General features: G+C 71.7%; 106 protein-coding genes, 1 tRNA gene and 1 riboswitch (1 of these 108 only partly in view). Of the genes, 58 read left to right on the top strand and 49 right to left on the bottom strand.

Translation table 11 applies throughout. The features are described from left to right. The first annotated feature begins 868 nt into the window (after positions 1-868). Together SRB17_RS30820 and SRB17_RS30815 are read left to right on the top strand one after the other, a co-directional pair. Positions 869-1,087: a hypothetical protein gene (locus tag SRB17_RS30820; protein WP_153543390.1), complete on the top strand. Its 219-nt coding sequence runs from the start codon at positions 869-871 to the stop codon at positions 1,085-1,087. 645 nt (positions 1,088-1,732) lie between these two features. Continuing rightward, entirely contained in the window at positions 1,733-2,164 is a 432-nt protein-coding gene (locus tag SRB17_RS30815; protein ID WP_153543389.1) for a hypothetical protein, read from the top strand. Between the two features lie 871 nt (positions 2,165-3,035). Here SRB17_RS30815 and SRB17_RS30810 read toward each other — a convergent pair. From SRB17_RS30810 to phoU, 4 genes are all read right to left on the bottom strand, one after another. Further along, positions 3,036-3,347 (bottom strand): hypothetical protein, encoded by a 312-nt coding sequence (locus tag SRB17_RS30810; protein WP_153543388.1) that lies wholly within the window; start codon positions 3,345-3,347, stop codon positions 3,036-3,038. A 172-nt stretch (positions 3,348-3,519) separates the two neighbouring features. Next, positions 3,520-4,134 (bottom strand): hypothetical protein, encoded by a 615-nt coding sequence (locus SRB17_RS45570; RefSeq protein ID WP_194294186.1) that lies wholly within the window; start codon positions 4,132-4,134, stop codon positions 3,520-3,522. A gap of 99 nt (positions 4,135-4,233) precedes the next feature. Next, the gene (locus SRB17_RS30800) at positions 4,234-4,866 is read right to left on the bottom strand and encodes a LuxR C-terminal-related transcriptional regulator (protein ID WP_153543387.1); all 633 of its coding nucleotides are present in this window, start codon (positions 4,864-4,866) and stop codon (positions 4,234-4,236) included. A 1,500-nt stretch (positions 4,867-6,366) separates the two neighbouring features. Then, on the bottom strand, positions 6,367-7,056 hold the full coding sequence (gene phoU / locus SRB17_RS30795) for a phosphate signaling complex protein PhoU (RefSeq protein ID WP_153543386.1): 690 nt from the start codon (positions 7,054-7,056) through the stop codon (positions 6,367-6,369). A gap of 180 nt (positions 7,057-7,236) precedes the next feature. Between phoU and SRB17_RS30790 the strand changes: the two genes are divergently transcribed. Both SRB17_RS30790 and SRB17_RS30785 read left to right on the top strand, forming a co-directional pair. Beyond that, positions 7,237-8,490, top strand: a complete 1,254-nt coding sequence (locus SRB17_RS30790) for a sensor histidine kinase (RefSeq protein ID WP_153543385.1) — start codon at positions 7,237-7,239, stop codon at positions 8,488-8,490. Further along, positions 8,487-9,167 carry a response regulator transcription factor gene (locus tag SRB17_RS30785; protein ID WP_076087010.1) on the top strand — a complete coding sequence of 227 codons (681 nt, stop codon included), beginning with the start codon at positions 8,487-8,489 and terminating at the stop codon, positions 9,165-9,167. The genes SRB17_RS30790 and SRB17_RS30785 overlap by 4 nt, the downstream gene beginning before the upstream one ends. Positions 9,168-9,296: 129 nt before the next feature. Here the strand turns inward: SRB17_RS30785 and SRB17_RS30780 are convergent, their stop codons facing one another. Together SRB17_RS30780 and SRB17_RS47680 are read right to left on the bottom strand one after the other, a co-directional pair. Next, entirely contained in the window at positions 9,297-9,974 is a 678-nt protein-coding gene (locus SRB17_RS30780) for a DUF461 domain-containing protein (protein ID WP_323376477.1), read from the bottom strand. Positions 9,975-10,183: 209 nt separating this feature from the next. Beyond that, a complete protein-coding gene (locus tag SRB17_RS47680; protein ID WP_267133462.1) occupies positions 10,184-10,306 on the bottom strand; it encodes a hypothetical protein in 123 nt (40 codons plus the stop codon). A 331-nt stretch (positions 10,307-10,637) separates the two neighbouring features. Between SRB17_RS47680 and SRB17_RS30770 the strand changes: the two genes are divergently transcribed. The 7 genes from SRB17_RS30770 (at position 10,638) to SRB17_RS30740 (ending at position 17,591) form a co-directional block, all read left to right on the top strand. Beyond that, positions 10,638-11,120 (top strand): CarD family transcriptional regulator, encoded by a 483-nt coding sequence (locus tag SRB17_RS30770; RefSeq protein WP_003953493.1) that lies wholly within the window; start codon positions 10,638-10,640, stop codon positions 11,118-11,120. Positions 11,121-11,447: 327 nt separating this feature from the next. Beyond that, positions 11,448-12,236 carry a 2-C-methyl-D-erythritol 4-phosphate cytidylyltransferase gene (gene ispD / locus SRB17_RS30765; RefSeq protein ID WP_153543384.1) on the top strand — a complete coding sequence of 263 codons (789 nt, stop codon included), beginning with the start codon at positions 11,448-11,450 and terminating at the stop codon, positions 12,234-12,236. Then, the gene (gene ispF / locus SRB17_RS30760; RefSeq protein WP_153543383.1) at positions 12,226-12,744 is read left to right on the top strand and encodes a 2-C-methyl-D-erythritol 2,4-cyclodiphosphate synthase; all 519 of its coding nucleotides are present in this window, start codon (positions 12,226-12,228) and stop codon (positions 12,742-12,744) included. The genes ispD and ispF overlap by 11 nt, the downstream gene beginning before the upstream one ends. An 88-nt stretch (positions 12,745-12,832) precedes the next feature. Further along, positions 12,833-13,240 (top strand): PPOX class F420-dependent oxidoreductase, encoded by a 408-nt coding sequence (locus SRB17_RS30755; RefSeq protein ID WP_153543382.1) that lies wholly within the window; start codon positions 12,833-12,835, stop codon positions 13,238-13,240. Between the two features lie 59 nt (positions 13,241-13,299). Continuing rightward, positions 13,300-14,700 (top strand): cysteine--tRNA ligase, encoded by a 1,401-nt coding sequence (cysS, locus tag SRB17_RS30750; RefSeq protein ID WP_323376476.1) that lies wholly within the window; start codon positions 13,300-13,302, stop codon positions 14,698-14,700. 101 nt (positions 14,701-14,801) lie between these two features. Then, entirely contained in the window at positions 14,802-15,743 is a 942-nt protein-coding gene (gene rlmB / locus SRB17_RS30745) for a 23S rRNA (guanosine(2251)-2'-O)-methyltransferase RlmB (RefSeq protein WP_153543381.1), read from the top strand. A 153-nt stretch (positions 15,744-15,896) separates the two neighbouring features. After that, a complete protein-coding gene (locus tag SRB17_RS30740; RefSeq protein ID WP_153543380.1) occupies positions 15,897-17,591 on the top strand; it encodes a DoxX family protein in 1,695 nt (564 codons plus the stop codon). Between the two features lie 82 nt (positions 17,592-17,673). Here SRB17_RS30740 and SRB17_RS30735 read toward each other — a convergent pair whose 3' ends face one another. The 3 genes from SRB17_RS30735 to msiK form a co-directional block, all read right to left on the bottom strand. Then, a complete protein-coding gene (locus SRB17_RS30735) occupies positions 17,674-18,405 on the bottom strand; it encodes a nucleotidyltransferase family protein (protein ID WP_153543379.1) in 732 nt (243 codons plus the stop codon). 111 nt (positions 18,406-18,516) lie between these two features. Beyond that, positions 18,517-18,978, bottom strand: coding sequence for a hypothetical protein (locus SRB17_RS30730; RefSeq protein ID WP_323376475.1), 462 nt, complete (start codon positions 18,976-18,978; stop codon positions 18,517-18,519). A gap of 242 nt (positions 18,979-19,220) precedes the next feature. After that, the gene (gene msiK, locus SRB17_RS30725; RefSeq protein WP_153543378.1) at positions 19,221-20,357 is read right to left on the bottom strand and encodes a diacetylchitobiose ABC transporter ATP-binding protein MsiK; all 1,137 of its coding nucleotides are present in this window, start codon (positions 20,355-20,357) and stop codon (positions 19,221-19,223) included. Positions 20,358-20,563: 206 nt separating this feature from the next. Between msiK and SRB17_RS30720 the strand changes: the two genes are divergently transcribed. After that, positions 20,564-20,640: transfer RNA gene (locus SRB17_RS30720), tRNA-Thr, on the top strand. Positions 20,641-20,681: 41 nt separating this feature from the next. On the opposite strand, the gene SRB17_RS30715 is transcribed toward SRB17_RS30720, so the two are convergent. Next, positions 20,682-21,593, bottom strand: a complete 912-nt coding sequence (locus tag SRB17_RS30715; protein ID WP_153543377.1) for an aminoglycoside phosphotransferase family protein — start codon at positions 21,591-21,593, stop codon at positions 20,682-20,684. Here SRB17_RS30715 and SRB17_RS30710 point away from each other — a divergent pair. Genes SRB17_RS30710 through SRB17_RS30700 form a run of 3 tightly spaced genes read left to right on the top strand, consistent with a single transcriptional unit; the run spans position 21,592 to position 24,228 of the window. Beyond that, positions 21,592-22,245: a rhomboid-like protein gene (locus tag SRB17_RS30710; protein WP_194294185.1), complete on the top strand. Its 654-nt coding sequence runs from the start codon at positions 21,592-21,594 to the stop codon at positions 22,243-22,245. The two genes, SRB17_RS30715 and SRB17_RS30710, sit on opposite strands and share 2 nt — an antisense overlap. A 10-nt stretch (positions 22,246-22,255) precedes the next feature. Then, positions 22,256-23,662: an NAD(P)/FAD-dependent oxidoreductase gene (locus SRB17_RS30705; protein WP_153543376.1), complete on the top strand. Its 1,407-nt coding sequence runs from the start codon at positions 22,256-22,258 to the stop codon at positions 23,660-23,662. Positions 23,663-23,694: 32 nt separating this feature from the next. Next, on the top strand, positions 23,695-24,228 hold the full coding sequence (locus tag SRB17_RS30700) for a GNAT family N-acetyltransferase (protein WP_153543375.1): 534 nt from the start codon (positions 23,695-23,697) through the stop codon (positions 24,226-24,228). On the opposite strand, the gene SRB17_RS30695 is transcribed toward SRB17_RS30700, so the two are convergent. The 3 genes from SRB17_RS30695 to SRB17_RS30685 all read right to left on the bottom strand — a co-directional run bounded on the left by SRB17_RS30695 (position 24,217) and on the right by SRB17_RS30685 (position 28,010). Then, a complete protein-coding gene (locus tag SRB17_RS30695; protein WP_153543374.1) occupies positions 24,217-25,731 on the bottom strand; it encodes an MFS transporter in 1,515 nt (504 codons plus the stop codon). The two genes, SRB17_RS30700 and SRB17_RS30695, sit on opposite strands and share 12 nt — an antisense overlap. Positions 25,732-25,820: 89 nt before the next feature. Beyond that, positions 25,821-26,792 carry a zinc-binding dehydrogenase gene (locus tag SRB17_RS30690; RefSeq protein WP_153543373.1) on the bottom strand — a complete coding sequence of 324 codons (972 nt, stop codon included), beginning with the start codon at positions 26,790-26,792 and terminating at the stop codon, positions 25,821-25,823. A gap of 57 nt (positions 26,793-26,849) precedes the next feature. After that, positions 26,850-28,010: an NAD(P)-binding protein gene (locus SRB17_RS30685; RefSeq protein WP_153543569.1), complete on the bottom strand. Its 1,161-nt coding sequence runs from the start codon at positions 28,008-28,010 to the stop codon at positions 26,850-26,852. A 186-nt stretch (positions 28,011-28,196) separates the two neighbouring features. On the opposite strand from SRB17_RS30685, the gene SRB17_RS30680 reads away from it, so the two are divergent. Beyond that, on the top strand, positions 28,197-28,886 hold the full coding sequence (locus tag SRB17_RS30680; protein WP_153543372.1) for a pentapeptide repeat-containing protein: 690 nt from the start codon (positions 28,197-28,199) through the stop codon (positions 28,884-28,886). Between the two features lie 15 nt (positions 28,887-28,901). Here SRB17_RS30680 and SRB17_RS30675 read toward each other — a convergent pair whose 3' ends face one another. Further along, positions 28,902-29,402, bottom strand: a complete 501-nt coding sequence (locus tag SRB17_RS30675) for a hypothetical protein (protein ID WP_323376474.1) — start codon at positions 29,400-29,402, stop codon at positions 28,902-28,904. Positions 29,403-29,480: 78 nt separating this feature from the next. Between SRB17_RS30675 and SRB17_RS30670 the strand changes: the two genes are divergently transcribed. After that, on the top strand, positions 29,481-30,872 hold the full coding sequence (locus SRB17_RS30670) for a M1 family metallopeptidase (protein WP_153543371.1): 1,392 nt from the start codon (positions 29,481-29,483) through the stop codon (positions 30,870-30,872). 27 nt (positions 30,873-30,899) lie between these two features. Here SRB17_RS30670 and SRB17_RS30665 read toward each other — a convergent pair whose 3' ends face one another. Together SRB17_RS30665 and SRB17_RS30660 are read right to left on the bottom strand one after the other, a co-directional pair. Further along, entirely contained in the window at positions 30,900-31,868 is a 969-nt protein-coding gene (locus SRB17_RS30665; RefSeq protein WP_323376473.1) for a bifunctional GNAT family N-acetyltransferase/NUDIX hydrolase, read from the bottom strand. A gap of 106 nt (positions 31,869-31,974) precedes the next feature. Continuing rightward, positions 31,975-32,550 carry a TerD family protein gene (locus SRB17_RS30660; RefSeq protein WP_153543370.1) on the bottom strand — a complete coding sequence of 192 codons (576 nt, stop codon included), beginning with the start codon at positions 32,548-32,550 and terminating at the stop codon, positions 31,975-31,977. 156 nt (positions 32,551-32,706) lie between these two features. Between SRB17_RS30660 and arfB the strand changes: the two genes are divergently transcribed. Next, a complete protein-coding gene (gene arfB, locus SRB17_RS30655) occupies positions 32,707-33,144 on the top strand; it encodes an alternative ribosome rescue aminoacyl-tRNA hydrolase ArfB (RefSeq protein ID WP_153543369.1) in 438 nt (145 codons plus the stop codon). A gap of 166 nt (positions 33,145-33,310) precedes the next feature. Beyond that, positions 33,311-34,171 (top strand): sigma-70 family RNA polymerase sigma factor, encoded by an 861-nt coding sequence (locus SRB17_RS30650; protein WP_194294184.1) that lies wholly within the window; start codon positions 33,311-33,313, stop codon positions 34,169-34,171. A 28-nt stretch (positions 34,172-34,199) separates the two neighbouring features. On the opposite strand, the gene SRB17_RS30645 is transcribed toward SRB17_RS30650, so the two are convergent. Further along, complete coding sequence (locus SRB17_RS30645; protein ID WP_153543368.1) at positions 34,200-34,658, bottom strand: GNAT family N-acetyltransferase; 459 nt, start codon at positions 34,656-34,658, stop codon at positions 34,200-34,202. Positions 34,659-34,708: 50 nt separating this feature from the next. After that, complete coding sequence (locus SRB17_RS30640; RefSeq protein ID WP_323376510.1) at positions 34,709-35,227, bottom strand: flavin reductase family protein; 519 nt, start codon at positions 35,225-35,227, stop codon at positions 34,709-34,711. Positions 35,228-35,613: 386 nt separating this feature from the next. On the opposite strand from SRB17_RS30640, the gene cdgB reads away from it, so the two are divergent. Then, positions 35,614-37,269 (top strand): diguanylate cyclase CdgB, encoded by a 1,656-nt coding sequence (cdgB, locus tag SRB17_RS30635; protein ID WP_153543367.1) that lies wholly within the window; start codon positions 35,614-35,616, stop codon positions 37,267-37,269. Between the two features lie 117 nt (positions 37,270-37,386). Then, complete coding sequence (locus SRB17_RS30630) at positions 37,387-38,322, top strand: carbohydrate-binding protein (protein ID WP_153543366.1); 936 nt, start codon at positions 37,387-37,389, stop codon at positions 38,320-38,322. On the opposite strand, the gene SRB17_RS30625 is transcribed toward SRB17_RS30630, so the two are convergent. The 3 genes from SRB17_RS30625 to SRB17_RS30615 all read right to left on the bottom strand — a co-directional run bounded on the left by SRB17_RS30625 (position 38,319) and on the right by SRB17_RS30615 (position 41,505). Next, entirely contained in the window at positions 38,319-39,248 is a 930-nt protein-coding gene (locus SRB17_RS30625) for a 1-phosphofructokinase family hexose kinase (RefSeq protein ID WP_323376471.1), read from the bottom strand. The genes SRB17_RS30630 and SRB17_RS30625 overlap by 4 nt on opposite strands. Before the next feature lie 134 nt (positions 39,249-39,382). Further along, positions 39,383-40,528, bottom strand: a complete 1,146-nt coding sequence (gene nagA, locus SRB17_RS30620; RefSeq protein ID WP_153543365.1) for an N-acetylglucosamine-6-phosphate deacetylase — start codon at positions 40,526-40,528, stop codon at positions 39,383-39,385. Beyond that, positions 40,528-41,505 carry an ROK family protein gene (locus SRB17_RS30615; protein ID WP_416237104.1) on the bottom strand — a complete coding sequence of 326 codons (978 nt, stop codon included), beginning with the start codon at positions 41,503-41,505 and terminating at the stop codon, positions 40,528-40,530. Before SRB17_RS30615 ends, nagA begins: the two co-directional genes overlap by 1 nt. Positions 41,506-41,646: 141 nt before the next feature. On the opposite strand from SRB17_RS30615, the gene SRB17_RS30610 reads away from it, so the two are divergent. The 3 genes from SRB17_RS30610 (at position 41,647) to otsB (ending at position 44,188) form a co-directional block, all read left to right on the top strand. After that, positions 41,647-42,918: an extracellular solute-binding protein gene (locus tag SRB17_RS30610; protein WP_323376470.1), complete on the top strand. Its 1,272-nt coding sequence runs from the start codon at positions 41,647-41,649 to the stop codon at positions 42,916-42,918. Between the two features lie 37 nt (positions 42,919-42,955). Continuing rightward, positions 42,956-43,180: a DUF3263 domain-containing protein gene (locus SRB17_RS30605; RefSeq protein ID WP_153543364.1), complete on the top strand. Its 225-nt coding sequence runs from the start codon at positions 42,956-42,958 to the stop codon at positions 43,178-43,180. Positions 43,181-43,354: 174 nt separating this feature from the next. Beyond that, on the top strand, positions 43,355-44,188 hold the full coding sequence (otsB, locus tag SRB17_RS30600) for a trehalose-phosphatase (RefSeq protein ID WP_153543363.1): 834 nt from the start codon (positions 43,355-43,357) through the stop codon (positions 44,186-44,188). Here otsB and SRB17_RS30595 read toward each other — a convergent pair. After that, positions 44,176-45,606 carry an alpha,alpha-trehalose-phosphate synthase (UDP-forming) gene (locus tag SRB17_RS30595; RefSeq protein ID WP_153543362.1) on the bottom strand — a complete coding sequence of 477 codons (1,431 nt, stop codon included), beginning with the start codon at positions 45,604-45,606 and terminating at the stop codon, positions 44,176-44,178. The two genes, otsB and SRB17_RS30595, sit on opposite strands and share 13 nt — an antisense overlap. An 84-nt stretch (positions 45,607-45,690) precedes the next feature. Further along, positions 45,691-46,635, bottom strand: a complete 945-nt coding sequence (locus tag SRB17_RS30590; protein ID WP_323376469.1) for a glucosyl-3-phosphoglycerate synthase — start codon at positions 46,633-46,635, stop codon at positions 45,691-45,693. A gap of 162 nt (positions 46,636-46,797) precedes the next feature. After that, a riboswitch (SAM riboswitch) is annotated at positions 46,798-46,939 on the top strand. 17 nt (positions 46,940-46,956) lie between these two features. Here SRB17_RS30590 and thrC point away from each other — a divergent pair. The 4 genes from thrC to groL all read left to right on the top strand — a co-directional run bounded on the left by thrC (position 46,957) and on the right by groL (position 51,210). Then, positions 46,957-48,240, top strand: a complete 1,284-nt coding sequence (gene thrC, locus SRB17_RS30585; protein WP_153543361.1) for a threonine synthase — start codon at positions 46,957-46,959, stop codon at positions 48,238-48,240. A gap of 84 nt (positions 48,241-48,324) precedes the next feature. Continuing rightward, a complete protein-coding gene (locus SRB17_RS30580; protein WP_153543360.1) occupies positions 48,325-48,600 on the top strand; it encodes a MoaD/ThiS family protein in 276 nt (91 codons plus the stop codon). Positions 48,601-49,033: 433 nt separating this feature from the next. Beyond that, entirely contained in the window at positions 49,034-49,240 is a 207-nt protein-coding gene (locus SRB17_RS30575) for a cold-shock protein (RefSeq protein ID WP_019057200.1), read from the top strand. A gap of 347 nt (positions 49,241-49,587) precedes the next feature. Then, the gene (groL, locus tag SRB17_RS30570) at positions 49,588-51,210 is read left to right on the top strand and encodes a chaperonin GroEL (RefSeq protein WP_031170937.1); all 1,623 of its coding nucleotides are present in this window, start codon (positions 49,588-49,590) and stop codon (positions 51,208-51,210) included. A gap of 287 nt (positions 51,211-51,497) precedes the next feature. Here groL and SRB17_RS30565 read toward each other — a convergent pair whose 3' ends face one another. Together SRB17_RS30565 and SRB17_RS30560 are read right to left on the bottom strand one after the other, a co-directional pair. Next, positions 51,498-52,133, bottom strand: a complete 636-nt coding sequence (locus SRB17_RS30565) for a hypothetical protein (protein ID WP_153543359.1) — start codon at positions 52,131-52,133, stop codon at positions 51,498-51,500. Continuing rightward, positions 52,123-52,638 (bottom strand): SigE family RNA polymerase sigma factor, encoded by a 516-nt coding sequence (locus tag SRB17_RS30560; protein WP_153543358.1) that lies wholly within the window; start codon positions 52,636-52,638, stop codon positions 52,123-52,125. The genes SRB17_RS30565 and SRB17_RS30560 overlap by 11 nt, the downstream gene beginning before the upstream one ends. 115 nt (positions 52,639-52,753) lie before the next feature. Here SRB17_RS30560 and SRB17_RS30555 point away from each other — a divergent pair, with 115 nt between their 5' ends. The 3 genes from SRB17_RS30555 (at position 52,754) to SRB17_RS30545 (ending at position 56,786) form a co-directional block, all read left to right on the top strand. Then, positions 52,754-53,812, top strand: a complete 1,059-nt coding sequence (locus SRB17_RS30555; RefSeq protein ID WP_153543357.1) for a sigma factor-like helix-turn-helix DNA-binding protein — start codon at positions 52,754-52,756, stop codon at positions 53,810-53,812. Continuing rightward, a complete protein-coding gene (locus tag SRB17_RS30550) occupies positions 53,809-55,497 on the top strand; it encodes a transglycosylase domain-containing protein (protein WP_153543356.1) in 1,689 nt (562 codons plus the stop codon). The genes SRB17_RS30555 and SRB17_RS30550 overlap by 4 nt, the downstream gene beginning before the upstream one ends. Positions 55,498-55,661: 164 nt before the next feature. Beyond that, a complete protein-coding gene (locus tag SRB17_RS30545; RefSeq protein ID WP_323376468.1) occupies positions 55,662-56,786 on the top strand; it encodes an NADH:flavin oxidoreductase in 1,125 nt (374 codons plus the stop codon). 17 nt (positions 56,787-56,803) lie between these two features. On the opposite strand, the gene SRB17_RS30540 is transcribed toward SRB17_RS30545, so the two are convergent. The 4 genes from SRB17_RS30540 to SRB17_RS30525 all read right to left on the bottom strand — a co-directional run bounded on the left by SRB17_RS30540 (position 56,804) and on the right by SRB17_RS30525 (position 60,343). Further along, positions 56,804-57,373, bottom strand: a complete 570-nt coding sequence (locus SRB17_RS30540) for a hypothetical protein (protein ID WP_153543355.1) — start codon at positions 57,371-57,373, stop codon at positions 56,804-56,806. Between the two features lie 170 nt (positions 57,374-57,543). Next, a complete protein-coding gene (locus SRB17_RS30535; RefSeq protein WP_153543354.1) occupies positions 57,544-57,792 on the bottom strand; it encodes a hypothetical protein in 249 nt (82 codons plus the stop codon). A 441-nt stretch (positions 57,793-58,233) separates the two neighbouring features. After that, positions 58,234-59,157, bottom strand: a complete 924-nt coding sequence (gene murQ, locus SRB17_RS30530) for an N-acetylmuramic acid 6-phosphate etherase (RefSeq protein WP_153543353.1) — start codon at positions 59,155-59,157, stop codon at positions 58,234-58,236. Between the two features lie 280 nt (positions 59,158-59,437). Continuing rightward, positions 59,438-60,343: a MurR/RpiR family transcriptional regulator gene (locus SRB17_RS30525; RefSeq protein ID WP_323376467.1), complete on the bottom strand. Its 906-nt coding sequence runs from the start codon at positions 60,341-60,343 to the stop codon at positions 59,438-59,440. Between the two features lie 56 nt (positions 60,344-60,399). Between SRB17_RS30525 and SRB17_RS30520 the strand changes: the two genes are divergently transcribed. Next, positions 60,400-60,783 (top strand): hypothetical protein, encoded by a 384-nt coding sequence (locus SRB17_RS30520; protein WP_153543351.1) that lies wholly within the window; start codon positions 60,400-60,402, stop codon positions 60,781-60,783. 7 nt (positions 60,784-60,790) lie between these two features. Beyond that, the gene (locus SRB17_RS30515) at positions 60,791-61,069 is read left to right on the top strand and encodes a DUF4031 domain-containing protein (protein WP_323376466.1); all 279 of its coding nucleotides are present in this window, start codon (positions 60,791-60,793) and stop codon (positions 61,067-61,069) included. On the opposite strand, the gene SRB17_RS30510 is transcribed toward SRB17_RS30515, so the two are convergent. Next, complete coding sequence (locus tag SRB17_RS30510) at positions 61,051-62,118, bottom strand: GNAT family N-acetyltransferase (RefSeq protein ID WP_153543350.1); 1,068 nt, start codon at positions 62,116-62,118, stop codon at positions 61,051-61,053. The genes SRB17_RS30515 and SRB17_RS30510 overlap by 19 nt on opposite strands. 27 nt (positions 62,119-62,145) lie before the next feature. Beyond that, positions 62,146-62,790 carry a hypothetical protein gene (locus tag SRB17_RS30505; RefSeq protein ID WP_153543349.1) on the bottom strand — a complete coding sequence of 215 codons (645 nt, stop codon included), beginning with the start codon at positions 62,788-62,790 and terminating at the stop codon, positions 62,146-62,148. 84 nt (positions 62,791-62,874) lie between these two features. Between SRB17_RS30505 and SRB17_RS30500 the strand changes: the two genes are divergently transcribed. Beyond that, positions 62,875-63,567, top strand: a complete 693-nt coding sequence (locus tag SRB17_RS30500; RefSeq protein ID WP_153543348.1) for a copper homeostasis protein CutC — start codon at positions 62,875-62,877, stop codon at positions 63,565-63,567. 124 nt (positions 63,568-63,691) lie between these two features. Here SRB17_RS30500 and SRB17_RS30495 read toward each other — a convergent pair whose 3' ends face one another. Further along, positions 63,692-64,453, bottom strand: a complete 762-nt coding sequence (locus SRB17_RS30495; RefSeq protein WP_153543347.1) for a hypothetical protein — start codon at positions 64,451-64,453, stop codon at positions 63,692-63,694. Between the two features lie 56 nt (positions 64,454-64,509). Further along, positions 64,510-66,474, bottom strand: coding sequence for a HelD family protein (locus SRB17_RS30490; RefSeq protein ID WP_153543559.1), 1,965 nt, complete (start codon positions 66,472-66,474; stop codon positions 64,510-64,512). Positions 66,475-66,822: 348 nt separating this feature from the next. Here SRB17_RS30490 and SRB17_RS30485 point away from each other — a divergent pair, with 348 nt between their 5' ends. Next, a complete protein-coding gene (locus tag SRB17_RS30485; protein WP_153543346.1) occupies positions 66,823-67,005 on the top strand; it encodes a hypothetical protein in 183 nt (60 codons plus the stop codon). Between the two features lie 47 nt (positions 67,006-67,052). Here SRB17_RS30485 and SRB17_RS30480 read toward each other — a convergent pair whose 3' ends face one another. Together SRB17_RS30480 and SRB17_RS30475 are read right to left on the bottom strand one after the other, a co-directional pair. Next, positions 67,053-68,705 carry a DNA repair helicase XPB gene (locus tag SRB17_RS30480; protein ID WP_323376465.1) on the bottom strand — a complete coding sequence of 551 codons (1,653 nt, stop codon included), beginning with the start codon at positions 68,703-68,705 and terminating at the stop codon, positions 67,053-67,055. A 65-nt stretch (positions 68,706-68,770) separates the two neighbouring features. Beyond that, complete coding sequence (locus tag SRB17_RS30475; protein ID WP_153543344.1) at positions 68,771-71,548, bottom strand: helicase C-terminal domain-containing protein; 2,778 nt, start codon at positions 71,546-71,548, stop codon at positions 68,771-68,773. 131 nt (positions 71,549-71,679) lie between these two features. Between SRB17_RS30475 and SRB17_RS30470 the strand changes: the two genes are divergently transcribed. Together SRB17_RS30470 and SRB17_RS30465 are read left to right on the top strand one after the other, a co-directional pair. Next, positions 71,680-72,669, top strand: coding sequence for a hypothetical protein (locus tag SRB17_RS30470; protein ID WP_153543343.1), 990 nt, complete (start codon positions 71,680-71,682; stop codon positions 72,667-72,669). A 63-nt stretch (positions 72,670-72,732) separates the two neighbouring features. After that, complete coding sequence (locus SRB17_RS30465) at positions 72,733-73,365, top strand: HAD family hydrolase (RefSeq protein WP_153543342.1); 633 nt, start codon at positions 72,733-72,735, stop codon at positions 73,363-73,365. On the opposite strand, the gene SRB17_RS30460 is transcribed toward SRB17_RS30465, so the two are convergent. After that, the gene (locus tag SRB17_RS30460) at positions 73,335-73,592 is read right to left on the bottom strand and encodes a hypothetical protein (RefSeq protein ID WP_323376463.1); all 258 of its coding nucleotides are present in this window, start codon (positions 73,590-73,592) and stop codon (positions 73,335-73,337) included. The two genes, SRB17_RS30465 and SRB17_RS30460, sit on opposite strands and share 31 nt — an antisense overlap. 165 nt (positions 73,593-73,757) lie before the next feature. Between SRB17_RS30460 and SRB17_RS48205 the strand changes: the two genes are divergently transcribed. Then, the gene (locus tag SRB17_RS48205) at positions 73,758-74,141 is read left to right on the top strand and encodes a cold-shock protein (protein ID WP_323376462.1); all 384 of its coding nucleotides are present in this window, start codon (positions 73,758-73,760) and stop codon (positions 74,139-74,141) included. A gap of 7 nt (positions 74,142-74,148) precedes the next feature. On the opposite strand, the gene SRB17_RS30450 is transcribed toward SRB17_RS48205, so the two are convergent. The 4 genes from SRB17_RS30450 to SRB17_RS30435 form a co-directional block, all read right to left on the bottom strand. Then, on the bottom strand, positions 74,149-75,003 hold the full coding sequence (locus SRB17_RS30450) for a 1,4-dihydroxy-6-naphthoate synthase (protein WP_153543340.1): 855 nt from the start codon (positions 75,001-75,003) through the stop codon (positions 74,149-74,151). Then, positions 74,990-75,700 carry a futalosine hydrolase gene (locus tag SRB17_RS30445; RefSeq protein WP_323376461.1) on the bottom strand — a complete coding sequence of 237 codons (711 nt, stop codon included), beginning with the start codon at positions 75,698-75,700 and terminating at the stop codon, positions 74,990-74,992. The genes SRB17_RS30450 and SRB17_RS30445 overlap by 14 nt, the downstream gene beginning before the upstream one ends. 11 nt (positions 75,701-75,711) lie before the next feature. Next, positions 75,712-76,212 (bottom strand): DUF2771 family protein, encoded by a 501-nt coding sequence (locus SRB17_RS30440; protein WP_153543339.1) that lies wholly within the window; start codon positions 76,210-76,212, stop codon positions 75,712-75,714. Positions 76,213-76,353: 141 nt separating this feature from the next. After that, positions 76,354-77,760 carry an MFS transporter gene (locus SRB17_RS30435; protein ID WP_153543338.1) on the bottom strand — a complete coding sequence of 469 codons (1,407 nt, stop codon included), beginning with the start codon at positions 77,758-77,760 and terminating at the stop codon, positions 76,354-76,356. A gap of 286 nt (positions 77,761-78,046) precedes the next feature. Here SRB17_RS30435 and SRB17_RS30430 point away from each other — a divergent pair, with 286 nt between their 5' ends. The 5 genes from SRB17_RS30430 (at position 78,047) to SRB17_RS30410 (ending at position 85,436) form a co-directional block, all read left to right on the top strand. Beyond that, positions 78,047-78,970, top strand: a complete 924-nt coding sequence (locus SRB17_RS30430; RefSeq protein WP_323376459.1) for a DUF3027 domain-containing protein — start codon at positions 78,047-78,049, stop codon at positions 78,968-78,970. Between the two features lie 267 nt (positions 78,971-79,237). Beyond that, a complete protein-coding gene (locus SRB17_RS30425; protein WP_153543336.1) occupies positions 79,238-80,236 on the top strand; it encodes an esterase/lipase family protein in 999 nt (332 codons plus the stop codon). Between the two features lie 70 nt (positions 80,237-80,306). Beyond that, positions 80,307-83,474: a sacsin N-terminal ATP-binding-like domain-containing protein gene (locus SRB17_RS30420; protein WP_323376458.1), complete on the top strand. Its 3,168-nt coding sequence runs from the start codon at positions 80,307-80,309 to the stop codon at positions 83,472-83,474. A 131-nt stretch (positions 83,475-83,605) separates the two neighbouring features. Continuing rightward, positions 83,606-84,472 (top strand): hypothetical protein, encoded by an 867-nt coding sequence (locus tag SRB17_RS30415; RefSeq protein WP_153543335.1) that lies wholly within the window; start codon positions 83,606-83,608, stop codon positions 84,470-84,472. 133 nt (positions 84,473-84,605) lie between these two features. Next, positions 84,606-85,436: a hypothetical protein gene (locus SRB17_RS30410; RefSeq protein ID WP_153543334.1), complete on the top strand. Its 831-nt coding sequence runs from the start codon at positions 84,606-84,608 to the stop codon at positions 85,434-85,436. Positions 85,437-85,443: 7 nt separating this feature from the next. Here SRB17_RS30410 and SRB17_RS30405 read toward each other — a convergent pair whose 3' ends face one another. Further along, complete coding sequence (locus SRB17_RS30405) at positions 85,444-87,840, bottom strand: HAD-IC family P-type ATPase (protein WP_153543333.1); 2,397 nt, start codon at positions 87,838-87,840, stop codon at positions 85,444-85,446. Positions 87,841-87,879: 39 nt separating this feature from the next. After that, on the bottom strand, positions 87,880-88,146 hold the full coding sequence (locus SRB17_RS30400; RefSeq protein WP_153543332.1) for a DUF2530 domain-containing protein: 267 nt from the start codon (positions 88,144-88,146) through the stop codon (positions 87,880-87,882). Positions 88,147-88,317: 171 nt separating this feature from the next. Between SRB17_RS30400 and SRB17_RS30395 the strand changes: the two genes are divergently transcribed. Continuing rightward, entirely contained in the window at positions 88,318-89,769 is a 1,452-nt protein-coding gene (locus SRB17_RS30395; RefSeq protein WP_153543331.1) for an NCS2 family permease, read from the top strand. 21 nt (positions 89,770-89,790) lie between these two features. Here SRB17_RS30395 and SRB17_RS30390 read toward each other — a convergent pair whose 3' ends face one another. Then, entirely contained in the window at positions 89,791-89,973 is a 183-nt protein-coding gene (locus tag SRB17_RS30390) for a ribbon-helix-helix protein, CopG family (protein WP_153543330.1), read from the bottom strand. A 155-nt stretch (positions 89,974-90,128) separates the two neighbouring features. On the opposite strand from SRB17_RS30390, the gene SRB17_RS30385 reads away from it, so the two are divergent. Both SRB17_RS30385 and SRB17_RS30380 read left to right on the top strand, forming a co-directional pair. Continuing rightward, complete coding sequence (locus SRB17_RS30385; RefSeq protein WP_153543329.1) at positions 90,129-90,566, top strand: MarR family winged helix-turn-helix transcriptional regulator; 438 nt, start codon at positions 90,129-90,131, stop codon at positions 90,564-90,566. A gap of 27 nt (positions 90,567-90,593) precedes the next feature. Then, positions 90,594-91,940: an MFS transporter gene (locus tag SRB17_RS30380; protein WP_416237100.1), complete on the top strand. Its 1,347-nt coding sequence runs from the start codon at positions 90,594-90,596 to the stop codon at positions 91,938-91,940. Positions 91,941-92,022: 82 nt separating this feature from the next. Here the strand turns inward: SRB17_RS30380 and SRB17_RS30375 are convergent, their stop codons facing one another. Continuing rightward, complete coding sequence (locus SRB17_RS30375) at positions 92,023-92,157, bottom strand: hypothetical protein (RefSeq protein WP_416237099.1); 135 nt, start codon at positions 92,155-92,157, stop codon at positions 92,023-92,025. A gap of 38 nt (positions 92,158-92,195) precedes the next feature. On the opposite strand from SRB17_RS30375, the gene thpR reads away from it, so the two are divergent. Beyond that, positions 92,196-92,768, top strand: coding sequence for an RNA 2',3'-cyclic phosphodiesterase (gene thpR / locus SRB17_RS30370; RefSeq protein ID WP_153543328.1), 573 nt, complete (start codon positions 92,196-92,198; stop codon positions 92,766-92,768). Between the two features lie 204 nt (positions 92,769-92,972). On the opposite strand, the gene SRB17_RS30365 is transcribed toward thpR, so the two are convergent. From SRB17_RS30365 to SRB17_RS30350, 4 genes are all read right to left on the bottom strand, one after another. Then, a complete protein-coding gene (locus SRB17_RS30365; RefSeq protein ID WP_153543327.1) occupies positions 92,973-93,968 on the bottom strand; it encodes an aldo/keto reductase in 996 nt (331 codons plus the stop codon). 64 nt (positions 93,969-94,032) lie between these two features. Then, entirely contained in the window at positions 94,033-94,332 is a 300-nt protein-coding gene (locus SRB17_RS30360) for a putative quinol monooxygenase (RefSeq protein WP_153543326.1), read from the bottom strand. Between the two features lie 25 nt (positions 94,333-94,357). Then, a complete protein-coding gene (locus SRB17_RS30355; RefSeq protein ID WP_153543325.1) occupies positions 94,358-94,942 on the bottom strand; it encodes a Uma2 family endonuclease in 585 nt (194 codons plus the stop codon). Positions 94,943-95,030: 88 nt separating this feature from the next. Beyond that, positions 95,031-95,714 (bottom strand): SGNH/GDSL hydrolase family protein, encoded by a 684-nt coding sequence (locus SRB17_RS30350; RefSeq protein WP_153543324.1) that lies wholly within the window; start codon positions 95,712-95,714, stop codon positions 95,031-95,033. Between the two features lie 113 nt (positions 95,715-95,827). Between SRB17_RS30350 and SRB17_RS30345 the strand changes: the two genes are divergently transcribed. Both SRB17_RS30345 and SRB17_RS48200 read left to right on the top strand, forming a co-directional pair. Continuing rightward, positions 95,828-96,808, top strand: coding sequence for a WD40 repeat domain-containing protein (locus SRB17_RS30345; RefSeq protein WP_153543323.1), 981 nt, complete (start codon positions 95,828-95,830; stop codon positions 96,806-96,808). Positions 96,809-97,333: 525 nt separating this feature from the next. Beyond that, positions 97,334-97,525: a hypothetical protein gene (locus tag SRB17_RS48200; RefSeq protein WP_323376457.1), complete on the top strand. Its 192-nt coding sequence runs from the start codon at positions 97,334-97,336 to the stop codon at positions 97,523-97,525. Positions 97,526-97,584: 59 nt separating this feature from the next. On the opposite strand, the gene serC is transcribed toward SRB17_RS48200, so the two are convergent. Beyond that, positions 97,585-98,703, bottom strand: coding sequence for a phosphoserine transaminase (serC, locus tag SRB17_RS30330; protein ID WP_323376456.1), 1,119 nt, complete (start codon positions 98,701-98,703; stop codon positions 97,585-97,587). A gap of 232 nt (positions 98,704-98,935) precedes the next feature. Here serC and SRB17_RS30325 point away from each other — a divergent pair, with 232 nt between their 5' ends. The 9 genes from SRB17_RS30325 to SRB17_RS30290 all read left to right on the top strand — a co-directional run. Further along, entirely contained in the window at positions 98,936-101,884 is a 2,949-nt protein-coding gene (locus SRB17_RS30325; RefSeq protein WP_153543322.1) for an FAD-binding and (Fe-S)-binding domain-containing protein, read from the top strand. A gap of 346 nt (positions 101,885-102,230) precedes the next feature. Beyond that, positions 102,231-103,352 (top strand): lipid II:glycine glycyltransferase FemX, encoded by a 1,122-nt coding sequence (locus SRB17_RS30320; protein WP_153543321.1) that lies wholly within the window; start codon positions 102,231-102,233, stop codon positions 103,350-103,352. Between the two features lie 169 nt (positions 103,353-103,521). Then, entirely contained in the window at positions 103,522-103,653 is a 132-nt protein-coding gene (locus SRB17_RS47675) for a hypothetical protein (RefSeq protein ID WP_267133461.1), read from the top strand. Positions 103,654-103,740: 87 nt separating this feature from the next. Then, positions 103,741-105,729 carry an ABC transporter ATP-binding protein gene (locus SRB17_RS30315; RefSeq protein WP_323376455.1) on the top strand — a complete coding sequence of 663 codons (1,989 nt, stop codon included), beginning with the start codon at positions 103,741-103,743 and terminating at the stop codon, positions 105,727-105,729. Between the two features lie 122 nt (positions 105,730-105,851). Then, a complete protein-coding gene (locus SRB17_RS30310) occupies positions 105,852-106,784 on the top strand; it encodes an EamA family transporter (RefSeq protein WP_323376454.1) in 933 nt (310 codons plus the stop codon). 678 nt (positions 106,785-107,462) lie between these two features. After that, a complete protein-coding gene (locus SRB17_RS30305; protein ID WP_323376453.1) occupies positions 107,463-109,181 on the top strand; it encodes an NAD-dependent malic enzyme in 1,719 nt (572 codons plus the stop codon). 133 nt (positions 109,182-109,314) lie between these two features. Next, entirely contained in the window at positions 109,315-110,109 is a 795-nt protein-coding gene (locus SRB17_RS30300) for a TIGR03084 family metal-binding protein (protein WP_153543319.1), read from the top strand. Further along, the gene (locus SRB17_RS30295; protein ID WP_153543318.1) at positions 110,106-111,782 is read left to right on the top strand and encodes an acyclic terpene utilization AtuA family protein; all 1,677 of its coding nucleotides are present in this window, start codon (positions 110,106-110,108) and stop codon (positions 111,780-111,782) included. Before SRB17_RS30300 ends, SRB17_RS30295 begins: the two co-directional genes overlap by 4 nt. Then, positions 111,779-113,069: the 5' portion of an acyl-CoA carboxylase subunit beta gene (locus SRB17_RS30290; protein WP_323376451.1), read on the top strand. The gene runs 317 nt beyond the window's last position; the window shows 1,291 of its 1,608 coding nt (coding positions 1-1,291); it begins with the start codon at positions 111,779-111,781; its stop codon lies off the right edge, out of view. The genes SRB17_RS30295 and SRB17_RS30290 overlap by 4 nt, the downstream gene beginning before the upstream one ends.

Genomic DNA, 113,069 nt, shown 5'->3' with positions numbered 1-113,069 from the left:
TGTCTAACTGCGTGACAACGCCCGCGCACAACGGCGGACAACCGCGAACACCCATGGACTGTCGCCGCGGGTGAGAAGCGCACCGGTCCAAGGTCGGGCGCCCGCCCAAGTTGCTTCGGGACGAAGAGGTCCGGAGTGCAAGACTCGCAAAGTCAGCATGTCCAACGCTCGCTTTGCGAGTCCGACGCTCTTACGGTCAGGCCAGCGCAGGCATGAAGCCGCCGCGGGCAGTTCCCGAGGACAGCAGGGCAGACCAGTCGAGTGCCTCAGGCAGGCGGTCCAAAGACAGAACGACTGCTCCGCCAGCCTGCTCGGCATCCGCACACCAGTCGCCCATGCCGCTCGATGCCGTGCCGTCGTCGGCTCCGCCGACCACCGGCGCAGCGAGAGCGGGGACGACGAGGCCGTGGTCCCCGGGTCCGTCTACGACACACAGGGTGAGTCGGGGAACGATGTTCCAACCCTCGCACAAGGGCAACGCTCCGTCCGGCGCGGTCAGGAGCGGCAGGGCATCGTGGACAGGCGCGTCAGCCAGCAGGAGCACGGGCGTGGCACCACGGACGAACAGAGTGTTCTCAGGATCCAGTAGCACGGGGCCACTCTCGCAGGCCGGGGCAGCAGGGCAGCAAGGGGGTGCCGAGGCGGCCAACGAGCACGCGTCGGCCACGGTCATCGCACCACGGCCTGACATCCATCATTGACATCAATAACCTCAGACATCGGCGTACCTCCTGGACAGCGTGCATACAACGCGCGGCAGCAAGACGCTGGGTTCACAGAAGCGGGATCGAACTCCTAAAGCGGGTGTCGCACGCTCCTCGGACGAGAGCCCTTGGCGTGGGGTTACTTGGGCTGTCACGATCAAGCCGTGGCCAACCTTCTGAAGATCAACAGGATCACGGACGTCGTCCATGACGTGATGGGCCTGGTGTCCAGCGGATTGCTGCTTGCCGTTGGCATCAAGACCCACCGTGACGGGGGCTCCGTGGGCTGGCCTATCGCAGGAGCTGCGTTGCTGGTCGTGAACACCCTCTGGGTGGTACGGCGCCGACTCGCCCAGCGTCGGAACGCGGCTCCATTGCAGTAGGGGAAAGCCCTCCAGCGCACCACAAGCGCACCAGATCAGGCGGGGAACAGCGGGGAATCACGGTGAAAGCTTCCGAGCCAGACGAGACCCAGGCCCGGTCGTCCGCCCAGGTCGGCGCCCGAACTGGCCGCAAATGCCCGCAGCTTCCCAAGCTGAGGGCTCAGGCATCGTCGTCACGGGCCGGCCGTCGTGGCTTGCTCTGGTCGACGTGATCGGCAGCGTGGCCGAGGCCGATGGCGTCCCGCGAGATGGTGTAGCCGATCATTCGCCGGTGGTGCTGGGGAGTGCGCGGGCCGGCGTAGTTGGCGGCCCATGCTGCCTTCGGGCAGATAGCGGCGGGGGAAGGCGATCCATTCGTCGTGCATCTCGCCCGCTCTCCGAGGCCCAGCGGACGTTGAGCGATCTGAAGGTGGGACGCTTCGACGGGGCGGCCGTGCTGCTCAACGATCTGTGAACCCCGAAGGAACCAAACCGGTGCACTCGGCGGTGTGGCGCATTCCGTACTGTCTCGGCGCCGATCCAGCCCCATAGGGTCCCGGTCGTGGCCCACGCCATCTGCGCGGGGCAGCCGGTTGTGCATCCCGACTGAAGCGGTATCCGCACGCGGAACGTCGGCTTCCGGCCACGATTCCCGAAGGAGACACCTTGAAGCTCCGCCTTGCCGCCTCGGCGCTGACGCTGGCGATGGCCGCGTCCACGAGTGTCCTCACAGCCAGCAACGCCTCGGCCGCCAACACAGTCACCGCCTGCCGTACCCCCGACCTCTACGCGGACGGCCTGTACGTCCACACCTGCATCAACACCCCCCAGTACGACGGCCACAACGTCTGGGGCACCGTCAAGACCTACGGCAGCAATAACACCTCGATCAACCTCTGCGTCGAAGTGCTGGACGAAAACCTCAACGTCATCCCCGGCAGCCTCACCTGCAAAGTTGTGCAGGGCCCGTCCGGCACCGTCGTCACGACCCCGGTGGTCTGGCAGGGCACCCACGGCGTCTTCGCCCAGTCGTTCTTCACCAGCCCCACCTACTACTACGGAGGCATGAGCGAAGGGATCTGCGTCGACAACTGCTGAGACAGCTCATACAGCAGGGTTACCCCAGGCGCGATTCGGCAGCGGCTGCGTGGGCCGCCGCCAGACAGACCTTAGTATTCCAGCCTGACTGCCGCATTTCTCCTGGTCAACGGCCTGACGGTAGGGAGTGTAGCGGCCTGGATGGTGGTCAGGGGCGGTCTCGCGGAGGCCGCCCCACGACGTGTGCAGCCGACGCAAATAGTTGCATGGTGGCCCACCCAATGCGCAGGGAGCGGGCACCATCAGCCGGAGCACACCCGCGCACTACTTCACAGCTGATCGGGTACACCATCGCGCGTGACACCATCCCGAGGCCGGTGGGGGTGCAACGAGGCATAAGCGTGCGTGATCGGTTGGCGCACCCGCCATCGTGGCCGGCTTTCGTCGGCTGAGGTTCAGACGGTCGCATCGAAGGTGCCGGCCGTCAGCCGAGCGCTCCGAAGCTGGGCCGTCCCTGGGCCGTCCGAGGACGCTCGACAGTGGCCAAGGACGACCAAGGACGACCGCTAGGAGCACGAGCCCACCGCCCCTGACCAGCAAAAACCCAGCTCATCAAGATCCCCGACGAGACCCAGGGCAAGAAGAAGTAAGCCTCAGCGATCGAGCCCCCTGCCTGCGGTTTCTCCGCCGGAAGGGGGCTTGTCGCCGTGCTGGGGGCGGCTCTGGGCCCTGGGGCTCAGGCGTCCCGGCGGCGGTCCCGGACCTCGGGGAGTCGCCGGAAGCCGGCTGACGTGCAGGTGGCGACGGCGCCGACATTGGAGCTCCGCGTGCAGACGACGGCGCTCGACGAACCCAGCACCCGGAGTGCGTCCGCCGTGGCCGCCGTGGTCGGCTGCCGTGCTGCGGTGATCCGGAGTCTCCGGTTATCCGGTTATCCCGGGAACGGCTTGGTCTGGTCGTTCTCGGCCTTGATGCACGCGTCGAGCTTCCGCTGGAGGGCGGCCGCGTTGCTGAGCGCCTTCCTGGCCGCGTCGTACTCCCCCAGCTGCTTCAGCCTCGCGGCCTTGTCCTTGAGGTCGGCGATCTGCTGGCGCATCTGGCGCTCGTTGCAGGTGACGGAGGCCGCCTTGACCGAGACCGCGCGGTGGCGGGCCGACGCGGCGGCGTGAGCGGGCACCGACGTGAGGAAGAAGCCTCCGGCGAGGGCCGCGGAGAGGGCCAGGGCGGAAAAGCGCTTGGTCATGAGTTGTTTCCCCCAGATAGGGCTGCGTTGGTCGGAGTGGATCTTACAGAGCGTCAGTACCCGTCAGTAACCAGCCCCGCCTGCCACCCTGTTCGGTGAGAAACACCGGTTCCGCGTACACCACTGCCCGGACCTGGTGCTGTGCTCAGGTCCGGGCAGGGCGCTGGGGTGCTCAGCTGCCGCCGGGTGCCCCGGTGTCCGTGCCTCCCGTTTCCGGTGCGCTCGGCGCTCCCGTCTCCGTGGCGCCGCCGGTCGGTGACTCGGTGCCCGGTGCGCTGGTGGTCGGCTCAGTGGTGGTCGGGCCGGTGGTCGGCGCCCCGGTGGTCGGGCCGGTGGTCGGCGCCCCGGTGGTCGGGCCGGTGGTCGGCGACGTGGTGGCCGGCGCCCCGGTGGTCGGCGTGGGGGAGCCCGTGGTGGGGCTCGGCGTCGGCGCCGTGGTGCCCGGCGTGGGTGAGGTCGTGGTCGGTGCCGGTGACGTCGTCGTCGGGGTCGGCAGCGACGGTACGACGATGACGGCCGGGGGATTCTTCGGTGTGGGAACCTGCACCAGGATGATCACGATGACGTCGCGGCCGTTGTGGCGCTCGTGCCGCTTCTTGACCTGGTAGCAGTGGATTTTCTTCGGATCCTTGTGCGTCCGGTAGCACTTGATGACCTTGGCGGTGGGCGCGAGAGCTGTTGTCTTCGACGTCGCGCCGGCGTCCGTTGCCGAAATGCCCCAGGCGCCGGCCGCCAGGCAGGAGGAGGCCGTCACCGCGACACAGATCTTCCTGAGTTTTTTGTCCATTTTCCCAACCCTGGTTGAGTTTCACACGGACGTACTTGAGGATCTCTGTCGGTCCGCGGAAGAACCAGAGGCAGAACAGCCCAGGCGGTGTGGGGAGAACTACCCCTCCTCGGCGGGCTCCATGGCGGCCATCCCCCGCCTCAGCGCGAGCCGCGTGAGATCGGCCCGGCGGCGGTATCCGGTCTTGCTGCACAGCCGGTCCAGATGGGAATGCACGGTGTGCTCGCTGATATTCAATTCAGCGGCGATTTCCCGGTCGGTGGCCCCGTTCGCGACGAGGTGCAGAATCTGCTGCTCCCGCTCGGTGATACGGGGTGGATTCTTGTGGACGTCGTGGTCACCGAAAAATCCGGTGGAGAAATAGCTGCGGCCGGCGGCGACGGCTCGCAGCGCGGTCAGCAGTTCCTCCTCCCTCGCCCACTGACTCACATAGCCCCGGGCCCCGGCCTCGATGAACAGCACGAGGTCGGTCTGGGTCGCGGCGGCCGACAGTACGACCACCCGGCGGCCCTTCTCGTGCAGCCGGGCCACCAGGTCGCAGATCTCGCGGACGGAGGCGCGCAGATTGAGCAGGACCACCTCCGCCTGGCCGACCTCGTGCGGTGGTGCGCCGTCGGTGCCCGCCGCGTGCAGCCGCCGCAGCTCCGGCGCGCCGTCGACGACGCGGATCAGGCCGTGCAGAAGGAGCGGGCAGTCGGAGACAACCGCCACATACGTCGGTTCTCGGCTCATCCAGGTCCCCGCGGATAGGGGGCCGGCCACGGGTGGACGCCGCTGAGCTGGGCAGCCGGGTGGCAGGCCACGGTCACATCCCAGGATCCCGGGCCGGTATCGCCCCCCGCCCGCCGGACTGACCCAATCGGAGGCATCGCGGCCACGCCGGATCGCCGATCTCCCGGAGAACAGCTCATGTGTGCTGACGGGACGCTACGACGGGGGTGATGGCCATGGTGCCGCGGTGCGGTGTGCCGCTGGACAGGCGGGCACGGCCGCGGCTCAGTGAGACGCCGGCGCCGCCGCGCGGGGCGGGATCTCCGGCGGGAAGGGCGTGCGCGTCACCTGGTGCGCGTGTGCTGCAGCTCGGCGAGTGGGGGGCGGGCCCTGCCAGACCGTTCTCGACGGCGCATGGAGCGGTACGGCCTTTCCGACCGCCCGTGGCGCCGGCACCCTGCTCCGTGCCGTCGTGCGACCATGGGCTCGGCACCGTCCGGCTCGCGGCAGCCCTCGCCCAGGCGCCGCCGCCGCGACCACCCGCCCTGGTTCCCCGGCCGTAGCCGGCTTCCGCCACCTGCCGTCGGGTTCGCCGCCGCCTCGTCGGGCCGGGGACGAACTCGGTGAGGCCCGGGAGGCCCTGCACCGGAGGGCGCAGGGCCATGGGGCTCATTGAGGTCGTCGAGGCCTGCCGCGGCTCATGGGAAAGGGCCGGTGTACATCGGACCCACACCGGCCCTACGACGTCGTACGGACCCTCAGCCGCACTGGCAGGGTCCGCCCGACTGGCACCCGCACCCGCAGCCGGAGCCGCAGCCGCACGCAGCTATCAGTGGAAGGCTCCTGGTCTCGGCGGGCTGGTCGGTCTCGCGCTCCTGGGTGGGGTCGGGCGTGGTGCTGGGGGATTCGGCCATGGGTCCCTCCTGGACGCTGGGGCAGGGATGCCCTCGCCTATTGCATGCCCGCTTCCCTGGGCGCATCAACGGCGCACGGAGGCGCCCCCGCGCCCTAGACACCACCCGACAGCCGCCGACAAGCGCCCCGCCTCGCACCGGACCAGCCCAGGAAGCAGAGCCCCGCGAAACCAGCCTCCGAAAGCGGAGGGCCCCACGAACCCGAGCCTCGCGAACCCGAGCCTCGCGAACCCGAACCGCGGCTCTGAAACGCCGAGATCCGTGGCGCCGAGGTCCGCGAACCGAGGCCCTGAATGGCTGCTAGCGCCGGAGGACCTCACGGCCGAGCTGGACCGCCTGCTGGCCTCGGTCACCATCGACGGCCCACTTCCCCCAGTTCAGGGAGCGGCTGCGCGCGGCCCTGCGGCGCTGGGTCGAGGAAGCGGGGCGGGATAGCGCCGAGACGCCGAGATCCGCGAAAACCGGGCTCTGGGACGCCGAGGCCCGCGAACCGAGGCTCTGGGACGCCGAGGCCCGCGAACCCGGGCCCGAGACGCCGAGATCGCCCGGGCCCGGACGCCGAGGGCCGGGAAACCGACGGCCGCGAACCCCCGCGCCTCCCGGAGGGCTACGCGCCCTCGACCCCCGTCACCGGCTGGATGTCCGGCTGGAGCTCGTCCGCGTGCTCGCCCGTGACCAGGTAGACGACCCGCTTGGCGACGGCCACGGCGTGGTCGGCGTAGCGCTCGTAGTAGCGGCCGAGCAGGGTGACGTCCACCGCCGTCTCGATGCCGTGCTTCCAGCGCTCGTCGATCAGGTGCTGGAACAGGGTGCGGTGCAGCAGGTCCATCTCGTCGTCGTCCTGCTCCAGCTGCAGCGCCAGGTCGACGTCCTTGGTGATGATCACCTCGGCCGCTTTCGCCATCAGGCGCTGCGCGAGCTGGCCCATCTCCAGGATCGTGGCGTGCAGGTCGCGCGGCACCGCGCGCTCGGGGAAGCGCAGCCGGGCCAGCTTCGCCACGTGCTGGGCGAGGTCGCCGGACCGCTCCAGGTCGGCGGACATGCGCAGCGAGGTGACGACGATCCGCAGGTCGGTCGCCACCGGCTGCTGCCGGGCGAGCAGGGCTATGGCCCGGGCCTCCAGGTCGTGCTGGAGCTCGTCGACCTTCTGGTCGGCCTCGATCACGCTCTCGGCCAGCTTCAGATCGGCGTCCAGCATGGCGGTCGTGGCGCGCCCGATCGCCGACCCGACCAGCCGGGCCATCTCCACCAGACCGTCGCCGATCGAGTCAAGTTCCTCGTGGTACGCGTCCCGCATCAGGGTTCCCTCTCATAGGTGTGCTTGGTCCCCACGCTCCCACGTTCTGTCCCGCACGCGTCCGTTTCCGCCACCCCAAATGAACCAATCCTGGCCCCAAGGTGAACTCTGAGCGACGAGTGTCCGAGGTCGCACCTCGACGGCTGTGGTCTTGTCGTAGGGCCTGCTTAACCTGGACGCATGGACGTGAACGCGGCGGTCGCCGCAGCGGCAGCGATCGCCGGGGTGCTCACCGGTGTCATCGCCATGCTGGCGTTCCGCTGGAGCGAACGCGACCAGAAGCGACCGACCAGGACTTCCTTGCACACCGATCCCGTACTCCCGCCCGGCGTGGACACCGTGCTGTCCGTGCTCCGCTCCTCGGCCGTCGTCCTCGACGAGGCCGACGCAGTGGTCAAGGCCAGCTCCGCCGCCTACGCCCTCGGGCTGGTCCGCGGCGGCAAGCTCGCCGTCGAACCCATGCTCCAGATGGCCAGGGACACGAGACGCGACGGCGAGATACGCCAGGTCGAGCTGGACCTGCCCCGGCGTGGCACCGGACGCGGAGAGGCGCTCGCCGTCTCCGCGCGCGTGGCCCCGCTCGGCTCCCGTCTGGTCCTGCTGCTGGTCGAGGACCTGACCGAGGCCAGGAGGATCGAGGCCGTACGACGGGACTTCGTGGCCAATGTGAGCCATGAGCTGAAGACACCCGTCGGCGCCCTCTCCCTGCTGTCCGAGGCGGTCATGGACGCCTCCGACGACCCCGAGGCCGTGCAGCGCTTCGCGGGCCGTATGCAGATCGAGGCGACCCGCCTGACCAACCTGGTCCAGGAGCTGATCGACCTCTCCCGGGTGCAGAACGACGACCCGCTGGAGGACGCCGAGCCCGTCCGCGTGGACGAGCTGGTCGCCGAGGCCGTCGACCGCTGCCGCCACCAGGCCGGCACCAAGCAGATCACCATGGCCGCGGGCGGCACCGCCGACCTGCACGTCTGGGGCAACCGCGGCCAGCTCGCGGCGGCCCTGGGCAACCTGGTCGAGAACGCCGTGAACTACTCCCCGGCCCGCACCCGCGTCGGCATAGCCGCCCGCCGGGTCAACGCACCCGGTGGCGACATGATCGAGCTCGCCGTGACGGACCAGGGCATCGGCATCTCCGACAAGGACAAGGAGCGCATCTTCGAGCGCTTCTACCGCGTCGACCCGGCCCGCTCCCGGCAGACCGGAGGCACCGGTCTGGGTCTCGCGATCGTCAAGCACGTGGTCGCCTCGCACGGCGGGGAGGTCACGGTCTGGAGTGCCGAAGGCCAGGGCTCCACCTTCACCCTCAGGCTGCCGGAGGCGGGCGCGGCCCGCGACCGCGCACAACAGCACCCCGACCTCGATGACGAGGACGGCGGCGCCCCCGACTCATCCCCGTACGAACCGCTTCCCGCCCCGGAGGTCCTTCCGTGACCCGAGTGCTCGTCGTCGAGGACGAGGAGTCCTTCTCCGACGCCCTGTCGTACATGCTCCGCAAGGAGGGCTTCGAGGTCGCCGTTGCGGCCACGGGCCCCGACGGACTCGACGAGTTCGAGCGCAACGGCGCCGACCTCGTCCTCCTCGACCTGATGCTGCCGGGGCTGCCCGGCACCGAGGTGTGCCGCCAGTTGCGCGGCCGCTCCAACGTTCCCGTGATCATGGTGACGGCCAAGGACAGCGAGATCGACAAGGTGGTCGGCCTCGAAATAGGAGCCGACGACTACGTCACCAAGCCGTTCTCCTCGCGTGAGCTGGTCGCCCGCATCCGCGCCGTCCTGCGCCGCCGCGGCGAGCCGGAGGAGGTCGCCCCGGCCGCGCTGGAGGCGGGGCCGGTCCGCATGGACGTCGACCGCCACGTGGTCACCGTCTCCGGCTCCAAGGTCGACCTGCCCCTGAAGGAGTTCGACCTCCTGGAGATGCTCCTGCGCAACGCCGGCCGCGTCCTGACCCGCATGCAGCTCATCGACCGCGTCTGGGGCGCCGACTACGTGGGTGACACCAAGACGCTGGACGTCCACGTCAAGCGCCTGCGCGCCAAGATCGAGCCGGACCCGGGTGCGCCGCGTTACCTGGTGACGGTGCGGGGGCTGGGCTACAAGTTCGAGCCGTAAACCGTACGCGTCTGCTGTACGGGCCGTACACCGCGTACGCCGGCTGCAGCGGTTCCACGACGAAGGGCGGCACCCCGTGCTGGGGTGCCGCCCTCGTGCGTGTGGCCGCTCAGTGGCCCGTGCGGCTGCTCACTGGCCGGCGGCGGACTGGGAGGCGGAGTCGCTCGGGGTCGCGGCCGTGCTCGCGGTGTTGCTCGCGGTCGCCGACGGGGTGGCCTTGCCGTGCTTGCCCGGCTTGGCGCTGCCGGAGGCGGTGGCGCCCGGGGCGGGGGAGGCCGTCGCAGGGCCGGACGGGATCTGGCTCGGGCCCCACTTGTCGAAGTAGCTGGTGGCCGGCACCACGAAGGCTTGCAGGCTCACGGCACCGGTCGTGCTGAAGGTGAAGGTGATCTTCTGGGCGTTGCCGTCCTGGACCGACTCGCGGCCGCTGGGAATCTCGGCGGAGGCGTTGCCCTTGCCGCCGAGGATCAGGGAGCCGTGCGCCGGGACGGTCAGGTTGCCGCCCTTGGCCGGGGTCAGCTTCACCGTCTGGGTGCTGCCCGGGATGGCGATCGACTGCAGGGTCTCGTCCGTGCCGCCCTGGTTGAACAGGGTCGCGGAGATCACCGCCGGACCCGTCGACTTCAGGTCGGGCTGGGTGATCACCAGGGCGTTCTGGATCTTGATGTTGCCTACCGAGGTCGCCGCGTTGTCCGGCTTGATCCCCAGGGTCTGTGAGTCGTTGCCGGCGCCACAGGCGGCGAGCGAGGCGATCGAGAAGACGATGGCGGAAGCGGCGAGAGCGCCGCGTCGAAGGCTGCTGCTCACGGCGGCGGCAACTCCTTGAACGCGCGGGCGGCTCCCCTTATAAAGCCACCCTAAGTGTCTGTCAGCGGCCTTAGGTTACCGAGCCGTTCCCACGCCGCCGCACCCGACCCTCCCCAAGCCCCCGGCTTGCCTCCGGCTGGGGGTACCGCGAGCCCTTCGTCACTCCCGTCACAAGTGACCCTCCGGTCACTTTGCCGAGCGCTGGTCCGTCATTCACATAACCGCTCGCAAAATTTCCGTGAAGGAATGCGCGCCTCCTCGGCGATCCCTTCGTCGCCCTCTTCGACGATCCCTTCGACGACCTCTTCGACGACTGTCTCGATATTGATCACTCGGCACCGGGCCGGACGGCCGTTGATCAATTCCGGAATCGGCCCGGATCGGCCTCGAGGCACCGAACGGAGTAGCGGAAGTCGTACGCTTGGAAGTGGACAAAACGGGACGTTCGTCCACTTGGAGGCGGCTCCCGGAGTGTGTAACGTACGCGTTTCACCTCGCCCGAAGAGCCCCTCCGACCTGCGAATTCCCGCTTCCGCAGGCCCCTCGCAGCACGTTCCTGTCGCAGTTGTCAAGCCCCGAGATATGCCCTGACCTGCGAAAACGCCATTCAGAAGACGCCGTATCCGTGTTACCCTGGATAGCCACGGAAGGGGTACCTGTCACATGACGTTCAAGGTTGGCGACACCGTGGTCTATCCCCATCACGGGGCCGCGCTGATCGAGGCCATCGAAACTCGCCAGATCAAAGGCGTGGACAAGACCTACTTGGTGCTGAAGGTCGCCCAGGGTGACCTGACGGTACGTGTGCCAGCGGACAATGCTGAGTTCGTGGGTGTGCGTGATGTGGTCGGTCAGGATGGGCTGGACCGGGTCTTCGAGGTGCTGCGCGCGCCGTACGCCGAGGAGCCCACGAACTGGTCCCGTCGTTACAAGGCAAACCTGGAGAAGCTCGCCTCCGGCGATGTCATCAAGGTCGCGGAAGTCGTGCGTGACCTGTGGCGTCGTGAGCGCGAGCGAGGGCTCTCCGCCGGTGAGAAGCGCATGCTCGCCAAGGCCCGCCAGATCCTGGTGAGCGAGCTGGCTCTCGCGGAGAACACGAACGAGGACAAGGCCGAGGCCCTGCTCGACGAGGTGCTCGCCTCCTGACGCGCCACGGCAGCGAACCTTCGCTTCCGTCACGCTCAGCACAGTGAAATGCCGCGGTGCCCGATGACATTGACCATGTCGCCGGGCGCTGCGGCATGTTCGTCCCCGAAAATAGCCGCAAAGCTTCAGCGCGGCTTCGGCAGCCGTAAACACGGCGCCGAAACGCCTGCCGTACAACCTCAGGGAAAGCGGGCCCCCTGCTTGGCGTGCCGGGCCCGGGCAGATGGCTCGACCAGGGTCACGGAAAGGGTCCGGTCAAGGCGTCGCGCCCGGCACTCCTCCAGGCCATACCCACCTAGGTCGAGCACACAAACCTGACAGGAACCGATGTCTGACGAATCGCGCCCTTCGCCCGCGCAGACCCCCGCCGAAGCCGGCGTCGCCGCCGTGATTCCCGCCGCCGGCCGGGGCGTACGCCTCGGTCCGGGCGCCCCCAAGGCGCTCCGCGCGCTGAACGGCACGCCCATGCTCATCCACGCGGTCCGCGCACTCGCCGCCTCCCGCTATGTCTCCCTGGTGATCGTCGTGGCCCCGCCGGACGGCGCCGCCGAGGTCAAGTCGCTGCTCGACGCGCACGCGCTGCCTGGGGGTACCCCCAGCGGTAGCTGGGGGAGGACCGACTTCCTGGTCGTCCCCGGCGGTGACAGCCGCCAGGAGTCGGTCAGGCTCGGCCTCGACGCGCTTCCCCCCGAGTACGGCGTCGTCCTGGTCCACGACGCGGCCCGCCCGCTCGTCCCGGTCGACACGGTCGACGCCGTCGTGGAGGCCGTACGCGCGGGCGCCCCCGCCGTCGTCCCCGCGCTCCCGCTCGCCGACACCGTCAAGGAGGTCGAGCCCGCGAGCGCGCCCGGCGAGCCGGAGCCGGTCGTCGCCACCCCGGAGCGCGCCCGCCTGCGCGCCGTCCAGACACCCCAGGGCTTCGACCGCGCGACCCTGGTCCGCGCCCACGAGACGATCACCGACAACGTCACCGACGACGCGAGCATGGTCGAGCAGCTCGGCCTGACGGTCGTCGCCGTCCCCGGGCACGAGGAGGCCTTCAAGGTCACCCGCCCCCTCGACCTGGTCCTCGCCGAGGCGGTCCTGGCCCGCAGGAGGCTGAACGATGGCTTCTGAAGCACCGGATCTCCGCCTGCCGCCGGGCGTCGTCCTGCCGCAGGTGGGCATCGGCACCGACATCCACGCCTTCGAGGAGGGCCGCGAGCTGTGGTGCGCGGGCCTGAAGTGGGAGGGCGAGGGGCCGGGCCTGGCCGGGCACTCCGACGCGGACGTGGTCGCCCACGCCGCCTGCAACGCCCTCTTCTCCGCCGCCGGCCTCGGTGACCTCGGACAGCACTTCGGCACCGGCCGCCCCGAGTGGTCCGGCGCCTCGGGCGTGACCCTTCTGACGGAGGCCGCCCGGATCGTCCGCGCGGCCGGTTTCACCATCGGCAACATCGCCGTGCAGGTCGTCGGCCCCCGCCCGAAGATCGGCAAGCGCCGGGACGAGGCGCAGAAGCTCCTCGCCGAGGCGGCCGGTGCGCCCGTCTCCGTCTCCGGCGCCACGACGGACGGCCTCGGCTTCCCGGGCCGCGAGGAGGGGCTGATGGCGATCGCGACGGCACTGGTGGTCCGTACGGGCTGAGCCGCCGGCGGCCCGTTGCTCGTGGTGCGGGTGAGCGGAGAGCGTGCGAGGGTACCCGGAGAGTCACCGTTGACTTAAGGAGGTACCCATGCCCCCCGCCACCCTGCCCGACCGGCTCAAGTCCCTGCTCGACAGTCCCATCTTCATCGTGGTCGGCACGATCCAGTCCGACGGCCGGCCTCAGCTGTCCCCGGTGTGGGTGAAGCGGGACGGTGACCAGGTCCTGTTCTCCACGACCGTCGACCGCCGCAAGAAGAAGAACCTCGACCGCGACCCCCGGGTGAGCGTCGTCGTCCAGGACCCCGAGATGCCGTACGTCTACGCCGAGATCCGGGGCACCGCGGAGTTCGCCACGCAGGGCGCCAAGGAACTGATCGACGAACTGTCACTGAAGTACACCGGCAAGAAATACGCGGAGTTCAACCCGGATTCGGTCAACGACGCCGACCGCGTGATCGTCAGGATCACCCCGGAGAAGGTCGTGGGGATGTCCTGAGCGGAGTGTTCTGAGCCGAGCGGCACGAGGCACCACCCGGGGCCCACTACTCTGGAGTGGTGACCATTCGCCTGTACGACACCAGCGCCCGGCAGATTCGTGACTTCACCCCGCTCCAGCCGGGCTGTGTCTCGATCTACCTGTGTGGTGCCACCGTGCAGGCCGCACCGCACATCGGGCACATCCGGTCGGGGCTCAACTTCGACATCATGCGCCGGTGGTTCGAGTACCGCGGCTATGCGGTGACGTTCATCAGGAACGTCACCGACATCGACGACAAGATCATCACCAAGGCCCATGAGCAGGGCCGCCCCTGGTGGTCGATCGGGTACGAGAACGAACGCGCGTTCAACGAGGGCTACACCGCCCTCGGCTGCCTCCCGCCGACCTACGAGCCGCGCGCCACCGGCCACATCACCGAGATGGTCGAGATGATGCAGCGCCTCATCGACCGCGGCCACGCCTACGCCGCCGACGGCAACGTCTACTTCGACGTACGGTCCTTCCCGCAGTACCTCCAGCTGTCCCGGCAGGAGCTGGACAACCTGCTCCAGCCGTCCGGCGAGGGCGAGACCGGCAAGCGGGACCCGCGCGACTTCGCCCTGTGGAAGGCGGCGAAGCCGGGCGAGCCGACCTGGCCGACCCCGTGGGGAGAGGGCCGTCCCGGCTGGCACCTGGAGTGCTCGGCCATGGCGCACAAGTACCTGGGCACCGCCTTCGACATCCACGGCGGCGGCCTGGACCTGATCTTCCCGCACCACGAGAACGAGATCGCCCAGGCCAAGGCCTACGGCGACGACTTCGCCCAGTACTGGGTGCACAACGCCTGGGTCACCATGGCCGGCGACAAGATGTCCAAGTCGCTCGGCAACAGCGTCCTGGTCAGCGAGATGGTCAAGCAGTGGCGGCCCGTCGTCCTGCGCTACTACCTCGGCACCCCGCACTACCGCTCGATGATCGAGTACAGCGAGGAGTCGCTGCGCGAGGCCGAGTCGGCGTTCGCGCGGATCGAGGGCTTCGTGCAGCGCGTCACCGAGCTCGCCGGCAAGACCGTGGAGCCGGCCGGCGAGGTCCCGCCCGCCTTCGCCGAGGCGATGGACGACGACCTGGGCGTCCCGCAGGCCCTCGCCGTCGTGCACACCACCGTCCGGCAGGGCAACAGCGCGCTGGCCGCCGACGACAAGGAGGCCGCCGTCGAGCGCCTGGCCGAGGTACGGGCCATGCTCGGCGTCCTCGGCCTCGACCCGCTCGACGCACACTGGGCGGGGGAGTCCGACCAGAGCGAGGACCTGCACGGCGTGGTCGACAGCCTCGTCCGACTCGTCCTCGACCAGCGCGAGTCCGCCCGCACCCGCAAGGACTGGGCCACCGCCGACGCCATCCGCGACCAGCTGAACCAGTCGGGCCTGGTCATCGAGGACAGCCCGCAGGGCCCGCGCTGGACCCTCGGGTCCCGGTAGGCCCCGACCCTTGATCGATTGTGCCGCCCGGCCCCCCGGGCGGCACACTGCATAGACGTACGCACACTTTTCCCGCAGAAGACGCAGAGAACAGGTAGGTCATGGCCGCGAACAACCGCCGCATGTCCGGCAAGAAGGGCGCGCAGGTCGGCAGCGGCGGCAAGCGGCGCCGGGGCCTGGAGGGCAAGGGCCCGACCCCGCCCGCCGAGATGCGCAAGGGTCACGCCAAGCAGCGCGCCGCCGCGGCCAAGACCCGCCGTGCCCAGGGCCGCCCGCAGCAGCGCCGGGGCGGCGGCAGGTCGACCTCCGAGCTGGTCGTCGGCCGCAACCCGGTCGTCGAGGCGCTCCGCGAGGGCGTTCCCGCCAACACCCTGTACGTCCAGCAGTTCATCGACAACGACGAGCGCGTCCGCGAGGCCCTCCAGCTCGCCGCCGAGCGCGGCAACATCAACCTGATGGAGGCCCCCCGCCCCGAGCTGGACCGCATGACGAACGGCCTCAACCACCAGGGCCTCGTCCTCCAGGTCCCGCCGTACGAGTACGCCCACCCCGAGGACCTGCTCGACGCCGCCGCCGACGAGGGCGAGGACCCGCTCGTCGTCGCCCTCGACGGCGTCACCGACCCGCGCAACCTCGGCGCGGTCGTCCGCTCCGTCTCCGCCTTCGGCGGCCACGGCGTCGTCGTGCCCGAGCGCCGCTCGGCCGGCATGACCGCCGGCGCCTGGAAGACCTCCGCCGGCACGGCCGCCCGCACCCCGGTCGCCCGCGCCACCAACCTCACCCGCGCCCTGGAGGCGTACAAGAAGGCCGGCATCACGGTCGTGGGCCTGGCGGCGGACGGCGAGGTCGAACTCGGCGACCTGGAAGCACTCGACGGCCCGGTCGTCATCGTCGTCGGCAGCGAGGGCAAGGGCCTGTCCCGCCTGGTCGGCGAAACCTGCGACGCCCGCGTCCGCATCCCGATGCCGGGCGGCGCGGAGTCGCTCAACGCCGGCGTGGCGGCGGGCATCGTGCTGTACGAGGCGGCCCGCAGGCGCAGCTGACGTAACGGCACGCCGACGGGACTGAACACCCGTCCGCGAATTCACCCTTGCGGGGTAATTCTGGCGCCCATGTGGCGTTCGAGGCCGCTTTGACGGGGTCCGGACACATCCGCCCGGTCAAAGCAGTGTCCTAACTCCACGTCGCTCGGTTAGATGAGTGTGGACACCAGAACACCCCGCACACCCACGGGGGGACGCTCGTCGGGATTCCAGTCCGGGGCCGACGACGCTCCCGCGCTGAGCATGGTGAAGGTGCCGAGCGATCCGGCGCAGGTCATCGTCAATCACGCCAGCTTCCGCGTGCAGCTGGGCGCATCGACGAAGCGCGCCCAATCCCCGCGGATCGCCCGGCATCTGAGCGCCGCCCAGGACGCCGCCCGGATGCCCGTCGTGGGCACGGCGGGCCGGCCGGGCGCCGCGGCCGGCCGTCGCCGCCCCGTCGTGTGGAGCGGCAAGTCCGCCCCCGACGACACCGGCGCCCACCGGCTCCTCCAGGCCGTGCGGGGCAGCAGCGTCCGCCACGTCGACGAGCCCGAGCCCGGCGCCACCCAGGTCATCCCACGCGTCGGAACCGACTACGACGACGCCTACGACAGGCTGGACCAGACGGTCGAGACGCCGGTCGTGGGCCACCAGCGCACGGCCCCCGACGCCACCGCCGGCACCCGCCTGCTCCCGCACATGCGCACCGTCGGCGGCGCCTACGACGAACCCCCCTACCCGGACACCGACTTCGAGCCGTACGACGGCCACGACGGCTACGGCGAGTACGACGAGTACGACGACTACGCCGACCCCTCCGACCCCGATGCCCCCCGCCCCGCCCGCCGGCACGGGGACGACCCGGCCCGGCACGCCTACTTCCCCGGCCGCCGGATGAACCTCGGCGTCGTCCTCCTCCCCCTGCGCATCTTCCTCGGCTTCATCTCCGTCTACGCCGGCATGGGCAAGCTGTGCGACCCGCTCTACTTCGACGGCGGCAAACGCGGCTCCATGGTCAAGTGGCTCAACACACTGCACCCCTGGGAGGTCGCCGAGCCACTGCGCCAGTTCGCCCTGCACCACCCCGTCGGCTCCGGCCTGGTCATCGCCTTCCTCCAGGTGGCCGTCGGCGTCCTGACCGTCCTCGGCTGCTGGCAGCGCGTCGCCGCGATCGTGGGAGCCCTGCTGTCCGCCGCCCTGATCGTCACGGTCAGCTGGAAGACGGTCCCCGCCTACGACGCCCCCGACATCATCTACATGGCCGCCTGGTCCCCGCTGATCATCGCCGGCGCCCCCGTCTACTCCGTGGACGGCCGCCTGGCCGCCGGCGCCTGGCGCCGCCTCGGCCCCCGCGCCGACATCTGGGACCTGCGCCGCTACGTCCTGCGCCGCGGCGCCCTGATCACGGCCGTCACCGTCGGCGTCACCCTCCTCGTCGGCTCCCTCCTCGGCGGCGCCGTACGCGACTCCAGCCGCGTCGTCGTCCCCGGCCCGGGCGAGGCCCCCCGCAACAACCTCCCCGGCTCCCCGGTCCCCCAGGAGCCCGGACAGCGCAAGAAGACCCCGTCCGCCTCCACTTCGCCCACGGGCGGCGCCACGGCCGGCGCGAGCCCCTCCGGCGCGGCGACCACCCCGGGCGCCACCCGCAGCGCCGGCGGTACGACCACGACCCCCAGCCAGACCCAGGGCACAACGGGCCAGACCCCGCCCCGCCAGTCCTCCCCGACGGGCGGCGCCCCGAGCACCACAGCGGGCCCGACCAGCACCGGCGGCAGTTCCACCTCCGGCGGCACGTCCACCTCCGGCGGCTCGGGCGGTTCTTCGTCCAGCGGCCAGCCGGGCCTGGTGGGAGGCCTGCTGGGCTGACCGAGCCGGACAAAAGGGGCCCCGTACCAGTGGAGGTACGGGGCCCCTTCTTGACGGCACGACTACCGCTTCGACGGCACGACTACCGCCCCAACGCCGCCAACTCCTTGGCCGCCTCGGTGAGATCCTTGGCCGTATCGATGGCCCGCCAGTAAGCCCCCTGCGGAATTGGGAACCCGGCAAGCTTCCGCTCCCGGGCCAGCCCGGGAAACGTGGTCCGCTCGTGATCCCCCCGCTCCGGCAGCAACTCCGCGAACCCGGGCGAGAACACATACACACCCGCGTTGATCTCGAACGTCGACGGCGGGGCCTCGATGAAGTCGGTGATGTGCCCGAACCCGTCCGTCTTCACCGCACCCCAGGGGATACGCGGCCGGGCCAGGGCCAAGGTCGCTACGGCGTCCCGCTCGGTGTGGAAGTCGGCCATGTCCCGCAGGGAGAAGCGGGTCCAGATGTCGCCGTTGGTGGCGTACCAGGGCCGATCCGGGTGGGGAAGACGCGCGGCGGCGTACTTGAGGCCGCCGCCACGGCCGAGGGGCTCGGTCTCCACCACGGTGGTGACGGAGAGCGGCAGGTCGGCGGAGTCCAGCCACTTCTGCAGGACGTCGGCGAGGTGGCCGCAGGACACGACCACGTCGGTCACGCCTTCCTCGGCGAGCCAGGTCAGCTGATGGCCGATGATCGGAGTCCCCGTGCCGGGGATCTCGACCATCGGCTTGGGCCGGTCGTCGGTGTACGGACGCAGCCGGGAGCCCTGGCCACCGGCCAGGACCACGGCTTGAGTGGGGCGCGACGCGGCGTTGGGATGGGTCATGACCGCACTGTACGTGGCCCACGCCCGGGGCCGTCCGGCGGTGGCGCGCTCCTCGGGCAGCCGTTACCCGAAGGAGCGCTCACCGGCTTTTGGCCCTGCCCGGCGCCCCGTTCAGCCGCGCGCGGCCAGCACGCCCGAGGCGAACGACGTGTCGCACACCGGACGGGCGTAGGACTGGGCGCGCGGGACGCCGTAGATGCGCGCCGCCGCCTGGCCCAGGGCGCGGGCGATCGCGGAACAGTGCCGGGCCAGCGAGGGGCGCCCGTTCACCGCCTGCTGGAGGTGGGTGAGGACGACACCGGGGTTCCTTTTCTGCAGCTCGGCGATCAGCCGGTCACGGAGCACGTCCTCCGGAGCGCGGGAGACCGTCTTGGTGGAGACCTCCGCCGAGGAGACGTCCGAGGCGGCCAGCACCGAGCTGGAGGGGCTTCCCGTCCAGTTGACCCGGGTCACCGCGAGGGTTCCCGAGAGCACCAGGACGACGGGCAGGACAAGGGCGAGAGTGCGGCCGATCCGGCGGGCAGGGCCGCCCCGGTGGCCGCGTCGCGTCTGAGGGTTGGTGGAGTGCTTCACGCGTGTGAGGGTAGCGCGGGGTAATGATTTGGCGACATTTAGTCACCCTTTCGGGGGATGAGACAGTGCCACTTTCTGGGTAAGGGGTTGACGAGGCCCGCCCGAATTGATTGCTGTGCCGGGGTATATCCACACGCGCAAACAGCGCGAAAGGGGCCCTGCGGCACTCCGCAGGGCCCCTTTCGTCAACGCGGCACAAACACGCAGCTCAGCCTGTGTGCATGCGTGCCGCGCACACGCGCTCAGTCGGAGAGACGCTCACCCGTGGACGTCGAGAACACGTGGATCTCACCCGGCCGCGGCACCACGTGCAGCGTGGAGCCCTTCTCCGGCACGGAACGGCTGCTGACGCGGACCACCAGGTCCCTCTTCTCGCCGCCGACCTCGACGGTTCCGTACACGTAACCGTCGGCGCCGGTCTCCTCGACCACGTTCACCGACACCGCGAGACCGGCCGGAGCGTCCGCGCTGTCCTTCGTCAGGGACGCGGCAGTGCCGCCGTTGTGCTCGACCACGTCGAAGTGCTCGGGGCGCACACCCACGGTCACCGTCTTGTCACCCTTGTCGGTGGCGGCCTTCAGCGCCTCCCGGTTGACGGGGACGACACTGTTGCCGAACTTCACGCCACCGTCGGTGATCGGGACCTCGATCAGGTTCATGGCCGGGGAGCCGATGAAGCCGGCGACGAAGAGGTTCGCGGGCTTGTCGTACATGTTCCGCGGCGAGTCGACCTGCTGGAGCAGACCGTCCTTGAGCACGGCCACCCGGTCGCCCATCGTCATGGCCTCGACCTGGTCGTGGGTGACGTAGACCGTGGTGATGCCGAGGCGGCGCTGCAGCGACGCGATCTGCGTACGGGTGCTCACACGGAGCTTGGCGTCCAGGTTGGACAGCGGCTCGTCCATGAGGAACACCTGCGGCTCACGCACGATCGCGCGGCCCATGGCGACACGCTGACGCTGACCACCGGAGAGCGCCTTCGGCTTGCGGTCCAGGTACTCGGTGAGGTCGAGGATCTTCGCGGCCTCCTCGACCTTCTGCCGGATCTCCGCCTTGTTGACACCCGCGATCTTGAGCGCGAAGCCCATGTTGTCGGCGACCGTCATGTGCGGGTACAGAGCGTAGTTCTGGAACACCATGGCGATGTCCCGGTCCTTGGGCGGCAGGTGCGTGACGTCGCGGTCACCGATGCGGATGGCGCCGCCGTTGACGTCCTCCAGGCCCGCGAGCATCCGCAGCGAGGTGGACTTTCCGCAACCCGACGGGCCGACCAGGACGAGGAACTCGCCGTCCTCGATCGCGATGTCGAGCGAGTCGACGGCGGGCTTGGTGGAACCCGGGTAGATCCGGGTCGCCTTGTCGAACGTGACAGTGGCCATGGTGATGGGCCCCCTTCTACCGGCAGGAACGTGCCGGACGATCCGTTGTAGGAAGGTGGTTGGTGTAGTCCACACGAGTGAACTGGCTCAGGACGGTACCTGGCGTTCACGCGATCTGTCAGCACCTCGGCCACTGTGAACTTCGCGGAAATTTTCGACGGGACCCGCCGAGGACCTGGGTACACTGCACGAGCACCCAGGTGCACGCCTCCTTAGCTCAGCTGGTCAGAGCGCCGCTCTTGTAAAGCGAAGGTCGTCGGTTCGAATCCGACAGGGGGCTCCATAGGCCGATGACCTGGGGTTTCTCCCAGGTCATCGGCATTTTCAGAGCAGGCGCCGCCCGATCTCCAGCTGCCGTTCCTCGATCGGTCGGCCGTCCTTCACGTCCCACAGGGTGTTCTGCAGGAGTCGGCCCAGGGTCCAGGCGCGGGCCCGCTCCCGGTCCAGGCCGAGCACCTCCGTCATGGCGTCGAAGCGGCGGCGTACCTCGGCCGCCTCGAAGCGGTTGTCCAGCGCCGGCCACAGTTCGAAGCCCGGGTCGCCGGCGAGTGGCTTGGGGTCGATGGCGAGCCACTCGGCGCGGCCGGCGGCCAGTACGTTCTCGAAGTGCAGGTCCCAGTGCAGCAGCCGGTCACCGGGCTCTGCGACGACCTCACGCAGCGCGGCCGCGCAGTCGGCGATCGTCCGGCGCGCCCCGAGGTCGGGGATGTGCTTCAGCGCCCACGGGGTCTGCTCCAGCATGGCCTCGGCGATGTCGCCGAGCCGGCGCATCCCCGGCGGCGCCGGGACGGACGTCAGCCGGGCCAGCAGCCGCGCGATGACCACGACGGCCTCACGCGTGTCGTCGGCGGCGGACAGCATCCGGGACTCGTCCAGCCGCTCCAGGAGCATGGTGCCCGTCGTCGGGTCGTGGTCCAGGAGTCGTACGGCTCCGTCGCCGTCCCATGTCCGCAGTGCGACGGGCTCGCCCTCGGTCTCCTCGTCCGGCAGCTGCAGCTTGAGCACGGCACGGCTGTCGTCGGCCCGGACCACCGGCAGGACCAGTGCACTGACACCGTTCATGGAAGGCCCGTCGAGCCGCAGCTGCCACCGGTGCAGGAAGGTCGCCGTGAGTTCCGGCAGGCCCGCGATGAACGCCCGCCCCGCCGCACCGTTGTAGGTCTCCTGGGCCTGCGCGAGATCACCGGGGATGTCAATCACGGACCGGACGATACTGGCGTGCGTGAATCGGCTCATGCGAATCAACCGGGGCCTCGGCGGTGTGTGGGCGTATGTCCGCAGCGCTCCCGGCACGTATGTGTGGCTGTTGGTCCTGTTCGTCACGACCGTCGCGCTGCACCAGATGTCGCCGGAGTTTGAGCAGCACTTCCTGCGGCAGCGGTCGACGAACATCCATGAGCTGTCGCGCAACCCGGTGCGGGTCCTGGTGGCCAGTGCGATGTGGATCGACAGTGGTCGCTGGCTCCCCTACGTCGTGCTGTACACCGTTTTCCAGGCGCCCGTCGAACGCTGGCTCGGCACGGCCCGCTGGCTCGCGGTGTGTGCCCTGTCGCACGTCCTGGCCACCCTCATCAGCGAAGGTGCCCTGCTCAAGGCGATCCGGGACGGCATGGCCCCGCACTCGGCCGTCAACACCCTGGACACCGGGGTCAGTTACGCCCTGGCAGGGGTCATCGGCGTGCTGACCTACCGCATCGCGCCACCCTGGCGTTACGCGTATCTCCTGGTCATCCTGGTCGTCTTCAGTCTGCCCCTGGCCTCGGGACGTACGTTCACCGAACTCGGCCACTTCGTCTCGGTACTGATCGGACTGGCCTGTTACCCGCTGACCAGAGGCCGTGGAAAAGCATGGAATCCGAAGGAGACACTGGCCGCTCCGAGGGGTTAACGTCCGGGCCATGAGCAGCACGGCGAGCAGTGTCGTCAATGGTGGGGTCTCCTTCTGGTACGCGGATGACGGTCTGCCTGCGGTACGTGAGCCGCTGCCGGGGGACGCGACGGCGGACGTCGCGATCGTCGGTGGCGGTTACACCGGTCTGTGGACCGCGTACTACTTGAAGAAGGCCGCGCCCTTCCTCCGTATCACCGTCCTGGAGCAGAAGTTCTGTGGCTATGGCGCCTCCGGCCGTAACGGTGGCTGGCTCTACAACGGCGTCGCCGGCCGTGACCGGTATGCGAGGCTGCATGGTCGTGAAGCGGCCGTGCGTCTGCAGAGGGCGATGAACGACACGGTCGCCGAGGTGATCGCGGCGGCGGAGGCGGAGGGTATCGACGCCGACATCCACCGGGGCGGCGTTCTGGAGGTGGCCACCACTCCCGCTCAACTGGCGCGCCTCAAGGCCTTCCACGAGCACGAGCTGTCGTACGGCGAGAAGGACCGGGAGCTCTACGGTGCCCGGCAGACCGCCGAGCGTATTCGTGTCGCCGACGCGGTCGGTTCGACCTGGACCCCGCACGGCGCGCGGCTGCACCCGGCGAAGCTGGTGAAGGGTCTCGCGGCGGCGGTGGAGGCGCTGGGTGTCACGATCCATGAGTCGACCCCGGTGACCGAGATTCGTCCCCAGCACGCCGTGACTCCGTACGGCACGGTCCGCGCCCCGTACGTCCTGCGTTGCACGGAGGGCTTCACCGCGTCCCTGAAGGGCCAGCGGCGCACCTGGCTCCCGATGAACTCCTCCATGATCGCCACCGAGCCGTTGACGGAGGACCAGTGGGCGTCCATCGGCTGGGACGGCCGGGAAACTCTGGGCGACATGGCCCACGCCTACATGTACGCCCAGCGCACCGCCGACGGCCGTATCGCGCTCGGCGGACGCGGGATCCCCTACCGCTTCGGATCCAGGACGGACAACGACGGCCGCACGCAGGAGGCGACCGTCGAAGCCCTCCGGGAGATCCTGACCCGCTTCTTCCCGGCCCTCGCCGGAGTGCGCGTGACGCACGCCTGGTCCGGCGTCCTCGGCGTACCCCGCGACTGGTGTGCGACGGTGACGCTGGACCGTTCGACGGGCCTCGGCTGGGCCGGCGGCTACGTCGGGTCCGGTGTCGCCACCACCAACCTGGCCGCCCGTACGCTGCGCGATCTGGTCCAGCGGGATTCCGGCCAGGGCGGCCGGACCGAGCTGACGGATCTGCCCTGGGTGAACCACAAGGTCCGCAGGTGGGAGCCCGAACCCTTCCGCTGGCTCGGTGTCCACGGCATGTATGCCACCTACCGCACCGCCGACCAGCGGGAACGTCTGCGGCCGGGGACGGAGTCCTCGCGGCTGGCGAGGGTGGCGGACCGGGTCGCGGGGCGGCACTGAGCGGCGGGGGGACGCCGGGTTAGCCTCGCCGCATGATTCGTACCGCGATCCCTGACGACATTCCCGTCATCCATGGCCTGATCCGTGAGCTGGCCGAGTACGAGAAGGCTTCGCACGAGGCGAGGGCGACGCAGGAGCAGCTGGGGGAGGCGTTGTTCGGGGAGCGGCCGGCGGCGTTCGCGCACATGGCTGTGGACGACGCCACCGGGGAGGCCGTGGGGTTCGCGCTGTGGTTCTTGAACTTCTCGACCTGGCGTGGGGTGCACGGGATCTACCTGGAGGATCTGTACGTGCGGCCGGGTGCCCGTGGCGGCGGGCACGGCCGGGCGCTGCTGACGGAGTTGGCGCGGATCTGTGTGGAGCGCGGGTACGGGCGGCTGGAGTGGTCGGTGCTGGACTGGAACCGCCCGGCGATCGGCTTCTACGAGGCGTTGGGGGCGCGTCCGCAGGACGAGTGGACGGTGTACCGGCTGACGGACGATGCGCTGGCGGCGCTGGGGTCGGGTTCCGGCCCGGGTGGTGGTGAGTCGGCCGGGCGGGCTTGTCCGCTGGGGTCAGTTCACTGATTCGGGTACCGGGGCGTCGGCCGGCGCTCCGTGTTTCGGGGCCTTGGCCGTGACCATCAGGGCGGCGGTCAGTCCTGCCAGGAGCATCACGCCGGCCGCCCACCAGATGGCGATCGTGTAGCCGTGGACGACGCCGGCGGGGATCACGAGGGCCTTGGGTGCGCCGGTGCGCAGGTGGGCGGTGATGTACGCGGTGCTGCTGGTGGTGGCGATGGTGTTGAGCAGTGCCGTACCGATGGAGCCGCCGACCTGCTGGGAGGTGTTGACGGTTGCCGAGGTGACGCCCGAGTCGCGGGGGGCGATGCCGGAGGTCGCGGTGGCGAACACGGGCATGAAGGTCAGGCCCATGCCGAGGCCCATGAGGATGAGGGCGGGCAGAATCTCGGTGGTGTAGGAGGAGTGGACCGTCATGCGGGTGAGGAGTGTCATGCCGCCCGCGGCGAGGAGCATGCCGGGGGCCATGAGCATGCGCGGGGCGACGCGGTGCAGCAGCCGGGCGGAGATCTGGGTGGAGCCGGTGATGATGGCGGCGGTGAGGGGGAGATAGGCGAGGCCTGTCCTGACCGGCGAGTAGCCGAGGATGATCTGCAGGTAGTAGGTCATGAACAGGAACAGGCCGAACATGCCGATCGTCGCGAGCATCATGGTCAGGAAGCAGCCGGCGCGGTTGCGGTTCTTGATGATGTGCAGGGGGAGCAGCGGGTTCGGGGCGCGGTTCTGCCACCAGACGAACGCGGTGAGCAGGGCGATTCCGGCCGCGAAGAGGGCGAGGACCAGCGGGTCGGTCCAGCCGCGTGGTTCGGCCTCGCTGAAGCCGTAGACGATGGCGACGAGGCCGCCGCAGCCGAGCAGTGCGCCGGGTACGTCGAGGCCGGCCTCGCGGTGGCCGGGGCGGTCGTGCAGGAGGGCGAAGGCGCCGAACACGGCGATGACGGCGATGGGCACGTTGACGTACAGGCACCAGCGCCAGTTGAGGTATTCGGTGAGCAGGCCGCCGACGATGAACCCGATCGCCGAGCCGCTGCCGGCGAGGGCGCCGTAGACGCCGAAGGCCTTGCCGCGTTCGCGGGGGTCGGTGAAGGTCGTGGTGAGCAGGGAGAGCGCGGAGGGGGCGAGGACGGCGGCGAAGGCGCCCTGGAGGGCGCGGGCGCCGAAGAGCATGCCGGAGCTGGTGGCGGCGCCGCCGATCGCGGAGGCGACGGCGAAGCCGATGAGCCCGAAGACGAAGGTGCGTTTGCGTCCGACGAGGTCGGCGATGCGGCCGCCGAGCAGGAGGAGGCCGCCGAAGGCGAGGGTGTAGGCGGTGATGACCCACTGCCGGTTGCCGTCGGACATGTGCAGGGCGTGCTGGGCGGAGGGGAGGGCGATGTTCACGATCGTCGCGTCCAGGACGACCATCAGCTGGGCGAGGGCGATGACGACGAGGGCCCACCAGCGGTGTGGATCGGTCCCCTCGGGGGCCACTCGGGGGGTTCCTGCCGCACCCGTTCGGCCGATACTCATCTGGCCAGAAGACCACGAATCGGGGCGTATTGCATCCGTGTGTGCGGTGGGGCTGTTCGTGGCCTTCTTCAAGGTTTTCGGCGGGCGTTTCATGGTTCCAGTACCACCTTTCCGATGGTGTCGCGGTTCTCGAGTGCGCGGTGGGCGGCGGCCGCCCGCGCGAGGGGGAAGCGGGTGACGGCGGGCCGCAGCCGGCCGTGGGCGGCCTCGGCGAGCGCGCGCAGTTCGAGCGCGCGCAGGCCGCCGGCCCTGCGGAGCATGTCGGGGCCGAGCACGGACTGGGAGACGCCTTCGACGAGGTGGCCCGTGCCCTGCCCGATGCCTTCCGCCGACCAGCCGAAGACCAGGTGCCGCCCGCCCGGCCCGAGGAGGGCGACGGCCTGCCGGGCGGCCTCGCCGCCGACGCCGTCGTAGACGAGCGTGGCCTGCCGGGTCCCGAGGCGGGCGCGGACCGTGGCGGGCCAGGCGGTGTCGGTGTAGTCGACGGCGAGATCGGCGCCGTTCGCCCGGACGCGGGCGGTCTTCCCGGCGCCGCCCGCGAGTCCGACCACGGTGGCGCCGGCGTTCCTGGCGTACTGCACGAGCAGGGTGCCGATGCCTCCGGCGGCGGCGGGTACGACGACCACGTCGTCCGGTCCCGGTTCGGCGAACCCCACGATCCCGAGCGCCGTACGTCCCGTGCCGATCATGGCGACGGCGGCGGCGAAGTCCAGGTTCGCCGGGATCTCGTGCACGCGGTCGACGTCGGTGACGGCGAGTTCGGCGTACCCTCCGGGCGCGAAGCCGAGGTGGGCCACGGCCCGCCTGCCGAGCCACAGCCCGTCGACGCCGTCGCCGAGCGCGTCGACGACCCCCGCGACCTCGCGGCCGGGCACGGTCGGCAGGGCGGGCCGCTCGGGCAGCGGGCCCCGGTGGCCGGCGCGCAGGGCGGCGTCGATCAGGTGCACCCCGGCCGCGGCGACCGCGATCCGCACCTGGCCCGGGCCGGGGACCGGGTCCGGGGCCTGCTCGTAGGTGAGGTTCTCGGCGGGACCGAAGGCGTAGAGGCGGACGGCGTGCATGGGTGACCCCCAGGAGGACGGCTGACTCATCGGGCTTTTCGGGTCCACGCTCCGACCTCAAGCCCGCTTGAGGTCAAGGACGGGCCGGCCGAGGATCAGGGACACCGCGGTGACCGCGCTGTTGAAGGACACCTCCGACAGCACACCGGGCGCGGCCACCTGGTCGCCGGCGAGGTAGACCCCGTCGCCGCGGTCCACGGCGGGCCGGTCCCGCCAGCTGCTCCCCGGCGGGTCCACGGCCCCGGTACGGCCGTCCGCCACGGCTTCCCGCCGCCAGGTCAGCCGCTCCCGCCAGCCCGGGAAGCCCAGGTCGAGGAGTTCCTCGGCGCGGGCGAGGCCGTCGGCGCGGGACTCGTCCGGCCCGAGCGGGAACTGCCCCTGGATCAGCTGTTCCCCGGCCGGGGCGAGGGACGGGTCCGGTGCGGTGCACCGCTCCAGCCGGCCGGTCGCGTCGAGGTCGGAGAGGACGAAGGGGTCGCCGCGCCGGGTGCGGACGGCGAGGTCGAGCAGGACGGTACGGCCGCTGGGCCAGGTGAGCGAGTCGTCGCGGAGCAGCCGCCGGGCGGCGGGCAGGGAGGTGGCGACGACCACGGGGGTGTCGGTGGGCAGTTCGCCGACGCGGGACAGCGTCTCGACCCGCACGCCCAGCTTCCAGGCCCGCGCGGCCATCCGGTCGATCAGGCGGGCCCAGCCGCCGACCGGGTAGTGCGCCTCCGGCGGCAGTTTGGTGGCCCGGCGCAGTCGTTCCTGCACGAACGCGGCGGACAGGGCGCCGGGGTCGTGGTGGAAGAGGGCGACGGCCGCGTAGTGGGCGGCGGCGCGGGCGCCCTCCTCGCCGGCCACTCCGGTGGCCCAGCTCAGGAAGTCGGTGTCGACGGGCGCCTGCCGGACGCCGGGACGCAGCAGCTTCAGCATCCCGAAGGGCGGGGTGCGGCGCAGCGTGCCGTGGTGCCGCAGCCGCAGCCGGGCGGCCTGCAGGGCCGGGATCGGGGCGAGCGGTCCGATCAGGTCCCGCTGCCTGAGCCAGGTCCAGTGCGGGCCGCCGTTGTAGAGGGCGTGCGGGCCCTCGTTGGTGCGGTACGGCCCCTCGGCGGTGCGGGCCCGGCCGCCGAGGGTGTGATGGGACTCGTACACGGTGACCTCGGCGCCGGCCTCGGCGGCGGTGATCGCGGCGGTGAGTCCGGCGAAGCCACCGCCGACGACGGTGATGCGGTGCAGGGGGCGGTGCATGGGGTGGGCCCTCCCTCGGATCGGTACACCTGGCCGTGTGTATGGCTGTCGGTCGGTGACGGGCGTACGGCTGTCGGTCCGTGTATAGGACTGTTCGGCGGGGCCGGAATGTGACATCGCCGGGGTTTGCGCAGGTCAGGGGGGATTGTCAGTGGTGGGGTGCAGCATGGGGGCATGGCGAGGAGAGCGACGGGCGGCCGTGCGGTGGGCCGGGCAGGGGTGAAGGGCGCGCGACGGCCGGAGCTGCGGCTGCCGCCCCTTCGGCCGTGGGCCGAGGCGGAGTTGGAGCCGGACGGGGATTACGACGGGCTGGAATTCCGGGACGCCGACCTGACCGGGCAGGACGGCGTGGGCGCCCGGTTCATGGACTGCGCGCTGACCGGCTGCGTGGTGGACGATGCCGCGCTGGGCCGGGCCAGAGTGCTGGACTCGGTCCTGACGGGGCTGCGCGGGGTGGGCACGCATCTCGCCGAGTCCACGTTCCGGGACGTCGAGCTGATCGACGCCCGGCTGGGCGGCACACAGCTGCACGGCGCCGTCCTGGAACGGGTCGTGGTCCGCGGCGGCAAGATCGACTACCTCAACATGCGGGAGGCCCGCCTGAAGGACGTCGTCTTCGAGTCCTGCGTCCTGGTCGAGCCGGACTTCGCGGGCGCGACCCTGGAGCGGGTGGAGTTCGTCGACTGCGCGCTGAGAGAGGCCGACTTCGGCAGCGCGACACTGACGGACGTGGACTTGCGCGGGGCCGCTCCGCTGGAGCTCGTGCGCGGGCTGGACCGGCTGTCGGGGGCGGTGATCAGCACGGGGCAACTGCTGGATCTGGCACCGGCGTTGGCGGCAGAACTGGGGATCCGCGTGGAGTAGGCCCTCCCGCGGGCTCTACGGCACGCGTGGAAAGCGGGCCTGGAGCGTCCAGATCGCCGGGTTCTCCGCCAGGTCCTCATGGAGATCGGTCAGGTCGGCGATCAGGTCGTGCAGGAAGTCACGGGCCTCGCGGCGCAGTTCGGCATGGGAGAAGGACAGCGGGGACTCCTCGGCCGGCACCCAGTCGGCGGTGACGTCCACCCAGCCGAAGCGGCGCTCGAACAGCATCCGGTCGGTGGACTCGGTGAAGTCCAGCTCCGCCCGCTGCGGCCGGGCGGCGCGGGAGCCCATCGGGTCTCGGTCCAGTCGCTCCACGATGTCGCACAGCGCCCACGCGAAGTCCAGCACCGGCACCCATCCCCAGGCTGTGGACAGCTCCCGGTCCGTCTTCGTGTCCGCGAGATACACGTCACCGCAGAACAGGTCGTGCCGCAGCGCACGGACGTCCGCGCGGCGGTAGTCGGTCTGCGGAGGGTCCGGGAACCGGTTGGAGAGGGCGTAGCCGATGTCGAGCACGTCAGAGATGGTGTCACGCCTCGGCAGGAGCCTGACGACACACGGGCCCCTCGGACCCCGGCACCTAAGATCACTGACATGTCCAGATCCGTACGCCTGGTGCCGGCCGTCGCGGCCCTGCTCACCCTCGCCCTGACCGCCACCGCGTGCGACGGCGGTGTGCACGGCACCCCGGGCGGCTCCGGCGTACGCGACCCGTACTTCCCGAAGGCCGGCAACGGCGGCTATGACGTCGGGCACTACGACCTCACCCTCGACTACACCCCCGCCGCCCGCCGTCTCACCGGCACGGCGGTCATCACCGCCCGCGCCACCCAGGACCTGTCCGCCTTCGACCTCGACCTCGCCGGGCTGCACGTCGACTCGGTCACCGTCGAGGGCAGGAAGGCCCGCTTCAACCGGGCCGGCCAGGAACTCACCGTCCGCCCGCACGACGACCTGAGCAACGGCGAGACCTTCCGCACCACCGTCCGCTACTCGGGCGCCCCGCAGACCCTCACCGACCCCGACGGCTCGAAGGAGGGCTGGCTGCCGACCGCCGACGGCGCCCTCGGCCTCGGCGAACCGGTCGGCTCCATGGCCTGGTTCCCCGGCAACGACCACCCCTCCGACAAGGCCTCCTACGACATCACCGTCACCGTCCCCGAGGGCCTCCAGGCCGTCTCCAACGGCGAGTTGGCGGACCGGTCCACCAAAGGCGGCCGTACGACCTGGCACTGGCACACCGCGCAGCCCATGGCGAGCTACCTCGCCACGGTCGCCGTCGGCCACTTCGACCTCACCCGCACCACCGGCCCGCACGGACTGCCGGTCCTCACCGCTGTCGACCCCACGCAGGCGAAGGCGAGCGAGAAGGTACTGGCGCAGCTTCCCGACATCATCAAGTGGGAGGAGATCAACTTCGGGCCGTACCCCTTCTCCTCCACCGGCGCCATCGTCGACCGCCCCGACGACGCCGGCTACGCCCTGGAGACCCAGAACCGGCCCGTCTTCCCCGGCGCCCCGGACACCGGCACCCTCGTGCACGAACTCGCCCACCAGTGGTACGGCGACTCGGTCACCCCGAAGTCCTGGCAGGACATGTGGCTCAACGAGGGCTTCGCGACGTATGCGGAGTGGCTGTGGCGGGAGGACCACGGCGGCGAGAGCGTGCAGAAGCACTTCATGGACCTGTACCACGGCGACGACGAGGCCATCTGGGCCTACCCGCCCGCGAAGCCGTCGAGCGCCGCCCACATCTCCGACAGCCCCGTCTACGAGCGTGGCGCGATGGTCCTGCAGAAGATCCGGCAGAAGGTCGGCGACGACACGTTCTACGACATCGTCCAGGGCTGGGCCGCCGCCCACCGCCACGGCAGCGCGAGCACCGCCGACTTCACCGCGTACGTGGACAAGAAGGCCCCGCACCAGGACTTCACCGAGATCTGGAAGGACTGGCTGTACGGCGACGGCAAACCGGCCCACCCCTGACGGGGAAGCCGGTCCACCCGTGACGGGTTACGGCACCCCGGAGCTGTCCCACGCGTCCAGCAGCCCCGCGAGCCCCGGCGGCCACACCGGCTCGGGTGCCTCGGACAGTTCCCGTCGCGTCCACCAGCGCCAGGTGAGGATGCCGTCCGCGGTGTGCGCGGCGGCGAGGTGGGGGCCGGCCGGGTCGCGGCGCGGGCCACGGGCGGCGTAGACGTGCTCGTGCTGGCGGACCCGGGTGCCCGTGTGCGTGAAGTCGTGTTCCCAGGTGCACAGCAGCGGGCCCGGCTCGAGGTCGGTCCAGCCGGTCTCCTCGGCCAGCTCCCGCAGGGCGCCCTCGCCCGGGGACTCGCCGGGCTCCAGGCCGCCGCCGGGCAGCGCCCAGTGGACGCCGACCTCGACGTTGTCGTACCGGAAGAGAAGCACCGCGCCGTCCGGGTCCACCACGGCGATCCGGGCCGCCTTCCTCGGTGTGCGGGACGCCTCGCCCAGCACCTTGCGCAGCACCGCGCAGGGGCGGCCGAGGGCGCGGTCGGGGCGGTGGTCGATCACCTCGTAGCCGAGGGTGGTCCAGAAGGCCAGGGCCTTCGGGTTGTTCTCCAGTACCGCGAGCCGTACGGCGCTGCGGCGGCCCTGGGCGCGGAAGCGGTCCTCGACGAGGTGGGCGAGGGTGCGGCCGTACCCCTTGCCGTGCACGGCCGCGTCCACCATCAGCAGCCCGATCCACGGGTCCGGGTCGACGGGTTGGGGATGGTGGGCGAGCGTGCCCGCGAGTCCGACGAGCTGTCCCTCCTCCGTGCGGGCGAGCAGCACCTCGGCGCCCGGCACGGCCAGGTCCTCCGCCAGGGTGGCCGCGACCTGCTCGGGACGCACGTCGTCCGGGTCCGGGAAGTCGCCGCTGAGCCGGTGGAACTCGCGGTTGGACGCGTAGAGCGCGGTGAGTTCGGTCAGCAGCGCGGCCGGGATGTCCTGGCCGGGGCAGAGGGGCTCGAGGATCACGGGGGCACGCTATCCCGCGGGCCGGTCGCCCTCCACGGGATTTTCCCGGCGGCGGAAGCCCTGAGCCGCGTCCGCGCCCGGGGCCTCCGCTCGCTGTGACCGGGTGTCAGACATTCACACCGAAGTCCTGGGCGATGCCGACCAGGCCCGAGGCGTAACCCTGGCCCACCGCGCGGAACTTCCACTCAGCGCCGTTGCGGTACAGCTCGCCGAAGACCATGGCCGTCTCGGTGGCGGCGTCCTCGGAGAGGTCGTAGCGGGCGATCTCGGCGCCGCCGGCCTGGTTGACGATGCGGATGTACGCGTTACGGACCTGGCCGAAGTTCTGGCCGCGGTTCTCGGCGTCGTAGATGGAGACCGGGAAGACGACCTTGTCGATGTCGGCCGGGAGCGCGGCCAGGTTGACGTTGATCGCCTCGTCGTCGCCGGCGCCCTCGCCGGTGCGGTTGTCACCGGTGTGGACGATGGTGTTGTCCGGGGTCTGCTTGTTGTTGAAGAAGACGAAGTGCGCGTCCGAGTAGACCTTGCCCTGGCCGTTGACCGCGATGGCGGAGGCGTCCAGGTCGAAGTCCGTGCCGGTGGTGGTGCGGACGTCCCAGCCGAGGCCCACGGTGACGGCGGTCAGGCCCGGAGCCTCCTTGGTGAGCGAGACGTTGCCACCCTTGGACAGGCTTACAGCCATGTTGGGAGTCCCTTCCGTTGGATATGTGTGGTGCAGTGCCGTTGAAGCTACCGTCACCGGGGAGAACGTCCAGAGGGGTCCTGTCGGTTCCGGACCCCTTTACCTTTTTTACCAAGTCGGAAATCCAGGTGACGTGGGCCCGGCGCGACCGGGAACATGGAACGCATGTCCGGTCCCTACGTCGTTCGTGGCTCCGTCTCGCTTCCCGAGGCCGAGTTGATGTGGCGTTTCTCCAGGTCGTCCGGGCCCGGCGGCCAGCACGTCAACACAACGGACTCGCAGGTGGAGCTGCGCTTCGACCTCGCCCGCACCGAGGCGCTGCCGGCGGTCTGGAAGGAGCGGGCGCTGGAGCGGCTCGCGGGCCGGCTCGTCGACGGCGTGGTGACCGTACGGGCGTCCGAGCACCGCTCCCAGTGGCGCAACCGCGAGGCCGCCGCCGTACGCCTCGCCGCCCTCCTCGCGGAGGCCAGCGCGCCCCCGCCCAAGCCGCGCAGACCGACCCGGATCCCGCGCGGCATCAACGAACGCCGGCTGCGGGAGAAGAAGCAGCGCTCGGAGAGGAAGCGGGGCCGCTCGGGCCGGGACTGGGCGTGAGTCCGGTGGGCCGGCGCGTGAACCCGGCGGGCAGGGGGCGCGGCGAGGCCGGGCGGCGCCCGTCACCCGTACGGTCGCCGCGCGCGGGTGCGCCGTCACATCCGGGGCCTGCCGTTCGTCAGTGAGGCAGCGGACCACCAGCGCGACGGAGAGGCCGGGCACCCCGATGAGTGACAACGAGCAGCAGCACCGCGACGACGCGTTTCTCGCCGAGCGATTCGAGGCGTACCGGGGGCATCTGCGGGCCGTCGCCTACCGGATGCTGGGCTCGGCCGCGGAGGCCGAGGACGCGGTGCAGGAGTCGTGGTTCCGGCTGAGCCGGGCCGACACGCATGGGGTGGACAACCTCGGGGGCTGGCTGACGACCGTCGTCGGCCGGGTCTGCCTCGACATGCTCCGCTCCCGCCGCTCGCGCGGCGAGGAGCCCCTGGACACCTGGCATCCCGGGGCCTCCGCCGAGCCGGACCCCGCGCAGGACGCCGTGCTCGCGGACTCGGTCGGGCTGGCGCTCCTGGTCGTCCTCGACACGCTCTCGCCGGCCGAGCGGCTGGCGTTCGTGCTGCACGATCTGTTCGGGGTGCCGTTCGAGGAGGTCGGCGGCATCCTCGGGCGCAGCCCGGCCGCCGCGCGGCAACTGGCCAGCCGGGCCCGGCGCCGGGTGCGGGGCGCGGAGGCGCCGGAGGCCGACCTGCTGCGGCAGCGGGAGGTGGTCGACGCGTTCCTGGCGGCCGCGCGGGAGGGGGACTTCGACGGCCTGCTGGAGGTGCTCGACCCGGAGGTGGTGGCGCGCGGCGAGGCGGGCGTGACCGCCGGTGCGGTGGGGGTCGCCTCCGGCGCGAAGAGCTTCGCCCATCTGGCCCGCGTGGCGCGTCCCGCGCTGGTCGACGGCGCGACGGGCCTGGTCGTGTACGCCGAGGGCCGCGTCGAGCGTGTCCTGACGTTCACCTTCGTCGCCGACCGCATCACGGCCATCGACATCCTGACGCATCCGGACGACCTGTCGGAGCTGACGATCGAGCCGGTGTAGCGCAGCCGCCCGCGCCTGCGAAGGACGACTACAGCGCCAGCACCCCCACCGTCTGCCCCCCGCTGGTCTCCCCGTTCTTGAGGAAGCCCAGCCGCAGATAGAACTCCTCGGGGCCGTCCGGGCCGGGGTGCCAGGTGACGTACAGTTCCCTGCCGCCCCGGCGGCGGATCAGGTCGGCGACGGAGCCGACGGCGAACCTGCCGTACCCGCGGCCCTGTTCCTCGGCGGCGATGTTGAGGCGCCACAGGCCCGAACGGCGCACGCTGCCGTCGCCGCGCCAGTCGATGTCGAGGAAGGCCATCAGGAACCCGACCGGCCGGTCACCGTCCACGATCAGCCGGGGCCAGGCCACGCCGGCGGGGTGGACGTACGCCTCGGCCAGGGACTGCACGACCGGCTCGACCGCGTGTTCCTGGTCGGGGCGGATGCGCAGGCCGATCGCGGCGTCGAAGTTCGCGGGGGTGAGTTCTTCCAGACGAGGGGTCATCCGCGCAGCGTAGGAAGGCAGATCCCCTCCGAGCCACGCATTATCGGCGCTCAGCCCAACTGCCGGTACCGGCCCCGGAAGTACAGCAGCGGCCCGCCCGCCGCGCTCGGTACCTGCGCGGTCAGGACGCGGCCGATGACGAGGGTGTGGTCGCCGGCCGTCACCCGCTGTTCGGTGCGGCACTCGAGGGTGGCCAGCGCGCCGCCCACCAACGGGGCGCCGGTGGCCTCGCCGCGGACGTAGGGGATGTCCTCGAAGAGCAGACGGTCGCTGATGCGGCCCTTCATGGCGAAGCGACCCGCGACGTGCCGCTGGCTCTCGGTGAGGACCGACACCGCCCACAGGGGCTGTTCGTCGAGCAGGTCGTCCATGCGGGAGCCCGTACGCAGGCTCACCAGGACCAGCGGCGGGTCGAGGGAGACGGACATGAAGGCGGTGGCGGTCATGCCGACGTCCTCCATGCCCGGCGCGTCCAGGTCGTCCGGGTCCAGCGGCGGCTCCTGCGCGGTCACCAGGACCACTCCGGCGGCCAGCCGGGACATGGCGGCCCGGAACTCGTCGTTGCTCACCCCCTCAGCATGCCCGGAAGCGGCGGCGGTGGGTGAGGCAGTCTTCAGCACGCCCGAAACGCTAGTCTCCGCCCTGCACGGGCCGCATCGGGCCCTGGCCCGAGCCGGGTCCTAGGACCAACGGAGGACCGCTGTGTACGTCGTGTGAACAGACCCCAAAAGCTTGCGTTCAGTAAACGCACGCGGAAACACAGAAACCCCACTCAATTGTTCATGTTTGGCTGTGACTTGAGTCACAAGGGCCAGGAATTGTTGACCCTGTGTACCGAGTGAGCAGCGCGCTGTGATTCAGTGGCGGGGAAGCTGGAACGCACCGTAAGAGGCACCCTTAAGAAGCGCCGAACACAACCCTTGATTCGCTGCGAGGTCTCGGGGGGAGGGCGAGCATGGAGACCGAGTCGGAGCCGTATGTCCGCCTTGCGTCCCTGCGGCAGCTGCACCAGGTCATGGCCGACATGAACACGGCACGCAGCCTGGCCGACACGCTGCAGACGGTCGCCGACGGCGTCGTACAAGCCCTCGGGTACGAGATGGCGTGCGTGAACCTCGTACGTCCGGACGGCGATCTCGTCGTCGCCGCGTTCTCCGGGAACTCCGCCGCCGAGGCCCTGATCACCGGCCGGGTCGGCTCCCGCGAGTCCTGGGACCGGCGGCTGAACATGGGCGAGCGCTGGGGCGACCTGGTCTTCATACCGCACACCGAGGGCTGGGTGCTGGACGACGACGACGTACCCCAGTGGTTCACGGACGGGCCCGCACCCCGCTTCGAGGACGAGTGGCACCCCTCCGACCGCCTCTTCGCCCCCATGTACACACCGGGCGTGCAGGGCGGTTCCTGCGGCGAGCTGCTCGGGGTCGTCTCCGTCGACCGGCCGCGCAACGGCCGCCACCCCGGCGCCTGGGGCCGCGAGGCCCTGCAGATGTACGCCTTCCAGGCCGCCATCGCGATCAGCAACGCGCGTCTACGTGCCAACATGCAGCGCGCCCTGGTCCGCCTGGAGCGCGAGCAGCAGGCGCTGCGGGCGAGTGAGGAAAGCTTCAGGCAGGCGTTCGAGTACGCCCCGTCCGGCATGGCCATCGCCGAGATGGGCGGCGACCAGCACGGCCGCATCCTGCGCACCAACGACGCCCTGTGCCGCCTGCTGGGCCGCCCGGCCTCCGCGATGCGCCGCTACTCCTTCTCCGACCTGGTCCACCCCGAGGACATCGGCACGCTGCTGCGGACCTCGGCGGAGGGCGGCCGCGCGGAACTCCGCCTGGGCCGCCGCGATGGCTCCTACGTCTGGGTGAGCCTGCGCAACAGTGTCGTCGCGGACGCCGCCGACGGCCCCCGCTTCCTCCTCACTCACGTCGAGGACATAGAGGAACGCAAGCGGCGCGAGCTGCAGCTCGCCCACCGCGCCTCCCACGACTCGCTCACCGGCCTGCCGAACTCCGCCGAACTGCGCGCACGCCTCGCGGCCCGGTTGTGCCGGCGCCCGGCCCACGCCGGTGAGCTGGAGTCCCTGGACGCGGCCTACAGCCACCCCGCCTTCGACGCCCCCGCGGCCCACGGCTTCGACTACCGGCCGGGGACGGAGGCGTACGACGCCTTCGACCACCACGTCCACACCGTCGCCCCCGAGGACGGCCGCGACGACGGCACCAAGGGCCTCGCGGTGCTCTTCTGCGACCTCGACGGCTTCAAGTCGATCAACGACCGCTTCGGGCACAACGCGGGCGACGCGGTGCTCATCGAGGTGGCGCGCAGGTTGTCGCGCGGGGTCCGCGACGGCGACACGGTGGCCCGCCTCGGCGGCGACGAGTTCGTGATTCTCGCCGACGGCCTGGGCCGGGCCGACGCCCAGGACCTCGCCGTACGGCTGCGCAACGAGATCATCCAGCCGATCAGGGCCGAGGGCCGGGCCGTCCGGGTGGGCGCGAGCTTCGGTATCGGGTGGGCGCACTGCGGCATGACGGCGGACGAAGTGTTGAAGTCCGCTGACGAGCGGATGTACGTAGAGAAACGATCTCGTCCCAAACAACACCGCCGTGCCGGCTGATCCCCAGGTCAGCGAGTCGATGCGGTGCGAGTCACCCGTTTGGGTCGGTGAGAGCGGGTAGGCTCGCCTTTCCAGACCTGTACCGCATCCACCCGCACCTGCTGAGGAGACCTAGGGATGACGCCCGGCGAAAACGGCCCGAGCACGCCCGAGGACGACGACCCGTTCGGCTATCTGTACGCCGACGGCCAGGCCAGAGGCGCCCAGCCGCCGTCCGGCGGTTACGGCTACCCGAACTCGGTCAGCAGGGTGCGCGCGGTCGGCGAGCGCCAGTACGGCCAGCAGCAGGCGACCTACGGCCAGGGGGTGCCGCAGCAGCAGGGCACCTACGCCCAGCCGAACGCCTACTACCAGGCCCCCGAGACCCTCCCCGGCGGCGCCCCGCCCAGCACCCCCCGCTCCGCCCCGCCCGCACCGGGCCGCCGCGGCCCGAACACCAGGGGCCTGCTGATCGGCGCGATCGCGGTGGTCGCCGCGGTCGTGATCGGCATCGGCGTGGCGATGCTCAACGGCAACGACGACAACAAGACCCACAACCAGGCGGGCGGCACCCCGACCCAGTCCCAGAGCCAGAACCCGAGCCCGTCGGGCAGCAACTCGGCGGGGAGCGGTGAGCTGAAGACCGACGCGGCCGCCAGCGGCATTCAGCTGGCCGGCGGCGCGGCGAAGGCCTCGGACGTCAAGGGCGCCCAGAGCTCCGACGGCAGCTACGTGGGTGGCCTGAACACGGTCGGCGCCTCGATCACCTGGACCGTCGCCAACGTCCCCTCGGACGGCGTCTACACCCTGTTCACGCACTTCAGCGTGGCCGGTCCGGACCAGAAGATGACGGTCAGCATCAACGGCAAGCCGTTCGCCACCGGGCTGTCGCTGCACAACTACGCGCACGCCAAGGACGGCGACTACGCCAACGGCTGGACCACGACCTACGTGTGGCCCACCCTGAACAAGGGCTCCAACACGATCACCATCTCCTGCCAGCCCGGCGACCAGTGCAACGCGCTGATCGACCAGCTGTGGCTCCAGCAGGGCCAGCACACGCGGAGTGGCTAAGCCGCGCTGACCACCCCGGTCACCGCCACCCGCCCCCGCAACTCCTCGTACACGGCGGGGTCGAGCTCGCCGGCGGCCGGGGCCTGGACGGTCGCCGCCGACAGGGCGACCGCTCGGCTCAGGCGGTCCGGCCACGGGAGCTGCTCGACGAGCCCCGACAGCAGGCCCGCCACCGCCGAGTCGCCCGCGCCCGTCGGGTTGCCGTGTACCAGGGTCGGTGGAGTGGCGCGCCAGCGGCCCTCGGGGGTGACGGCCAGGAGGCCCTTCGGGCCGAGGGAGGCGACCACCGCCTGGGCACCGCGGCGCCGCGCGTCCTGGGTGGCGCGCAACGGCTCGTGGGAGCCGGTGAGTTCGGCCAGTTCGCCGGCGTTGGGTTTGATGAGGTCCGGGCGGGCGGCCACGCCGCGGCGCAGTGGTTCGCCGCTGGTGTCGAGGAGCACCGGGACGCCGGCAGAGCGTGCGGCGCGGACGAGGTTGGCGTACGCCCCCACCGGTACCCCCGGCGGCAGGCTGCCGCACAGGGCCACCGCCGAGGTGCCGGCCAGCAGCTCCTCGTAGCGGTCGAGGAAGGCGCCCCACTCGGTCGGTGCTATCTGCGGGCCCGGCTCGTTCAACTGGGTCGTGTCGCCGGAGAGTTCGTCGACGATCGCGACCGTGCGGCGGGTCGCCCCGGCGACCGGGAGCAGCGCGTCCGTCAGCCCCGGCACGTCGGCCAGCCGTTCGCGTATCGCCCGGCCCGTGCCGCCGCCCGCGAACCCCGTGACCGTCACCTCGTGGCCCAGCGCGGCCAGCACCCGCGCCACGTTCACGCCCTTGCCGCCGGGCCGTTCGATGACCTCCGACACCCGGTGCGAGGCGTGCGGGCGCAGTGACCGGACGCGATAGGTCAGGTCGAGAGCGGTGTTCAGCGTGACCGTGAGGATCACCCCGGCCGGCCTCCCTCGAAGTCCCTTGCGCCCGGCATCGCGCCTGTCATCGGTTTCCGGGGCACGATCATGCCAAACAGACGGCGGCCGGCCCAGTCACGAGTCGGCCGCCGTCCACGGAAAAGACGGGCAGATCAGGCCAGTTGGGGCGGGATCACCACCCACTCGCCCCGCCGCATCACGCCCTTGAGGCCGAAGTCCGCGTCCAGCACCAGCAGGTCGGCGTCCTTGCCCGGCTCCAGCGAGCCGATGCGGTCCGAGAGGCCCAGGAGACGGGCCGGGGTGACGGACAGGGCCTGTACGGCGTCCTCGACGGACAGCCTGTCGACGGTCACCGCCCGCTTGAACGCGCGGTCCAGGGTGAGCGTGGAGCCCGCGATCGAGCCGCCCTCCACCAGCCGGGCCACGCCCTCGCTGACCTCGACCTCCAGCGGGCCGAGCATGTATCGGCCGTCGCCGATGCCGGCCGCGTCCATCGCGTCCGTGATGAACGCGACCCGGTCCGCCCCCGCGCGGTGGAAGGCCAGCTCCAGTGCGGCCGGGTGGAGGTGGGTGCCGTCGTTGATCAGCTCGACCGTGACCCGCTCGTCCTCCAGCAGGGCCGCGATCGGGCCGGGGGATCGGTGGCCGAGGGTGGGCATCGCATTGAACAGGTGCGTGGCGACCGTGGCGCCCGCGTCGATGGCCTCGACCGTCTGCTCGTACGTGGCGTCCGTGTGACCGACGGCGGCGATCACGCCGTGCTCGGCGAGGAGGCGTACGGACTCGATGCCGCCCGGCAGCTCGGCCGCGAGGGTCACCATCTTCGCCTTGCCGCGCGCCGCGTCGATCAGCTTGCGGACCTCGGCCGGGTCCGGGTCGCGCAGCAGTTCCTCCGAGTGCGCGCCCTTGCGGCACGGCGAGATGAACGGCCCCTCGAAGTGGATGCCGGCGATCTCGCCCTGCTCGGCCAGCTCGCTCAGCAGCCCGGCCTGGCGGACCAGCAGGTCCATCTCGTCGGTGACGGTGGAGGCCACCAGGGTGGTGGTGCCGTGCAGGCGGTGCGTGCGGATCGCGGTGAGGATCTGCTCGGCGGTACCGGAGAAGGACGCACCGCCGCCACCGTGGTTGTGGATGTCCACGAACCCCGGTACCAGCCAGTGGCCGGTCACGTCGATCACCTCGGCGTTCCCGGGAGCGGTAGCGGCGATCTTCGTACCCGCGACGACCACACGCCCGTCGTCCAGGACCCCGCTGGGCAGCACCACCCGAGCACCTGCGAGAACCAAGCTGGGAGCCATCAGGCAGTTACCTCCGAGGGGTCGGTGGAGTCGGGGTCGGGGTCGGTACGGACGGGGCCGCCGGTGTCGAGGAGATCGCGGGCGAGCAGGCCCGCGCCCAGGCAGCCGGCCGTGTCCCCGAGGGCGGCCGGGACAATGGCCGGCAGCTTCTGGAAGGTGACTCGTCGCCGCACGGCGTCCCGCAGTGGCTGGAACAACACTTCCCCCGCCTCGGCGAGACCGCCACCGATGATCAGGGTGCGCGGGTCCAGCAGGGTGAGCGCGGTGACCAGGCCGTCGGCGAGCGCGTCGACCGCCTCCTGCCAGACCCGAACGGCGTTCGGGTCGCCGGACGCGACGGCTTTGGCGCAATCCGCGGCGTCCGCGTCCGGGTCCCCGCAGGCCGCCGCCCAGGCCTCGCTGACGGCGGACGCGGAGGCGTACCGCTCCAGGCAGCCGTGCTGCCCGCAGGGGCAAGGGGTCCCGCCGGGGCGTACGACCACGTGCCCGATCTCGCCCGCGAAGCCGTGCGCGCCCGCCTCCACCCGGCCGTCGATGCCGATGGCGCCCGCGATCCCGGTGCCGAGCGGCACGAACAGGAATCGGTCGGCGCCCTTGCCCGCGCCGATCCGGCCCTCGGCCAGGCCGCCGGTGCGCACGTCGTGGCCGAGGGCGACGGGGATGCCGAGCCGTTCGCCGAGCAGCGCGCGCAGCGGTACGTCCCGCCAGCCGAGGTTGGCCGCGTAGGCGGCGATGCCCCGCTCCTCGTCGACGATGCCGGGGACCGCGATACCGGCGGCGACCGGGGCCTCGCCGTAGTGCTCGGCGCCGTACGCGTGCAGGTCGGCGGCGAAGTCGAGGATCGCCCTGACCACCGCGTCCGGTCCGCGCTCGCGTCCGGTGGCGCGGCGGGCGCGGTGGAGCAGCTCGCCGTCGTCGCCGACGAGGGCGGCCTTCATCCCGGTACCGCCCACGTCCAGGGCGATGACATGTCTCACCACGGCCCTAGTGTGGCCCTCCGACCCGCGAGAGGTCTAGTCCACTCACGTGGTGTAGACCTTATCTGTCCATATGTTGAACGGTCAGACAGCAGGGTTGGGGCTTTGAGGGTGCGTCGGCGTACGGCAGGAACGATCGCGGTGGTGTCCGCACTGGGCATGACGGCGGTCCTCGGCGGCTGCGGGAGCACGGGCTCCTCCGACGTCACCTTGAGACTCGTCGCCGCCGACTACGGCGACTCCGCCGCCGACAGCTCCCAGAAGTACTGGGACACCCTGGCCAAGGAGTACGAGTCCAAGCATCCCGGTGTGAAGATCGACGTCAGCGTGTACTCCTGGAACGACGTCGACGCCAAGGTCAAGGACATGGTCGCCGCCGGCCACGCCCCCGACCTGGCCCAGATCGGCGCCTACGCCGACTACGCGGCCGCCGGCAAGCTCTACCCGGCCTCCGACCTGCTCTCCATCCGGACCCAGGCCGACTTCCTCTCCCAGCTCTCCGACGCCGGGCAGTGGAACCACACGCAGTACGGCATCCCGTTCGCCGCCTCCACGCGCGTGCTCTTCTACAACAAGACCCTGTTCGCCAAGGCAGGCATCACCCCGCCCACGACCTGGGACGAGCTGGCCGCCGACGCCAAGGCGCTCAGGGACAAGGGCGTGAAGTACCCCTTCGCGCTGCCGCTCGGCCCCGAGGAGGCCCAGGCGGAGACCATGCAGTGGCTGCTCAGCGGCAGCAGCGGCAGCAGCGGCAACAACGGCGGCAGCGGCTACACCGACGACATCGGCACCTACACCATCGACTCCGGGCCGAACGTCCAGACCTTCACCTGGCTCAAGGACGACCTGGTCGACAAGGGACTGACCGGGCCGGTCGCGCCCGGCAAGCTCAACCGCGCGACCGCCTTCGCCGCCTTCGCCGACGGCCAGGTCGGCATGCTCAACGGGCATCCCACGCTGATCCAGCAGGCCGAGAAGAAGGGGGTGAAGTTCGGCATGGTGCCGATGCCGGGGCGCACCGGCACGTCCCGGGCCTCGATGGGCGTGGCCGACTGGATGATGGCCTTCAAGCAGAACGGGCACCGCGACCAGACAGGCGACTTCCTCGACTTCGTCTACACCGAGAAGAACGTCCTGGCCTTCTCCCGCGAGTACGGCCTGCTCCCGGTCACGGGCTCCGCGTCCAACGCCATGAGCGCGTCGGACTCCGCGCCCGACAAGGCCCTGCACCCCTTCCTGGACCAGCTGCCCACCTCCGAGCTGTACCCCGTCGGCAAGACCTCCTGGGCGTCGGTCAGCGCGGCCGTGAAGCAGGACATCGGCCAGGCCGTCGCCCCCGGCGGCGACCCCGCCGGCGTCCTGACCCGCCTCCAGGCGACGGCGACGGCGGCGGACAGCAGCGCCAAGAACTGAGCGCGCGCTGTCAGTCCCCACGACTACCGTGACTCCCATGGACCTGCCGCCCCGCGAACAAGCCATCCTCGCGCTGGAGCGCCGGGGCTTTTCCGGCCCCGGCGCGAAGGAGCGCGCGATACGCGAGGAACTGGGCCTGTCCCCGGTCCGCTACTACCAGCTCCTGAACGCGCTGCTGGACGACGAGCGGGCACTGGCGGCGGACCCGGTGACGGTGAACCGCCTGCGCCGGGTGAGGGAGGCGCGGAGAGCAGAGCGCTGAGCCGGGGCGGTGGGCGCCCCGAAGGGGCGCGGGGAAGTGCGCGACCAGCCACGACGTACCCCGCACTCGCGCACGGTCTTGCCTGGCCCGGCGGGTGGGCGAAACGGGGCGCGGTGGCGGAGCCGTCCGCGCAGCCCAGGAGTGAGTCCGGCCGAGCCTGGATAGTGTCGCGGTATGGACCCTCTGCCGACCCCGCAGACCCAGCCCGGCCGGGACGGACTCGCCGCGCTCCTCGCCAAGCCGAGCGCCGCGACTGTCGGCCTGGACTTCGACGGCACGCTGGCCCCCATCGTCGCCGACCCCGAGCAGGCCCGCGCCCACCCCGACGCCGTACCCGCACTGGCGGCCCTGGCTCCCAAGGTCGCCTCCGTCGCCGTGATCACCGGCCGCCCCGCCGGCGTCGCGGTCCGCCACGGCGGCTTCGCCGGCGTCCCCGGCCTGGAGCACCTGACCGTCCTCGGCCACTACGGCGCCGAACGCTGGGACGCGGTCACCGGCACGGTCACCGCCCCGCCCCCGCACCCCGGCGTCGCGGCGGCCCGCGCCGAGCTGCCGGGCGTGCTGGACCGCGCCGGCGCCTGGCACGGCACCTGGATCGAGGAGAAGGGCCGCGCGGTCGCGGTGCACACCCGCCGCGCCGACGACCCGCAGGCCGCGTTCGACGCCCTGCGCGGCCCCCTGGCCGACCTCGCCGCCCGTCACGGGCTGATCGTCGAACCCGGCCGCCTCGTCCTGGAACTGCGCCCGCCGGGCATGGACAAGGGCGTGGCCCTCGCCGACCACGTCCGCAGGACCGGCGCCGAGTCCGTCCTCTACGCCGGCGACGACCTCGGCGACCTCCCCGCCTTCGCCGCCGTCGACGAACTGCGCGCCGACGGCGTCCCCGGCCTGCTGGTCTGCAGCGGCAGCACGGAGGTCACGGAACTGGCGGAACGCGCCGACGTGGTGGTCGACGGCCCGGCCGGTGTCGTGCACCTGCTGCGGACCCTCGCCGCTCAGCTGGACTGAAGCTCCTCCAGCGCCTCCAGCTGCTGAAGGAACCACTGGGCGGGCGGCAACGCGGTCGCGGCCGCGGCCAGCCGCTTCGACCGCTCCGCCCGCTCGCCCGCCGGCATGCTCAGCGCGGCGTGCAACGCGTCGGCCGTGCCCCCGATGTCGTACGGGTTCACCACGAGCGCGTCGGCGCCCAGCTCCTCGTACGCCCCCGCCTCCCGCGACAGCACCAGCGCGCAGCCCTCGTCGGAGACGACCGGCACCTCCTTGGCGACCAGGTTCATGCCGTCCCGGATCGGGTTGACCAGCGCCACGTCGGCAAGCCGGTACGCGGCCAGGGAACGGGCGAAGTCGTCCTTGACGTGGAGGACGACCGGCGTCCAACCGGGCGTGCCGTAGGTCGAGTTGATCTCCTCGGCCACCCGCCGCACCTCGGCCGTGTAGTCCCGGTACACGGCGAGGTCCTGCCGCGACGGATACGCGAACGCGACATGCACCACCCGCTCACGCCACTCGGGGTGATCGTCCAGCAGCTGCCGGTACGCCAGCAGGCCGCGCACGATGTTCTTGGACAGCTCGGTGCGGTCGACGCGCACGATGGTCCTGCGGCCTGCACCGATCTGCTCGCGCAGCGCCGCCATCCGCTCGTCCACATCGGGCTCATGGGCCCGCTTGCGCAGGAAGTCGGCGTCCGCTCCGAGCCCGTGCACCCCGACCCGCACGGCCGGGGCCCCGGGTCCCAGTACCTCGTGGCAGCACTCCGTGAACGCGTCCGCCCAGCGCCTGGTCAGGAACGCCGCCCGGTCCGCGCCCAGGATGCCGTGCAGCAGCTCGGCGGCGATGTCGTCGGGCAGCAGCCGGAAGTACTCCGGCGGCGCCCACGGCGTGTGCGAGAAGTGCCCGATCCGCAGGTCGGGGCGCAGCTCGCGGAGCATCCCGGGCACCAGACACAGGTGGTAGTCCTGGACCAGCACCGCCGCTCCCTCGGCCGCCTCCTCGGCCAGGGCCTCGGCGAACGCCCGGTTGTAGGCCTCGTACGACGCCCACTGTCGCCGGAACTCCGCGTCGAAGACCGGCTCCAGCGGGGTCTGGTACAGCATGTGGTGGACGAACCAGAGCACCGAGTTGGCGATGCCGTTGTAGGCGTCCGTGTGCACCGTCGCGTCGATGTCGAGCATCCGCACCAGTTGCCCGCCGGTCGCCTCGACGGAGAGCCGGCGCCCGCCGTGGGAACGCCGTACGGCCTCCCGGTCCGCGTCGCTCAACGCGGCGCACACCCACACCGCGCCGGCGTTCGGCCCGATGGCAGACAGCCCCGACACCAGCCCGCCGCCGCCGCGCCTGGCGTGCAGCGAGCCGTCCTCGCGCAGTTCGTACGAAACGGGGCCGCGATTGGACGCGACCAGCACCTCAGCACCCCGCGTGGAAGCCATGGTCCTCAACCTAGCCCGGCCCGGAAACGCTCAAACGTACGCACACGCCCGGCACGCCGCCGTATACGACCGCGGCTGCCGGTTTCACGCCACCCGGCGCTCGGCGTACTCGGCGATCTCCACCATCGGCGGCCGTTCCTCGGTGTCCACCGAGTAGGTGCGCGGTTCGAAGCCGTCCTCGCCACGATCGAACTGGGTGAGGGAGGGGCGGATCAGATGGCCCCGGGCCAGCCGGAGCTGGGCCGTGCGGTAGATCGCGGCGGCCATCCGGCCGAGGGCCTGTCCGTCCTGGTGGCGGTGCTTGCGCACCCCCACGTCCACCTGGGCCAGCGCGTCCAGCCCCACCAGGTGCAGGGCGTCCACCAGCATGCCCAGCTCCACGCCGTACCCGACCGGGAACGGCAGCTGTTCCAGCAGCGAGCGCCGGGCCGCGTACTCGCCGCCCAGCGGCTGCACGAAGCCGGCCAGCTGCGGCCAGTGCATGTTCAGCAGCGGGCGGGCCATCAGCTCGGTGACCCGGCCGCCCTGACCGGCCGTCCCGGCGAGCGGACGGTCGTACATGCCCTTGACCAGGTCCACCCCGGGCTCGGTGAGCAGCGGGCCGACGATGCCGGAGACGAAGTCGGAGGAGAACTCCCTCAAGTCCGCGTCGATGAAACAGACGATGTCCCCGCTGGTCACCAGCAGCGAGCGCCACAGCACCTCACCCTTTCCGGGGACGGCGGGGATGCGGGGCAGGATCTCGTCCCGGTGAACGACCCGCGCGCCCGCGGCGGCGGCGACCTCGGAGGTGCGGTCGGTGGAGCCGGAGTCGACCACCACGATCTCGTCGACGAGCGGGACCTGCTCGACGAGGTCGTGGCGGATGATGGCGACGATGTCGCCGACCGTCTCCTCCTCGTTGAGCGCGGGCAGTACGACGCTGATCGTCTGGCCGGTGCGCTGCTTGGCGGCCAGGATCCGGTGGAGCGGGCGATCGGCCACGGACCAGGAGCGGGTGGCCAGCCAGCGCTCGACTTCTTCCAGCACGGTCTGGGGCTCCTCACTGTTCGTGATCGCACGGGCTGCACCGTGTGATCCATCTCGCGGTTCGGACGACTATCTCAACTGTCCTGGCCTTCGGTTACAGTCTTGAACAACGCCGATGACCATCGCATGTCGGGGGTCAAGGTGCGCAAAACAACCGCATACCGCTCATCCAGAGGGGCAGAGGGACACGGCCCGATGAAGCCCCGGCAACCCTCCAGTCGGTACTCGTTCTCCAGCGAGGCTCCCGGCTAGGGAAGGTGCCAAATCCGTCTCACGGCGAGATGCGTCGTGAGGAAGATGAGGAGAAAGGGCCTCGCCTCCATGGCTGTGCAGACAGTTGCAAGCTCCACCGATTCCACCGTCGACCTCGGTCCCGCCGCGGCCCTGAGCTGTCGCGAGTGCGGTCACCGCGTCTCCCTCGGCCCGGTGTTCGCCTGCGAGGAGTGTTTCGGCCCGCTGGAGATCGCCTACGACTTCTCCGCCTACGACACCGAAGAGCTGCGCCGCCGCATCGAGGCCGGCCCCGCGAACATTTGGCGGTACGCGCCGCTGCTGCCGGTGCCGGCCGACGTGGCCGACAAGCCGAACCTGAACCCGGGCTGGACCAAGCTGGTCAAGGCCGACAACCTCGCGCGTGAGCTCGGCGTCACCGGCGGCCTGTACGTGAAGGACGACTCCGGCAACCCGACCCACTCCTTCAAGGACCGCGTGGTCGCCCAGGCCCTGGAGGCAGCCCGCGCCTTCGGCTTCACCACCCTGTCCTGCTCCTCCACCGGCAACCTGGCCGGTGCGGTGGGTGCCGCCGCCGCCCGGGCCGGCTTCCGCTCCTGCGTGTTCATCCCGCACGACCTGGAGCAGGGCAAGGTCGTCATGGCCGCGATCTACGGCGGCGACCTGGTCGGCATCGAGGGCAACTACGACGACGTGAACCGCTTCTGCTCCGAGCTGATCGGCGACCCGGCCGGCGAGGGCTGGGGCTTCGTCAACGTCAACCTGCGGCCGTACTACGCGGAGGGCTCCAAGACCCTCGCGTACGAGATCTGCGAGCAGCTCGGCTGGCGGCTGCCCGACCAGATCGTGGTCCCGATCGCCTCCGGCTCCCAGCTCACGAAGATCGACAAGGGTCTGCAGGAGCTGATCAAGCTGGGTCTGGTCGAGGACAAGCCGTACAAGATCTTCGGTGCGCAGGCCGAGGGCTGCTCGCCGGTGTCGACCGCCTTCAAGGCAGGACACGACGTCGTACGGCCCCAGAAGCCGAACACCATCGCCAAGTCCCTCGCCATCGGCAACCCGGCCGACGGGCCGTACGTCCTGGACATCGCCCGCCGCACCGGGGGTGCCGTGGAGGACGTGACGGACGAGGAAGTCGTCGACGCCATCAAGCTGCTGGCCCGCACCGAGGGCATCTTCGCGGAGACGGCGGGCGGCGTGACCGTCGGTGTCGCCCGCAAGCTGCTCAAGGACGGCGTCCTGGACCCGACGAAGACCACGGTGGTCCTCAACACCGGCGACGGCCTGAAGACGCTGGACGCGGTGGCCGGTACAGGACTCACCGCGACCATCCGTCCCAACCTTGAGTCGTTCCGGGACGCTGGTCTCGCGTAAGTCGTTTTTCGTCTGCGGGCCGCGGGGGCTGGTCGCGCAGTTCCCCGCGCCCCTTTGGGGCGCCTACCTGACCGGAGGTCTTACATGAGTGTCACTGTCCGCATCCCCACCATCCTGCGCACCTACACCGGCGGTCAGGCCGAAGTGGCCGCCGAGGGCGCGACTCTCGCCGAGGTCATCGCCGACCTGGAGAAGAACCACACCGGGATCGCCGCGCGCGTCCTGGACGACCAGGGCAAGCTGCGCCGGTTCGTCAATGTCTACGTCAACGACGACGACGTCCGCTTCGAGCAGGGCCTGGAGACGGCGACCCCGGAAGGCGCCGGCGTCTCGATCATCCCGGCCGTCGCCGGCGGCTGACCGTTACCGTAGGTAACTTCGGTTACGCATTGTTCATCGAATTGCCTCCTCCGTGAGAGAAGCGGAGGAGGCAATTCTGTGTGATTGAGCGCGGTAGAGTTGGGGAACGCGCTCCCGGTGCGACCGGTCGGGAGCCCTGTATTCGTTCCGCACGCCCGATAAGAAGTAGCCAAAGTGCGCGGGTTTTATGCGGCTTTTGTGGCGGTTTGTGGGGCCGGACTTGCCCTGAAGTCTGGTGAATTTTCCGCACATTCCGGACCGTTCCCGTCCAGAATTCTCGTCCGATTGACCTGTTGCAGACGGCAGTTGGACAGATACATTCAGCCGCGGTCGACGCGTTCCGGCGCACGCCCCCGAACCGATGGGGGGCGAGGTCTGACCCGGGTCCGCGAAGTGTGGATCTGTGCAAGGGCCAGTAATAGGGGAGTTAGGCATGGCTCAGGGCACCGTCAAGTGGTTCAACGCGGAGAAGGGGTACGGCTTCATCGCGGTCGACGGTGGTGCGGATGTTTTCGTCCACTACAGCGCGATTCAGATGGACGGTTACCGCACCCTGGAAGAGGGGCAGCGGGTCGACTTCGAGATCTCGCAGGGTCAGAAGGGCCCGCAGGCGGACATGGTCCGGCTGGCGACCAGCTGAAGCACGCGTCGACTGTCAGCGACGTTCTTCGTTCATCTTCGAAGGGCCCGCACCTCGCTCGGGGTGCGGGCCCTTCGCCATGCCCGGGGCGCCCGTGTGTCATGCCCCGGGTGCCCGTGTTCGCGGGCGGCCGGCGGGGACGCCGTACCCCGTAGGCGCTTGCACTCGACCATGCCGAGTGCTAATCATTGGCGTTAGCACTCTGAAGGTGAGAGTGACAAAGATGGACCGGGTCGGTGAGGCCCGCAGGCCAAGTGGGGCAAGGAACCACAGGCCGGCGAGCCGTCCGTCGCGGGCGCGGGCGCGGTCCGAAGGAATCACCCCCAGTCCTGGAGGGACCACTTCACATGGCCAAGATCATCGCGTTCGACGAGGAGGCGCGGCGCGGCCTCGAGCGCGGCATGAACCAGCTCGCGGACGCCGTCAAGGTGACGCTCGGCCCCAAGGGTCGCAACGTCGTCCTCGAGAAGAAGTGGGGCGCCCCCACGATCACCAACGATGGTGTCTCCATCGCCAAGGAGATCGAGCTCGAGGACCCGTACGAGAAGATCGGCGCCGAGCTGGTCAAGGAAGTCGCCAAGAAGACGGACGACGTCGCCGGTGACGGTACGACCACCGCGACCGTGCTCGCCCAGGCCCTGGTCAAGGAAGGCCTGCGCAACGTCGCCGCCGGCGCCAACCCGATGGCTCTGAAGCGCGGTATCGAGAAGGCCGTCGAGGCCGTCTCCGCCGCCCTGCTGGAGCAGGCGAAGGACGTCGAGACCAAGGAGCAGATCGCCTCCACCGCGTCCATCTCCGCCGCCGACACCCAGATCGGCGAGCTGATCGCCGAGGCCATGGACAAGGTCGGCAAGGAAGGCGTCATCACCGTCGAGGAGAGCAACACCTTCGGCCTTGAGCTCGAGCTCACCGAGGGCATGCGCTTCGACAAGGGCTACATCTCCGCCTACTTCGCGACCGACATGGAGCGCATGGAGGCGTCGCTCGAGGACCCGTACATCCTCATCGCCAACTCCAAGATCGGCTCCGTCAAGGACCTGCTCCCGCTCCTGGAGAAGGTCATGCAGTCGGGCAAGCCGCTGCTGATCATCGCCGAGGACGTCGAGGGCGAGGCCCTGTCGACCCTGGTCGTCAACAAGATCCGCGGCACCTTCAAGTCCGTCGCCGTCAAGGCCCCGGGCTTCGGTGACCGCCGCAAGGCCATGCTCGGCGACATCGCCATCCTCACCGGTGGCGAGGTCATCTCCGAGGAGGTCGGCCTCAAGCTGGAGAACGCGACCCTGGACCTCCTGGGCCGCGCCCGCAAGGTCGTCATCACCAAGGACGAGACCACCATCGTCGACGGTGCCGGCTCCTCGGAGCAGGTCAACGGCCGCGTCAACCAGATCCGCGCCGAGATCGAGAACAGCGACTCGGACTACGACCGCGAGAAGCTGCAGGAGCGCCTGGCGAAGCTCGCCGGCGGTGTCGCGGTCATCAAGGCCGGTGCCGCCACCGAGGTGGAGCTCAAGGAGCGCAAGCACCGCATCGAGGACGCCGTCCGCAACGCGAAGGCCGCCGTCGAGGAGGGCATCGTCGCCGGTGGCGGCGTGGCCCTGCTGCAGGCCTCCCAGGTCTTCGAGAAGCTGGAGCTCGAGGGTGACGAGGCGACCGGCGCCAACGCCGTGCGCATCGCGCTCGAGGCCCCGCTGAAGCAGATCGCCGTCAACGCCGGCCTCGAGGGCGGTGTCGTGGTGGAGAAGGTGCGCAACCTGACCCCGGGCCACGGCCTGAACGCCGCGACCGGCGAGTACGTCGACCTGGTCGCCGAGGGCATCATCGACCCGGCGAAGGTGACCCGTTCCGCGCTGCAGAACGCCGCCTCCATCGCCGCGCTGTTCCTCACCACCGAGGCCGTCATCGCCGACAAGCCGGAGAAGGCCGCCGCGCCGGCCGGTGGCGGCATGCCGGGCGGTGACATGGACTTCTGATCGACCTGACGGTTGATCGCCTGTCCTTGAGACCGAGGGCGGCACGTCCAGCTTCTGGCTGGGGGTGCCGCCCTCGGGCGTTCACCGGGACCGGTCGGCGTAGTGGCGGGCTAGGCCCTGTCGTCAAACTCCCGCCTGCCCCGCGACGCCATGCACGCACTCTCGCCGCACCGGACCCAGGCCCAAGTACATCCAGTACGAGGGCCAGGGTCCGGCACGCCGAGAGCACGCACCTGACGCCGCAGGGCCCGCCCTTCGGGCGGACGGCTGGAGTTTGACGACAGGGCCTAGGTCCGCGGCGCGATCGCCACCGACAGCGTGTCGCCCGGCTCCAGCCTGTTGTAGAGCCACAGGGCGTCCTTCGTGTCGAGCCCGATCCAGGTGCCGCCACGGGGCGTGCAGGCGAGCGAGCCGACGTAGAGGCTGGACCTGTCGGCGCCGCGGAGTTCGACCACGTAGGGTTCCGCCGCTTTGCAGGCGTCCTTGGTGAGTTCGCCGACCGAGTCCCGTTCGAGGTCCAGTTTCGCGGAGACGGTCAGCAGGCCGGCGGAGACGGGGGACAGGCGGCCCGAGGTGATGGGCAGGGCCCGGCCGTCGACGCTCACGGTCCGCTTCGCGAAGTTCACCGTGCCGGTGACCGGGGTCGCGACGGGGGATGAGGCGGACGGGGACGGGAGGCGGGGAGAGGCGGCCGGGGCCTGGCGGTGGGCGGGGGAGCCGCCCGCGTTCAGCGTCAGGGCGAATGCCGCCAGAGCGAGCGTCGCGGCGCCCGCGCCGACGGCGAGGGCCGTACGACGGCGGCGGCCCCGGCGGACGGCGCGGCGCCGGATCTCGGGGGCGGCGACGGGCGGCGGGGTCTCGCCCGCGGTGGCCAGCTCGCGCAGCGAGGAGCCCAGTCCGTCCGAGGTGAGGTCATCCGACACGGCCGCCCTCCTTCCGTACCGGCTCATCCGTCTCGTCCGTGCCCAGCTGCTTCGCCAGTGCCGCCCGGCCCCGGGACAGCCGGGCCTTGACCGTGCCCACGGGCGCGCCGGTCTCGGAGGCTACCTGCTCCACACTCAGGTCGCACAGATGGTGCAGGACGATCGCCAACCGCTGCGCCTGGGGCAATTGGCGCAACGCGGCCACCAGCGCGGTGTGTTCGGGGCCGGGCCCCGGCGTCGACTCGGGCGGGGCGTGCCGTCGTACCAGTTCCAGCCAGCGCCTGGCCCGCCGCCAGCGGCTGACGGCCAGCCGTACGGCGACCGTGCGGATCCAGGCCTCGGGGGCGCTGTCGGCCAGGAAGGACTTCCGCCGGTCCCAGGCGCGTACGAACGCCTCCTGCACCACGTCCTGGGCCTCGCCGTGGTCTCCGGTGAAGGCGTAGAGCTGCCCGGTCAGGCGGGGGAAGGCGGCCGCGTAGAAAGCGTCGAACTCGTCCTCGGTCATGCCCTCCGCCGGAGTCTCTCGATTCCCGTGCAACCCGCCCGCCCCCGCCGTGCGTACAGGTCCCGTAGGCCACACGTGGCGTACATCGAAACACACGCGACCCAAGGAGAAGACGATGCGGACGGGCGCCGGGATCCCACATGACTTCGCCGCGTACGCGCGCACCCGCTGGCCCCAACTCGTCGTCACCGCACGGTTGCTCACCGACGATCTGCCCGCCGCGCGGGATCTGGCGCTCAGAACGCTGATCCGGGTCCACGCCTCCTGGCGTCGCGTCCCCCGCAACGACGTGGACTTTCATGTACGGCGGCTCCTCGTGCGGACCGCGCTGCGGGGGCGGTGGTCGCGCGGGCGGCGGGGTGTTCGGCAGCGGGCCGTACTCGTGTTGCGGTACTGGGAGGGCCTGACCGACAAGCAGATCGCCCAGTTGCTCGGGACCTCCGGGGGTGCGGTGCGCCACATCGCCGGGCGGGGTCTGAAGGCGCACGGGGGTGATGCCCGGCGGCTGCGCGAGACGTACGCCGCGGTCGCCGCCGACGTGCCTGCCGCACCGCTTCCGCTGGAGACGGTGCGGGCGCGAGGGCGGGTGGTGCGACGCCGTCGTGTCGCGGTGGTCGCGGTCTGCTGTGCCGCGGTGCTCGTGCCGGGATCGCTCTTCGCCGCCGGCCGGATCGGCGGGGCCGGCGCCGGTGCGTCGTCCGGCGCGGCGGCGGGGCGGTCCGGCGGTTCCGTGCGGATCGTGGCGCCGGGCGAGCGGGTGGAGGTGGCGCCCGGCGTGCAGACGTGGCTGACCGCGGACGGCGGGCACTGGTCGACGCCGGAACAGCCCGACGAGTTCCGCGGGTTGGACGCCTACCCACGCCACAGGCCCGGGGTGTCCATGCAGGCGGAGATGGCGAAGGGCAGGTACGTCCTGTCCGGCCTGTACTACGGCGTCACCGGGGACCCGGGACGCGTCGCGCTGAACACCGGCCACGGCGAGGTCGCCGCCCAGGTGCTCACCCTGGCGGGCAGCCCCGGGTGGGGCGTCTGGTACGCGAGCACGTCGCTGTCCGTGCGGGACACCAAGGTGTTCTTCGCCGAGGGCATGGAGAAGAACACCGAAGGGGTCAGGGTGTACGACGCCGCGGGCGCCGTCGTGGCACGGCTGCGGAGCGATTGGTGGCGGGCATGACCCCGGAGCTCACGGAGGAACCCGAGAAGGAACCCGCTCGGGTGCCCGAGAAGGAACCCGAGCGGAAGCCCAAGCAGGCCGCCTCACCCGGGAGTTCGCGCCGCATCCCGCTCCGCGTCCGTCTGCGCCGCAACCGGGGCCGTATCGCGCGCCGGCTGCTGGTCGCCTTCCTGCTCATGCTGGCCCTGCTGTGCGGGGCGGTCCTCGTCGCCTACAAGCTCACCGTCATTCCCGAGCCGCACCCGGACACCGTCGTCCAGAGCACGGTCTTCCTCGACGAGAAGGGCGACTATCTGGGCCGCCGGGGTCCGGTCGACCGTCAGGACGTACCGCTGTCGCAGGTGCCGCGGTATGTGCAGGACGCGGTGATCGCCGCGGAGAACCGTTCCTTCCGCACCGACTCCGGAGTCTCCCCGAAGGCCCTGGTCCGTGCCGTCGCCGCGGCGCTGACCGGCGGCGAACGGCAGGGCGGTTCCACCATCACCCAGCAGTACGTCAAGAACGCGCTGCTCAGCCCCGAGCAGACGCTGTCACGCAAGGCACGCGAGGCGCTGATCGCGGTCAAGCTGGACCGCACCCGCTCCAAGGACGAGATCCTCGAGGGCTACCTCAACACCGTGTACTTCGGCCGGGGCGCCGCCGGCATCCAGTCGGCGGCGCGCAACTACTTCGACGTCGACACCAAGAACCTCACCGTCTCGCAGGGCGCGGCCCTGGCCGCCATCATCAACCTCCCCTCCTACTACGAGAAGGCCGGCTCGGACCCGAAGGTGACGGCGACGCTCCAACGCCGCTGGCAGTGGGTGCTGGACGCGATGGCGGCGAGCGGCGACATCACGGCGAAGCAGCGGGCCGCGGCACGTTTCCCGGCGTTCCGCTTCTATCCGCCGGGGGCCACGGACGGGCAGCGGCAGTACCTGATCGACGTCGCGGCGAAGGAGGCCGCCGACCGGCTCGGCATCACCGAGGACGAGCTGGCGCGCGGCGGCTACACCGTGCGCACCACCTTCGACCTCACCCTGCAGGACGCCACGGCGGAACTGGCCAAGGGGCAGAAGGCCGGCAAGGGGGTACGGCTCCACACCGCCGTCGTGGGCATGGACCCCGGTGATGGTGCGGTGCGGGTGCTGTACGGGGGGTCGGACTACGCCCGGCAGCCCTTCAACGACGCGGTGAGCGGGGCGGTGGAGGCGGGCTCGGCGCTGACGCCGCTGGCCGGGATGCGGTTCGGCGCGCCGCTCACCGGGTTGCCGAAGACGGCCGCGCCCACACCGCTGAAGCTCACGTCGGCGTACGCGGCGGTCGCGGCCGACGGCATGTACGCCGCGCCGTACACCGTCGCCCGCATCACCCGCGACGGCCGGACCGTCTGGTCCGCGCACCCCGACCGCCACCGGGTCCTGCCCGAGCAGGCGGCCATACCGGTCCAGGGCGGCGGGTTCCGGGCGACCCCGGCCGCCGGCCCTCCGGCGCACCTGTTCACGGCGGGCGCGGGCGGCGGCGTCACCCGCCGCACGGTGTGGACCGTCGCCTACGACGCCCGGCTCACCCTGACCGTCGCACTCTTCGCCGACAAGCCCGGCACGAAGAAGGACACGGTGGTGCCTGCGCAGCTGCCGACGTCCCCTTCACCGACGGAGTTCACGGAACAGACGGCGACCCAGTTGTGGGGGCGCCTGAGGTGACCGGCGAAAGCGGCCGAACCACCGAGAGAGTGTGACCGGCGTCACGTAAGGGCTCTCTCGCGGCCGGAATGTGGGACAGCGCATAGGCGATTACTTAAGAAGCTGCAACAATGCGTGCTCACATACCGACCGGTTAACACCACCATTCACGAGGAGTCCCCCACGTGACCGCCACGACGCCCGCCTCCCGCGCGGCCCAGATCCTGTCCCGCCCGATCGCGCTCAACGGTCTCACCGTTCCGAACCGGATCGTGATGGCGCCGATGACCCGCATGTTCTCCCCGGGCGGCGTCCCCGGCGAGGACGTGCGCTCGTACTACTCCCGCCGGGCCGCGGCCGGGGTCGGCCTCATCGTCACCGAGGGCACGTACGTGGGCCACGAGTCGGCGGGGCAGAGCGACCGCGTGCCCCGTTTCCACGGGGAGGAGCAGCTCGCTGGCTGGGCGAAGGTCGCCGAGGACGTGCACGCGGCGGGCGGCACGATCGTCCCGCAGCTGTGGCACATCGGCATGGTCCGCAAGCAGGGCGACGCGCCCTACCCGGACGCACCGGCCATGGGCCCCTCCGGCCTGGTCACGGCGGGCGCCGAGCCCACCGGCAAGGCGATGACGCAAGCGGACCTGGACGAAGTCATCGCCGCGTTCGCCCAGGCGGCCGCGGACGCCGAGCGGATCGGCTTCGACGGCGTGGAGATCCACGGCGCCCACGGCTACCTCGTCGACCAGTTCCTGTGGGAGGGCACCAACCGCCGTACGGACGCCTACGGCGGCGACCCGGTGGCCCGCGCCACGTTCGCGGCGGAGATCGTCGCGGCGGTCCGCGAGCGGGTCTCCCCGGAGTTCCCGGTCATCTTCCGCTACTCGCAGTGGAAGCAGCAGGACTACACCGCCCGCCTCGCCGAGACCCCCGAGGAGCTGGAGGCGATCCTCACCCCCCTGGCAGCGGCCGGCGTCGACGTCTTCCACGCCTCCACCCGCCGCTACTGGCTCCCGGAGTTCGACGGCTCGGACCTGAACCTGGCCGGCTGGACGAAGAAGCTCACCGGCAAGCAGGTCATCACCGTCGGCTCGGTCGGCCTCGACGGCGACTTCATCAACGCCTTCCAGGGCGCGGGCGCCCCGGTCAAGGGCATCGACAACCTCCTCGACCGCCTGGAGGCCGACGAGTTCGACATGGTCGCCGTGGGCCGCGCGCTGCTCCAGGACCCGGAGTGGGCGGCCAAGGTGCTCTCCGACCGCTTCGACGAGCTGACGCCGTACGACGCGGCGGCGGTGAAGACGCTCAGCTGAAACTCCCCGGCGCGGGCCTACAGGTTGCCCATGGGCTCGATGTCGACGTGCACGGGGGTGCCCCACACCCGCAGCACCTCGTAGTCGGTGAACTCGTGCACGAGCCGGTAGGCCATGGCGGGCCGCGATCCGCGCCGCTGAGCGGCGAGATACGCCTCCGCCTCGCGCCGGTCCCTCCGCGGCGTTCCGCACAACTGCCACTCCTGCCCGTTCCAGGCCTCCGGCAGCCAGCGCTGCTGCGGCTGGGGCCGGTCGGCGCGGACGCCGTAACGGGAGGGCGCGGTGGCGACGGGGGCGGGTCCGCTCCTCCCGCCCTGGAACTCCGACCGCCGGGCGGCCCGGCGCCGGGTCTCACAGAGCAGACACAGATCGGGCGCGCTCTCGTCGACGGGGCCCTGCGGGTGCTCGGGGCAACGGGTGGCCGGCGCGTTGCCGGTGACACTCTCGTCCAGCAGATCGAGCGCCCGGCGCATGTCGGCCTTGATCTCGTGCAGCCGGGCGTCCGGGGTGTCGGAGGTCAGCGCCTCCCCGTGCTCCCCGAGCAACCGGAGCGCCCTTCCCAGGGCGGCGAGCTGGGCGTGATTCATGTCAGCCAAGGGTACGAGAACGGCGGTCTTCGGGCCCGGCGCTGTTCAGTGGCCCAACGGCCACTTGGGAGAAGAGCTGAAGGCAAGTCGCCGAGTCGGCTGGTCAACGTCCTTCACCGTTTCAGTGCCCCCGGCGATCCGGCAGGCCGCTGCGGGCCCGCGCTGGGACGTCAGCCGGTGACGTGGTCGAGGGCGCTCTGCGCTCCGCAAGCGGGTGCGGCGGCGAGGGCGCCGGTCGCCAGCGACAGCGGGGAGACCTGACTGAACGCAGGAATGACGGCGAGGTTCTCGACACACCTCGCGGCGTCGGCGTTGGCCCCGGAGTCGGAGCCGAACTCGCGGCCGTCGGCGTGGGCGGGGGCGGCCAGGGCCGCGGCGGTCGCCGTAAGGACGGCGGTGACCAGGAGCTTCTTCATCATGCCCGAAGGAACGACCTGCCCCACCCGGGCGTCACGCCGGTGCCCCCACCCGGGCGTCAACGCCAGTCCTCCCCCCACCCGAGCGTGACCGCCGGTGCCCCCACCCGGGCGTCAACGCCAGTCCTCCCCCCACCCGAGCGTGACCGCCGGTGCCCCCACCCGGGCGTCTACGCTGGCCCCCCACCCGGGCGTCAACGCCAGTCCCCCCACCCGGGCGTCACGCCGATGCCCCCCACCCCGGCCTCAGCGCCATCTCCCCACCCCCGGTGTCAACGCCCGTGGCCGCACCCAGGCCTCACGCCCGTGCCCCCACCGGTGCCCGCGGGGCAGCCGAAGAGGTATGTCGCCGCGAAGCCGACCGTGTCGAGCGCGTAGCCGGCCGTCCAGCCGATGGCGGTCGCGGCGGAGGCGGGGTCGTTGCACGCGCCCCGAACGTGCAGGTCAGCGTGCCGCGTTTGGCAGCGCGGCGCGCAGATGGCCGCCGGACTCCTTCAGCAGGCGGGCGGCCGTCGGGGCGTCGACGCCGGCGAGGAGGGAGAGAATCGCGTTCTTCACCTCGCCGCCGGACTCGGTGAGGGCCTTCTCGATCTCGTCGTCGGACGCGCCCGTGGCCAGGGAGACGATCCGGCGGGAGCGGGCGCGGAGTTTGTCGTTGGAGGCGCGGACGTCGACCATCAGGTTCCCGTAGGTCTTGCCGAGCCGGATCATCGTGATCGTCGAGAGCATGTTGAGGACCAGCTTCTGGGCCGTGCCCGCCTTCAGACGGGTGGAGCCGGTGATCAGTTCGGGGCCGACGACGACCTCGATGCCGTACTCGGCCGCCGCCGCGAGCGCGCTGTGCTCGTTGCAGGCCAGGCCGACGGTCAGCGCGCCCAGGGAGCGGGCGTGCTCGACGGCGCCGACCGCGTAGGGGGTGCGGCCGGAGGCGGAGATGCCGACAACGGTGTCGTCGAGAGTGAGCTCGAGTGCGTCCAGGTCCCGGCGGGCGAGTTCCCCGGAGTCCTCGGCGCCCTCGACGGAGGTCACCATCGCCTCCGGGCCGCCCGCGATCAGGCCGACAACCTGCGCGGGGTCGGTGTTGAAGGTGGGCGGGCACTCGGAGGCGTCCAGGACGCCGAGCCGGCCGGCCGTGCCGGCGCCGGCGTAGATCAGCCGTCCGCCGCGCGCCATGCGCTCGGCGACGGCGTCGATGGCGGCGGCGATCCGGGGCAACTGCGTCGCCACGGCCGCGGGCACGCCCGCGTCCTCACCGTTCATCAGGCGGGCGATGTCGAGGGTGGGCAGGCGGTCGATCCCGGCGAGCTCGGGCCGGAAGGCTTCGGTGGTCAGGGAAGCCAACTGCTGATGCAGGTCATGGGAGGTCATGGGGGGTGGCTCTCTCAGGTCTGGGTGCCGTCGTGCGTCCTGTCGCTCACCCGGGTCTCGCTCACCGGAGTACCCGGGGTGTTACTCACCCGGGTCTCACTCACCGGAGTACCCCGGGTGTCGCTCACCCGGGTGTCACTGACCGGAGCACCCGGGGTGTCGCTCGCCCGGGTCTCGCTCACCGGAGTACCCGGGGTGTCGCTCACCCGGGTGTCACTGACCGGAGCACCCGGGGTGCCACTCGCCCGGGTGTCGCTCACCGCAGCACCCGGGGTGTCGCTCACCTGCCGCTGGTGCGATGCCGGTGAGCCAGTGCCTCGTACGACGCGGCCAGCGCGGGTGCCGCCGTCTCGTACGTACGCTGGGCCACTCCCACGAACAGGCAGTCCACCACGAGCAGTTGACTGGTCCGCGAGGACATCGCGGCGGGTCGCAGTTCGCTCTCCCGTGAGGTGGACGTGGTCAGGACGTGGTCGGCGTACTGGGTGACCGGCGAGTCCGGCCGGCCGGTGATGGCCACGGTCGTGGCCCCGCGCTCGAAGGCGACCCGCAGCGGCTCGATGACGTCCCCCGTCGAGCCGGAATGGGTGATCGCCATCGCCACGTCACCCGAGCGGAGCTGCACCGCGTTGGTCACGGCGAGGTGCGGATCGCTGTGGGCGTGGGCTATGAGGCCTATGCGGAGCAGCTTCTGGGTGAGGTCCTGGGCGACGAGCCCGGACGCCCCTATGCCGTACACGTCGGTGCGCCGGGCGCCGGCCAGTGCGCTCACCGCGGCGGCGAGCTGGACGGTGTCGAGTCCGGCGGCGGTGTCGGCGAGGGTCTGCTGCTCCTCGTAGGCGAGCTTGGTGACGACGTCGGCGATGGGGTCGTCCACCGCGATGTCGGTCGTGATCGCGGGCGCGCGGCCCGACTGCTGCTGTGCGGCGAGCCCGGCGAGGGCGAGGCGCAGATCGCGGTAGCCGGGGTAGCCGAGGAGGCGGGCGGTGCGCACGACCGTGGCCTCGCTGGTGCCGGTGAGCTCGGCGAGGCCGGTGACCGTGAGGGCGGCGCAGCCGGCCGGGTCGCTCGCGACGGCCTCCGCGACGCGCTGCATGGAGCGGGTCATGGACGGGGCGAGGGTACGCACCTTGGCGGCGAGGGAACCGCCCGGACTGCCGAAAATTTCCTTCACGTCCTGGGTCACGGATGAAAGATATTTTCGGTTCGGCGTCGGGGTCAAGAGTGCGCACAATGGGTGTTATGGAGCTCATCGGTCCCCTTGAACAGGCGCTGCACGCCGCCCGAGCCCTCGTGCTCGCCGATCTGGTCGCAGGCGAGGTCGCGGAGGCGGACGTGGTGTCGCTGGTCGAGGACTCCGTCGCGGAGCGCCGCTGGTGGGTGGAGCAGTGGCCGGACGGTGCGACCTTTGTGGCCGGGCTGATCGCCCAGGACGTGCAGGACGCGCTGCTGGACCGGTACGGCCGCTGGCCGCTGTGCCCGGTGTGCCGCACCGGCGACCCGCACGCGCTGGACGTGGAGCCCGAGCTGGGTCCCGACCCGCACTGGGTGTGCCACAAGGTGGGCGTGAAGGTCGCGGCCGTGGGCTCCCTGGGCTCGGCCACGGGCGGGATGTCGTCCTCATGAGGCGTCCGTGACGCTGTACATCGACCCGCCCGCCTGGCCCGGACACGGCCGTATGTGGTCGCACCTGGTCAGCGATGTGTCGTACGACGAACTCCACGCGTTCGCCGAGAAGCTCGGCGTGCCGAGGCGTGCCTTCGAGCGCGACCACTACGACGTTCCCTCGCACCGGTACGCGGAGGCGGTGGCCGCCGGGGCGATGGAGGTCAGCAGCCGCGAGGTGGTACGGCTGCTGCGGGAGTCGGGGCTGCGCAGGCCCAAGGGGCTCGTTCAGCGGCGCAGTTCGTAGGCGAGTTCGTCACCCTCGTCGCTGACCTGCGCGAACCCGACCCGAGTGACCACCGCCTGCGAGGCCGTGTTGTCCCGCTCGACGGTCGCGAACAGGGAACTGACGTCGTCGCGGGCCAGCGCCCACTCCGCGAGCGTGCGCAGCGCCTCGGTGGCGTACCCCTGCCCCCGGACACCCTCGACCAGGTCGTAGCCGATCTCCACCCGGCCGTCCTCGTCCGGGACGCTGTGGAAGCCCATGCCGCCGATCGCGCGGCCGTCCTCGTGCCGTACGAGCACGAAGACCCCGAACTCCGGCCGGTGCACTCCGGCTTCGTACGCCTTCACCAGGAAGGAGGCGGCCTCCCGGGTGCCCTCGTACGGGCCGCCGTCGAGCCAGGTGAAGCCGCCGTCGCCGCCGAGGCGCAGATCGTGGGCGGTGGCCGGGCGGATGCCGGTCAGGGTGACCCGCTCGCCCGGGATGACCAGGTTGTTGTACCAGCGCCACGCGGTGACCGGGGCGCGGCCGGGCAGCGCGCCGCGGCCGGTGGCCCACAGCAGGGTCGGCCACGGGGCGGTGCCGGGCTGGACGTGCGGGAAGAGGCAGGCAAGGAGCGATGCGACGAGCTCGGCCGGCGGCTCGTAGGGGATCCCCAGCCCCTCGGCCATGTCATGCGTGTGCAGCAGCACCTCGGCGATGCCCATCGCGGCGAAGCCCTCGGCGTCGGCGCTGCGGAAGGGGTAGGGGTGGAAGCCCCGTACGCCGGGCGCGGCGGTGCGGACGGCGGCGGCGAGCAGGGCGCCGGTCGTCTCGATCACGTGCAGCAGGCCCGCGTTGTCGGTGCCCTCGTCGAGGGTGAGCTCGAAGGGGACATAGGCGTCCTGCGCGCGTCCGGCCAGGTTGGCGGCGTAGGCGATCAGGTCGTCGGCGACATGCACGGCGGTGGCGTGGCAGTCCCACTCCAGCCGCCCGGCCCGTACGGCCTTCCAGTCCCGGTCCACCGCCGCCCGCAGTGCCGCCGTGCAGCCCGCCACGGCCTCGGTGACATCGTCCCCGTTCATCGCTCGCATGGGGCGAACCCTATGGGGCCGAACCCCTCAGGTCGACAGCATTTCCAGCTCGGAGGCGAGGTTGTAGCGGGCGGTGGACTCCCAGTGCTCCTGGCCGTACGGGGTGTGGAACAGCCGGGGGAGTCCGAGGAGTTGGCGCAGAATCGCCGAACGTCCCTCCCTGAAGGCGTCGTTCGGCACGAAGTGGTACTCCTCGCGCACCTGGGCGGTGTAGCCGGCGTACGCCGACGGGGGCGCGGCCAGGATCGCGAGGTCGGCGTCGCACAGGACCTGGCCGTCGTGGTCGTCGTCGGCCGGGTCGTGCGTGGCGGTGAGCCGGACCAGCCGGGCCACCTCGGCCGTCCTGGCGTCCGGCACGCCGGCCTCCGGCAGAGCGCGCTCTGCGAGCCGCGCCGACCGCTCCTCGTTCTCGGACCGCTCCGGGAGGTAGACGGCGTCGTGGAACCAGGCGGCCAGGCGTACGACGTCGGGGTCTGCGGCGTACTTCTCCAGTACGTCGATGTGGTCCAGGACCGCGGTGAGGTGGGCCACCGTGTGGTACCGGCGCTGCGGCTCCTGCCAGCGGGCGAGCAGATTGTCGGCGTACGGCACGGGATCGGGGCCGCCGCCGGGGGCGCGGGCTGCTTCCAGCGCACGGACGAAACGGAGGCGCAGGGCATCGAGGTCGGCCATGGGCCCATTCTTCCGTGGCCCGCGTACAGGCGTAGTCTTGGAATTGGACTAGACCTGTAGTGACCGACGGACGAATGAGGTGCCATGAGCAAGCGTGCAGTCCTGGAGGTGATCGCGCTCGACGTCGCGGACGCGGTCGCCGCCCAGGCCGGAGGCGCGGACCGCCTGGAGCTGGTCACCGACATGGCGGCCGACGGGCTCAGCCCCGCGCCGGCCACCGTCGCCGGGATCCGGGCCGCCGTCGACATCGGCCTGCGCGTGATGCTCCGCCTCGCGGACGGGTTCGCGGCCGGTGACGTGGACCGGCTGGTCCGGGTGGCCGGCGACCTGCGCGAGGCCGGCGCCGACCAGTTCGTCCTCGGCTTCCTCGACGGGGGCGGCTGGGCGGACCTGGCCGCCGTCGAGCGGGTGGTCGGCGCGCTGGACGGCTGCGCGTGGACGTTCCACCGGGCGATCGACCGCGCCGCCGACCGTGACGCCCTGCGCAAGCAGCTCGCCGACCTGCCCGGGCTCGACACCTACCTCACCGCGGGCGCCGCCGGCGGGGTGGACGAGGGCCTGCCGACGCTGGTCGCGGAGGCGGGCCGGCGGGGCGAGCCGGGGTACGGCCAGACCCTCCTGGTCGGCGGCGGCCTGCGGCTGGAGCACGTACCGCGGCTGCGGGCCGCCGGTATCGACGCCTTCCACATCGGCGGTGCGGCGCGCTCCGCGGGTTGGGCGGGGGCGGTGTCCGAGGGGGCGGTGCGGGAGTGGCGCAGGGTGCTGGACGGGGATTAGCGCCGTTGGGGCGCGGGTCTCATGCCCGGGGCGGGCGCGTTGTGGTTGCTCGCGCCCACGCGGCGGAGCCGCATATCGAGACAGCCCCGCGCCCCTTGGGGGCGCTGCACCCCTGCCGGTGTTGTTACCCGGCCGCCAGTCCGATGAGCACGAGGAGCACCAGCAGGGCGAAGCCGGTGAGCGGGACGAGGCCCAGGATTCCGGCCGGGCGCCGCAGCACCGGGCGGCCCGGGTCCAGGCCGGGGCCCTGGGCGGCGACCGGTGCCGGGAGCTTCCGGATCCTGGCCAGGGTGAAGAGGTTGATCAGCAGCGTGATGGGCGTGATGAGCAACGACGCCGGACCCCACCACCCCTGCGCCATGGTGTCCGACTGCATCTTCCGGAAGACGGCGAGCCCGCAGGTGTGGCAGAAGGTGCCCTTCCGCCACAGGTTGCGCATCACGATCAGCATGCCCTGGTGGCCGCGGATCGTCATCCGCGCGGCGGGCGCGGCTCCGCACACGTCGCACCCGACGCCGGGAGCGGCCGGGTACGCGCCGGGGGCCTGCTGGTACCCGGCCTGCCCGGAGCCGGCGGGCGCCTGCGGGTAGGGAGCCTGCCCGTAGCCGCCCGGTGCCTGCGCGTAGCCGCCCGGTGCCTGCCCGTACGGCCCGGCGGGCTGCGGCTGCCCCGCCGGCGCCTGCGGGTAACCCGCGGGGGCCTGCTGATACGGCCCTGGCGCCTGCGCGTAGCCCGCGGGGGCCTGCTGATACGGCCCTGGCGCCTGCGCGTAGCCCGCGGGGGCCTGCTGATACGGCCCCGGCGCCTGCTGGTGGCCCGCAGGGGCCTGCTGGTAGGGGCCGGGGTGCTGCTGGTACGCGGGGTGCGGAGGCGGTGGAGTGCTCAACGGAGGCCTTTCCATGGGGACATGCCGGAACGGCACGACACCCTAGCGGCGTGCCCTCAGGCCAACTGAGCCGGTACCGGCGCCGCGTGGGTCACGATCAGCCCCGACACCGCACGCGTGAGCGCCACGTACAGCCGCCGCAGTCCCGTGCGCTCGTCCGGCTCTCCGTCGACCACCGCCTGGGGCTCGTCCAGCACCACGTAGTCGTACTCCAGACCCTTGGCGAGGGACGCCGGGACCAGGGTGAGGCGGGTCTCCTGGGTGGTCTCCTCGCCGGGGGCGAGGTACTGCAGGCCCGCCGCCGTCAGGGCCTCGGCCAGGGCCGGGACGCGGGCGTCGGCGGCGATCAGGGCGGTCGAGCCCTCGTTGCGCAGCAACTCCTCGCAGGCGGCGACGACGTCGGACGACTGCGTGATCGTACGGACCTCGAAGAAGCCGGGGTTCTCGCGGACGGAGGCCACCGGGGTGAGGCCGGGGGCGATGTGGGGGAGGAGCCGGGAGGCGTAGGTGATGACGTCCGTGGGGACGCGGAAACCGGCCGTCAGCTCCTCGACGACCCCCTCGCGCTTGCCGAGGTGGGCCAGCGCCTCGTCCCAGCTGCGGGTCGCCCAGGGGGTCGTACCCTGCGCCAGATCGCCCAGCACCGTCGCGCTGCCGGTGGTGCAGCGGCGGCCGACGGCGCGGTACTGCATGGGGGACAGGTCCTGCGCCTCGTCCAGGACGACATGACCCAGCGAGTGTGTGCGCTGGATCAGATCGGCCGCCTCGTCGATCAGCACCGCGTCCGCCGCCGACCACTTGGCCGACTTCACGCTGCGCACCGGCTTGGCCCACAGGACCGTCTTCTGCTCGTCCTCGTCCAGGATCCCGGCGGCGTGCTCGGCGAGGAAGTCCGCGTCCGTCAGCAGGCGCAGGACGAGCTTCGCCGGGTCCACGGCCGGCCAGACCTCCTTCACGGCCGCCTTCACCGCGCTGTTGCGGGCCACCGCGTCCTGCACCCGGTCGTCCGGCGCCTCGCCCGAGCGTTCCATCTGCACCAGCACGGCGTGCGCGATCCGCTGCGGCAGGGCCTCGCGGGCGGCGCCGTAACGGATGTCCCGCTGCCGCAACTCCCGGACGATGTCCTCCAGTTCGTACGCCGGCACCCGCCAGCGGCGCGAGCCGCGCACCACCACGACGGCCTCCGTCGGCATGGTCACGTGGGAGTACAGGGCCCGGCGCAGCACCTCGGCCATCCGGGCGTCGCCCTTGATCACGGCGGCGGCAGCGTCGTCCGTGCCGCTCACCTCGACGTGGGCGACCAGGTCGTCCACCGTGGCCTGCTGCACGGTCAACTCGCCCAGTGCCGGGAGGACTTGCTCGATGTAGTGCAGGAAGGACCGGTTCGGTCCGATCACCAGCGTGCCGGTGCGGGCGAGCCGCTCCCGGTGGGCGTAGAGGAGGTAGGCGACCCGGTGCAGGCCGACGGCGGTCTTTCCGGTGCCGGGGCCGCCCTGGACGCAGACCGTGCCGGACAGGCCGGAGCGGACGATCTCGTCCTGCTCGGGCTGGATGGTGGCGACGATGTCCCGCATGGGGCCGACGCGCGGCCGCTCGATCTCCTGCTGGAGCAGCTTGCTCGTGGCCGTCGCCTCGGCCGGGTCGGAGAGGTGCTCGTCCTCGTACGCCGTCAGGTCGCCGCCGGTGTAGCCGAAGCGGCGGCGCAGCCCGACGTCCATCGGGTCCTTCTTGGACGCCCGGTAGAACGGCTGCGAGACCGGGGCGCGCCAGTCGATGACCATGGGGTCGCCGACGGCGTCGTGCACGTGCCGCCGCCCGATGTAGAACCGCTCTCCGTCGGCTCCCTCGGCCTGGCCCGCACCCGGGGCGTGCAGATAGTCCAGCCGGCCGAAGAACAGCGGGGTGTCGCTGAGGTCGGCCAGCGCCTTGATCCGCTCGTCGATCTGGCGGGACAGCACTTCGGCGTTGACCCAGTTCGCGGTGACGTCCCGGATGTCCAGCGCCTCCACGTCCTCGCGCATCGCGCGCAGCGCGGCGCGGGATTCGGCGAGGTGGGAGCGCTCTCGGGCGAGCGGATCGGCGGCGGGCGTGGACGTGGACACGAGGGTGCCTCCGGTGGACCTGCTGGGCGGCTACGACGATGCCGCCCGGTTTCCGGCCGGGCGACGGCACTCCGCGGAGGGGAGGCGGGCAAGAGCGGAGATTCTAGGCGAGGGCGCGCTGCGGAGGCCAACGGTTTTTCCGCCCCCTAGGGGACAGGAGGCCCCCGACGTAGGGGCCGCGGTCCACCCGTGGATCTACGCGGAGCCTTCCAGGATTGGCTCTGGAGACCGATGCGGGTCCTGTGCCCGGCGATCCACCATGGAGACATGAGCGCAGCAACCATCTCCCCCGGTCCTGTCCGACCACCCACCGGCGCCACCGCCGTCGACGGCCCGCACCACCACTGGCTGGGCAACGCCCTGCGTGCGATCAAGGTGTTCGCGGAGGCCGCGTTCGGTGTGGTCATCCTCGGCGAGTACGGCGAGGAAGCGGGCATACGCCGCAAGTAACCGAATGCGCGGCCGTGGTCCACGGCACCGATCTGTACGGGTTCGGCTCAGCCGGTGCTGTCCTCGGTCAGGATCTCGTCCGCGTCCATGATCCGGTAGGCGTAGCCCTGTTCGGCCAGGAAGCGCTGGCGGTGGGCGGCGAAGTCCTGGTCGAGGGTGTCGCGGGCGACGACCGAGTAGAAGTGCGCCTGGTGGCCGTCGGCCTTGGGGCGCAGGACGCGGCCGAGGCGCTGGGCCTCCTCCTGGCGGGAGCCGAAGGTGCCGGACACCTGGATGGCCACCGTCGCCTCCGGCAGGTCGATGGAGAAGTTCGCGACCTTCGACACCACCAGAACGCTGATCTCGCCCTCGCGGAAGGCGTCGAAGAGCTTCTCGCGCTGGGCGTTGGAGGTCTCGCCCTTGATGACGGGAGCGTTCAGGTGCTCGCCCAGTTCGTCGAGCTGGTCGATGTACTGGCCGATGACGAGGATCTGCTGGCCGGCGAAACGGCGGACGATCGCCTCCGTCACCTTCCGCTTGGTGTCCGTCGTCGCACAGAAGCGGTACTTCTCCTCCGTCTCGGCCGTCGCGTACGCCAGCCGCTCGGAGTCCGTCAGATTCACCCGGACCTCGACGCAGTCGGCCGGCGCGATGTACCCCTGGGCCTCGATCTCCTTCCAGGGCGCGTCGAACCGCTTCGGCCCGATGAGGGAGAACACGTCCGACTCGCGGCCGTCCTCGCGGACCAGGGTCGCCGTCAGACCCAGTCGCCGGCGCGCCTGCAGATCGGCGGTGAACTTGAAGACCGGGGCGGGCAGGAGGTGCACCTCGTCGTAGACGATCAGACCCCAGTCCCGGGAGTCGAAGAGTTCGAGGTGGGGGTAGATCCCCTTCCGCTTGGTCGTCAGCACCTGGTAGGTGGCGATGGTGACCGGGCGGATCTCCTTCTTCGTGCCGCTGTACTCGCCGATCTCGTCCTCGGTCAGCGAGGTCCGCTTCACCAGCTCGTGCTTCCACTGCCGGGCCGAGACGGTGTTGGTGACCAGGATCAGGGTCGTGGACTTGGCCTGGGCCATGGAACCGGCGCCCACCAGCGTCTTACCGGCACCGCACGGGAGCACGACGACCCCGCTGCCGCCGTGCCAGAAGTTCTCCACGGCCTGCTTCTGGTACGGCCTGAGCGCCCAGCTGTCCTCCAGCAGCTCGATCGGGTGCGCCTCACCGTCGACGTACCCGGCGAGGTCCTCGGCCGGCCAGCCCAGCTTCAGCAGCATCTGCTTGATCTGCCCGCGCTCGGACGGGTGCACCACGACCGTGTCCGCGTCGATCCGCGCCCCGACCAGCGGGGCGATCCGCTTGGACTTCAGCACCTCCTCCAGCACCGGCCGGTCGGTGGTGGTCAGCACGAGTCCGTGCGCGGGGTGCTTGCTCAGCGTCAGCCGACCGTAGCGGTCCATCGTCTCGGCGATGTCCACGAGCAGCGCGTGCGGCACCGGGTACCGGCTGTACTGCACCAGCGCGTCCACGACCTGCTCGGCGTCATGCCCGGCGGCGCGCGCGTTCCACAGCCCGAGCGGGGTCACCCGGTAGGTGTGGATGTGCTCGGGCGCCCGCTCCAGCTCGGCGAACGGCGCGATGGCACGCCGGCAGTCGTCGGCCCGCTCGTGGTCGACTTCCAGGAGCAGGGTCTTGTCGGACTGGACGATCAGCGGTCCGTTCACGTGCGGCACACACCCTTTCCACAAACACCAAACGTCCAGTGTGCCCTAAACGCCGACGATCACCGTCAGTCTTCCGCCAGCTCGGCCACCCCGGTGATCCGGTGCAGCGGATAGGTGCGCACCTCGTCCGCGGTGCGGTCGTAGGCCGTGACGAAACCGCCCTCCACCTTGACCGGGGCGATGACCCGCTGGCTGGCGGCGCCCTCGGCGTTGACGTAGCCGATCCAGAGGGACCCGCCGGTCAGGACGGCGGCCTGCACGGTGGCCAGGGTCTCGGCGGAGGAGGTGCGGGGCAGTTCGCCGCCCGGCAGCGGAATCCCGGCCCCGGCGGTCCTGCGCGGGGCGGTGGCGGCCAGGTCGCCCGCCCGGATCGCCCGGATCGCCGCCGCGAGCAGCGTGGCGTCGGGCGGCGGCGGGCCGTCCGGGACCGGCTCGGGTGCGGTGCGCGGCGGGGTGCGGTGGGCGTGGGCGCGGGTGATCAGGACGTCACCCTCGGCGGACTCGGCGGCCGGCGCGTAGCCCATGGCGCGCAGGCCCTCCAGCAGCGTGGCCGGGTCGCACGGGGCGGCCAGCACGGTCGGGGCGAGCCGGCGCAGCCGCAGGGCTGCGGCGCGCCGGTCGGCGAGGATCTCGTTCAGCAGGTGGTCGTCGTCGCAGCGCACGTACGCCGAGGCCGCGCCGACCCGGAGGTGGCCGTGCTTGCGGGCCACGTCGTCGATCAGATAGGCGAGCGGCTGCGGTACCGGGGTGCGGGAGTGCTCGGCGAGGAAGGCGTGCAGATCGGCGGCGGTACGGCCGGCGTCCAGGGCGCGTCGTACCGAGGCCGGGGTGAAGCGGTACACGGTCGCGCCACCCTTGGACTCGACGTCCGCGAGCACGGCCAGCAGATCGGCGAGGGGGCGTTGCAGCGGCCCGGGTGCCACCGCCGTCAGGTCGGCCTGCAGCAGGACGTGGTCCAGCGGCTCGGGCAGCAGCGGCGCCAGGAGACGGGCGGCGGCGGCCGTCGCCACGGCCTGCTCGGCGGGGGAGAGGGGAGCCGGGACGGCGGCCGGGCGGTGGTGATGGTGGACGGGAAGCTTGTCGCCGGGACCGGTGGGCTCGGCGGAGCCGGGGGCGCCCGGCGCGGTGCGGGTGGCGGCCGACGGCGCGCGGGTGGTGCCTGGCAGCGTGCCAGTGGCGGCCGGCGCGGCGCCGGCGGTGCCTGGCGTGGTGCCGATGGCTGCCGACGAACTGCCGGCGGCTGCCGACGAGGTGCCGGTGGCTGAGACGGCGCTGGTGGTGGCCGACGCCGTGCCGACGGTGGCCCGCGAGGTGTCCACGGCGCTCGATCCGGCGCGCGGGCCCGGCCCCGCCGCCGGGGCGCCGAGCAGCGCCCGCCCGTGCGCCGACAGCGCGCCCCGCCCCGTGATGCCCAGCAGCTCCGCCTCGGACAGGGTCCAGCGGGCGAGCCGGGAGCGCAGGTCCTCGTCGCCGTCCCGCTTCTGGGGTCCGCGCAGCGGCCGTTCCCAGCGCAGCCGGGCCAGCACCGACTCGGTGTCCGGGGCCGCGCCCGCCGGCAGCCCGGCCAGCAGCGTCAGCACCCGGTGCCGTACCTCGGGCGCGGCCGAGCGGTCCAGGCCGGGCCCGAGCGCGGCGAGCGTACGGTCCTTGGCGTCCCGCCCGCCGACCAGCCCCGGCGTCCGGGTGGCGGCCAGCCAGGTCTCCGCCAGCTGTGCCCAGCGCTCGGCGGCGGGCCGCTCCAGCCACTCGTCGTAGGCCGGCGTGGCCGCGTACCGCTCGTCGGCCTCGCCGTCGGAGGCGATCAGCCCGGCCGCGTACGCCAGTTCCACCCAGAACGCGGCGACCGGCTCGGACACGTCCAGGGCGACGGCGGTCCGCTTCAGGTCACGGACGCTCAGCCCGCCGGCCCGCAGCACGGCCGGGCCGCCCTCGTCCCAGTCCTTCAGCAGCTCCTCGACCGTGGCGAGCGAGGTGTACGCCTGACCGGCCGCCGTCGCGTCCACCACCTGCGGACCGTACGTCGCGGCCGGCTCCACGGCGGGCGGCAGCGGCTCGGGCGCGCGATGGGCCCGGCCCTCACGCAGGTGCAGGGCCACCTCGCGGGGCAGGACGACCGTGCCGGGCGCGGTCGGCAGCAGCAGACCGCGGTCGAGCAGCCAGCGCAGATGCGCGGCCGGTTCCGGGGTGACCTGCCCGTACGGCGGCCCCCACACCAGCCGCGACAGCACCTCGCGGGCCGGCCCCGGGGCTCCGGCCAGCAGCTTGGCCATCTTCTTCCGGTCGGCGAACAGCGCGCCGAGCGCGGCCACGGCGGACACCGAGTCGTGCGTCGAGGGCAGCCCGGCCGCCGTGACGATCTCCTGGATCCGGCCCGGCGACATGCCCGAGGTGGTCTCCTGCACGGAGGGTCCGAGCCCGGTCGGGGAGGGGTGCTGCGGGGACGGCGCGAGGACTTCACGGGCCGTGCGGACCAGCCTCAGTCGCTCGTCGTCGCCCCACACCAGCGCCTGCTCGCGCAGGGTGGCGAGGGCGTGCGGCAGCGCGGCGGCGACCGTCTCGTCGCCGGCGTCCCCGGCCATCAGGCCGAGCAGCGTGTCGTACGACGCCGGGTCCGGGGCCACGGCCAGCGCCTCCGCCGTCTGCAGCGCGAACCGGTCCAGCCGCTCCAGTGCGCGCAGCACCGAGGCACGGGTGCCGGCGCGGGTGGCCAGCTGGGTGAGGTCGGTCGGGACGGGCGTGATGAGGTCGGGGCGGCTGCGCAGCAACGCGGCCAGGGAGACGTCGTCCCGCGCGCGGAGCGCTTCCGCGAGGGAACGAGGGGCTGGGTGGGCCGCTTGGCTCATCTGACCCACGGTAGCGGTTGCCGTCCCCGAGAGGTGCCCCCGGAGGCCACGACCCCGGTACCGCCTCGGCGAGGCGCCTCTGCGCTACCGTCCTCACGGGGTTTCATCGCCGTCACCCCGGAGGGGTTCCGTTGGGGATCGAGAGCGACAAGGTCGTCTACGAGTACCTGAGCCGTGTCGGAGACATCGCTCAGCAACGGCAGCTGCCGTCGGCCACGCGGATGCGGCTCGTGTCCGAGCTGCGCAACGAGATCGACCGGCACCGGGCCGAGGCGACGGCCGACAGCCCCGCCGCGGTCCGCCGCATCCTGGACCGGCTGGGCACCCCGCACGAGGTGGTCGAGGCGGCAGGGGGTGCCACCGGCGCGTCCGGCACGTCCGGTACCGGCCGGGTTCCGCAGCCGCCCGCTGCCGCCGTGCCCGTACAGCGCCTGAAGGGGCTGCGCCGGGCCGTCCCCGGCCCGCGCCCCGCCGGCACCGAACCCGCGCCCTCCGCCGCGCGCGACGCCCCGTCCCCGCCGCACCTGGCCGCCGCGCACGAACTCGGGGACAGCGCCGTACGGCCCGACTGGTGGCGTCTCGGCGGCAACTCCTTCGGCGCCACGGCCGAGACGGACTCGGTGCCGGGGTTCGTGGGCGGGGTGGAGATCCCCGAGCTGCTGAGGCGGCCGCCGAAGGAACGGGAGCCGGACACACCCGAGCCGAAACCGGAGGCGGCCGGGGCGGCGGAAGCCGAGCCCGCGCCCTCCACCTCGCGCCGGCGCCTGCTCCCCCGCCCCGCCGCGGGCTGGACCAACCCCCTCCTGCTGCTGGCCGCCGCCGCGCTGGTCGCCGGTGCGGTGCTCGGGAACTGGTTCGCCCTGATCCTCGGCTGGGTGATCGCCTACGGCTCCCGGCGGCTGACGGCCGCGGAGACCAAGGTGGCCGTGATGGTCCTGCCGGGCACCTCCGTCGCCGCCGGACTGGTCTGGCTGTGGGGGAGGTTCAACGGCCGCTGGGGCCGGCCGATCGCACAGGGGCACATGAACGAAGCGATCGCCGGGACGTGGCCGTGGGTGGTGCGGGGTGCGGCGGTGGCTTCGGCGCTGTTTCTGGTCTGGCGCTCGCAAAGGACCAGGTGAGCGCCCCTTCGGGGTGCTTCCCGCACCCGGCGCACACCAGTTGCCCACCGGGCCCCTGACACAATGACCCATATGACATTCACCGTCGGATTCGACCTCGACATGACCCTGATCGACTCCCGGCCCGGCATCCACGCCTGCTACCTGGCGCTGGCCGAGCGGACCGGGACGTTCATCGATGCCGATCTGGCGGTGACCCGGCTGGGCCCGCCCCTCGCCGAGGAACTGATCAACTGGTTCCCGGAGGAGCAGGTGCCCGCGATGGCCGACCTGTACCGGGAGATGTACCCGACGATCGCCATCGCCGCGACCCCCGCCATGGACGGCGCCCGGGAGGCGATAGCGGCGGTGCGGGCGGCCGGTGGACGCACGATGGTGGTCACGGCGAAGTACGAGCCCAACGCCAAGCTGCACCTGACCCACCTCGGCATCGAGCCGGACGTGGTCGTGGGCGACCTGTGGGCCGAGCAGAAGGCGGAGGCGCTGCGCGAGTACCGCGCCGGCGCGTACGTCGGCGATCACGTCGGGGATGTGCGCGGGGCCCGTACGGCGGGGGCGCTGTCGGTCGCCGTGGCGACCGGGCCCTGCCCCGCCGACGAGCTGCGCGCCGCCGGAGCGGACGTCGTGCTCGACGACCTGTCCGCCTTCCCGGCGTGGCTGGCCGGTTACCGGGAGGCCGAGGCGTCGCGCGCCTGACGGCGGCCCGCGGTGATCGATCGCAGGACACCCGCGCCGGCGACGAGGAAACCGACGGCCATGAGCATGCTCAGACCGTACATGTACGTCGGAAAAGGCTTTGCGCCCAGGAACAGCGGGGCCACCGTGACGAGAGTGGCCACGGCCCCGAGGAAGAAGACGATCGCACCGGCGCGGATCAGCTGGTCACCGGGCGCGGCGGAATTCGCTTGGGTTTTGTCACGCACCGGACCAGGGTAGTTCCTGGCGCAAGGGAACATCCGGGGGACGTCTTGTCACCCGCCCCCAGACCATTAGCCTTGGTAGCGGCGGGTCGCGGTCGACCCGCTCTAGTGCTGTCAAGGGCAGTTTCCCCAGTGGTTTTCCAACTAGTACGAGGACGAGGACAGACGGTGCCGACCGGGCGTGTCAAATGGTTCAACAGCGAGAAGGGCTTCGGCTTTCTCTCCCGCGACGACGGCGGTGACGTCTTCGTCCATTCCTCTGTTCTCCCCGCCGGAGTCGACGCGCTCAAGCCGGGACAGCGCGTGGAGTTCGGCGTCGTCGCCGGTCAGCGGGGTGACCAGGCGCTGTCGGTGACCGTGCTGGATCCGACGCCGTCGGTCGCCGCCGCCCAGCGCAAGAAGCCGGACGAGCTGGCCTCCATCGTGCAGGACCTGACGACCCTTCTCGAGAACATCACGCCGTCGCTCGAGAAGGGCCGGTACCCGGACAAGGCCTCCGGCAAGAAGATCGCCGGCCTGCTGCGGGCGGTCGCCGACCAGCTGGACGTATAGGGGCCCGTCAGGGAAACGCGAGCGCATCCGGGCCGAGGGGCGGCACCAGCCCCTCGGCCGCCGCGCGTGTGAGCAGGCCGCGGATCGCGGCATAGCCGTCCTCGCCGAGGTCGGCGGTGAACTCGTTCACGTACAGCCCGATGTGCTGGTCCGCCACGGCCGGGTCCATCTCCTGGGCGTGTGCCATGACGTACGGCCGGGACGCCTCGGGGTCGTCCCAGGCGGCCCGTACGGAGGCGCGGACGGAGTCCGCGAGCCGGGTGAGGGTCTCGGCCCCCAGGGTGCGCTTGGCGATGATCGCGCCCAGCGGGATCGGCAGGCCGGTGGTCCGCTCCCAGTGCTCGCCCATGTCGGCGAGCTTGTGCAGCCCGTAGTTCTGGTAGGTGAACCGGGCCTCGTGGATGACCAGGCCGGCGTCCACCTTGCCGTCCCGCACGGCGGGCATGATCTCGTGGAACGGCATGACGACGATCTCGCCGACCCCTCCGCCGGGCAGCGTGTCCGCCGCCCACAGCCGGAACAGCAGATACGCCGTCGACCTCTCGCTCGGCACCGCGACGGTACGGCCCGTCAGGTCGGCCCCGGGCTCGCGCGTGAGCACCAGCGGCCCGCAGCCCCGCCCCAGCGCACCGCCGCAGGGCAGCAGCGTGTACTCGCCGAGGACGTACGGCAGGACGGCGTACGACACCTTCAGCACGTCGAACTCGCCGCGCTCGGCCATGCCGTTGGTGATGTCGATGTCGGCGAAGGTCACGTCCAGCGCGGGGGCGCCGGGGACGCGGCCGTGGGCGAGGGCGTCGAAGACGAAGGTGTCGTTGGGGCAGGGGGAGTAGGCGATCCGCAGGGGTTCACTGTTCGTCATGTGGGTTCCAACTCTCCAGTACGGGGGCGAGCTTCCCGAACGCCTCGGTGAGGGCGGTGAGGGCGTCGCCGATGCGCCAGGCGGCGCGGTCGCGCGGGCCGACCGGGTTGGAGACCGCGCGAAGCTCCAGCACCGGCACGCCGTGCGCGGTGGCCGCCTCCGCGACCCCGAAGCCCTCCATGCCCTCGGCGAGCGCGCCCGGGTGCCGTGCGCGCAGTTCGGCGGTGCGGGCGGCGGTGCCGGTGACGGTGGAGACGGTCAGGATCGTGCCGGTACGGGCGCCCGTCGCCTGGGCCACGGCGCGTACGGCCGGCGTGGGGGGCCGGTGGGTGACGGTCCCGAAGCCGAGCTCGGTGACCGGCAGGAAGCCGTCGGCGGTCTGCGCGCCCAGGTCGGCCACGGTGATCGCGTCGGCGACGACGAGCGAGCCGACGGGCGCCTCGGGCGGGAAGCCGCCGCCGATCCCGGCGCAGACGACCAGGTCGTACGGGGCGCCTTCGAGGGCGGCTGCGGTCAGCGCGCCGGCGGTGGAGGACGCGGCGAGGGCCGGGCCGACGCCGGCGGCGAGCAGATCGCAGCCGGTCGCGGTACGGCACAGCAGCGCGCCGGGGAGATGTACCCCGGTCACGGCTCCGGGGAACGCCCGTGCCACCGCGTCCCGCTCGGCGGGGACCGCGGTGGCGACGAGGACGCGCACGGCAGCCGTGATCAGGCGGCCTTCTTCAGCTTGAACGACCACATGCCCTGGTTGGCCTTCTCGCCCATCCGGATCGTGACCGTGTTGGTGTCGCCCTGGGTGCCGTACTGCTGGTTGAAGAACGCGCTGCCCGGGATGGTGCGGTAGGTCTTGTTGCTGACGTCGGTGAACTGCTGGCCGTTCACCAGGAGGACCCAGCCGGCGTCCGCGATCTTCGGGTCGACCCCGATGCGGACCGTCTCGTCCTGGTCGACCGTGATCGACTTGGCCTTGCCGACGTTCTTGACGCACGTCGTCAGCGACTTGGCGTCCAGCGCGTTGCCGTCGTTGTAGCAGAGGGCCTCGGAGTTGACCGAGCTGTCGCCGACGGTGACGGTCGCGACGGGCGTCGGCTTCTCGCAGGCCGAGAGCAGGAGCAGTCCGGCGGAAACGGCGCCGGCGGCGGCGACGGCGCGACGGCGGCGCACAGCGCGGTGTACATCAGCGGCTTCGCCGCGGGGCAGCGTGGTCATGGCCGAAGGCTATCGGGCACCCCGAGCCGTCCGCCCACGTGGGGTGCGGCGTGCCCGCTTCGTTACGCCAGCCGTGCCTGCGGTTCGGGGAACCGTGTCCGCTTCGTTATGCCGGAGCGGGTGGATCACGGGGCGGGCAGGTCAGGCCACCCGGGGCCGGGTGCGGCCGCCGTGCCGGGCGGAGGCGAGGAGGCCCTTGACGGTGCTCAGCCAGCCGGCCGCCACGAAGACCGCGCCGATCAGCAGGCCGACGGTGCCGTTGAGCGGCAGCACGATGCCGACGGCGCCGCCGAACACCCACGCCATCTGCAGCAGGGTCTCCGAGCGGGCGAACGCCGAGGTGCGCACCAGCTCCGGCACGTCCCGCTGGATCAGCGCGTCCAGGGCCAGCTTGGCCAGCGCCTGGCCGAACCCGGCGACGGCCGCGAGGCAGGCCACCAGGAACGTCCCGAAGAACAGGGCGGCCACGATCGCCGTGCCGAGCACCACCGCGACGACGGTCACGATGATGATCTCCGGCGCGCGTGACTTCAGCCAGGACCCGACGGCCGTGCCCAGCGCGTTCCCCACGCCCGCGGCGACCCCGACGATCCCGAGCGAGACCGCCGCGCTCTCGCCGGTCAGCGGGTGCTCGCGCAGCAGGAAGGCGAGGAAGAAGATCAGGAAGCCGGAGAGGCAGCGCAGGGCGGCGTTGGCGCCGAGCGCGTGGGTGACGGCTGGGCCCACGGTCCGCAGCCCGGGCCGCTTGGCCTGCTCCTTCCGGCGCTGCGGCCCGTGCAGATGCTGCTCGTCGGCCGCGAGCAGTGCCACGTCCTCGCCCTTGGCGGAGTCCACCTTGGGCGGCAGGGAGAACGACAGGATCGTCCCCGCGACGAAGATCACGAAGGCGCCGTACAGCGGCCAGGGATCGCCCACCTTGTGCAGGCCCGCCGCGACCGGCGCGGCGACACCGGTGGCCAGCAGCCCCGCCAGGGTGACCCGCGAGTTGGCCTTCACCAGCGAGAACCGGGGTGGCAGCAGCCGCGGTACGACGGCACTGCGGACCACCCCGTACGCCTTGGACGCGACCAGCACGCCCAGCGCGGCGGGATACAGCTCCAGGCTGCCGCTCGCCACGGCGCCCGAGATGACCAGCGCGAGCAGGGCACGGGCCAGCATGGCGCCGGCCATCGCGGCGCGCCGGCCGTGCGGCAGCCGGTCGAGGAGGGGGCCGATGACCGGGGCGAGGACGGTGAAGGGCGCCATCGTGATGGCGAGGTAGAGCGCGACCCGCCCGCGGGCCTCGTCGGTCGGCACGGAGAAGAACACGGTGGAGGCGAGCGCCACGGTGATCATCACGTCGCCCGCGCCGTTCACGGCGTGCAGCTCGATCAGCTTGCCGAGCCCCGACTCGCCCGCCCCGTGCGCATGCGTGGCCTTGCGGATCCCGCGCGCGGCCCCGGTGACCGGAAAGTGCAGGGCACGCCCGACGGACCGGACGGCGCCACCGACCCGGCTCGCACCGCCACCCCGAACACGACGCCTGTCCGCGGTCGCCACGTGCTTCATAGTGCCCCGAGAAGCGCCCGGATGGTGCGCATACGACGCGCATGGCGCAGAACCGAACCGCGCATGCGTGCGGCGGAGGGGGCCAGGGTGGGAGACAATGCCGCGTAGCGGCGACGAATCTCGTTCGGTGTAGCGTGCGTGTCTCAGCCATAACGCAGAATGGATGGCAGAGGTGCGCCCAGCGCGCGGATGCAGACGTCGATGCGGTCCCCCGGTCCGCTCCGTCGGCAGACCCGCCGTCAGGCAGCCGCACTCGACGAGACGGCGTAGGAGAGAAGCGATACCTGTGAGCGCAGCGACAACGCGAAGCCGCACCCCCGACCGTCTGTGCGCCGAGGCGGTCGACCTCGCCCGCGCCGCCGCGGAGGAGGCCGCCGCCCCCGGTGTGGTCGGAGAGCACGTCGGCCTCGTCTCCGAGGGCGATCGCGTCGTCACGCACTTCTTCGAGTGCAAGGAACTGGGCTACCGCGGCTGGCGCTGGGCGGCGACCGTGACCCGCGCCTCCCGCGCCAAGATCGTCACGCTCGACGAGGTGGTCCTCCTCCCCGGCCCCGACGCCCTGCTCGCCCCCGAGTGGGTCCCGTGGAGCGAGCGGCTGCGCCCCGGCGACCTCGGCCCCGGCGACCTGCTCCCCACCGACCAGGACGACCTGCGCCTGGAGCCCGGCTACTCCGGCGAGGAGGAGCCGCTGCCGAACTCGGTGGTCTCGCACGAGATGGCGGAACTGGCGGAGGCCGAGGACGCCGACGTCACCCCGGGCACCCCGGCCGCCCAGCCCACGCCCTCCCGGGGCTCGATCGCGGCGGTCGCCGAGGAACTGGGCATGCGCCGGGCCCGCGTCCTGTCCCGCTACGGCCTGCACGTCGCCGCCGACCGCTGGGAGGAGTCGTACGGCCCGAAGACCGCGATGGCCCAGGCGGCCCCGGCGACGTGCCAGACCTGCGGCTTCCTGAGCCCCATCGGCGGCTCCCTCGGCCAGGCCTTCGGTGTCTGCGCCAACGAGTTCTCCCCGGCCGACGGCCGTGTGGTCTCCCTCGCCTACGGCTGCGGCGGCCACTCGGAGGCCGCGGTCATGCCCAAGCCCCCGCAGCCGGCCCCGCCGGTCATCGACGAGACCCGGGTGGACCCCTTCCCGCTCCGCCCCGCCCGCGACTCGGGCTCGGTCCCGGAGGCGGGCGACGAGGAGACGGCGGAACTGGGCCACTCCTGAAGCGGATTCCCAGGCCGGAGTACCTCGGCACGGGCGGGCACCCCTCCGGCGGCAGCTGGAACACACCCTGGAACTGGGGCAGTTGCGGAATGTCGTGGTGAGGCCGACGCGTGCGTCGAAGTGGCCCCGGACTGGGCCACCCCCTCGCCCGGACGGAATTCGTGTCGTACGCCTGCGCCCGCTGACCGGATGAAACCGGCTGCGCCATAAGGGGTGCCGCGCCCGTCGTAGAGGCCCGCAGGGGCCCCCTGGTTCGACCATCGCCGGATGGATCGGTGTGTTTCCGGGAGACGGTCGAACCGGCGGCGCGGCAGGTGGGTCGCCGTCTGCGCGGGGCTCGCCCTGGCGTTGGGCGTGGGGCCGGGTACGGCGACCGCGGCGGGCGATCCCGCGCCCCCGGCGCCGAGAGGGAAGATCCTCGACTTCCCCCTGGCGGCGATCGGAGGTCTCGTCCACCCGGACGCGCCGCCGCCCGGCGCCGACGACTGGCACTGCAAGCCCACGCGTGAGCATCCGCGCCCGGTCGTCCTGCTGCACGGGACCTGGGCGAACGCCTACGACACCTGGGGCCTGATGTCCCCGTACCTGAAGCGGCTGGGCTACTGCGTCTTCGCCGCCGAGTACGGCGGGGCCCCCGGCAATCCGGTCAAGGCCACCGCGCACGTCCCGGACTCCGCCCGGCAGATCGCGGATTTCGTCGACCGCGTGCTCAAGGCCACCGGCGCCCACCAGGTCGACCTGGTCGGACATTCCCAGGGCGGCGGTCCGACGCCCCGCTGGTACCTGCGGTTCGACGGCGGCACGGACCCCGCGCATCCGGAACGGAACAAGGTGCACGGCCTCATCGGCCTGGCGCCCTCCAACCACGGCACGACCGGCTCCGGCCTCGGCACCCTGACCTCGGAACTGGGCCTGAACAAGCCCGTGTCGCTGGTCCTCGGCGAGGCGTACGAGGACCAGCTGGCCGGCTCCGAGGTGAACACGACGCTGGACCGGGACGGGGACACCCGGCCGGGGGTCCGCTACACCGTCGTCGCCACCAGGCTCGACGAGGTCGTCACCCCCTACACGCACCAGTTCCTGACCGCGGGACCGGGCGCGACCGTCAAGAACATCACGATCCAGGACGTCTGCCCCCGGGACCTCTCCGAGCACCTCTCGATCGCGTACGACTCCAACGCCGCCCAACTCGTGCGCAACGCGCTCGATCCCGCTCACGCGGAGCCCGTCCGCTGCGGCGTGTCCCTGCCCGTCCTCGGCGGCTGAACCCCGTCCGGCGCCCCGGCCGCCCCGCTCACGCTGTACCTTCGTGCTCACGTCGACGAGGTGAGGGAACGTGAGCAGCAAGTACGTGCGGCCTGCGGCCGAGGGTGCCGATCCCTTCGGGACGGCCCGGCTGCGCCGTGGTGTCCTCGACGCCTGGGCCACCAGCGCCGCCCGGTTCCGTGAGGACGCCAACGCCGAGGAGGACCTGGTCCTCGGCGGCTACCGGGACCGGCTCGTCGTCGAGCTGGCCCAGAACGCCGCCGACGCCGCCGGCCGGGCGCGGGTGCCGGGGCGGCTCAGGCTCACCCTCCGCGACGGCGTCCTCGTCGCCGCCAACACCGGTGCCCCGCTGGACGCGGCCGGAGTCGAGTCGCTGTCCACGCTGCGCGCCTCGGCCAAACGGGACGCCGACGTCACCCAGGGGGCCGTCGGCCGGTTCGGGGTCGGGTTCGCCGCCGTACTCGCGGTGACCGACCACCCCGCGATCGTCGGGCGGCACGGCGGTGTCCGCTGGTCCCTCGGCGAGGCGCGGGAACTGGCCGCCGACACCGCACGGCACAGTCCCGGACTCGGGGACGAGATCCGGCGCCGGGACGGGCACGTGCCGCTGCTCCGGCTGCCGTTCGCCGCCGAGGGCACCGCCCCGGACCCCTACGACACCGCCGTCATCCTGCCCCTGCGGGACGCGGCCGCCGCCGATCTCGCCGAGCGGTTGCTGAACTCCGTCGACGACGCGCTGCTCCTCGCCCTGCCGGGCCTGGAGGAGGTCGTCGTGGAGGCCGGGGACGGGGCGCAGCGTGTGCTGCGGCGCCGTACCGAGGGCGCCGTCGTCGTCGTGGAGGACTCGCGCGAGGGGGCCACCCGGTGGCGTACCGCCTCCGCCCACGGTCCGCTCACCCCCGACCTGCTCGCCGACCGGCCCGTGGAGGAGCGGCTGCGGCCCCACTGGTCGGTGACCTGGGCCGTGCCCGAGGACGAGGGCGGGCGTCCGGTCCGGCCCCGTACGACGCCCGTGGTGCACGCGCCCACGCCCAGCGACGAACCCCTCGGCGTGCCCGCTCTGCTCATCGCCTCCTTCCCCCTCGACACCACCCGCCGGCACACCGCTCCCGGTCCGCTCACCGACTTCCTGGTGCAGCGCGCCGCCGACGTCTACACCGAACTCCTCGCCGGCTGGCGGCCGGTGACGGACGGGATCATCGACCTCGTGCCGGGACCGCTCGGCAAGGGCGAGCTGGACGGGGCGCTGCGGCAGGCCGTGCTGGAGCGGCTGCCGCGTGCTGAGTTTCTCCCACCCGCCCACCCGGCCTCCCTGCCGTCGGCCGTCGTGGCGGCGAGGGAGGACGACGGTCACGAGCTTCCGGAGGCGCTGCGCCCCAGGGATGCGGAGATCGTGGAGGGTGCCGGGGCCGCCACCGTGCGGGTGCTCGCCGAGGTGCTGCCCACGCTGCTGCCCGCCGGTCTCGAACGGCGCGCGGAGCTGCGCACCCTCGGCGTCGCCCGGCTGCGGCTCGCCGACGCCGTCGACCGGCTCGCCGGCCTGGAGAAGGACCCCGACTGGTGGTGGCGGCTCTACGACAGCCTCGCCGGGGTGGACCCCGAGCGGCTGTCCGGGCTGCCGGTGCCGCTCGCCGACGGGCGGACCACCATCGGCCCCCGGCAGGTCCTCCTGCCCACCCCGGACGCCGCCCGGATCGACGCGGACGTGCTCGGCCGGCTGGGGCTGAAGGTGGCCCACGAGGACGCCGTGCACCCGCTGCTGGAGAAGCTCGGCGCGCTGCCCGCCACCGCGCGCGCGGTGCTCACCACCCCGCAGGTGCGGGCCGCCGTCGCCGCCTCGCTGGACGAGGAGGGCGCGATCGGGGGCTGGGAGGAGGACGCCCCGGACGCGGAGGAGCTGGCCGACACCGTCCTGGCGTTGGTCCGGGACGCGGGCCTGGAGCCCGGGGACGAGCCCTGGCTGGGCGCCCTCGCCCTGCCGGACGAGGACGGGGAACTGGCGCCCGCCGGTGAGCTCGTCCTGCCCGGCAGCCCGTTCGCCCGGGTGATCCGCGAGGGCGAACTGGCCGCCGTGGACCACGACCTGGCCGGCAAGTGGGGCGAGCAGCCGCTGGCCGCGTGTGGCGTGCTCGCGAACTTCGCGCTGGTCCGCGCCGCCGACGTCGTCCTCGACCCGGACGAACTGGAGCCCCGGGAGGGCGACTTCGCCGAGCCCGACGACGCCGGGCTGCTGGACGCGGTCGACGTGTGGTGCGAGGACATCCTCGACCGCTTCCCGGACAGCCCGGTGCCTCCGGTCGCCACCGAGCTGGTCGCCGTACGCGATCTGGACCTGGTGGACGACGAGCGCTGGCCGCAGGCGCTCGCGCTGCTCGCGCAGCCGCCGCTGCGGGACGCCCTCACCCAGCCGGTCCGCGTTCTGCTGCACGACGGCACGCACGAGATCGTGCGGCCGTACACGGCGTGGTGGCTGCGCGGCCACCCGGTCCTCGACGGGCGCCGGCCCGCCGGTCTCCTCGCCGCCGGCGGGGACCCGCTCCTGCACGGCCTGTACGACGAGGCCGACGCGACCGGGTTCGAGGACGAGCAAGTACTGCGGGCCCTGGGCGTGCGCACCTCCGTCGCGGCCCTGCTGGACGAGCCCGGTGGCGCGGCCGAGCTGCTGGACCGGCTTGCCGACCCGGACCGGCCGGTCGCCGCAGCCCAACTGCACGGGCTGTACGGGGCGTTGGCCGAACTGGACCCGGAGCAGGTGACGCTGCCGGACGAGCTGCGGGCCGTGGTCGACGGCCGGGTCGAGGTCGTGGACGCGGCGGAGGCGGTCGTGGTCGACTCACCCGATCTGCTGCCGTTCACCGGCTCGGTCGCGCTGCTTCCGGTACGGCCGTCCCGCGCGGCCGAGCTGGCGGAGCTGTTCCAGGTGCGGCGGCTGAGCGAGTCCGTGACCGGCGAGGTGCACTCCGAGGGCACCGAGCACGACGTGCCGGAGCCGGTGCGGGTGCTGCTCGGACCGCGGACGCCCGAGACGTACGTCGAGCACGAGGAACTGCTCGTGGACGGCGTGGAGATCGACTGGCGGCTCACCGACGACGGCGTGCTGCACGCGGCCACCCTGGAGGGGGTCGCCGCGGGCCTCGCGTGGGCGGCCGGCCAGTGGCCGCGGCGCTTCGAGGTGGCGGCCCTGCTGGAGGACCCGTCCCGGACGGAGGAGCTGGCCAGGGACCGCTGGTTCGACTGACGGCGCCGCGAAAACCTGGCTCCACAATGTTCTCGCTGAATGTTCAACTTACGTACAACCGTTGCCCTGGGTGCGGAGTCTGACGTGCCGGAGCCAACAGGCTCCCGATCACTCTGCACGCAGGGGAACACATGCGTATACGTGCCACCGTGGCCGCCGTCTCCGGCGCCCTGGCCCTTTCCGCCTTCGTCGTGCCGGCCGCCCAGGCCGCCGGTTCCGCCCCGTCGTACCAGACGGAGGCCGCGAAGGCGCTCCACGCCTCCGGCAAGTCCGCGTTCAGCACGGCCGAAGGTGCGGACCTCGGTGTGACCTTCTCGAACCTCAAGATCGCCTCTGCGGTCAAGGTCGGTACGACCAACCACGTCTCCACCTCGGTCACCTACACGCTGACCCACGGAGCCAACTACGACATCTCGTCGGACGACTTCGCGACCGGCCCCTTCATCTACAAGGGATCCTCGCCCGACACCGCGGACAACGTCCTGTTCGGCGACGCCCCGGCCAGCTGCACCGCCACCTCGTCGACGACCGCCAGCTGCACGGGCCTCATCGACATCTACCCCGCCGACGACGAGCTGATCAACTCGGACGCGGGCACCTGGAACGCCGGCGCGCTGGCGCTGCAGTACAGCACCGGGGACAGCTCCGTGCAGGGCGGCCTGGGCACCACCAAGGTCCAGCGCTACTCGAAGCTGACGGTCAACGCCGGCCCCGAGCCGATCACCAAGGGCAAGACCCTCACGATCACCGGCAAGCTCTCCCGGGCCAACTGGGAGGACCACCAGTACCACGGTTACACCAACCAGTCGGTGCAGCTGCAGTTCCGCAAGTACGGCTCCAGCACCTACACCACGCTGAAGACGATCAAGTCGGACTCCACGGGCAACCTGAAGACCACGGCCACCGCCTCGGTCGACGGCTACTGGCGCTTCTCCTTCGCGGGCACCACGACCACCCCGGCGGTCAACGCCACGGGCGACTTCGTCGACGTGCGGTAACGAATCAGTAAGCGCGGCACAAAATCCGGTCCGCGGGGGCAACGGCCGTACAACCACCGGCACCCCCCGCGGATCTGATGATCGCGTGAGTCGACCGACTCCACGATCACTTCTCCCTCCAGGGGAAACGCACATGCGCATACGTGCCACCGTGGCCGCCGTCTCCGGCGCCCTGGCCCTCACCGCCCTCGCAGTCCCGGCCGCGCAGGCCGTCACGGACTCGGGCGCTCCGTACACGCTGAACGCAAGCTTCTCCAACGTCTCGATCGCCAAGGCGGTCAAGGTGGGCACCACCAACGAGGTGAGCGTCGCGTACTCGTACACGCTGACGCACGGCAGCGACGTGAACATCGCCGCGAAGGACTTCTACACGGACGCCTTCCTCTACCACGGCTCCTACACCGACACGGCGCCCGAGCTGTACGGGGACAACCCGGCGACCTGCACCGCCACCTCCTCGACGACGGCCACCTGCAAGGGCTCCGTCAACATCTACCCGGCCGACGGCGACCTGAGGAACGCCTGGGCCGGCAGCTGGAGCGTGGCCGCCGAGGCCGTCGCCTTCAACGGCCAGGACCAGCAGAACCCCGACATGAGCAAGGTCGGCTTCAAGGACCAGAGCGGCCTCGGCACCAGCCTGGTGCAGCGCTACTCCAAGTTGACGACCACCGTGAGCTCGACGTCCGTCTACAAGGGCAAGAGCGTCACGGTGTCGGGCAAGCTGACCCGGGCCGACTGGGAACACCACACGTACAACAACTTCGGCGGCCAGCCCGTCAAGCTCCAGTTCCGCAAGGCCGGCACCAGCACGTACACCACGATCAAGACGGTGTACACGGACTCGTACGGCAACGCGAAGACCACCGCCACCGTGAACTCCAGCGGCTACTGGCGTTACTCCTTCGCCGGCGTCTCGACGACCCCGGCGGTCAGCGCCACGGGTGTGTACGTGGGCGCGAAGTAATCACCCCCTAGTCAGGAAAACGGCGGCCGACCCACTTCCACAGGAACTCCAGGGCGGCCGCCGCCACCACCGCGATGCCGACGGCGGTCCACGGCATCGTGATCCCGACCAGCTTCAGGGCGAAGAAGCCCTGCAGCGCCGGTACGGCAAGCACCAGCAGGAACGCCACACCCATCGCGGCCACCAGGGTCACCCGCCACCAGGTGTACGGCCGGGCCACGATCGCCAGGATCCACATGGAGATCAGGAAGAGGGTCAGCGTCGCCGCGCTCGTCTCGGCGCCCAGCTGACCGCTTCCCGTGTAGGAGGCACGGGCGATCAGATACGTCACGAAGGTCGCGACCCCCGCCACCACCCCACCCGGGATCGCGTACCGCATGACCCTGCGCACGAAGTGCGGTTTCGCCCGCTCCTTGTTGGGCGCCAGGGCCAGGAAGAACGCCGGGACGCCGATGGTGAGGGTGGACAGGAGGGTCAGGTGCCGGGGCAGGAACGGATACGCCACCTGCCCGCACACCACCAGGACCGCCAGGAGCACCGAGTAGACCGTCTTCACCAGGAACAGCGTCGCGACCCGCGTGATGTTGCCGATCACCCGCCGGCCCTCGCCGACCACCGACGGCAGGCCGGCGAAGCTGTTGTTCAGCAGCACGATCTGCGCCACCGCCCGCGTCGCCTCCGAGCCGGAGCCCATCGCGACCCCGATGTCGGCGTCCTTCAGCGCGAGCACGTCGTTCACGCCGTCGCCGGTCATCGCGACCGTGTGCCCGCGCGACTGCAGCGCCCCGACCATGTCCCGCTTCTGCCGCGGCGTGACCCGCCCGAAGATCGTGCCCTGGTCGAGCGCGTCCGCCATCCGCGCCCGGTCGGCGGGAAGGTGCCGCGCGTCCAGCGTCGTGCCCTCCAGGCCCAGCTTGGCGGCGACCGCGCCGACCGACACCGCGTTGTCGCCGGAGATGACCTTGGCGCGGACGTTCTGGTCCGCGAAGTAGCGCAGGGTGTCGGCGGCGTCGGGCCGCAGCCGCTGTTCCAGGACGACGAGGGCGGTGGGGCGGGCGCCGTGGGCCGGCTCGGGGTCGTCCAGGTCGCGGCTCGTCCGGGTCAGCAGCAGCACCCGCAGGCCCTGCTCGTTGAGGCGCTCGGTCTCGGCCAGGGCCGGGTCGCCGTCGGCGAGGAGGACATCGGGGGCGCCCAGCAGCCAGGTGCTGGTCTCGCCGTCGGCCTCGCTGAACGCGGCGCCACTGTACTTGCGGGCCGAGGAGAAGGGCAGCGACTCCACGCAGCGCCAGTCCTCACTGTCCGGGTAGGCGTCGATGATCGCCTGGAGGGAGGCGTTGGGGCGCGGGTCGGACTCGCCGAGGGCGCCGAGCACCCTGCGTACGTACGCCTCGTCGGTCCCGTCGAGCGGCCGTAGCTCGGTGACGTCCATGCCGCCCTCGGTGAGCGTGCCGGTCTTGTCCAGGCAGACGGTGTCGACGCGGGCCAGCCCCTCGATCGCCGGCAGCTCCTGCACCAGGCACTGTTTCCGGCCGAGCCGGATGACCCCGATGGCGAAGGCGACCGAGGTGAGCAGGACCAGCCCTTCGGGGACCATCGGGACGATACCGCCGACCGTGCGGGCGATGGAGTCCTTCAAGCCGGTGCTCTTGACGACGAGCTGGGTGATGACGAGTCCGACGGCCGCCGGGACCATCATCCAGGTGACGTACTTGAGGATCGTGGAGATGCCGGTGCGCAGCTCGGAGTGGACCAGGGTGAAGCGGGAGGCCTCCTCGGCGAGCTGGGCGGCGTAGGCCTCGCGGCCGACCTTGGCCGCCTGGAAGGCGCCGCCGCCCGCGACGACGAAGCTGCCGGACAGGACGGGATCGCCGGGGCGTTTGACGACGGGGTCGGCCTCACCGGTGAGCAGCGACTCGTCGATCTCCAGCCCGTCGGCCTCGACGCAGATGCCGTCCACCACGGCCTTGTCCCCGGGCCCGATCTCTATCAGGTCGTCCAGGACGATCGCGCTGGTGGCCACCTCGGTGGCGGTGCCGTCCCTCCGGACGGTCGGCCGGGCCTCCCCGATCACCGCGAGCGAGTCGAGGGTCTGCTTGGCCCGCCACTCCTGGACGATGCCGATGCCGGTGTTGGCGAGGATCACGAAGCCGAAGAGGCTGTCCTGGATCGGCGCGACGAACAGCATGATCACCCACAGCACGCCGATGATCGCGTTGAACCGGGTGAAGACGTTCGCCCGGACGATCTCGCCCAGCGACCGGCTGCTGCGCACCGGTACGTCGTTGACCTGGCCGCGGGTGACGCGCTCCGCGACTTCGGCGCCGGTCAGCCCTGCCGACCTGGTCATCGGTAGGGCCACCGGATGCACGGGGTCGAGTTCCGCACCCGCGTCTATGTGGGTCATGTCATCGACGGTACGTGCGGATTCGCCCACTTGCCCGCTTTATTCAGCCGACGCCGACTCCAGCGCGGCCGCCCGCTTGATCGCCGCGTCCCGCTTGCGGACGTACCAGATGCCGATCAGCCCGAGCCCGCCCCCGGCCAGGCAGGTCCACAGCCACCACAGATGTCCGTGGTCGTGGAACCAGCCGTAGAAGGGGAGCTGGACGAGGAAGAGGACGAACCAGATGATCGTGCCGCCGGTGATGGTGGCGACCACGGGGCCCTCCAGGGGCTCGGGCGCCTCGTGCTTGGGGGTCCACTTGGTCATGGGGCACAGCTTACGAGGCGACCGCGTCCTCGCTGCTTTCCGATCGTTCTACGCGCGGAGATAGCGATCTCGCGCTTATGTGTTCATACTGAAACCGTTTGTCTTTGGCCGCTTCTGTTCGTATGAAACTCCAACGGGCTCGGGGGAACCCCGTCGGTGATGAGGTCCCGCATGTCCACCTCGGCACCCGCCAAGGTCCCCACCCCTGAAATCCCAGGCGGTGCGCCCGCCCAGGGCGCCCTCGACCGCTTCTTCAGGATCTCCGAGCGCGGCAGCTCCGTCGCCCGGGAGATCCGCGGTGGTTTCGCCACCTTCTTCGCGATGGCGTACATCATCGTGCTGAACCCGATCATCCTGAGCAGCGCGAAGGACATGTACGGGCACCACCTGGACAACGGCCAGCTGGTGACGGCGACCGCGCTGACGGCCGCGTTCACCACGCTGCTGATGGGCGTCATCGGCAACGTCCCGATCGCGCTCGCCGCCGGCCTCGGCGTGAACTCCGTCGTCGCGCTCCAGCTGGCGCCCCGGATGTCCTGGCCGGACGCGATGGGCATGGTCGTCCTCGCGGGCTTCGTGGTCATGCTGCTGGTCGCCACGGGTCTGCGGGAGCGCGTGATGAACGCGGTGCCGTTCGGGCTGCGCAAGGCGATCTCGATCGGTATCGGCCTGTTCATCATGCTGATCGGCCTGGTGGACTCCGGGTTCGTCACCCGGATGCCGGACGCCGCCCAGACCACGGTCCCGGTCCAGCTCGGCGTCGGCGGCCATCTGCACGGCTGGCCGGTGCTGATCTTCATCCTGGGCGCGCTGCTGACCTTCGCGCTGATCGTCCGCAAGGTGCCGGGCGCGATCCTGATCTCGATCGTCGGCATGACCGTACTCGCGGTGATCATCAACGCGGTCACCACGATCCCGTCCTGGGGCCTGACGGTCCCGAAGTGGCCGGGCAACCCGGTCGCCAGCCCCGACTTCGGCCTGGTCGGCCAGGTGAGCCTGTTCGGCGGCTTCTCCAAGGTCGGCGTGCTGACCGGCGTCCTCTTCGTCTTCACCGTCCTGCTGTCGTGCTTCTTCGACGCGATGGGCACGATCATGGGCGTCAGCGACGAGGCCAAGCTGACCGACGCCCAGGGCTACATGCCGGGCATCAACCGGGTCCTGTTCATCGACGGCCTCGCGGTCGCGGCGGGCGGCGCCAGCTCCTCCTCGGCCACCACCGCGTTCGTGGAGTCCACGGCCGGTGTCGGCGAGGGCGCCCGCACGGGCCTCGCGAACGTCGTCACGGGCGGCCTCTTCGCCGTCGCGCTGTTCCTCACCCCGGTCGCCACGATGGTCCCGTCCCAGGCGGCGACCCCGGCGCTGATCGCGGTCGGCTTCCTGATCCTGTCGAACTCCATCAAGGAGATCGACTGGGCGGACTACACCATCGCGATCCCGGCGTTCGTGACGATGCTGATGATGCCGTTCACCTACTCGATCACCAACGGCATCGGCATGGGCTTCATCACCTTCACGGTGCTGCGCCTGGCCGCCGGCCGGTTCCGGGAGATCCCGGCCGCGATGTACGTCGTCTCGGCGGTCTTCGCCTTCTACTACCTGATGCCGGCCCTGGGCCTGACCTGAGCCCGTCGCGGTCCCACGGCGTCACGTGACGCCGTAGAACCGCTCCGTCTCCTCGACGGCGGCCTGGAACCGCTCGTCGAAGTCGTCCCGGATGAGCGTGCGGACCACATAGTCCTGCACGCTCATTCCTCTTTTGGCCGCATGGTGCCGGAGCCTCTCGAGCAGCTCCCCGTCTATCCGCAGGCTGAGCACAGTGGTCCCCATGCGTACGAGGGTCGCCACATCCGGCCACCCCGTGCGTCACTTTTCGGAGCCGACTCACTCATATGGGTGATCAAACGGTTCAGTGGCCAGGGTCACGGGCATTGCGGGTGTGTCGCGGTGGTCTTTAGCGAGGGTAATGAGTTACTCTAAAGAACATGCCGGACCTCACCCATGGCGACGACGCTGCCGCCGTGAACTCCCTTCGCTCCGCCGTGATGCGGTTGTCCCGTCGGCTCAAGCACCAGCGGGTCGACGAGTCGCTGAGCCCCACCGAGATGTCGGTGCTCGGCACCCTGTCCCGCTGTGGCTCGGCCACCCCGGGCGAGCTCGCCCGCAAGGAGCACGTCCAGCCGCCGTCGATGACCCGCATCGTCGCGCTGCTGGAGGCCAAGGGGCTGGTCCGGCTGGAGCCGCACCCCGAGGACCGGCGCCAGAAGGTCGTCACCCAGACCGAGCAGGCCGAGGCGATGCTCGAGGAGAGCCGCCGCAAGCGCAACGCGTTCCTGGCCGGACTGGTCGAGGGCCTCGACGAGGACGAGTGGGCCAAACTGCGCGCCGCCGCCCCCGTGCTGGAGAAGCTCGCACATCTGTAAGCCGTTCCAAAGAGGAGGCGAACCCTTTTGAGTACGGGATCCGGAACACCTTCCGCCCCCGCACCGACCGCCACTACTACCCCCATCGCCCGCAAGGGCTCGATGTTCAGCTCGCTGAAGATCCGGAACTACCGCCTGTTCTTCATCGGCCAGGTCGTCTCCAACACCGGCACCTGGATGCAGCGCATCGCCCAGGACTGGCTCGTCCTCAGCCTCACCGGCTCCTCCGCCGCCGTGGGTATCACGACGGCCCTGCAGTTCCTGCCGATGCTGCTCTTCGGTCTCTACGGCGGGGTCCTCGTCGACCGCCTCCCCAAGCGCCCCACGCTGCTGGCCACGCAGGCGTCGATGGCCGTGACGGGCCTCGCGCTCGCCGCGCTGACCCTCACCGGACAGGTCCAGGTCTGGCACGTCTACCTCGCCGCCTTCGCCGTCGGCCTCGCCACGGTGCTCGACAACCCGGCCCGGCAGTCCTTCGTCTCCGAGATGGTCGGCCCCGAGCAGTTGCAGAACGCGGTCAGCCTGAACTCGGCGAACTTCCAGTCCGCCCGCCTCGTCGGCCCCGCCGTCGCCGGTGTGATGATCACCGGCGTGGGCACCGGCTGGGCGTTCCTCGCCAACGGACTGTCCTTCGTCGCGCCCATCACCGGCCTGCTGCTGATGCGCGCCCGGGAACTGCACGCCGTCAGGCGCGCCCCACGCGGCAAGGGCCAGCTGCGGGAGGGCCTGCAGTACGTGGCGGGGCGCCCCGAGCTGATCTGGCCGATCGTCCTCGTCGGCTTCATCGGCACCTTCGGCTTCAACTTCCCGGTGTGGCTGTCGGCCTACGCGAACGGCGTCTTCCACTCCGGCGCAGGCTCCTACAGCCTCTTCAACACCCTGATGGCCGTCGGCTCCCTGTGCGGCGCCCTGCTGGCCGCCCGGCGCGGCACGGCCCGGCTGCGCATCCTGATCGCCGCCGCGCTGGCCTTCGGCACGCTGGAGGTGGTGGCCGCGCTGGCCCCGTCGTACTGGCTGTTCGCGCTGCTCATGGTCCCGATCGGGGTCTTCGGCCTGACGGTCAACGTCACCGCGAACACCGCCGTGCAGATGGCCACCGACCCGGCCATGCGCGGCCGGGTGATGTCCCTGTTCATGATGGTGTTCATGGGCGGTACGCCGCTGGGCGCGCCGGTCGTCGGCTGGATCACCGACACCTACGGCGCCCGGGTCGGCTTCGCCCTCGGCGGCGTCGTCTCGGCCGCGGCGGCCGCCGGGATCGGCCTGGTCCTGGCCCGCATCGGCGGTCTGCGGCTGGCGGTGGGCTGGCACCACGGGCACCCGCGGGTCCGCTTCGTGCCGAGGGAGCGGGAGCAACTGGCGACAGCGGCGTAGGCCTCCGGCGCGGCGAGCGGGGAACCGCGGCCGGTTCGTCGGCCCCGGGCCGTCCGTGGCCGGCCGCGCGCCCCCCGCGCCCCTACCGCACCCGCCTGGCCGGTACCTGTCCCGGCCAGTCGTTCTGCTCGCCGGAGGTGTACGCCTCCGGCGGCGTGAAACCGTTGGCCTCGTCGTGGGCGACGAGCTTGCGGTCGCCGCCCGCGTAGCGGTCCACGCCGCATCATGCCCACCGGTGTCTGCCAAGGTGAAGGCATGAGACTCTTCGCCGCGGTACTCCCTCCGGAGCCCGTCGTCCATGAACTCGCCGTCGAGGTGGCCAAGTTGAAGCGGCTGCCCGGCGCGGAGCGGCTGCGCTGGACCAACCGCCCGGGCTGGCACTTCACCCTCGCCTTCTACGGCGAGGTCGCCGACGAACTCGTACCGGATCTGTCGGACCGCCTGGCCCGCGCGGCCGGCCGTACGGCGCCCTTCGACCTGGCCCTCTCCGGCGGCGGCCAGTTCGGGCACGGCAAGGCCCTGTGGACCGGTGCCTACGGCGAGGTGGAGGCGATGCGGCTGCTGGCCGACCGGGCGGAGTCGGCGGCGCGGAAGGCGGGCGTGTCGATGGCGGAGCACCGGCCTTACAAGGCCCACCTGACGGTGGCGCGGAGCCGGGACTCGGTGGACGTACGGCCGTATGTCGATCTGCTCCGCGAGTTCACCAGCGGGACCTGGACGGTGAACGAGCTGGTGCTGGTGCGGAGCAATCTGCCGCGGTCGGGTGTGGTGGGGGAGCAGCCCCGGTACGAGGCGGTCGCCCGCTGGGAGCTTGGCGGGGTTGGTTAGGCTCGGTGGCGTGGACCCGAAAACCCGGAACCGGATCATGGCCGGTGTGCTTGTTCTGATGTTCGTTGTGGTCGCCGTGGCTGCGGCGGTCAGGTAGGTCTGGGCTGGGCCGGGGAACTGCGGCCGGTTGGTCGGCCGGGGGCCGTCCGTGGCCGGTCGCGCAGTCCCCCGCGCCCCTTGACGGGGCGCTCGCCCCACCCGGAACTACCAGGCGAAGGCCTCCGGGGACGGCCCCGGCCCCGGGAAGACCTCGTCCAGGCCCGCCAGCAGTTCCTCGCTCAGCTCCAGCTCGGAAGCCCTGATCGCGGACTCCAGCTGTGCTGCCGTACGCGGACCGACGATGGGGCCCGTCACACCCGGACGGCTGAGGAGCCAGGCCAGGGCAACCTCGCCGGGCTCCAGGCCGTGCTTGTCGACGAGGTCCTCGTACGACTGGATCTGGGCGCGGGCGGCCGGGTCCTTGAGGGTGTCGGCGGCCCGGCCGGTGGCGCGGCGCCCGCCCTGGACCTCCTTCTTGATGACCCCGCCGAGCAGGCCGCCGTGCAGCGGCGACCACGGGATGACCCCGAGGCCGTAGTCCTGCGCGGCCGGGATGACCTCCATCTCGGCGCGGCGCTCGGCGAGGTTGTACAGGCACTGCTCGCTGACCAGGCCGATGGTGCCGCCGCGCCGGGCGGCGATCTCGTTGGCCTGGGCGATCTTGTAGCCGGGGAAGTTGGAGGAGCCGGCGTAGAGGATCTTGCCCTGCTGGACCAGGGTGTCGATGGCCTGCCAGATCTCCTCGAACGGGGTGCTGCGGTCGATGTGGTGGAACTGGTAGAGATCGATGTGGTCGGTCTGCAGCCGCTTCAGGCTGGCATCCACGGCCCGGCGGATGTTCAGCGCGGAGAGCTTGTCGTGGTTGGGCCAGGCGGTCTCGCCGTCGGCGGCCATGTTGCCGTAGACCTTGGTGGCGAGGACGACCTTGTCGCGGCGGTCGCCGCCCTTGGCGAACCAGTTGCCGATGATCCGCTCGGTCCGGCCCTTGTTCTCGCCCCAGCCGTACACGTTGGCCGTGTCGAAGAAGTTGATGCCCGCGTCGAGCGCCGCGTCCATGATGGCGTGGCTGTCGGCCTCGTCGGTCTGCGGCCCGAAGTTCATCGTTCCGAGGACCAGTCGGCTGACCTTGAGTCCCGTGCGTCCAAGCTGCGTGTACTTCATGGTTCTCTAGCCAACGGCTTGAAGTGCGCTCGAAGCAAGGGCATTCGGCCGGGGGCGTTGCGGCTCAGAGACCGAGCCCGCCCGCGATCGCCAGTTCCTGCTTGGTGAACTCGCCCGTGAGCAGGGGCATGGCCTTCCCCATCGCCGCACGCGCCTCCGGCAGTTCCAGGGAGGCGTCGTGGTGCTCCTTGCTCCGCCAGACCTCGGTCACCCAGATCGTCACGTCGTCATCGTCGGCGAGCCCCACGACGTAGGCGTCACAGCCGGCCGCAGGAAGGCCGTCGGCGGCGCCGAGGAGGATCGCCACGACCTCGTCGCGGGAGCCGGGGGTGGTCTTCATGGAGACGATGCAGCCGTAGGTCATGGACCGCATCCTGGCATCCGGCGTGTCAGTCGCGGGGGAACTCGTCGGTCGTGAGAGTGAGGCCCAGGGCGGTGGTGGTCATGTCGACGTCCGCTCCGAAGGCGACAGTCAGTTCGCTGACGTAGTCGCCGTCCTTCGGCTGGCTGTAGAGGTGGCACTTGCCCTGGTAGGGGTCGGCGATGAGGTAGACGGGGACCTCGGCGGTGGCGTAGGCCGTCTTCTTGGGGCCGTAGTCGTTGTGCGCCGTGCCCTTCGAGATGACCTCCGCGACGAACTCGACGTCGTCACAGCGCCAGAGGCCCTTCGGCGTCTTCTCGGCACCTTCGGCGACGAGGGTGACGTCGGATGCGAAGCCGTTCAGGTGGCCCGGGTAATCGACGCGGACGTCCGACTTGACGCGCTTGCGCGGGTACTTGGTGCGCAACTGCTCGTAGATGTCGGCGATGATCTCCCAGTGGGTGTCCCGCTGCGGCGACATGAAGACGGTCCCCTCGACGATGTCGACCTTGTATCCCTCGGGGGTGGTCCGCTCAAGCGACTCGAACAGGTCGTCCAGAGTCAGCTCGCCGCTCTCCTCGGCCATCTCGATCCTGTCTTCAAGGACGGTCATCGTGGCGCTCCTCCCCGGCTGCCCCACGCACCGGTGCAGCCGCGCAGTTCAACGATACGCACGGTGACGAGGGGACGCCGGAAATCGGTCAACCCGTTCCGGCCGCGTACGCCTCTCCGACCCCCCACGCCTCCCACATCGCCCCCGCGAACGCCCCCGCGATCAGGTGCTCCCCGCTCGCGTTGGGATGGGTGCCGTCGTAGGTGTCGACGTGGATGTCGTACGACTCCGGGCGCGAGGCCAGCAGGATCGGTGACCGGGGCTCGTCCAGGTCGGCGACCGCCTTGGCGAGCAGGACGTTGAAGCGGTCCACCTGCTCGGCGAAGGACGCGTCCCCCTCGGCCCGTATGTTCGGGATCACCGGCAGCAGCACCATGCGGATGCGTGGCGCGGCCTCCCGCGCCCCGGCGACGAAGGCACGCACGTTCTCCGCCGTCTGCTCGGCATCGGTGTAGAAGCCCAGGTCGATCAGCCCGAGGGAGACCAGCAGCACGTCCGCCCGGTGCTGCCGTACCGCGTCCCCGATCAGCGGAGCCATGTGCAGCCAGCCCTCGCCCCAGCCGGCCAGGTGGCGGCGGGGGAAGCCGGGCTCGGCGTAGGCGAGGGACGTCGGGGCGTCGGCCGCCTTGTCGTAGAGCTCCTCGCGCGGGCCGACGAAGGTGAACGGGCCGCCGTGCGTGTCGCACAGATGCCGCCACAGCCGGTAACGCCATGTGTGCTCGCCCGCGCTCCCGATCGTCATGGAGTCACCCACGGGCATGAACCTAAGCATCCGCTCATAATGGACGATCACACGCACCGATGGGATGTGAGCCACACCACGTCCGGCGAGCCCCGGCGGGAGGACGCCCGGTGAACAGCGGGCGGCAATGGCAGGCTTGGGCCATGCGTCGATCGTCCGCCGTCCTCGCCGGGTTGCTGCTCGCCGGCGCCTGTGCGCTGCCCGCCTCCGCCGCCGAGAGCGCCGGCGGGGTCGGTGACCAGGGTTTCACCTTCAAGGACCCGCGGGTCGACGAGTCGAGCGGACTCGCCGCCTCCCGTCTCCACCCCGGCATCTACTGGACGCACAACGACAGCGGCGACGGACCGTACATCTACGCCGTGGACAGCCGGACCGGGAAGACCGTCGCCCGGATCACCCTGCGCGGCATCGGCGCCCCGCGTGACGTCGAGGCCATCTCCATCGGGCCGCACAACGAGATCTACCTGGGCGACATCGGCGACAACCTCGGCGGCAAGTGGCCGTACGTCTGGATCTACCGGCTGCCCGAGCCGAAGGAGCTGAAGGACCAGACGGTCACCGCCACGCAGTACGTCGTGAAGTACGCGAACGGGCCGCGCGACGCCGAGTCGCTGATCGTCCATCCGAAGACCGGGCGGGTCTACGTCATCGACAAGAAGGAAGACGGCGGGCACCTGTACGAGGGCCCGGCCACCCTGTCCACATCCGGCGCGAACATCTTCAAGCCGATCGCCCCGGTCGACCTCTGGGCCACGGACGCGGCCTTCTCGCCGGACGGCCGGCAACTCGCCGTGCGCGGGTATCTCGGCGGGATCTACTACGACTGGAACGGCGGCCGGATCAAACGCGAGGGCCGCCTCGACGTCCCCCTGCAGGGACAGGGGGAGGGCGTCACGTACTCCACCGACGGGACGAAGCTGCTGTACAGCAGCGAGGGCGCGGACAGCGAGGTCGTGGCAAAGGACGCACCCGGCCGGCGGGCGTCCGGTTCCCCCTCGGGGAGCACTGGTCCGGGTTCCGCGTCCTCAGGGGGGAGCGGTGACGGTCTGAAGGTGGGCGCCGCCGCGGTCGCCGCCGGGCTGGCCGCGCTGTTCGGGGTGCGGTGGCTGCGGCGGCGGGGATGAGGCTCGGGCGTCCTCCGGCAGGACGCCCGCAGGCGTACCGGGGACGGCCGGCTGTCGTCGCCCGCGCCTGACCAGCGCCGCGAGGGTCAGGGTCACGGTGACCGATCCGGCCGCCATCGGCGTCATCGCCGCGGCCGGGGAGGTCAGTTGGGCCACGGTGCCCGCGAGGGCCGCGCTGACGCCCTGCGGGGTGATGTCGTCGCGCGGACCGCGCGGGTGAGCGAGGGCGGCTGGGCGGCCGTACCGGACTCGCTGCGGCCGTGGACGCGATGGCTCGGGGAGAGCCGGTTCCAGGTCAACCCACACGCGTACCCGCCGCGAGAGGTCGCCGCCGGGGCCGAGTTGCTGTTCATGCCGGTGGCGACGGGGCCGGGTGGGGGTCGTGGAAGGGACGGGGCGGTACGCCGTCGTCTTCCCGTGCCTCGGGGTGCCGGCCGAGGACCACGTACGGCGCCCCGTCCCGGCCGGGCTCGGGGCGCTCGTCGGAACCGCGCGGGCCGGATTGCCACTGCTGCTCAGGACCCTATGAGCACGACCCGGCCGGTCGCCGTGACCGGGCACGGGCCGGCGTCGGTGGGACGGCATCTGCGGGTGCTGCCGGACACCGGGCCGGGCGGGTCGGTGCCGTACGTGCGCACCGCGGCCGGGGAGGTGCCTGTGGAGGCGTCGGGGGCCGGCACCGGGGACCGGGCATCGCACGCAATGACCACGCCATGACGAAGGGCGCCCCGCGGAACGTACTCCGCCGGGCGCCCTTCACCGTCGTACCCGAGAGGTCAGAGCCTCTCGATCACGTAGTCGACGCAGTGCGTCAGCGCCTCGACGTCCGCCGGGTCGATCGCCGGGAACATCGCGACGCGGAGCTGGTTGCGGCCGAGCTTGCGGTAGGGCTCGGTGTCGACGATGCCGTTGGCACGCAGGGCCTTGGCGACGGCGGCGGCGTCGATCTCGTCGGAGAAGTCGATCGTGCCGATGACCTGCGAGCGCTTGGCCGGGTCGGTGACGAACGGGGTGGCGTGCTTGGACTCCTCCGCCCAGCCGTACAGGCGGGTCGAGGAGTCCTTGGTGCGGGCCGTGGACCAGGCGAGACCGCCCTGGCCGTTGAGCCACTCCAGCTGCTGGTTCAGCAGGAACAGGGTGGCGAGGGCGGGGGTGTTGTACGTCTGGTTCTTGCGGGAGTTGTCGATCGCCGTGGGCAGGGAGAAGAACTCCGGGACGTGCCGGCCGCTCGCGTGGACGCGCTCGGCGCGCTCGATCGCGGCCGGGGAGAAGACGCCGATCCACAGGCCGCCGTCGGAGGCGAAGGACTTCTGCGGGGCGAAGTAGTAGACGTCCGTCTCGGAGACGTCGACCGGGAGGCCGCCGGCACCGGAGGTGGCGTCCACGAGGACCAGGGAACCGGAGTCCGCGCCCTCGACACGCTTGATGGGCATCGCGACGCCCGTCGAGGTCTCGTTGTGGGTGAAGGCGTACACGTCGACGCCCGCCTCGGCCCGCGCCTCGGGGTGGGTGCCGGGGTCGGTGGAGATGACGGTGGGCTCGGCCAGCCACGGGGCGAGCTTGGCGGCCTTGGCGAACTTGGAGGAGAACTCGCCGAAGCTCAGGTGCTGGGACTTGTTCTCGATCAGGCCGTGGGTGGCGATGTCCCAGAAGGCGGTCGAGCCGCCGTTGCCCAGGATCACCTCGTAGCCCTCGGGCAGCGAGAACAGCTCGGAGATGCCCTCGCGGACCTTGCCGACCAGGTTCTTGACGGGCGCCTGGCGGTGGGAGGTGCCGAGGAGGGAGCTTCCGGTCGCGGCGAGGGCGTCCAGCGCCTCGGTCCGCACCTTGGAGGGGCCCGCGCCGAAACGTCCGTCGGCGGGCTTGATGTCAGCGGGAATCTGGATGTCGGCCACGAGTCGGAGGGTATCGCGGTGGGCGAAACCGGGCGGAACCGTGTCCGTCCGATGAGACGAGATCACCGGGCACGCGATTTGTGAACTCGTACGACGAGTGCGACGAGTGCGACGAGCATGAGGGGCATGAGGGCGCGAGGAGCCCGACGAGCGCGACAACCTTGTACGACCATATGTGCGGGGCTGTGGAAAACTCTCGGTGACTGTCCGTGAGCGGATGCATCCTGGACGCATGACGGATCACTCGGGTCTCGAAGCGGAGCTGCGCGGCGCCGTCCGGGGCGAGGTCGGTTTCGACACCACCTCCCGGGCGCTGGTCACCATGGACGCGTCCAACTACCGGCGTGTCCCGGCGGGCGTGGTCGCCCCGAGAGACGCCGGCGACGTGGCCGCCGTGCTGGCAGTCTGCCGGGCGCGCGGCGTCCCGGTGGTGGCGCGCGGCGGGGGCACGTCGATCGCCGGACAGGCGACCGGCACCGGCGTGGTGCTGGACTTCACCCGGCATATGAACGGCCTGCTGGAGCTGGACCCCGGCACCCGTACGGCCGTCGTCCAACCGGGGCTCGTCCTCGACCGGCTGCAGGAGGCGGCCGCCCCGCACGGCCTGCGTTTCGGCCCGGACCCCTCCACGCACAGCCGGTGCACGCTCGGCGGGATGATCGGCAACAACTCCTGCGGCTCGCACTCGGTCGCCTGGGGCACGACCGCGGACAGCGTGCGGGAGCTGTCCGTCGTCACCGCGCGCGGGCGCCGGCTGCGACTCGGCCGGGACTGGGCCGGAGCGCCGGACGGTCTTCGCGAGCTGGCGGAGGGCGAACTGGCGCGGCTGCGCACCGGTTTCCCGGAACTGCCCCGCCGCATCTCCGGCTATGCGCTGGACGCGCTGCTGCCCGAGAAGGGCGCCGATGTCGCCCGCTCCTTCTGCGGTTCCGAAGGCACCCTCGGCATCCTCACCGAGGCCGTCGTCCAGCTGGTCGAGGCCCCTCGCGCACGTGCCCTGGCCGTGCTGGCGTACGGCGACGAGAGCGCCGCCGCCGAGGCCGCCGCCGGGCTGCTGCCGCTCGGCCCGCTCACCGTGGAGGGCATGGCGGCCGACCTGGTGCGCTCGCCCGCCGGGCTGCCCAAGGGGGGCGCCTGGCTGTTCGTGGAGACCGGCGGGGAGTCGGCGGCCGAGGCACGCGCGCGTGCGGAGGACATCGTCCGCGCGGCCGAAGTGATCGACTCCCTGGTGGTGACCGACCCGGCCGCCCAGCGGACCCTGTGGCGCATCCGCGAGGACGCGAGCGGCACGGCCACCCGTATGCCGGACGGCAGCGAGGCCTGGCCCGGCTGGGAGGACTGCGCGGTGCCGCCCGCCCGGCTCGGCCCCTATCTGCGGGACTTCCGCGCCCTGCTGTCGGCGCACGGCCTGCGCGGCACGCCGTACGGCCACTTCGGCGACGGCTGCATCCACGTCCGCATCGACTTCGACCTGCTCACCGAGGCCGGCGTCGGCCGCTTCCGCCGCTTCTCCGAGGAACTGGCCGGCCTGGTGGTGGAGCACGGCGGCTCGCTGTCCGGGGAGCACGGCGACGGGCAGGCCCGCGCGGAGCTGCTGCCGCGCATGTACGGCGCGGAGACGGTCCGGCTCTTCGAGCGGGCCAAGGCGGTCTGGGACCCCGACGACCTGCTCAACCCCGGCATGCTCGTCCGGCCGGCCCCGCTGGACGCGAACCTCCGCTTCTCCGTCCTGCCCGCGAAGCCCGTCGACGTGGCCTTCGGCTATCCGGCCGACGAGGGCGACTTCAGCGCCGCCGTCCGCCGCTGCGTCGGCGTCGCCAAGTGCCGTACGACCACGGCGTCCGGGCCCGCCGTGATGTGCCCTTCCTTCCGCGCGACCGGCGCGGAGGAGCACTCCACGCGCGGCCGGGCCCGGCTGCTGCACGAGATGCTGGCCGGCGAACTGGTCACCGACGGCTGGCGTTCGACGGAGGTCCGTGACGCCCTCGACCTGTGCCTGTCCTGCAAGGGCTGCCGCTCCGACTGCCCGGTCGGCGTCGACATGGCCACCTACAAGGCGGAGTTCCTGCACCACCACTACGCCGGCCGGCGCCGTCCCGCCGCCCACCTCACCATGGGCCGGCTGCCCCAGTGGCTGCGCTGGGTCGCCGCCACCCGCACGGCCCCGCTGCTCAACGCCCTCGCCTCGATACGGCCGTTGGCCCTGGTGGGCAGGCGTCTGGGCGGGATCGCGGCCGAGCGGGAGATTCCCCTGCTGGCGACACGGACGTTCACCGCCTGGTGGCGCGGCAGGAAGCCCGCCCCCGGCGGCGGGGGTCCGGTGCCGGAGGGTTCCGGCCCGGGGGACCTGGTCGTGCTCTGGCCGGACACCTTCACCGAGCATCTGTCGCCGTCCGTCGGCCGGGCCGCCGTCCGGGTGCTGGAGGCCGCCGGGCTGCGGGTGGCCCTGCCGCCGACGCTGCTGCCGCGCGGGGGGCGGATCGGCGAGGGCGGTATCGGCGACCGCCGCTCCAGGTCGGCCGGCGCACTGCTCACCGCCCGCCGGGCCCGGGTCTGCTGCGGCCTCACCTATCTCTCCACCGGCCAGCTCGACCGCGCCCGCACGGTCCTGGGGCGCACCCTGGACCTGATGGAGCCGGTGCTGCGGTCCGGGGCTCCGGTCGTCGTCCTGGAGCCGAGCTGTGCCGCGGCCCTCCGCACCGACCTGCCCGAGCTGCTGCACGACGACCCGCGCGCGGCCCGGCTCGCCTCGGCCGTCGTCACCTTCGCCGAGGCCCTTCAGCGGCACGCCCCGCACTGGACCCCGCCCGCCGTGGACCGCCCGGTCGCCGGCCAGACCCACTGCCACCAGCACGCGGTCCTCGGCGACACCCCCGACCGCCGACTGCGCGCCGCCGCGGGCCTCACCGGCGAGCTGAGCGGCGGCTGCTGCGGCCTCGCGGGCAACTTCGGCTTCGAGAAGGGTCACTTCGAGGTGTCGAGAGCCTGCGCGGAGGAACAGCTCCTGCCCTCGGTACGCCAGGCACCGCAGGAGGCACTGATCCTCGCCGACGGCTTCTCCTGCCGCACCCAGCTGGAACAGCTCGCCGGGGTCCGGGGCCGGCATCTGGCGGAGGTGCTGGCGGAGGCGCTGGACAGGGGGACACAGGGGGAGGTGAGGCAGCCGGGTGATCAGCGGTGACCGGGCGGCAGGGTGCCGGGGAACGGGCAACCGGGTGATCGGCGGTGACCGGGCGGCAGGGTGCCGGGGAACGCGGGAGTCAGGTGCCCGGGTCTGCACGGGCCGGGACGCGGTGCTCGGCGGGGCCGACACCGCGGACGTGCCGTGGCTGGCGCAGGGCCGTAGGGCTGAGCTGTGCGCACGGGCCGAGGGTGCCGACACCGCGGACGTGCCGTGGCTGGCGCAGGGCCGTAGGGCTGAGCTGTGCGCACGGGCCGAGGGTGCCGACGGCCTGGGAACCGAACGACGCGCGGGGAGCTTCGTAGGGTGAAACGAACTGTGATCTTGCGAGGTCCAAGGAGTGCGCATGTCCCTCACCCTCCGCCCCCTCACCCGTGCCGAGCATCTCGCCTTCGTGGCGGACCGGCCCTCCGTCAGCCATATGCAGGTGCCGTCGTGGGGGGATGTGAAGGCGGACTGGAAGGCGGAGAGCCTCGGATGGTTCGAGCCGGACGGGCGGCTCGTCGGGGCCGGGCTGGTGCTGCTCAGGCCGCTGCCGAGGATCAGGCGGTATCTGGCCTATCTGCCGGAGGGGCCGGTCATCGACTGGGACTCCCCGGAGCTGGAGCGCTGGCTGGAGCCGATGCTGGCCCATCTCAAGGGCCTGGGCGCGTTCTCGGTGAAGATGGGCCCGCCCGTGGTGGCCCGGCGCTGGAGTCCCGAGGCGGTCAAGGCCGCGATCGCCGACCCGGAGGCGCACCGGCTGCGGGACGTACCGCCGACCTCGTCCGAACAGGGCGCCGCGGACCTGGCCGGACGGCTGCGCCGGATGGGCTGGCGGCAGGCCGAGCCCGGCGGCGAGGAGGGATTCGCCGCCGGGCAGCCCCGGTACGTCTGCCAGGTGCCCTTGGCCGGGCGGTCGCTGGACGACATCCACCGGGGCCTCAACCAGCAGTGGCGGCGCAACGTCAAGAAGGCCGAGAAGGCGGGGGTGAAGGTCGTCCGGGGCGGCTTCGAGGACCTGCCGGTCTTCTACGAGCTGTACACCGAGACGGCCCGGCGCGACCGGTTCATCCCCCGCCCGCTGCCGTACTTCCAGCGCATGTGGAACGCGCTCACCGCCGAGGACCCCGACCGGATGCGGCTGTACCTCGCCCACCACGACGGCGACGTTCTCGCCGCGGCCACGATGCTGGTCGTCGGCGGGCACGTCTGGTACTCCTACGGCGCCTCCACCGCCCGCAAGCGCGAGGTGCAGCCCAACAACGCGATGCAGTGGCGGATGATGAGCGACGCGCACGAACTGGGCGCGCACGTCTACGACTTCCGGGGCATCACCGACACCCTGGAGGAGTCCGACCATCTGCTCGGCCTGCTCCGCTTCAAGGTGGGCGCGGGCGGCGAGGCCGTGGAGTACGTGGGCGAGTGGGACTTCCCGCTGAACCGCCTGCTGCACAAGGCACTTGACGTCTACATGACCCTGCGCTGAGGGCACTCTCAGCTTCGTGAACCAACACCCAGCATTTCCAAGGGGATTCACAGCGCCCCTTTGCCGTTTTTGCCGTTCGGGAACATGAGAGGCGTGTACGTTCTTCGGTGTCGGGTTCCGGACGCGGAATTCAACACCCACAAGTACAGTGCGACATGAGGAGTCGGAAATGAGCCTGAAGAAGCTCGCCCCGCTGCCCCCGAAGCCGAAGAAGCAGCTGCCGCCCCCGCCCCCGCCGAAGCCCAGGAAGAAGCACGCCCCGAAGCCGCTGCCCAAGCCGCTGCCCGGCCAGGACCACTGATCCGGCGCTGAACTGAAAGGGGCCGATGGTGCACCGTCGGCCCCTTTTTGTTTTCCTCGGGACGGTGATTTCAGAAGGGAATCCGTTGTGGATGAAGAGGGTGACGAATTCGAGTACGGCACCCCGACCATTCCGGCCCGTACCGCATTCCGTCGTTTCTGGCCGCTGACCAAGGGACTCAGAAAGTGGCTGCTGCTGGTCTGGCTGTGCACGGTCCTCGCCGCGCTCGCCGAGACCGAGGCCATCCTGCTGTTCGGCGACCTCACCGACCACGCCCTGCAGAAGGGCTCACTGGCCGCGTTCTGGCGCCCGGCGGGCACGTGGCTGGGCGTCGCGGTGGCCGGCGCCGTCGTCGCCTACGCCGGCAACTCCCTTGCCGCCTGGGTGACCGAACGGTTCGTGATACGGCTGCGCGAGCACGTCTTCGACCACGTCCAGCAGCTGCCACCGCACTTCTTCCAGCGCCACCGCCAGGGCGATCTGCTCTCCCGGCTGACCGGCGACGTCGAGGCGATCGAGACGATGGTCGTGTCCGGCCTGGTCGGCGCCGCCTCGGCCGCCTTCTCCGCCCTCTTCTACGCGGCCGCCGCGTTCTGGCTGCGCTGGGACCTGGCCGCCGCCACCTTCGTCCTCGCGCCCCTGTTCTGGCTGGCCGCACGCCGGTTCTCCGGTTCCATCAAGGACGTCTCCCGCGAGGGCCGGGTCGCCGACGGTGCGATCACCTCCGTGGTGGAGGAGTCCCTCGGCAACATCGTGCTCACCCAGGCCTACGACCGCCGGGACGCCGAACGCCGCCGGCTGCGCGAGGAGGCCAACGCCTGGTTCCGCGCCTCGGTCCGCTCCACCCGCCTGAACGAGGCGTACGAGCAGCTCGTCCAGGTCATCGAGACGGTGTGCGTGCTCGCCGTGATCGGCATCGGCGCCTGGGAGATCTCCACGGGCCGGATGACCCTCGGCCGGCTCCTGGCCTTCGCCGCCTTCCTCGGCTACCTCTACCCCCCGGTGCGGGGCCTCGCCCAGCTCGGCCTCACCGTCACCGCCGCCACGGCGGGTGCCGAGCGGCTCATCGAGATCCTGGACGTCCGCCCCTCGGTCACCGACCCGCGCCGTCCCGCGGACACCGGCCGCCCGGACGGCACGGTCGAGGTCAGGGACGTGACCTTCCGCTACCCCGGCGCCGAGCAGGCCGCCCTCCACGACCTCTCCTTCACGGTCAGCCCCGGCGAGCTGGTGATCGTCACCGGCCCGAGCGGCGCCGGCAAGTCCACGGTCTCCAAGCTCCTGCTGCGCTTCTACGACCCGGACTCCGGAGACGTCCTCCTGGACGGCGTACCCCTGCGCGACTTCCCGCTGGCCCGCCTCCGCGCGTACGTCACCCTCCTCCCGCAGGAGACCCTCGTGCTGCACGACACGGTCCGCGCCAACATCGCCTGCGGCCGGCCCGGCGCCAGCGGCCAGGCCATCGAGGAGGCGGCGCGGGCGGCCGACGCGCACGAGTTCATCTCGCGGTTGCCCGGCGGATACGACACCCGGGTCGACCCCAACTCGGCCCGCCTGTCCGGCGGCCAGCTCCAGCGCCTGGCCATCGCCCGCGCCATCCTGCGCGACGCCCCCGTCCTGGTCCTGGACGAGCCGACGACGGGCCTGGACGCGATGGCCGCCCGCCGCGTCGTCAAACCCCTGCGCCGCCTGATGGCAGGCCGTACGACGATCATGATCACCCACGACCTCAACCTCGCCCCCGACGCCGACCGCATCCTGGTGATCGACCGGGGCCGGATCGTGGAGAGCGGCCGCCACGAGGAACTCCTGGCCCACGGCGGCGCGTACTGGCGCCTGCACCGCTCGCAGAACAACGCGGTGATGGACACCGGCGAGCTGCGCATGCCGCTGTGGGAGGAGCGGCAGGCGCCCGCGCCGGCTCCCCCGTACACGTACGAGTACGACCGCACGCCGGCGTACCCGCAGCCGTACGGTGACGACCCCTACGCCACCCCCATCCCCACCCCCATCCCCACCACCCTCCCCGACGGCCGCCCCCTCTTCCGGGACGAGGAGGCCTGGCCGGGCATCTGAGCGCCGCTGGATCCCAGCATCCGGGACAGTGCCGTCAAGGGTTCACGCACCTGTCAAAGTCCATTACCCTGGACTCGATAGTACATCGAGCTGAACAAACCCGATCAAGCACAGGACCGCCCGTGACCGCGACCTCCAGCACTGAAGCCCCGACTCCGGTCGTTCCCGCCGGACGGCAGAGCCGCGTCGGTTCACTCGGCCCCGTGGGCCTGGTGCTGGCCGGCGGCATCTCGGTCCAGTTCGGCGGGGCCCTGGCGGTGACCCTGATGCCGAGGGCCGGCGCGCCGGGCGTCGTCGCCCTCCGCCTCCTCGCGGCGGCCGTGGTCCTCCTCCTCGTCTGCCGCCCCCGGCTGCGTGGCCACTCCCGTGCGGACTGGGGCACGGTGATCGCCTTCGGCATCGCCATGGGTGCGATGAACGGCCTCTTCTACGAGGCGGTCGCCCGCATCCCCCTGGGCCCGGCGGTCACCCTGGAGGTCCTCGGCCCCCTGACCCTCTCGGTCCTGACCTCCCGCCGCGCGATCAACGCGCTGTGGGCGGGCCTGGCCCTGTTGGGCGTCTTCCTGCTGAGCGGCGGCGGCTTCAGCAGCCTCGACCCCACAGGTGTCGGATTCGCCCTGGGCGCCGGCGCCATGTGGGCGATCTACATACTCTTCAGCGCCCGTACGGGCCGCCGCTTCCCCCAGGCGGACGGCCTGGCCCTGGCCATGGCCATAGCGGCCCTCCTCTTCCTCCCGATCGGCATCACCGCATCGGGCGCCCGCCTCCTGAACCCCACGACCATCGCCCTCGGTTCGGCGGTGGCCCTGCTCTCCTCCGTCCTCCCCTACACCCTCGAACTCCTGGCCCTGCGCCGCCTGCCCGCCTCCACCTTCGCGATCCTGATGAGCCTCGAACCGGCGATCGCCGCGACGGCCGGCTTCCTCATCCTCGGCCAGTCCCTGTCCCTGCCGGAGGCCGCCGCCATCGCCCTGGTCATCGCGGCGAGCATCGGCGCGGTCCGCACCCAGGTGGGCCGGGGCAAGGCCAGGGTGGAACCGGTGCCGGAGGCCTGACGGACCGGCCTGACACCATGCGGTCCCATGCCGGCGACCGCCTCACAGCCAAGCTCCTCGCCGAGGAGGAACTCCCCGGGTTCGGCGAGCGGTTCGGGCGGTGCCACTCCTTTCTGACCCGGGCCGGTCCAACTGGCTGGTCATGGAGGCCAAGGGTCGCCGTGGCCCGTGTCACCGAGGACCGCTCCCGCGCCGTGGCCGAACCCCGCCGGTGGCCGTCCCCGTCGCCCGGCGCACCGCACGACTTCGCGTCCCCGCTGCCGTACGCGGGCCCCGCGGTGTGCGGCAATGGCGTCGTGACGGTGTACGGAGCCGACGGCCGGCCGCGCTGGAGGCACGAGCCCGAGCGGTGGCCGGACGGCAACGGCGCCTCCCCTTCCTGCAGCGCCGACCCGACGTCCGCCTCCGCCGGTCACGAAGCAGTCGCTCACCCGCCCCGCGCAGGTCTTCCTGCCGGGACGGCGCCTTCCTCCAGACGGACGTCGGCGGTGAGTGGCCGAGCCGGTACGAGCCGGGGCAACCGGACGTCTCCGTGGCGGTGGAGGAGGTGCCGCCGAACGGCCTCCGCTTCGTCGGGCACCGCACCGGCTTCCTCGACGAGGAGCGCGTCCCGTGCCAGTAACGGAGAGTAGCCGTCCGAGTGCGCGACGGATCGGGGTTTGTGGGAAAGTGGTCAAGGTGACCGGCAACAGCGACTCCGCTCCCCGCCCACTGAAGATCACCGCCCGTGGCCGTGCCGTGCTCGCCGACCCCCGGATCAACCGCGGGACGGCGTTCACCGAGGCCGAACGCCGGGCCCTGGACCTCGTCGGCCTGGTCCCGCCCCACGTGCTCACCCAGGACGAGCAGGCCGAACGCGCCTACGCCCAGTACCGGGAGCAGCCGAACGACCTGGCCAAGAACGTCAACCTGACCCACCTGCACGACCGCAACGAGACCCTGTTCTACCGGCTCGTCGGCGACCACCTCGAAGAGATGCTGCCCATCGTGTACACCCCCACCGTGGGCACGGCCATCGAGCGCTACAGCTACGAGTACCGCCGCCCGCGTGGCATCTACCTCTCCGTGGACGCCCCCGACGACATCGAGCGCTCCCTGCGCGCGAGCGGTCTCGGCGCCGACGACGTCGATCTGATCGTGGCCACCGACGGCGAGGGCATCCTCGGCATCGGCGACTGGGGCGTGGGCGGCATCGACATCGCGGTCGGCAAGCTCGCCGTCTACACGGCCGCCGCCGGCATCGACCCGCGCCGCACCCTGCCGGTCATGCTCGACGTCGGCACCAACCGCAAGGAACTCCTCGACAACCCCCTCTACCTCGGCAACCGCCACCCCCGCGCCGACCGCGACACCTACGACGCCTTCATCGACGCCTACGTCGGCACCGCGAGCAGACTCTTCCCCAACGCCCTGCTGCACTGGGAGGACTTCGGCACCGCCAACGCCCGCCGGATCCTCAACCGTTACCGGAACCGGGTCTGCACCTTCAACGACGACATCCAGGGCACGGGTGCCGTGAACCTCGCCGCCGTGCTGTCCGGAGCACGCGCCGCCGGGGTGCCTCTGCCCGAGCACCGGTTCGTGGTGTTCGGCGCCGGTACGGCCGGTATCGGCGTCGCCGACCAGCTGCGGGACGCCCTGGTCGCCGAAGGCCTCACCACCGAGCAGGCCACCGCCCGTTTCTGGTGTGTGGACCGGTACGGGCTGCTCACCGACGACCAGGGCGACAAACTCCGCGACTTCCAGCAGCCCTACGCCCGCCCCGCCGGCGAGGTCGACGGCTGGCGGCGCGACGACAGCCTGCCCGGCATCCCCCTCGACGAGGTGGTCCACAGGATCCGTCCGACCATCCTGATCGGCACCTCCGGCCAGCGCGGCGCCTTCACGGAGGCGATCGTCCGGGAGATGGCCGGGCACACCGAGCGGCCCATCATCCTGCCCATGTCGAACCCCACCCACCTTGCCGAGGCCACCCCCGCCGACCTGCTCGACTGGACGGACGGCAGGGCACTGGTGGCCACGGGCAGCCCGTTCGCGCCGGTCGAGCGGGACGGGACGACGTACGAGATCGGCCAGGCCAACAACGCCCTGGTCTTCCCCGGTCTGGGCCTCGGCGTGATCGTCGCACGCGCGTCCCGCGTCACCGACCGCATGCTCCGCGCGGCGGCGGACGCGGTGGCACGCCGGACCGGTGACGCCGACGTGGCCCGGCTGAACGCGCCGGTGCTCCCGCCCATCCGCGACCTGCGCGGCACGTCGGAAGAGGTCGCCGTGTCCGTGGTCCGTGCGGCGATGGCGGACGGTGTCGCCCGGGCCGGCCTGGCCGGCGACGGCATCGAGGCGGCGGTGCGCGCGGCGCGCTGGGAGCCGGTGTATCCGCCGGTGGAAGCGGTGTGAGGGGGCGGCACCGGACGTCGGCATGCGGAGGCGGCACCGGGCATCGGCGTGAGGGAGCGACCCTCGGAAACTCGTCCGGCAAATTCATGCAAGCACGCTTGATTGTTTCTATGGCCACTGCCATGCTCCCCCCATGGCCGACCCGACGCCCGTCATCGACGACCTGCGTGCCGAGAGCGACGAACTGGACCGACTGGTGGCCGAGTTGGCGCCCGACCGGTGGGTGCTGCCCAGCCCCGCTCCCGGCTGGACCGTCGCCCACCAGATCGCCCACCTCGCCTGGACCGACCGGTCGGCGCTGCTCGCCGTCACCGACGCGGACGCCTTCCGCGCACTGGTCGAGAAGGCGCTCGCCGCCCCCGGCTCCTTCGTGGACGAGGGCGCCGAGGAAGGCGCCCGGCTCGCACCCGCCGAGTTGCTGCGGACCTGGCGCACCGGGCGCGAGGCCCTCGAGCGGGCGCTGCGCGCCGCACCGCCCGGCGCCCGTTTCCCCTGGTACGGCCCGCCCATGTCGGCCGCCTCCATGGCCACCGCCCGCCTCATGGAGACCTGGGCCCACGGCCTGGACATCGCCGACGCCCTGGGTGTGGTCCGGCCCCCCACCGACCGGCTCAGGCATGTGGTCCGACTCGGGGTCCGCACCCGGGACTTCGCCCACACCGTCCACCAGATCACCCCGCCCGCCGAAGAGTTCCGCGTGGAACTCACCTCAGTGTCAGGCGAGGTGTGGGCGTACGGCCCCGAGAACGCCCCGCAGCGCGTCACCGGCCCCGCCCTCGACTTCTGCCTCCTCGTCACCCAGCGCGCCCACCGCTCCGACCTCGCCCTGACCGCCGTCGGTCCGGACGCCGACCGCTGGCTGGACATCGCCCAGGCCTTCGCGGGCCCGCCCGGCGGCGGTCGCCCGCCGAAGGGGGCCCCGGCATGACGGTGCTGCGGATCGGCAACTTCTCCGGCTTCTACGGCGACCGATCCGACGCCCTGCGCGAGATGCTCACCGGCGGCGAGGTCGACATCCTCACCGGCGACTACCTCGCCGAGCTCACCATGCTGATCCTCGCCCGCGACCGGCTGAAGGACCCCGGCGCCGGTTACGCCCGCACCCTCCTGCGTCAGCTGGAGGACTGCCTCGGCCTCGCCCACGAGCGGGGGGTGAAGATCGTCACCAACGCCGGGGGGCTCAACTCGGCCGGACTGGCCTCCGCCGTACGGGAGCTGGCCGACCGGCTCGGCATTCCGGTCCGCGTCGCGCACGTCGAGGGCGACGACCTCACCGCCTCCCACCCCGGCACCCTCGCCGCCCACGCCTACCTCGGCGGCTTCGGGATCGCCGAGTGTCTTCGGGCGGGCGCGGACATCGTCGTCACCGGGCGCGTGACCGACGCGGCCCTCGTCACCGGGCCCGCCGCCGCCCGTTTCGGCTGGGGTCCCACCGATCACGACCGGCTCGCGGGCGCCGTCGTCGCCGGGCATGTGCTGGAGTGCGGGACGCAGGCCACCGGCGGGAACTACGCGTTCTTCCGGGAGGGGGACGTACGCCGGCCCGGCTTCCCGCTCGCCGAGATCCACGCCGACGGCAGCAGCGTCGTCACCAAGCACCCCGGCACCGGCGGGTTCGTCGACGTCGGTACGGTCACGGCCCAGCTGCTGTACGAGACCGGTGGCGGCCGGTACGCCGGGCCCGATGTCACCGCCCGGCTGGACACCGTACGGCTGAGCCAGGACGGGCCGGACCGGGTGCGGATCGAGGGTGTGCGGGGCGAGGCGCCGCCGCCGAGCCTGAAGGTCGGGCTCAACCGGCTCGGGGGCTTCCGCAACGAGGTCGTCTTCGTCCTCACCGGACTCGACATCGAGGCCAAGGCCGGGCTGGTGCAGGCGCAGCTCACCGACGCGCTCGCCAAGTCGCCGCCCTCCGAGGCGCGTTGGGAGCTGGTGCGCACCGACCGGGCCGACGCCGGCACCGAGGAGACCGCGAGCGCCCTGCTGCGGCTCGTCGTACGGGACGCGGACGAGCGGGTCGTCGGGCGGGCACTGAGCGGGGCCGCCGTGGAGCTGGCGCTGGGCAGCTACCCGGGCTTCCATGTGCTCTCACCACCGGGGAAGGGCTCGCCTTATGGGGTCTTCGAGGATGTGTACGTCCCCCATGGCGCCGTAGACCATAGGGCCGTACTCCATGACGGGCGCCGCATCGCTGTGGCGCCGCCCCAGGAGACGCGGCCCCTGGAGGCCGTACCGGACCCGGACCTCCCGGAGCCCCTGCCGCCCGGGCCGACCCGCCGCGCACCCCTCGGCCTGGTCGCCGGGGCCCGCAGCGGGGACAAGGGCGGGAACGCCAACGTCGGTGTCTGGGCCCGTACCGACGAGGCCTGGCGGTGGCTCGCGCACGAGCTGACCGCCGAAAGGTTCCGGCAGCTGATTCCGGAGAGCCGGGACCTCCCCGTCACCCGGCACCTGCTGCCGAACCTCCGCGCGGTCAACTTCGTCGTCGAGGGCATCCTCGGCGCGGGCGTCGCCGCCCAGGCCCGCTTCGACCCGCAGGCCAAGGCCCTCGGCGAATGGCTGCGCTCCCGCCACCTGGACATCCCGGAGGCCTTGCTGTGACCATCCTGACCTCGGCTCTGGACCCGGCCGGCCCCGACCACCGGGCCAACCGCGAGGCCATGCTCGCCAAGCTCGCCGAACTCGACGCCGAGCACGCCAAGGCGCTCGCGGGCGGCGGCGAGAAGTACGTGCAAAGGCACCGCGACCGCGGCAAGTTGCCGGCCCGCGAGCGCATCGAGCTGCTCCTCGACCCCGACACGCCCTTCCTGGAGCTGTCCCCGCTCGCCGCCTGGGGGAGCGACTACACGGTCGGCGCCTCGCTCGTCACCGGTATCGGTGTGGTCGAGGGCGTGGAGTGCCTGATCACCGCGAACGACCCGACCGTGCGCGGCGGCGCGAGCAACCCGTGGAGCCTGAAGAAGGCCCTGCGGGCGAACGACATCGCCCTCACCAACCGGCTGCCCTGCATCTCCCTGGTGGAGTCCGGGGGCGCGGACCTGCCGTCCCAGAAGGAGATCTTCATCCCGGGCGGCGCCATCTTCCGCGACCTCACCCGCCTCTCCGCCGCCGGGATCCCGACCGTCGCCGTCGTCTTCGGCAACTCCACCGCCGGCGGGGCCTACATCCCCGGCATGTCCGACCACGTGATCATGGTCAAGGAGCGGGCGAAGGTCTTCCTCGGCGGGCCGCCGCTGGTGAAGATGGCCACCGGCGAGGAGAGTGACGACGAGTCCCTGGGCGGCGCCGAGATGCACGCGCGCGTGTCGGGCCTCGCGGACTACTTCGCCGTGGACGAGCCGGACGCCCTGCGGCAGGCCCGCCGGGTGGTGGCCCGCCTCAACCACCGCAAGGCCCACCCGGACCCCGGCCCGGCGGCCCCGCCCAAGTACGACCCGGAGGAGCTCCTGGGCATCGTCCCCGGCGACCTCAAGACCCCCTTCGACCCGCGCGCGGTCATCGCCCGGATCGTCGACGCCTCCGACTTCGACGAGTTCAAACCGCTGTACGGGACCAGCCTGGTGACCGGCTGGGCGGCGCTGCACGGATATCCGGTGGGGGTGCTGGCCAATGCCCAGGGGGTGCTCTTCAGCGCCGAGTCCCAGAAGGCCGCCCAGTTCATCCAGCTCGCCAACCAGCGCGACATCCCGCTGCTCTTCCTGCACAACACCACCGGCTACATGGTGGGCAAGGAGTACGAGCAGGGCGGGATCATCAAGCACGGCTCGATGATGATCAACGCGGTCAGCAACAGCCGGGTCCCGCACCTGTCGGTGCTCATGGGGGCGTCGTACGGCGCCGGCCACTACGGCATGTGCGGGCGTGCCTACGACCCCCGCTTCCTGTTCG

This window comes from Streptomyces sp. RB17 (assembly GCF_009604455.1).
Classification (GTDB): Bacteria; Actinomycetota; Actinomycetes; order Streptomycetales; family Streptomycetaceae; genus Streptomyces.
The sequence above is the reverse complement of the archived record's forward strand: the minus strand, read 5'-3'. Positions and strand labels throughout refer to the sequence as shown.

Coding starts and splice junctions, on each gene's coding strand:
- SRB17_RS30715 (WP_153543377.1), bottom strand. CDS start 21,593: ATGAGCCGATTCACGCACGCCAGTATCGTCCGGTCCGTGATTGACATC.
- SRB17_RS30520 (WP_153543351.1), top strand. CDS start 60,400: ATGGAGCTCATCGGTCCCCTTGAACAGGCGCTGCACGCCGCCCGAGCC.
- SRB17_RS30410 (WP_153543334.1), top strand. CDS start 84,606: ATGCGCATACGTGCCACCGTGGCCGCCGTCTCCGGCGCCCTGGCCCTC.
- SRB17_RS30325 (WP_153543322.1), top strand. CDS start 98,936: ATGACGGATCACTCGGGTCTCGAAGCGGAGCTGCGCGGCGCCGTCCGG.
- SRB17_RS30595 (WP_153543362.1), bottom strand. CDS start 45,606: ATGGCTTCCACGCGGGGTGCTGAGGTGCTGGTCGCGTCCAATCGCGGC.
- SRB17_RS30400 (WP_153543332.1), bottom strand. CDS start 88,146: ATGACCAAGTGGACCCCCAAGCACGAGGCGCCCGAGCCCCTGGAGGGC.
- SRB17_RS30320 (WP_153543321.1), top strand. CDS start 102,231: ATGTCCCTCACCCTCCGCCCCCTCACCCGTGCCGAGCATCTCGCCTTC.
- SRB17_RS30605 (WP_153543364.1), top strand. CDS start 42,956: ATGGACCTGCCGCCCCGCGAACAAGCCATCCTCGCGCTGGAGCGCCGG.
- thrC (WP_153543361.1), top strand. CDS start 46,957: ATGGCTGTGCAGACAGTTGCAAGCTCCACCGATTCCACCGTCGACCTC.
- SRB17_RS30490 (WP_153543559.1), bottom strand. CDS start 66,474: ATGCGCGAGGACGTGGAGGCGCTGGACATCCGGGACGTCACCGCGAAC.
- SRB17_RS48200 (WP_323376457.1), top strand. CDS start 97,334: ATGAGCACGACCCGGCCGGTCGCCGTGACCGGGCACGGGCCGGCGTCG.
- SRB17_RS30650 (WP_194294184.1), top strand. CDS start 33,311: ATGAGTGACAACGAGCAGCAGCACCGCGACGACGCGTTTCTCGCCGAG.
- SRB17_RS30735 (WP_153543379.1), bottom strand. CDS start 18,405: ATGACCCATCCCAACGCCGCGTCGCGCCCCACTCAAGCCGTGGTCCTG.
- SRB17_RS30770 (WP_003953493.1), top strand. CDS start 10,638: ATGACGTTCAAGGTTGGCGACACCGTGGTCTATCCCCATCACGGGGCC.
- SRB17_RS30385 (WP_153543329.1), top strand. CDS start 90,129: ATGCCGGACCTCACCCATGGCGACGACGCTGCCGCCGTGAACTCCCTT.
- SRB17_RS30435 (WP_153543338.1), bottom strand. CDS start 77,760: ATGAAGCACGTGGCGACCGCGGACAGGCGTCGTGTTCGGGGTGGCGGT.
- SRB17_RS30475 (WP_153543344.1), bottom strand. CDS start 71,548: ATGAGCCAAGCGGCCCACCCAGCCCCTCGTTCCCTCGCGGAAGCGCTC.
- SRB17_RS30790 (WP_153543385.1), top strand. CDS start 7,237: ATGGACGTGAACGCGGCGGTCGCCGCAGCGGCAGCGATCGCCGGGGTG.
- SRB17_RS30415 (WP_153543335.1), top strand. CDS start 83,606: ATGCGTATACGTGCCACCGTGGCCGCCGTCTCCGGCGCCCTGGCCCTT.
- SRB17_RS30700 (WP_153543375.1), top strand. CDS start 23,695: ATGATTCGTACCGCGATCCCTGACGACATTCCCGTCATCCATGGCCTG.
- SRB17_RS30500 (WP_153543348.1), top strand. CDS start 62,875: ATGAGCAAGCGTGCAGTCCTGGAGGTGATCGCGCTCGACGTCGCGGAC.
- rlmB (WP_153543381.1), top strand. CDS start 14,802: ATGGCCGCGAACAACCGCCGCATGTCCGGCAAGAAGGGCGCGCAGGTC.
- SRB17_RS30360 (WP_153543326.1), bottom strand. CDS start 94,332: ATGACCTACGGCTGCATCGTCTCCATGAAGACCACCCCCGGCTCCCGC.
- SRB17_RS30555 (WP_153543357.1), top strand. CDS start 52,754: ATGCGGACGGGCGCCGGGATCCCACATGACTTCGCCGCGTACGCGCGC.
- SRB17_RS47675 (WP_267133461.1), top strand. CDS start 103,522: ATGAGCCTGAAGAAGCTCGCCCCGCTGCCCCCGAAGCCGAAGAAGCAG.
- SRB17_RS30345 (WP_153543323.1), top strand. CDS start 95,828: ATGCGTCGATCGTCCGCCGTCCTCGCCGGGTTGCTGCTCGCCGGCGCC.
- SRB17_RS30390 (WP_153543330.1), bottom strand. CDS start 89,973: ATGGGGACCACTGTGCTCAGCCTGCGGATAGACGGGGAGCTGCTCGAG.
- ispF (WP_153543383.1), top strand. CDS start 12,226: ATGGCTTCTGAAGCACCGGATCTCCGCCTGCCGCCGGGCGTCGTCCTG.
- SRB17_RS45570 (WP_194294186.1), bottom strand. CDS start 4,134: ATGGACAAAAAACTCAGGAAGATCTGTGTCGCGGTGACGGCCTCCTCC.
- SRB17_RS30740 (WP_153543380.1), top strand. CDS start 15,897: ATGAGTGTGGACACCAGAACACCCCGCACACCCACGGGGGGACGCTCG.
- SRB17_RS30405 (WP_153543333.1), bottom strand. CDS start 87,840: ATGACCCACATAGACGCGGGTGCGGAACTCGACCCCGTGCATCCGGTG.
- SRB17_RS30690 (WP_153543373.1), bottom strand. CDS start 26,792: ATGCACGCCGTCCGCCTCTACGCCTTCGGTCCCGCCGAGAACCTCACC.
- SRB17_RS30440 (WP_153543339.1), bottom strand. CDS start 76,212: ATGACCACGCTGCCCCGCGGCGAAGCCGCTGATGTACACCGCGCTGTG.
- SRB17_RS30810 (WP_153543388.1), bottom strand. CDS start 3,347: ATGACCAAGCGCTTTTCCGCCCTGGCCCTCTCCGCGGCCCTCGCCGGA.
- SRB17_RS30645 (WP_153543368.1), bottom strand. CDS start 34,658: ATGACCCCTCGTCTGGAAGAACTCACCCCCGCGAACTTCGACGCCGCG.
- SRB17_RS30550 (WP_153543356.1), top strand. CDS start 53,809: ATGACCCCGGAGCTCACGGAGGAACCCGAGAAGGAACCCGCTCGGGTG.
- SRB17_RS30710 (WP_194294185.1), top strand. CDS start 21,592: ATGCGAATCAACCGGGGCCTCGGCGGTGTGTGGGCGTATGTCCGCAGC.
- SRB17_RS30535 (WP_153543354.1), bottom strand. CDS start 57,792: ATGATGAAGAAGCTCCTGGTCACCGCCGTCCTTACGGCGACCGCCGCG.
- SRB17_RS30575 (WP_019057200.1), top strand. CDS start 49,034: ATGGCTCAGGGCACCGTCAAGTGGTTCAACGCGGAGAAGGGGTACGGC.
- ispD (WP_153543384.1), top strand. CDS start 11,448: ATGTCTGACGAATCGCGCCCTTCGCCCGCGCAGACCCCCGCCGAAGCC.
- SRB17_RS30705 (WP_153543376.1), top strand. CDS start 22,256: ATGAGCAGCACGGCGAGCAGTGTCGTCAATGGTGGGGTCTCCTTCTGG.
- phoU (WP_153543386.1), bottom strand. CDS start 7,056: ATGCGGGACGCGTACCACGAGGAACTTGACTCGATCGGCGACGGTCTG.
- SRB17_RS30510 (WP_153543350.1), bottom strand. CDS start 62,118: ATGCGAGCGATGAACGGGGACGATGTCACCGAGGCCGTGGCGGGCTGC.
- thpR (WP_153543328.1), top strand. CDS start 92,196: ATGAGACTCTTCGCCGCGGTACTCCCTCCGGAGCCCGTCGTCCATGAA.
- SRB17_RS30660 (WP_153543370.1), bottom strand. CDS start 32,550: ATGGCTGTAAGCCTGTCCAAGGGTGGCAACGTCTCGCTCACCAAGGAG.
- SRB17_RS30350 (WP_153543324.1), bottom strand. CDS start 95,714: ATGCTTAGGTTCATGCCCGTGGGTGACTCCATGACGATCGGGAGCGCG.
- SRB17_RS30755 (WP_153543382.1), top strand. CDS start 12,833: ATGCCCCCCGCCACCCTGCCCGACCGGCTCAAGTCCCTGCTCGACAGT.
- SRB17_RS30580 (WP_153543360.1), top strand. CDS start 48,325: ATGAGTGTCACTGTCCGCATCCCCACCATCCTGCGCACCTACACCGGC.
- nagA (WP_153543365.1), bottom strand. CDS start 40,528: ATGGCTCCCAGCTTGGTTCTCGCAGGTGCTCGGGTGGTGCTGCCCAGC.
- groL (WP_031170937.1), top strand. CDS start 49,588: ATGGCCAAGATCATCGCGTTCGACGAGGAGGCGCGGCGCGGCCTCGAG.
- murQ (WP_153543353.1), bottom strand. CDS start 59,157: ATGACCTCCCATGACCTGCATCAGCAGTTGGCTTCCCTGACCACCGAA.
- msiK (WP_153543378.1), bottom strand. CDS start 20,357: ATGGCCACTGTCACGTTCGACAAGGCGACCCGGATCTACCCGGGTTCC.
- SRB17_RS30630 (WP_153543366.1), top strand. CDS start 37,387: ATGACGCCCGGCGAAAACGGCCCGAGCACGCCCGAGGACGACGACCCG.
- SRB17_RS30800 (WP_153543387.1), bottom strand. CDS start 4,866: ATGAGCCGAGAACCGACGTATGTGGCGGTTGTCTCCGACTGCCCGCTC.
- SRB17_RS30355 (WP_153543325.1), bottom strand. CDS start 94,942: ATGACCGTCCTTGAAGACAGGATCGAGATGGCCGAGGAGAGCGGCGAG.
- SRB17_RS30560 (WP_153543358.1), bottom strand. CDS start 52,638: ATGACCGAGGACGAGTTCGACGCTTTCTACGCGGCCGCCTTCCCCCGC.
- SRB17_RS30680 (WP_153543372.1), top strand. CDS start 28,197: ATGGCGAGGAGAGCGACGGGCGGCCGTGCGGTGGGCCGGGCAGGGGTG.
- arfB (WP_153543369.1), top strand. CDS start 32,707: ATGGAACGCATGTCCGGTCCCTACGTCGTTCGTGGCTCCGTCTCGCTT.
- SRB17_RS30485 (WP_153543346.1), top strand. CDS start 66,823: ATGAGCGCAGCAACCATCTCCCCCGGTCCTGTCCGACCACCCACCGGC.
- cdgB (WP_153543367.1), top strand. CDS start 35,614: ATGGAGACCGAGTCGGAGCCGTATGTCCGCCTTGCGTCCCTGCGGCAG.
- SRB17_RS30670 (WP_153543371.1), top strand. CDS start 29,481: ATGTCCAGATCCGTACGCCTGGTGCCGGCCGTCGCGGCCCTGCTCACC.
- SRB17_RS30505 (WP_153543349.1), bottom strand. CDS start 62,790: ATGGCCGACCTCGATGCCCTGCGCCTCCGTTTCGTCCGTGCGCTGGAA.
- otsB (WP_153543363.1), top strand. CDS start 43,355: ATGGACCCTCTGCCGACCCCGCAGACCCAGCCCGGCCGGGACGGACTC.
- SRB17_RS30450 (WP_153543340.1), bottom strand. CDS start 75,003: ATGACGAACAGTGAACCCCTGCGGATCGCCTACTCCCCCTGCCCCAAC.
- SRB17_RS30300 (WP_153543319.1), top strand. CDS start 109,315: ATGGCCGACCCGACGCCCGTCATCGACGACCTGCGTGCCGAGAGCGAC.
- SRB17_RS30465 (WP_153543342.1), top strand. CDS start 72,733: ATGACCCATATGACATTCACCGTCGGATTCGACCTCGACATGACCCTG.
- SRB17_RS30695 (WP_153543374.1), bottom strand. CDS start 25,731: ATGAGTATCGGCCGAACGGGTGCGGCAGGAACCCCCCGAGTGGCCCCC.
- SRB17_RS30395 (WP_153543331.1), top strand. CDS start 88,318: ATGTCCACCTCGGCACCCGCCAAGGTCCCCACCCCTGAAATCCCAGGC.
- SRB17_RS30540 (WP_153543355.1), bottom strand. CDS start 57,373: ATGAATCACGCCCAGCTCGCCGCCCTGGGAAGGGCGCTCCGGTTGCTC.
- SRB17_RS30425 (WP_153543336.1), top strand. CDS start 79,238: ATGGATCGGTGTGTTTCCGGGAGACGGTCGAACCGGCGGCGCGGCAGG.
- SRB17_RS30295 (WP_153543318.1), top strand. CDS start 110,106: ATGACGGTGCTGCGGATCGGCAACTTCTCCGGCTTCTACGGCGACCGA.
- SRB17_RS30365 (WP_153543327.1), bottom strand. CDS start 93,968: ATGAAGTACACGCAGCTTGGACGCACGGGACTCAAGGTCAGCCGACTG.